Annotated in this window: 109 protein-coding genes and 2 pseudogenes (2 of these 111 running past the window's edge); 39 read left to right on the forward strand and 72 right to left on the reverse strand. The window is 56.7% G+C overall.

The window, feature by feature from the left end:
* On the forward strand, positions 1-1,418 hold the 3' portion of the coding sequence (locus tag IYV58_RS21450) for a 6-phospho-beta-glucosidase (protein WP_195729249.1). The gene continues 7 nt to the left of window position 1, outside the view; only the last 1,418 of its 1,425 coding nucleotides appear in the window; the start codon falls outside the window, past its left edge; its stop codon occupies positions 1,416-1,418.
* A gap of 215 nt (positions 1,419-1,633) precedes the next feature.
* On the opposite strand, the gene hycI is transcribed toward IYV58_RS21450, so the two are convergent.
* The 9 genes from hycI to hycA all read right to left on the reverse strand — a co-directional run bounded on the left by hycI (position 1,634) and on the right by hycA (position 9,454).
* Positions 1,634-2,119, reverse strand: a complete 486-nt coding sequence (gene hycI / locus IYV58_RS21455; protein ID WP_004124080.1) for a hydrogenase maturation peptidase HycI — start codon at positions 2,117-2,119, stop codon at positions 1,634-1,636.
* Positions 2,112-2,522 (reverse strand): formate hydrogenlyase maturation HycH family protein, encoded by a 411-nt coding sequence (locus IYV58_RS21460; RefSeq protein WP_004124082.1) that lies wholly within the window; start codon positions 2,520-2,522, stop codon positions 2,112-2,114. Before IYV58_RS21460 ends, hycI begins: the two co-directional genes overlap by 8 nt.
* Entirely contained in the window at positions 2,519-3,286 is a 768-nt protein-coding gene (locus IYV58_RS21465) for an NADH-quinone oxidoreductase subunit B family protein (RefSeq protein WP_004124084.1), read from the reverse strand. Before IYV58_RS21465 ends, IYV58_RS21460 begins: the two co-directional genes overlap by 4 nt.
* Complete coding sequence (locus IYV58_RS21470) at positions 3,286-3,828, reverse strand: formate hydrogenlyase complex iron-sulfur subunit (protein ID WP_004124086.1); 543 nt, start codon at positions 3,826-3,828, stop codon at positions 3,286-3,288. Before IYV58_RS21470 ends, IYV58_RS21465 begins: the two co-directional genes overlap by 1 nt.
* Before the next feature lie 9 nt (positions 3,829-3,837).
* Positions 3,838-5,547: a formate hydrogenlyase subunit HycE gene (gene hycE / locus IYV58_RS21475; protein ID WP_004124089.1), complete on the reverse strand. Its 1,710-nt coding sequence runs from the start codon at positions 5,545-5,547 to the stop codon at positions 3,838-3,840.
* Positions 5,548-5,564: 17 nt separating this feature from the next.
* Positions 5,565-6,488: a respiratory chain complex I subunit 1 family protein gene (locus tag IYV58_RS21480; RefSeq protein WP_195729250.1), complete on the reverse strand. Its 924-nt coding sequence runs from the start codon at positions 6,486-6,488 to the stop codon at positions 5,565-5,567.
* Between the two features lie 2 nt (positions 6,489-6,490).
* Positions 6,491-8,317, reverse strand: coding sequence for a formate hydrogenlyase subunit 3 (gene hycC, locus IYV58_RS21485; RefSeq protein WP_087829800.1), 1,827 nt, complete (start codon positions 8,315-8,317; stop codon positions 6,491-6,493).
* On the reverse strand, positions 8,314-8,922 hold the full coding sequence (locus IYV58_RS21490; RefSeq protein WP_004124097.1) for a 4Fe-4S dicluster domain-containing protein: 609 nt from the start codon (positions 8,920-8,922) through the stop codon (positions 8,314-8,316). Before IYV58_RS21490 ends, hycC begins: the two co-directional genes overlap by 4 nt.
* Before the next feature lie 82 nt (positions 8,923-9,004).
* Positions 9,005-9,454, reverse strand: coding sequence for a formate hydrogenlyase regulator HycA (hycA, locus tag IYV58_RS21495; RefSeq protein ID WP_004124100.1), 450 nt, complete (start codon positions 9,452-9,454; stop codon positions 9,005-9,007).
* A gap of 208 nt (positions 9,455-9,662) precedes the next feature.
* Between hycA and hypA the strand changes: the two genes are divergently transcribed.
* The 7 genes from hypA to IYV58_RS21530 all read left to right on the forward strand — a co-directional run bounded on the left by hypA (position 9,663) and on the right by IYV58_RS21530 (position 16,648).
* Entirely contained in the window at positions 9,663-10,007 is a 345-nt protein-coding gene (gene hypA, locus IYV58_RS21500; RefSeq protein ID WP_139529008.1) for a hydrogenase maturation nickel metallochaperone HypA, read from the forward strand.
* Positions 10,008-10,014: 7 nt separating this feature from the next.
* Entirely contained in the window at positions 10,015-10,887 is an 873-nt protein-coding gene (hypB, locus tag IYV58_RS21505; RefSeq protein WP_004124116.1) for a hydrogenase nickel incorporation protein HypB, read from the forward strand.
* A complete protein-coding gene (locus tag IYV58_RS21510) occupies positions 10,878-11,150 on the forward strand; it encodes a HypC/HybG/HupF family hydrogenase formation chaperone (RefSeq protein ID WP_004104861.1) in 273 nt (90 codons plus the stop codon). Before hypB ends, IYV58_RS21510 begins: the two co-directional genes overlap by 10 nt.
* A complete protein-coding gene (hypD, locus tag IYV58_RS21515; protein ID WP_142445175.1) occupies positions 11,151-12,272 on the forward strand; it encodes a hydrogenase formation protein HypD in 1,122 nt (373 codons plus the stop codon).
* Entirely contained in the window at positions 12,269-13,279 is a 1,011-nt protein-coding gene (hypE, locus tag IYV58_RS21520) for a hydrogenase expression/formation protein HypE (RefSeq protein ID WP_004124137.1), read from the forward strand. Before hypD ends, hypE begins: the two co-directional genes overlap by 4 nt.
* 231 nt (positions 13,280-13,510) lie before the next feature.
* The gene (flhA, locus tag IYV58_RS21525) at positions 13,511-15,583 is read left to right on the forward strand and encodes a formate hydrogenlyase transcriptional activator FlhA (protein WP_004124140.1); all 2,073 of its coding nucleotides are present in this window, start codon (positions 13,511-13,513) and stop codon (positions 15,581-15,583) included.
* A 117-nt stretch (positions 15,584-15,700) separates the two neighbouring features.
* Positions 15,701-16,648, forward strand: coding sequence for an alpha/beta hydrolase (locus IYV58_RS21530; protein ID WP_123828885.1), 948 nt, complete (start codon positions 15,701-15,703; stop codon positions 16,646-16,648).
* Between the two features lie 230 nt (positions 16,649-16,878).
* Here the strand turns inward: IYV58_RS21530 and IYV58_RS21535 are convergent, their stop codons facing one another.
* The 4 genes from IYV58_RS21535 to IYV58_RS21550 form a co-directional block, all read right to left on the reverse strand.
* Positions 16,879-18,279, reverse strand: coding sequence for a glycoside hydrolase family 1 protein (locus IYV58_RS21535; RefSeq protein WP_004124144.1), 1,401 nt, complete (start codon positions 18,277-18,279; stop codon positions 16,879-16,881).
* 54 nt (positions 18,280-18,333) lie between these two features.
* Positions 18,334-20,529: a CBM35 domain-containing protein gene (locus IYV58_RS21540; protein ID WP_413784881.1), complete on the reverse strand. Its 2,196-nt coding sequence runs from the start codon at positions 20,527-20,529 to the stop codon at positions 18,334-18,336.
* A gap of 12 nt (positions 20,530-20,541) precedes the next feature.
* On the reverse strand, positions 20,542-21,879 hold the full coding sequence (locus IYV58_RS21545; RefSeq protein WP_195729251.1) for a maltoporin: 1,338 nt from the start codon (positions 21,877-21,879) through the stop codon (positions 20,542-20,544).
* A 223-nt stretch (positions 21,880-22,102) separates the two neighbouring features.
* Positions 22,103-23,374 carry a PTS sugar transporter subunit IIC gene (locus IYV58_RS21550; RefSeq protein WP_049113211.1) on the reverse strand — a complete coding sequence of 424 codons (1,272 nt, stop codon included), beginning with the start codon at positions 23,372-23,374 and terminating at the stop codon, positions 22,103-22,105.
* A gap of 174 nt (positions 23,375-23,548) precedes the next feature.
* On the opposite strand from IYV58_RS21550, the gene IYV58_RS21555 reads away from it, so the two are divergent.
* The 9 genes from IYV58_RS21555 (at position 23,549) to sitD (ending at position 31,263) form a co-directional block, all read left to right on the forward strand.
* Positions 23,549-23,863: a PTS sugar transporter subunit IIB gene (locus IYV58_RS21555; RefSeq protein ID WP_004104871.1), complete on the forward strand. Its 315-nt coding sequence runs from the start codon at positions 23,549-23,551 to the stop codon at positions 23,861-23,863.
* 9 nt (positions 23,864-23,872) lie between these two features.
* Positions 23,873-25,195 carry a PTS cellobiose transporter subunit IIC gene (locus tag IYV58_RS21560; RefSeq protein WP_004134311.1) on the forward strand — a complete coding sequence of 441 codons (1,323 nt, stop codon included), beginning with the start codon at positions 23,873-23,875 and terminating at the stop codon, positions 25,193-25,195.
* Positions 25,196-25,218: 23 nt separating this feature from the next.
* Positions 25,219-25,533, forward strand: coding sequence for a PTS lactose/cellobiose transporter subunit IIA (locus tag IYV58_RS21565; protein ID WP_004104873.1), 315 nt, complete (start codon positions 25,219-25,221; stop codon positions 25,531-25,533).
* A gap of 189 nt (positions 25,534-25,722) precedes the next feature.
* The gene (locus IYV58_RS21570) at positions 25,723-26,637 is read left to right on the forward strand and encodes an ROK family protein (protein WP_004124157.1); all 915 of its coding nucleotides are present in this window, start codon (positions 25,723-25,725) and stop codon (positions 26,635-26,637) included.
* A gap of 56 nt (positions 26,638-26,693) precedes the next feature.
* Positions 26,694-27,656, forward strand: coding sequence for a LacI family DNA-binding transcriptional regulator (locus IYV58_RS21575; protein ID WP_004124158.1), 963 nt, complete (start codon positions 26,694-26,696; stop codon positions 27,654-27,656).
* 178 nt (positions 27,657-27,834) lie between these two features.
* Positions 27,835-28,752, forward strand: coding sequence for a metal ABC transporter substrate-binding protein (locus tag IYV58_RS21580; protein WP_195729252.1), 918 nt, complete (start codon positions 27,835-27,837; stop codon positions 28,750-28,752).
* Positions 28,749-29,570, forward strand: coding sequence for a manganese/iron ABC transporter ATP-binding protein (locus tag IYV58_RS21585; protein ID WP_195729253.1), 822 nt, complete (start codon positions 28,749-28,751; stop codon positions 29,568-29,570). The genes IYV58_RS21580 and IYV58_RS21585 overlap by 4 nt, the downstream gene beginning before the upstream one ends.
* Entirely contained in the window at positions 29,567-30,415 is an 849-nt protein-coding gene (gene sitC, locus IYV58_RS21590; protein WP_004124162.1) for an iron/manganese ABC transporter permease subunit SitC, read from the forward strand. Before IYV58_RS21585 ends, sitC begins: the two co-directional genes overlap by 4 nt.
* The gene (sitD, locus tag IYV58_RS21595; protein WP_049112340.1) at positions 30,409-31,263 is read left to right on the forward strand and encodes an iron/manganese ABC transporter permease subunit SitD; all 855 of its coding nucleotides are present in this window, start codon (positions 30,409-30,411) and stop codon (positions 31,261-31,263) included. The genes sitC and sitD overlap by 7 nt, the downstream gene beginning before the upstream one ends.
* A 65-nt stretch (positions 31,264-31,328) precedes the next feature.
* On the opposite strand, the gene IYV58_RS21600 is transcribed toward sitD, so the two are convergent.
* Both IYV58_RS21600 and IYV58_RS21605 read right to left on the reverse strand, forming a co-directional pair.
* Entirely contained in the window at positions 31,329-31,679 is a 351-nt protein-coding gene (locus tag IYV58_RS21600; protein WP_004124166.1) for a nitrous oxide-stimulated promoter family protein, read from the reverse strand.
* A 76-nt stretch (positions 31,680-31,755) separates the two neighbouring features.
* On the reverse strand, positions 31,756-32,040 hold the full coding sequence (locus IYV58_RS21605; protein ID WP_195321960.1) for an Rdx family protein: 285 nt from the start codon (positions 32,038-32,040) through the stop codon (positions 31,756-31,758).
* 422 nt (positions 32,041-32,462) lie between these two features.
* Between IYV58_RS21605 and IYV58_RS21610 the strand changes: the two genes are divergently transcribed.
* The 5 genes from IYV58_RS21610 (at position 32,463) to IYV58_RS21630 (ending at position 38,526) form a co-directional block, all read left to right on the forward strand.
* Entirely contained in the window at positions 32,463-34,832 is a 2,370-nt protein-coding gene (locus IYV58_RS21610; RefSeq protein WP_142468448.1) for a TonB-dependent receptor domain-containing protein, read from the forward strand.
* 71 nt (positions 34,833-34,903) lie between these two features.
* The gene (locus IYV58_RS21615) at positions 34,904-35,944 is read left to right on the forward strand and encodes a hemin-degrading factor (RefSeq protein ID WP_049115737.1); all 1,041 of its coding nucleotides are present in this window, start codon (positions 34,904-34,906) and stop codon (positions 35,942-35,944) included.
* Complete coding sequence (locus tag IYV58_RS21620) at positions 35,941-36,759, forward strand: heme/hemin ABC transporter substrate-binding protein (protein WP_195729254.1); 819 nt, start codon at positions 35,941-35,943, stop codon at positions 36,757-36,759. The genes IYV58_RS21615 and IYV58_RS21620 overlap by 4 nt, the downstream gene beginning before the upstream one ends.
* Positions 36,759-37,754 carry a FecCD family ABC transporter permease gene (locus tag IYV58_RS21625; RefSeq protein WP_142469463.1) on the forward strand — a complete coding sequence of 332 codons (996 nt, stop codon included), beginning with the start codon at positions 36,759-36,761 and terminating at the stop codon, positions 37,752-37,754. Before IYV58_RS21620 ends, IYV58_RS21625 begins: the two co-directional genes overlap by 1 nt.
* On the forward strand, positions 37,747-38,526 hold the full coding sequence (locus IYV58_RS21630) for a heme ABC transporter ATP-binding protein (RefSeq protein ID WP_087829829.1): 780 nt from the start codon (positions 37,747-37,749) through the stop codon (positions 38,524-38,526). Before IYV58_RS21625 ends, IYV58_RS21630 begins: the two co-directional genes overlap by 8 nt.
* Positions 38,527-38,637: 111 nt before the next feature.
* On the opposite strand, the gene fucO is transcribed toward IYV58_RS21630, so the two are convergent.
* Together fucO and IYV58_RS21640 are read right to left on the reverse strand one after the other, a co-directional pair.
* Positions 38,638-39,789, reverse strand: coding sequence for a lactaldehyde reductase (gene fucO, locus IYV58_RS21635; RefSeq protein WP_195729255.1), 1,152 nt, complete (start codon positions 39,787-39,789; stop codon positions 38,638-38,640).
* A 763-nt stretch (positions 39,790-40,552) separates the two neighbouring features.
* Entirely contained in the window at positions 40,553-40,873 is a 321-nt protein-coding gene (locus IYV58_RS21640) for a FaeA/PapI family transcriptional regulator (protein ID WP_004124187.1), read from the reverse strand.
* Positions 40,874-41,044: 171 nt separating this feature from the next.
* Here IYV58_RS21640 and IYV58_RS21645 point away from each other — a divergent pair, with 171 nt between their 5' ends.
* The 3 genes from IYV58_RS21645 to IYV58_RS21655 are packed head-to-tail and all read left to right on the forward strand — an operon-like array spanning position 41,045 to position 43,497.
* On the forward strand, positions 41,045-41,785 hold the full coding sequence (locus tag IYV58_RS21645; protein ID WP_142469464.1) for a winged helix-turn-helix domain-containing protein: 741 nt from the start codon (positions 41,045-41,047) through the stop codon (positions 41,783-41,785).
* A complete protein-coding gene (locus tag IYV58_RS21650) occupies positions 41,778-42,266 on the forward strand; it encodes a hypothetical protein (protein WP_049115104.1) in 489 nt (162 codons plus the stop codon). Before IYV58_RS21645 ends, IYV58_RS21650 begins: the two co-directional genes overlap by 8 nt.
* Positions 42,232-43,497 carry an HD domain-containing protein gene (locus IYV58_RS21655; protein ID WP_049115105.1) on the forward strand — a complete coding sequence of 422 codons (1,266 nt, stop codon included), beginning with the start codon at positions 42,232-42,234 and terminating at the stop codon, positions 43,495-43,497. Before IYV58_RS21650 ends, IYV58_RS21655 begins: the two co-directional genes overlap by 35 nt.
* Positions 43,498-43,523: 26 nt before the next feature.
* On the opposite strand, the gene IYV58_RS21660 is transcribed toward IYV58_RS21655, so the two are convergent.
* From IYV58_RS21660 to IYV58_RS21750, 19 genes are all read right to left on the reverse strand, one after another.
* On the reverse strand, positions 43,524-44,255 hold the full coding sequence (locus IYV58_RS21660; RefSeq protein ID WP_004124193.1) for an SDR family NAD(P)-dependent oxidoreductase: 732 nt from the start codon (positions 44,253-44,255) through the stop codon (positions 43,524-43,526).
* 1 nt (position 44,256) lies between these two features.
* A complete protein-coding gene (locus IYV58_RS21665; protein ID WP_142469466.1) occupies positions 44,257-44,508 on the reverse strand; it encodes an acyl carrier protein in 252 nt (83 codons plus the stop codon).
* A gap of 16 nt (positions 44,509-44,524) precedes the next feature.
* Positions 44,525-45,331: a MaoC family dehydratase gene (locus tag IYV58_RS21670; protein ID WP_195321964.1), complete on the reverse strand. Its 807-nt coding sequence runs from the start codon at positions 45,329-45,331 to the stop codon at positions 44,525-44,527.
* Complete coding sequence (locus tag IYV58_RS21675) at positions 45,328-46,581, reverse strand: beta-ketoacyl-[acyl-carrier-protein] synthase family protein (RefSeq protein ID WP_004124198.1); 1,254 nt, start codon at positions 46,579-46,581, stop codon at positions 45,328-45,330. The genes IYV58_RS21670 and IYV58_RS21675 overlap by 4 nt, the downstream gene beginning before the upstream one ends.
* The gene (locus tag IYV58_RS21680) at positions 46,568-47,965 is read right to left on the reverse strand and encodes a TolC family protein (protein ID WP_004124201.1); all 1,398 of its coding nucleotides are present in this window, start codon (positions 47,963-47,965) and stop codon (positions 46,568-46,570) included. The genes IYV58_RS21675 and IYV58_RS21680 overlap by 14 nt, the downstream gene beginning before the upstream one ends.
* A complete protein-coding gene (locus IYV58_RS21685) occupies positions 47,962-49,905 on the reverse strand; it encodes an ABC transporter permease (protein WP_004124203.1) in 1,944 nt (647 codons plus the stop codon). The genes IYV58_RS21680 and IYV58_RS21685 overlap by 4 nt, the downstream gene beginning before the upstream one ends.
* Positions 49,905-51,065: an efflux RND transporter periplasmic adaptor subunit gene (locus tag IYV58_RS21690; protein ID WP_004124205.1), complete on the reverse strand. Its 1,161-nt coding sequence runs from the start codon at positions 51,063-51,065 to the stop codon at positions 49,905-49,907. The genes IYV58_RS21685 and IYV58_RS21690 overlap by 1 nt, the downstream gene beginning before the upstream one ends.
* Positions 51,062-53,173, reverse strand: a complete 2,112-nt coding sequence (locus IYV58_RS21695; protein ID WP_142446843.1) for a peptidase domain-containing ABC transporter — start codon at positions 53,171-53,173, stop codon at positions 51,062-51,064. Before IYV58_RS21695 ends, IYV58_RS21690 begins: the two co-directional genes overlap by 4 nt.
* Before the next feature lie 9 nt (positions 53,174-53,182).
* Positions 53,183-54,133, reverse strand: coding sequence for a lysophospholipid acyltransferase family protein (locus IYV58_RS21700; protein WP_004124211.1), 951 nt, complete (start codon positions 54,131-54,133; stop codon positions 53,183-53,185).
* Between the two features lie 2 nt (positions 54,134-54,135).
* Positions 54,136-54,804: a DsbA family protein gene (locus tag IYV58_RS21705; protein ID WP_004124214.1), complete on the reverse strand. Its 669-nt coding sequence runs from the start codon at positions 54,802-54,804 to the stop codon at positions 54,136-54,138.
* A 70-nt stretch (positions 54,805-54,874) separates the two neighbouring features.
* Complete coding sequence (locus tag IYV58_RS21710; RefSeq protein WP_004124217.1) at positions 54,875-55,084, reverse strand: DUF4762 family protein; 210 nt, start codon at positions 55,082-55,084, stop codon at positions 54,875-54,877.
* A gap of 104 nt (positions 55,085-55,188) precedes the next feature.
* Positions 55,189-55,860, reverse strand: a complete 672-nt coding sequence (locus IYV58_RS21715; protein ID WP_004124220.1) for a helix-turn-helix domain-containing protein — start codon at positions 55,858-55,860, stop codon at positions 55,189-55,191.
* A gap of 22 nt (positions 55,861-55,882) precedes the next feature.
* Positions 55,883-56,431 carry a fimbrial protein gene (locus IYV58_RS21720; RefSeq protein WP_087829849.1) on the reverse strand — a complete coding sequence of 183 codons (549 nt, stop codon included), beginning with the start codon at positions 56,429-56,431 and terminating at the stop codon, positions 55,883-55,885.
* Between the two features lie 9 nt (positions 56,432-56,440).
* Complete coding sequence (locus tag IYV58_RS21725; RefSeq protein WP_049115113.1) at positions 56,441-57,493, reverse strand: fimbrial protein; 1,053 nt, start codon at positions 57,491-57,493, stop codon at positions 56,441-56,443.
* Positions 57,493-58,122, reverse strand: a complete 630-nt coding sequence (locus tag IYV58_RS21730) for a fimbrial protein (RefSeq protein ID WP_049115114.1) — start codon at positions 58,120-58,122, stop codon at positions 57,493-57,495. The genes IYV58_RS21725 and IYV58_RS21730 overlap by 1 nt, the downstream gene beginning before the upstream one ends.
* A gap of 18 nt (positions 58,123-58,140) precedes the next feature.
* On the reverse strand, positions 58,141-58,884 hold the full coding sequence (locus IYV58_RS21735; RefSeq protein ID WP_004124233.1) for a fimbrial biogenesis chaperone: 744 nt from the start codon (positions 58,882-58,884) through the stop codon (positions 58,141-58,143).
* A 25-nt stretch (positions 58,885-58,909) separates the two neighbouring features.
* Positions 58,910-61,378 (reverse strand): fimbria/pilus outer membrane usher protein, encoded by a 2,469-nt coding sequence (locus tag IYV58_RS21740; RefSeq protein ID WP_049115116.1) that lies wholly within the window; start codon positions 61,376-61,378, stop codon positions 58,910-58,912.
* 75 nt (positions 61,379-61,453) lie between these two features.
* Positions 61,454-62,008: a fimbrial protein gene (locus IYV58_RS21745; RefSeq protein WP_004124239.1), complete on the reverse strand. Its 555-nt coding sequence runs from the start codon at positions 62,006-62,008 to the stop codon at positions 61,454-61,456.
* 79 nt (positions 62,009-62,087) lie between these two features.
* Positions 62,088-62,627: a fimbrial protein gene (locus IYV58_RS21750; protein WP_004124241.1), complete on the reverse strand. Its 540-nt coding sequence runs from the start codon at positions 62,625-62,627 to the stop codon at positions 62,088-62,090.
* Between the two features lie 648 nt (positions 62,628-63,275).
* Between IYV58_RS21750 and mutS the strand changes: the two genes are divergently transcribed.
* A complete protein-coding gene (gene mutS, locus IYV58_RS21755; RefSeq protein ID WP_004124242.1) occupies positions 63,276-65,837 on the forward strand; it encodes a DNA mismatch repair protein MutS in 2,562 nt (853 codons plus the stop codon).
* 118 nt (positions 65,838-65,955) lie between these two features.
* Here mutS and IYV58_RS21760 read toward each other — a convergent pair whose 3' ends face one another.
* From IYV58_RS21760 to IYV58_RS21775, 4 genes are all read right to left on the reverse strand, one after another.
* A complete protein-coding gene (locus tag IYV58_RS21760) occupies positions 65,956-66,108 on the reverse strand; it encodes a Hok/Gef family protein (RefSeq protein WP_032742193.1) in 153 nt (50 codons plus the stop codon).
* 337 nt (positions 66,109-66,445) lie between these two features.
* Positions 66,446-66,682 carry a non-oxidative hydroxyarylic acid decarboxylases subunit D gene (locus tag IYV58_RS21765; protein WP_004124248.1) on the reverse strand — a complete coding sequence of 79 codons (237 nt, stop codon included), beginning with the start codon at positions 66,680-66,682 and terminating at the stop codon, positions 66,446-66,448.
* A 10-nt stretch (positions 66,683-66,692) separates the two neighbouring features.
* Complete coding sequence (locus IYV58_RS21770; protein ID WP_195729256.1) at positions 66,693-68,120, reverse strand: non-oxidative hydroxyarylic acid decarboxylases subunit C; 1,428 nt, start codon at positions 68,118-68,120, stop codon at positions 66,693-66,695.
* Positions 68,120-68,713, reverse strand: coding sequence for a non-oxidative hydroxyarylic acid decarboxylases subunit B (locus IYV58_RS21775; protein ID WP_004124253.1), 594 nt, complete (start codon positions 68,711-68,713; stop codon positions 68,120-68,122). The genes IYV58_RS21770 and IYV58_RS21775 overlap by 1 nt, the downstream gene beginning before the upstream one ends.
* A 170-nt stretch (positions 68,714-68,883) precedes the next feature.
* Here IYV58_RS21775 and IYV58_RS21780 point away from each other — a divergent pair, with 170 nt between their 5' ends.
* Positions 68,884-69,303: a MarR family winged helix-turn-helix transcriptional regulator gene (locus IYV58_RS21780; RefSeq protein WP_004124256.1), complete on the forward strand. Its 420-nt coding sequence runs from the start codon at positions 68,884-68,886 to the stop codon at positions 69,301-69,303.
* Here the strand turns inward: IYV58_RS21780 and IYV58_RS21785 are convergent.
* Positions 69,300-70,187, reverse strand: coding sequence for a LysR family transcriptional regulator (locus IYV58_RS21785; RefSeq protein WP_004124258.1), 888 nt, complete (start codon positions 70,185-70,187; stop codon positions 69,300-69,302). The two genes, IYV58_RS21780 and IYV58_RS21785, sit on opposite strands and share 4 nt — an antisense overlap.
* Positions 70,188-70,294: 107 nt before the next feature.
* Between IYV58_RS21785 and IYV58_RS21790 the strand changes: the two genes are divergently transcribed.
* Both IYV58_RS21790 and IYV58_RS21795 read left to right on the forward strand, forming a co-directional pair.
* Positions 70,295-71,509, forward strand: a complete 1,215-nt coding sequence (locus IYV58_RS21790) for an MFS transporter (protein WP_195729257.1) — start codon at positions 70,295-70,297, stop codon at positions 71,507-71,509.
* On the forward strand, positions 71,506-71,883 hold the full coding sequence (locus IYV58_RS21795; protein WP_004124261.1) for a hypothetical protein: 378 nt from the start codon (positions 71,506-71,508) through the stop codon (positions 71,881-71,883). Before IYV58_RS21790 ends, IYV58_RS21795 begins: the two co-directional genes overlap by 4 nt.
* 65 nt (positions 71,884-71,948) lie before the next feature.
* Here IYV58_RS21795 and rpoS read toward each other — a convergent pair whose 3' ends face one another.
* The 13 genes from rpoS to cysG form a co-directional block, all read right to left on the reverse strand.
* Complete coding sequence (gene rpoS, locus IYV58_RS21800; RefSeq protein WP_004104962.1) at positions 71,949-72,941, reverse strand: RNA polymerase sigma factor RpoS; 993 nt, start codon at positions 72,939-72,941, stop codon at positions 71,949-71,951.
* 158 nt (positions 72,942-73,099) lie between these two features.
* The gene (gene nlpD, locus IYV58_RS21805; RefSeq protein ID WP_004124262.1) at positions 73,100-74,218 is read right to left on the reverse strand and encodes a murein hydrolase activator NlpD; all 1,119 of its coding nucleotides are present in this window, start codon (positions 74,216-74,218) and stop codon (positions 73,100-73,102) included.
* Positions 74,219-74,340: 122 nt separating this feature from the next.
* Complete coding sequence (locus tag IYV58_RS21810; protein ID WP_004124265.1) at positions 74,341-74,967, reverse strand: protein-L-isoaspartate(D-aspartate) O-methyltransferase; 627 nt, start codon at positions 74,965-74,967, stop codon at positions 74,341-74,343.
* The gene (surE, locus tag IYV58_RS21815; RefSeq protein ID WP_004124266.1) at positions 74,961-75,722 is read right to left on the reverse strand and encodes a 5'/3'-nucleotidase SurE; all 762 of its coding nucleotides are present in this window, start codon (positions 75,720-75,722) and stop codon (positions 74,961-74,963) included. Before surE ends, IYV58_RS21810 begins: the two co-directional genes overlap by 7 nt.
* Positions 75,703-76,752, reverse strand: coding sequence for a tRNA pseudouridine(13) synthase TruD (truD, locus tag IYV58_RS21820; protein ID WP_087829858.1), 1,050 nt, complete (start codon positions 76,750-76,752; stop codon positions 75,703-75,705). The genes surE and truD overlap by 20 nt, the downstream gene beginning before the upstream one ends.
* On the reverse strand, positions 76,749-77,228 hold the full coding sequence (gene ispF / locus IYV58_RS21825; protein WP_004124268.1) for a 2-C-methyl-D-erythritol 2,4-cyclodiphosphate synthase: 480 nt from the start codon (positions 77,226-77,228) through the stop codon (positions 76,749-76,751). The genes truD and ispF overlap by 4 nt, the downstream gene beginning before the upstream one ends.
* The gene (gene ispD / locus IYV58_RS21830; RefSeq protein WP_004124269.1) at positions 77,228-77,938 is read right to left on the reverse strand and encodes a 2-C-methyl-D-erythritol 4-phosphate cytidylyltransferase; all 711 of its coding nucleotides are present in this window, start codon (positions 77,936-77,938) and stop codon (positions 77,228-77,230) included. Before ispD ends, ispF begins: the two co-directional genes overlap by 1 nt.
* 19 nt (positions 77,939-77,957) lie before the next feature.
* Positions 77,958-78,275, reverse strand: a complete 318-nt coding sequence (ftsB, locus tag IYV58_RS21835; protein ID WP_004124270.1) for a cell division protein FtsB — start codon at positions 78,273-78,275, stop codon at positions 77,958-77,960.
* Positions 78,276-78,415: 140 nt separating this feature from the next.
* Positions 78,416-78,742, reverse strand: coding sequence for a DUF3561 family protein (locus IYV58_RS21840; protein ID WP_004124286.1), 327 nt, complete (start codon positions 78,740-78,742; stop codon positions 78,416-78,418).
* Between the two features lie 53 nt (positions 78,743-78,795).
* Positions 78,796-79,401: an adenylyl-sulfate kinase gene (gene cysC, locus IYV58_RS21845; protein WP_112166455.1), complete on the reverse strand. Its 606-nt coding sequence runs from the start codon at positions 79,399-79,401 to the stop codon at positions 78,796-78,798.
* Entirely contained in the window at positions 79,401-80,828 is a 1,428-nt protein-coding gene (gene cysN / locus IYV58_RS21850; RefSeq protein WP_004124293.1) for a sulfate adenylyltransferase subunit CysN, read from the reverse strand. The genes cysC and cysN overlap by 1 nt, the downstream gene beginning before the upstream one ends.
* Positions 80,829-80,837: 9 nt before the next feature.
* Entirely contained in the window at positions 80,838-81,746 is a 909-nt protein-coding gene (gene cysD / locus IYV58_RS21855; RefSeq protein WP_004104981.1) for a sulfate adenylyltransferase subunit CysD, read from the reverse strand.
* Positions 81,747-81,755: 9 nt separating this feature from the next.
* Complete coding sequence (cysG, locus tag IYV58_RS21860) at positions 81,756-83,162, reverse strand: siroheme synthase CysG (RefSeq protein WP_180339546.1); 1,407 nt, start codon at positions 83,160-83,162, stop codon at positions 81,756-81,758.
* A 246-nt stretch (positions 83,163-83,408) separates the two neighbouring features.
* On the opposite strand from cysG, the gene IYV58_RS21865 reads away from it, so the two are divergent.
* From IYV58_RS21865 to IYV58_RS28385, 5 genes are all read left to right on the forward strand, one after another.
* Positions 83,409-84,464, forward strand: a complete 1,056-nt coding sequence (locus IYV58_RS21865; RefSeq protein ID WP_195729258.1) for an aminopeptidase — start codon at positions 83,409-83,411, stop codon at positions 84,462-84,464.
* A gap of 35 nt (positions 84,465-84,499) precedes the next feature.
* The gene (locus IYV58_RS28365) at positions 84,500-84,799 is read left to right on the forward strand and encodes a hypothetical protein (RefSeq protein ID WP_227676862.1); all 300 of its coding nucleotides are present in this window, start codon (positions 84,500-84,502) and stop codon (positions 84,797-84,799) included.
* A gap of 8 nt (positions 84,800-84,807) precedes the next feature.
* Positions 84,808-85,140, forward strand: a complete 333-nt coding sequence (locus tag IYV58_RS28370) for a DUF3142 domain-containing protein (RefSeq protein WP_265090824.1) — start codon at positions 84,808-84,810, stop codon at positions 85,138-85,140.
* 309 nt (positions 85,141-85,449) lie between these two features.
* Positions 85,450-85,695 carry a hypothetical protein gene (locus IYV58_RS28380; RefSeq protein WP_227676942.1) on the forward strand — a complete coding sequence of 82 codons (246 nt, stop codon included), beginning with the start codon at positions 85,450-85,452 and terminating at the stop codon, positions 85,693-85,695.
* Between the two features lie 181 nt (positions 85,696-85,876).
* Entirely contained in the window at positions 85,877-86,461 is a 585-nt protein-coding gene (locus IYV58_RS28385; RefSeq protein WP_224326042.1) for a hypothetical protein, read from the forward strand.
* Between the two features lie 186 nt (positions 86,462-86,647).
* On the opposite strand, the gene IYV58_RS21880 is transcribed toward IYV58_RS28385, so the two are convergent.
* The 9 genes from IYV58_RS21880 to cysJ form a co-directional block, all read right to left on the reverse strand.
* Positions 86,648-89,131 carry a T6SS phospholipase effector Tle1-like catalytic domain-containing protein gene (locus IYV58_RS21880; protein ID WP_224326041.1) on the reverse strand — a complete coding sequence of 828 codons (2,484 nt, stop codon included), beginning with the start codon at positions 89,129-89,131 and terminating at the stop codon, positions 86,648-86,650.
* Between the two features lie 98 nt (positions 89,132-89,229).
* A complete protein-coding gene (locus IYV58_RS21885) occupies positions 89,230-89,751 on the reverse strand; it encodes a DUF3304 domain-containing protein (RefSeq protein WP_112166465.1) in 522 nt (173 codons plus the stop codon).
* Between the two features lie 333 nt (positions 89,752-90,084).
* On the reverse strand, positions 90,085-90,768 hold the full coding sequence (locus tag IYV58_RS21890; protein WP_227676865.1) for a DMT family transporter: 684 nt from the start codon (positions 90,766-90,768) through the stop codon (positions 90,085-90,087).
* A 33-nt stretch (positions 90,769-90,801) separates the two neighbouring features.
* Positions 90,802-91,002 carry an EamA family transporter gene (locus IYV58_RS28390; protein WP_227676868.1) on the reverse strand — a complete coding sequence of 67 codons (201 nt, stop codon included), beginning with the start codon at positions 91,000-91,002 and terminating at the stop codon, positions 90,802-90,804.
* Entirely contained in the window at positions 90,999-92,147 is a 1,149-nt protein-coding gene (locus IYV58_RS21895; RefSeq protein WP_142445190.1) for a cysteine desulfurase family protein, read from the reverse strand. Before IYV58_RS21895 ends, IYV58_RS28390 begins: the two co-directional genes overlap by 4 nt.
* An 18-nt stretch (positions 92,148-92,165) precedes the next feature.
* A complete protein-coding gene (locus tag IYV58_RS28395) occupies positions 92,166-92,900 on the reverse strand; it encodes a hypothetical protein (RefSeq protein ID WP_227676869.1) in 735 nt (244 codons plus the stop codon).
* A gap of 712 nt (positions 92,901-93,612) precedes the next feature.
* A complete protein-coding gene (cysH, locus tag IYV58_RS21910; RefSeq protein ID WP_014226592.1) occupies positions 93,613-94,347 on the reverse strand; it encodes a phosphoadenosine phosphosulfate reductase in 735 nt (244 codons plus the stop codon).
* A 99-nt stretch (positions 94,348-94,446) separates the two neighbouring features.
* Positions 94,447-96,159, reverse strand: coding sequence for an assimilatory sulfite reductase (NADPH) hemoprotein subunit (gene cysI, locus IYV58_RS21915; protein WP_004124307.1), 1,713 nt, complete (start codon positions 96,157-96,159; stop codon positions 94,447-94,449).
* Entirely contained in the window at positions 96,159-97,958 is a 1,800-nt protein-coding gene (cysJ, locus tag IYV58_RS21920; protein ID WP_004124310.1) for an NADPH-dependent assimilatory sulfite reductase flavoprotein subunit, read from the reverse strand. Before cysJ ends, cysI begins: the two co-directional genes overlap by 1 nt.
* A gap of 459 nt (positions 97,959-98,417) precedes the next feature.
* Between cysJ and queD the strand changes: the two genes are divergently transcribed.
* The 3 genes and pseudogenes from queD to IYV58_RS21935 all read left to right on the forward strand — a co-directional run.
* On the forward strand, positions 98,418-98,780 hold the full coding sequence (gene queD / locus IYV58_RS21925) for a 6-carboxytetrahydropterin synthase QueD (protein WP_004853637.1): 363 nt from the start codon (positions 98,418-98,420) through the stop codon (positions 98,778-98,780).
* A gap of 80 nt (positions 98,781-98,860) precedes the next feature.
* A pseudogene (locus IYV58_RS21930) lies at positions 98,861-99,178 on the forward strand (FAD-dependent oxidoreductase); the annotation flags it as partial.
* Positions 99,175-99,642 (forward strand): annotated as a pseudogene (locus IYV58_RS21935) (FGGY-family carbohydrate kinase); the annotation flags it as partial. The pseudogenes IYV58_RS21930 and IYV58_RS21935, both read left to right, overlap by 4 nt.
* Before the next feature lie 112 nt (positions 99,643-99,754).
* Here IYV58_RS21935 and IYV58_RS21940 read toward each other — a convergent pair.
* Both IYV58_RS21940 and queE read right to left on the reverse strand, forming a co-directional pair.
* Positions 99,755-100,510 carry an SDR family oxidoreductase gene (locus tag IYV58_RS21940; protein WP_032742195.1) on the reverse strand — a complete coding sequence of 252 codons (756 nt, stop codon included), beginning with the start codon at positions 100,508-100,510 and terminating at the stop codon, positions 99,755-99,757.
* Positions 100,511-100,730: 220 nt separating this feature from the next.
* Positions 100,731-101,402 (reverse strand): 7-carboxy-7-deazaguanine synthase QueE, encoded by a 672-nt coding sequence (queE, locus tag IYV58_RS21945; RefSeq protein WP_004124321.1) that lies wholly within the window; start codon positions 101,400-101,402, stop codon positions 100,731-100,733.
* A gap of 457 nt (positions 101,403-101,859) precedes the next feature.
* Here queE and IYV58_RS21950 point away from each other — a divergent pair, with 457 nt between their 5' ends.
* Entirely contained in the window at positions 101,860-102,969 is a 1,110-nt protein-coding gene (locus IYV58_RS21950; protein WP_139529037.1) for an SDR family oxidoreductase, read from the forward strand.
* 67 nt (positions 102,970-103,036) lie between these two features.
* Here IYV58_RS21950 and eno read toward each other — a convergent pair whose 3' ends face one another.
* The 5 genes from eno to rlmD form a co-directional block, all read right to left on the reverse strand.
* Positions 103,037-104,335, reverse strand: coding sequence for a phosphopyruvate hydratase (eno, locus tag IYV58_RS21955; RefSeq protein ID WP_004124327.1), 1,299 nt, complete (start codon positions 104,333-104,335; stop codon positions 103,037-103,039).
* 80 nt (positions 104,336-104,415) lie between these two features.
* Complete coding sequence (pyrG, locus tag IYV58_RS21960; protein ID WP_004124328.1) at positions 104,416-106,053, reverse strand: glutamine hydrolyzing CTP synthase; 1,638 nt, start codon at positions 106,051-106,053, stop codon at positions 104,416-104,418.
* A gap of 227 nt (positions 106,054-106,280) precedes the next feature.
* The gene (gene mazG, locus IYV58_RS21965; RefSeq protein WP_004124331.1) at positions 106,281-107,072 is read right to left on the reverse strand and encodes a nucleoside triphosphate pyrophosphohydrolase; all 792 of its coding nucleotides are present in this window, start codon (positions 107,070-107,072) and stop codon (positions 106,281-106,283) included.
* Between the two features lie 59 nt (positions 107,073-107,131).
* Positions 107,132-109,369: a GTP diphosphokinase gene (gene relA, locus IYV58_RS21970; protein ID WP_004124338.1), complete on the reverse strand. Its 2,238-nt coding sequence runs from the start codon at positions 109,367-109,369 to the stop codon at positions 107,132-107,134.
* Between the two features lie 97 nt (positions 109,370-109,466).
* Complete coding sequence (gene rlmD, locus IYV58_RS21975; protein ID WP_004124340.1) at positions 109,467-110,810, reverse strand: 23S rRNA (uracil(1939)-C(5))-methyltransferase RlmD; 1,344 nt, start codon at positions 110,808-110,810, stop codon at positions 109,467-109,469.
* Positions 110,811-110,933: 123 nt separating this feature from the next.
* Here rlmD and barA point away from each other — a divergent pair, with 123 nt between their 5' ends.
* Entirely contained in the window at positions 110,934-113,687 is a 2,754-nt protein-coding gene (gene barA, locus IYV58_RS21980) for a two-component sensor histidine kinase BarA (protein ID WP_004124345.1), read from the forward strand.
* Between the two features lie 40 nt (positions 113,688-113,727).
* Here barA and IYV58_RS21985 read toward each other — a convergent pair whose 3' ends face one another.
* Together IYV58_RS21985 and gudD are read right to left on the reverse strand one after the other, a co-directional pair.
* Positions 113,728-114,867 carry a glycerate kinase gene (locus IYV58_RS21985; protein ID WP_049113325.1) on the reverse strand — a complete coding sequence of 380 codons (1,140 nt, stop codon included), beginning with the start codon at positions 114,865-114,867 and terminating at the stop codon, positions 113,728-113,730.
* Between the two features lie 71 nt (positions 114,868-114,938).
* On the reverse strand, positions 114,939-115,343 hold the 3' end of the coding sequence (gudD, locus tag IYV58_RS21990) for a glucarate dehydratase (protein ID WP_004124355.1). Its footprint extends 936 nt past the window's final position; 405 of the gene's 1,341 nt are visible here — the last part of the coding sequence; its start codon lies beyond the right edge, outside the window; its stop codon occupies positions 114,939-114,941.

The raw sequence follows: 115,343 nt of genomic DNA on the forward strand, positions 1-115,343 counted from the left end.
CTTTTCCACAGGGATTTTTATGGGGCGGCGCACTGGCCGCCAACCAGTCCGAAGGGGCATATCTGGAGGGCGGCAAAGGGCCGACCACCGTCGATATGATTCCCCACGGCGCGCACCGCCTGGCGGTCAAGCTGGGGCAGGAGAAACGCTTCGCGATCCGCGACGATGAGTTCTACCCGAGCCACGAGGCGATCGATTTTTATCATCGTTATAAAGAAGATATCGCCCTGATGGCCGAGATGGGCTTTAGCGTCTTCCGCACCTCTATCGCCTGGAGCCGCCTGTTTCCAAAAGGTGATGAACAAGAGCCGAACCCGGAAGGGATCGCCTTTTATCGCTCGCTGTTCGAGGAGTGTAAAAAGCATAATATCGAGCCGCTGGTGACGCTGTGCCATTTCGACGTGCCGATGCACCTGGTTACCGAATACGGCTCCTGGCGCAATCGAAAAATGGTGGAGTTCTTCACCCGCTACGCCCGTACCTGTTTTGAAGCTTTTGATGGGTTAGTGAAGTACTGGCTTACCTTCAATGAAATCAACATTATGCTGCATAGCCCATTCTCCGGCGCCGGTCTGGTGTTTGAAGAGGGGGAAAATCAGGAGCAGGTGAAATACCAGGCCGCCCATCATGAACTGGTCGCCAGCGCCTTAGCGACCAAAATCGCCCACGAGGTGAATCCGCAAAATCAGGTCGGCTGTATGCTGGCGGGCGGCAATTTCTACCCTTACTCTTGTAAGCCGGAAGACGTGTGGATGGCGCTGGAGAAAGATCGCGAGAACTTGTTCTTTATCGATGTCCAGGCGCGCGGCGCGTATCCGGTGTGGGCGGCGCGGGTATTCCGCGAGAAAGGTGTGACCATCGCCAAAGAAGCGGGCGATGATGAAATCCTGCACCATACCGTCGATTTCGTCTCCTTCAGCTACTACGCTTCGCGCTGCGCGTCGGCGGAGATGAACGCCGGCAACACCAACGCCGCCAATATTGTTAAGTCACTGAAGAACCCGCATATTCAGGCCAGCGAATGGGGCTGGGGCATCGACCCGCTCGGCCTGCGCATCACCATGAATATGATGTATGACCGCTACCAGAAACCGCTGTTCCTTGTGGAAAACGGTCTCGGCGCGCGGGATGAGATTGACGCTAACGGCGAGATTAACGACGACTACCGCATCAGCTATCTGCGCGAGCATATTAAGGCGATGGGCGACGCCATCGCGGATGGCATTCCGGTGATGGGCTACACCAGTTGGGGCTGTATCGATCTGGTGTCCGCCTCCACCGGCGAGATGAGCAAGCGCTACGGCTTTGTCTACGTCGACCGCGACGACACCGGTCACGGCACGCTGGCGCGGAGACGTAAGAAGTCGTTCTGGTGGTATAAGAAGGTGATTGCCAGCAACGGGGAAGATTTGGCGTAGTGTGCCCCGCGGACTGAGGGATGCTCAGCCTGGCAAACACCTGCAACACGGAAATTTCCCCAGCTCGCGCTGCGCTTAGCCGGGCTACAGGTTCATTAACGCTCGCGGACCGGTAGCCCGGAGAGTAGCCGTAGCCCGAGTAGGGCGTTTACGCCGCGACCCGGGGAAAAAAGTAAACTTGCTCCCCCTGACCAAACTCCCGGCTTGCGCTGCGCTTAGCCGGGGAACGCCGGCTCCTCTGCGGCTTCAAGTGCCGCAAAACCGCCCTGCCCCTGCCAGCCATCAAGCCGCGCGTACACCACCTCGACCGCGTCCTTAATCGGCTGGGTCATTGGGTAATAAAAGCCGACGATATCCGGCTGAATGCCTAAGAAAATCACCTCGCCGATATCCTCTTTTAGCTGATCGATCAGATAGTTGAGCGGCATATTGTGGGTAGTCATCATAAACATCTCGGCAATATCATCCGGGTCGACGATGCGGATCTCGCCGGGATTCAGCCCCATATCGGTGGCATCGACGATCAGCAGGCGCTCAGGGCGCAGCTCGCGAATAGCAACAATATCGTTTTCCGGCGCGCTGCCGCCGTCAATCACCACCCACTCGCCGACGGGATTAGCCGCGCACATCTCCGCCAGCAGCGGGCCTGCGCCGTCGTCGCCCATCATGCTATTGCCAACACAGAGTAAAACGTCAGTCACGGAGTCTCCTCACCATCAGGTAGATGGCGCTTTCCTGGTGAATATCATGCAGCATGCTGAGCAGGGTTTTGCTCCACGCCTGCTGCTCGGGGGTCTGCCGGGCCTGCGCTTTATCAAAAGCGTTGGCCAGCATCGTCACATGATTGCTATCGATCACGATCTCGCCGTACTTCGGCACGCCTTCCATTTTGCGCCGTGCGGTGCTGCCCTCTTCGAGGGTCGCAATCCACGCCAGATACGCCAGCCACGGGCAGCTCAGCGCCGCCTCGAGGCAGTCGATGACGCCGAGGTGGTGGCCAATCGCCAGGCTGTAATAGACCACCTGCTGCGCCTGGTCAGGCGTCGCGTCGTTCTCATCAATAAATTTACGGCTCAGCTGACTGAACACCACCGTCTCGCTCATCGGATACGCGCTCCCTCGACCACCTGGTTCAAATGGGTGACGATCTCGGTCAGACGCGGATCTTTTTCCGCCTCCAGCCAGCGCACCACCTGGCTATCGCCCTGCGCCAGCAGGCGCATATAGTCGTCGGCAATCTGGCGACCATAGCGATAGCCCGCCAGGCGACGCGCTTCGCGGTCAATGCGCACCCGCAGCGGCTGTACCATATCCGGGTGCAGAAGCTCGGTCGGCCGTTCATCCTGCTCGCCCGGCAGACGGGCGTGGATTTTCTGCTCCAGCAGGCCCAGCGCCATCGCGAAGCCGTACAGCGTCGCGGCAGGCGTCGGCGGGCAGCCGGGAATATAGACGTCTACCGGCACGATTTTATCGGTCCCGCCCCACACGCAATAGAGGTCGTGGAAAATGCCGCCGCTGTTGCCGCAGGCGCCGTAGGAGATACAGATTTTCGGGTCCGGCGCGGACTGCCACGCGCGCAGCGCGGGAGAGCGCATCGCCCGGGTCACCGCCCCGGTAAACAGCAGAATATCGGCGTGACGCGGCGACGGCACCACTTTGATACCAAAACGCTCGGCGTCGAACAGCGGCGACAGGGTAGCGAAAATCTCGATTTCGCAGCCGTTGCAGCCGCCGCAGTCCACCCGATAGACGTAGGCGGAACGCTTAATTTTTTTCAGCAGCGAGGCCTTCATGCTGGCGATGGATTCATCCACCGTCATCGGCACCGGAATGCCGTTTTCATCGCGCGGGCCTAATAAATTGCTCATCAGCTGGCCTCTCTCATATGGCGAGTCAGTTCAATACGGTCGGACGGCACCAGGCACTTCTGGCGTTTACACTCCGGGCAGGTCTCAAAACTTTCGCGATGCAGCTCGGCGCGGCTGTCGCCGTTGTGTTTGAGCAGCGCGATGGCGTAGTCGATCTCTTTCTGTACGGCGAACGGCCGTTCACATACCCGACAGTGGCAGATGGCAAAACGCGACTGCTGGAGGAAATCCTCTTTTTTCCACACCGCCAGCTCGTACTCCTGAGAGAGCCTAATCGCCGCCGTCGGGCAGACCTCTTCGCAGCGTCCGCAGAAGATGCAGCGCCCGAGGTTGAACTGCCACCCCAGTTGATTGGTGGCCAGATCGGTCTCCACCGTCAGGGCGTTCGACGGGCAGGCGTTAACGCAGGCGGCGCAGCCGATGCACTGCTGCGGATTATGCTCCGGTTTGCCGCGGAAGTTTTTATCCACCGGCATCGGCTCCAGCGGGTATGAGTGCGTCGCGGTGCCGGTTTTGATGACTTTTTTAATAAAGGTAAACATGGCGATTCCTTATTTCAGCGGCGAGTTCTTACGCTCGATGCTGTAGCGCTCCAGCTCTTTGTATGGCACCACTTTGCTTTTCTTCTTGCGCACGTCGACCACGGTCATGCGGTCGGTACAGGAGTAGCACGGGTCGAGGCTGCCGATAATCAGCGGCGCGTCGGAGACGGTATTGCCGCGCAGCATATAGCGCAGGGTCGGCCAGTTGGCGTAGGTCGCCGCCCGGCAGCGCCAGCGGTACAGCTTCTGGTTGTCGCCGGTCATGCTCCAGTGGATATCATCCCCGCGCGGCGCTTCCGAGAAGCCGAGCGCGAAGCGGTGCGGAATATAGGTGAAGCCTTCCACCATCAGCGGGCCGCCCGGCAGGTTATCGAGGCCGAAGTCGATCATGTTCAGCGCGGTGTAAACTTCGTTGATGCGCACCTTGAGGCGCGAGATGACATCGCAGCCCTGCTCGCTGTGCACTTCCATCGGCAACAGGCCGTAGCCGACAAACGGGTGGTCGGCGCGGGTATCACGGGCGTGGCCGCTGGCGCGCACCATCGGGCCAACGTTGCTGAAGTCGCGGGCGATTTGTGGGTCGAGACGACCAATACCCACGGTACGCTGCTCCATATTCGGCGTGCTGAGCAGCATATCCACCAGCTCCTGCACGTCGCGGCGCATCTGCTGCGCCAGCTGGCGGGTCTGGATCATGTCCTCTTTCAGCAGATCGCGACGAATGCCGCCAATCAGGTTCAGGCCGTAGGTTTTACGCGCCCCGGTAAGAATTTCCGCCATCTTCATTGAGGTTTCGCGCACGCGGAAGAATTGCATAAACCCGGAGTCGAAGCCGGTAAAGTGGCAGGCGAGTCCGAGGTTCAGCAGGTGCGAGTGCAGGCGCTCCACCTCCAGCAGAATGGCGCGGATCATTTGCGCGCGCTCCGGCACCACAATGCCCATCGCGTTCTCCACCGAGGTGGTGTAGGCGGTGCTGTGGGCGAAGCCGCAGATACCGCACACGCGGTCCGACAGGAAGGTGACTTCGTTGTAGCCCATCCGGGTTTCCGCCAGCTTTTCCATCCCGCGATGGACGTAGAACAGGCGGTAGTCGGCATCGATAATATTTTCGCCGTCAACGAACAGGCGGAAGTGGCCCGGTTCGTCGGAGGTGACATGCAGCGGGCCAATCGGCACCACGTTGTTTTTCTTGCTGCCCAGCTCGTTGATAAACTCGTAGGTTTCCGCGTCGGTGGTCGGCGCCGGACGCTGGCGGTAGTCCATGCTGTCTTTACGCAGCGGATAGAGTTCATCCGGCCAGTCGTCCGGCAGCACCAGCCGGCGCTCGTCCGGCAGACCGACCGGGATCAGACCGTACATATCGCGCACTTCGCGCTCGCCCCACACGGCGGCAGGCACGCGCGGCGTCACCGACGGATACTCGGGTTTATTGGCGTCCACTTCCACGCGCACGGTGATCCAGCACTTCGTGCCCTGCTCCATCGACAGCACGTAGTAGACGGCGTAGTGGCCGTTGAGCTTGCGTTCGTCGTTGCCGAACAGCACCGACAGCCAGCCGCCCTGCTTGTAGTACAGGAACTCGACCACTTCCGGCAGGTAGTTGACCTTTACCGTGACCGTCAACTGGTCTTTGGTCTGCCAGGCTTCATCCAGCACCACGCCCGGAAAGGCCTGATGCAGCGCGGCGAGATAGTGTTGACCGATTTTTTCTTCAGACATGCTCAAACTCTCTTAAATCACGCCACCAGCAAGGAGACGAAGGCTAAAAAGGCAAAACCAAACCCGGCCCAGGTGACGCGGGAGGTGGCGCAAAAGCGCAGACGCGCCATGCTGTTTTCGAACAGCGCAATCACCAGCACGCCAAGCACCAGCTTGATGACGGCAACCATCAGCGCCAGCAGCAGACCGCCGACGCTAAAGCTGGTCATCTGTCCCCACGGGATAAATACGCCGACGAACATTTGCAGGACCACCAGCTGTTTGAGGCTAATGCCCCACTTCAGCACGCCGAAGCCGCTGCCGCTGTATTCCGAGAGCGGGCCTTCCTGAAGCTCCTGCTCCGCTTCCGCCAGGTCGAACGGCAGCTTGCCCATTTCGATAAAAGTGGCGAAGGCGCAGGCGCACAGCGCCAGAATTAGCGGAAGAGTGCGGGCGACAGGCCAGTGGTAAATGGTGTCGGTGATGCTGCTGATATGGGTGGAACCGGCGACCTGCGCCGCGACCCACAGGCCGAGCAGCAGGATAGGCTCCACCAGCACGCCGAGCATCGCTTCGCGGCTGGCACCGATAGCGGTAAACGGGCTGCCGGTATCAAGGCCGGAAATAGCGAAGAAGAAGCGGGCGATAGCGAACAGGTAGAGCAGGGTGATCAGGTCGCCCAGCCCCGCCATCGGCGAATCAACGGTCACCACCGGCAGCGCGGTGGCGATGGTCAGCATCACGCCGACCATCACGTACGGCGTCAGGCGGAAGACCCAGCCGGAGGCGTCCGGGCCAACGCTCTGGCGGCCCAGCAGTTTCACGATATCCCGGTACTCCTGCAGCACGCCCGGACCGCGGCGGTTATGCAGACGCGCGCGGGCGACGCGGGTCACCCCGGACAACAGCGGCGCGGCGGCGAACAGCACCAGCGCCTGCAGCAATGCAATTAATACGCTCATTCTCAGGCTCCTCGGGAAATCACAATCACCACCAGTACCGCCAGCTCAACCAGCGCCACGCCGCGAAACAGCGCAGGCGCGGAGGCGCTCTGCCAGCCGGGCACCAGGCGCACCGGATTCAGCCAGTGGCGAAGCTTGAGGATCGGCGCAAAGGCTTCTTTTACCGGCATGGCGAAACCGTGGGCGGTCACCACCATGGATTTCTCATGGTCGTAGCCGCAGACCCAGGCCGCGCCGCGGGAGCGCGCCGGCAGGCGATCGCCCTTAAAGAAGATCATCAGCAGCAGCGGCAGCAGCGGGCAGGCGATCAGCAGAATGGCGATCAGCGGCTGAGACACCACGCTGGAGACCTCCGCCTGCACCGGAAACGCCCCGCTCACCAGCGGCAGCAGCCACGGCGCGGCAACCCCGCCAATCACGCAGCAGACGGCGGCCAGCACCACGCTAAAGGTCATCAGCCCCGGCGCGCAGGTGGCGTTTTCCGCCTCTTTGCTACGCGGCGCGCCGAGGAAGGTGACGCCGTAGACTTTCGCCATACACATCACCGCCAGGGCGCCGGTAATCGCCAGGCCCACCGCCAGCAGCGGTCCGAGCAGGCGACCAACAAACGCGTCGCCGGTGCTCAACTTAAAGAAGGACTGATAGATTACCCACTCCCCGGCGAAGCCGTTCAGCGGCGGTAGCGCGGCCATCGCCATCAGGCCCACCAGCATGGAGAGCGAAATCAGCGGCATCTTCTTGCCGATGCCGCCGAGCTTCTCGATATCGCGATGGCCGGTACGGAACCACACCGCCCCCGCGCCGAGGAACAGGGTGGTTTTAAACAGGCTATGGTTGATCAGGTGATACATGCCGCCGATAAAACCCAGCACCATCAGAGTCGGGTTATGGGTCGCCACGCCGGTGACGAACGCCCCGAGGCCGAGCAGGATAATGCCGATGTTTTCCAGAGTGTGGTACGCCAGCAGGCGCTGAATATTGTGCTCCATCAGGGCGTACAGTCCGCCGACGAAGGCGGTGATCATGCCCAGCACCAGCAGCATTACCCCCCACCACAGCGGCGGTACGCTACCGGCCAGCGACACCGTCAGGATGCCGTAGAGACCGACTTTCATCACCACCGTGGAAAACAGCGCGGCGGCTGGCGCGCTGGCGCCGGCGTGAGCCTGCGGCGCCCAGCCGTGCAGCGGAATGACCCCAGCCAGCAGCGCAAAACCAACCAGGCCCGGCAGCCACAGCAGCGCGTTCTGCGGCGCCGCCATCGCCTGTTGGGTAATCTGCGCCAGCTCAAGGGTGCCGTAGGACGACCAGACCAGCCAGCAGCTCCACGCCATCAGCAGCGTACCCAGACGCCCCAGCGCAAACCACAGCTTGCCGGACTGCGCGCAGCCGGTAAGAAACGCGGCGCAGAGCGCCATAATCTCCGCCATCACCACCAGCGCGCCGAAGTTCGTCACCACCACCGCGCAGGTCGCAGCGGCCAGCAACAGGTTCACCAGCAGGCCGTTCGCTTTGACCTGCGGATGGCGATGCCAGGCGATATTGAACAGCGAAATCGGCAGCGCCGAGAGGCCGATCGCCAACAGCCACAGCGCGTTGACGCCGCCCACGCGCAGGGTCAGGTGCAGCATCTGCAGCATACCGCCGTTGACGCGCTCCGGCATTAGCAGCGCCGTTCCGCCCGCCAGCACCAGCATCGCGCTGGCGACCGCGCCGCCGATCCCGGCGATCGCCCCGCTCAGCGGTTTGCGCAGGGCGAACAGAAACGCCAGCACCGCGCTGGCGGCGTACCAGGCCACCGCCTGATTCACTAAGGAAATCACACTCATTTCACGTCCCCTTGTTGCGCCTGGAACAGCGACAGATCGCCGAGATCGGTATTAAAGGTCAGCTGCCGCTTACGCTTGCTGGCCTGGGCGATATCGCGGATATCCACCAGCAGCAGCGCGTTAGTCGGGCAGGTGCGAACGCACGCCGGGCCCTGCTCGTCGAAGTGGCACAGGTCGCATTTGACGGCGATGGCGCGCACGCCCGGCACCCAGTCGAGCAGCGAGCTGACGCGGGCCGGCGCCGGCGGCGCGGCGGGGGCCAGGGGGGTATTGGCGTTAGCCGGCATATCCAGCGGACGGCTGCCGGAAAACTCAATGGCGCCGAACGGACAGGCGATGCCGCACAGCTTGCAGCTTACGCACAGGCTCTCATTGAGCTGCACCGCGCCATCGACGCGATTAATGGCGTTAACCGGGCAGACGGCGGCGCAGGGCGCATCTTCACATTGGTGGCACATCTGCGGCGCGGATTCTTTTTCATTGCGCATTAAATGCAGCCGGGGCATGGCTTGCAGGCCATGCTGGCGGTGAGTCTCAGCGCAGGCGGCTTCGCAGGTGCGACAGCCGATACAGACGGTGGAGTCAGCAATTACAAAACGGTTCACCGGGTCATCCTCAGGTGAAAGTCATTTTTGACGAAAACAGGTTGCGCAGGTGTCAGCTTCGACACTTGTCGACACCTGACGATTAACGGGCCAGCGTCAGGTGGCTTAAATCCACCGGCTGGTCTTGTTCGATAGCCTCGTAGAGACGGTCGTAAACGCTGGCGATAGTCGCCAGATAGTGCTCGAGAACCTGCTCGCGATCGCGGTTGCTGATCCGGCCATCGATAGTGCCATCCGCGCCCAGCGTGGCCTGAGCGATCAGATGCCTGTCGTCGCCGTTTTTGGTTTCCACGTAATACTCGATGGTGTGGCTGTTAAACCCTTCCGCCAGCGCGACGTAGACCTGAAAATGGCCAAACAGTACGAAGCACAGTTCTTTATCCGGCGCGCAGCTCATGGCGTGATGCAGACGCGCTTTCGACAGGGTTATTCCCTGTACCAGCGAGTTGCAATAGGTGTGCCACTGCTCCTGATGCTGGCGGTGACGATCGGCGATGTAGTCCGCCTTTTCACTTAATTCCCAAATAGTCATCCCGGATCCCCCGTTGTATGAGATTCACCGGTTAAGCACTTTTCATGCCAATATTTAATTAGTTGATTTTAAAATAATTTATTAAATACCGGCCGGCAGAAAGACATGTCGATGACGATGTCTGACGCGCGTCATCGACATTTTCGTGACATTACTTGTGACCTGGCATCGTTATTGCATTAAAGGGCCATCGCGATACGGAGGCACCATGCACGAAATCACCCTTAGCCAGCGGGCGCTGGAAATTATCGAACAGCAGGCGCAGCAGGCCGGCGCGCGTCGGGTCACCGGCGTGTGGCTGAAGGTCGGGGCGTTTTCCTGCGTGGAGGCCAGCGCGCTGGCCTTCTGCTTTGAGCTGGTGTGCCGCGGCACGCTGGCGGAAGGCTGCGAGCTGCATATCGCCGAACAACAGGCTGAATGCTGGTGTGAAACCTGCCAGCAGTACGTGCATCTCATCTCGCAGCACGTGCGCCGCTGCCCGCAGTGTCAGAGCGACCGGCTGCAAATCGTGGCGGATGACGGCTTACAGATTCAGCGACTAGAAGTGGAGTAATAAGATTATGTGTACAACCTGCGGCTGCGGTGAAGGCAACCTTTATATAGAAGGCGATGAGCATAACCCGCATTCGGCGTTTCGCAGCGCCCCCTTCGCGCCCGCCCCGCGCCGGATGATGAACATTACCGGCGTGAAAACCGATAACTTTTCCCCTACCCGCTCGGCGGTGGGCGACCTGCACTACGGTCACGGCGAGGCGGGTACCCACGCGCCGGGCCAGAGCCAGCGGCGGATGCTGGAAGTGGAAATCGACGTGCTGGATAAAAACAACCGTCTGGCCGCCCGCAACCGCGCGCGCTTCGCCGCTAAAAACCAGCTGGTGCTGAACCTGGTCTCCAGCCCCGGCTCCGGCAAAACTACCCTGCTGACGGAAACCCTGCTGCGGCTGAAAGCGAAAACCGCCTGCGCGGTGATTGAAGGCGATCAGCAAACGGTGAACGACGCCGCGCGCATCCGCGCCACCGGCACACCTGCTATTCAGGTCAACACCGGCAAAGGCTGCCATCTCGACGCGCAAATGATCGCCGACGCCGCGCCGCGCCTGCCGCTGAATGACCGTGGGATCCTGTTTATCGAAAATGTCGGCAACCTGGTGTGCCCGGCGAGCTTTGACCTCGGCGAACGTCATAAAGTGGCAGTACTGTCGGTCACCGAAGGCGAAGACAAACCGCTGAAATATCCGCATATGTTCGCCGCCGCCAGCCTGATGGTGCTTAACAAGATCGACCTGCTGCCGTATCTCAACTTTGACGTGGAGAAGTGTCTGGCCTGCGCCCGCGAGGTGAACCCGGATATTGACATCATCCTGCTCTCCGCCACCAGCGGCGAAGGCATGGACCAGTGGCTTAGCTGGCTGGAGACGCAACAATGTGCATAGGCATTCCCGGACAAATCTGCGCCATTGACGGCAATCTGGCGAAGGTAGAAGTGTGCGGTATTCAGCGCGAAGTCGACCTGACCCTGGTGGGCGCGGTCGACGATCGCGGCCAGCCGCGTCTCGGCCAGTGGGTGCTGGTCCACGTGGGTTTCGCCATGAGCGTCATCAACGAAGCCGAAGCCCGCGACACCCTCGAAGCGCTGCAAAATATGTTTGAAGTCGAGCCGGACGTCGGCGCGCTGCTGTACGGCGAGGAGCGGTAAATGCGTTATGTCGATGAATACCGCGCCCCGGAACAGGTGATGCAGCTGGTGGAACATCTCCGGCAGCGCGCGCGCCTTCTACCGCATACCGCCGACCGTCCGCTGCGCATTATGGAAGTGTGCGGCGGCCATACCCACGCCATTTTTAAATTTGGCCTCGACCAGCTGCTGCCGGAAAATATCGAGTTTATTCACGGGCCCGGCTGCCCGGTGTGCGTGCTGCCGATGGGACGCATTGACGCCTGTATCGATATCGCCAGCCGTCCGGGGGTGATTTTCTGCACCTTTGGCGACGCCATGCGCGTGCCGGGAAAAAACGGCTCGCTGCTGCAGGCGAAATCGCGCGGCGCCGACGTCCGCATCGTCTATTCACCGATGGATGCCCTTAAGCTGGCGCAGCAGAACCCCGAGCGTGAAGTAGTGTTCTTCGGACTCGGTTTTGAAACGACGATGCCCGCCACCGCCCTGACCCTGCGTCAGGCCCGCGAGCGCGGCGTCGCCAACTTCTACTTTTTCTGCCAGCACATCACCCTGCTGCCGACCCTGCGCAGCCTGCTCGACCAGCCGGATAACGGTATCGACGCGTTTCTCGCCCCCGGTCACGTCAGCATGGTGATTGGCACCGACGCCTACGGTTTTATCGCCAGCGACTATCATCGTCCTTTGGTGGTGGCAGGATTCGAACCGCTTGATCTACTGCAAGGCGCGGTGATGCTGGTTGAGCAGACAATAGCGCGGCACAGCGACGTGGAGAACCAGTATCGCCGGGTGGTGCCCGATGCGGGCAATCCGCTGGCGCAGTCGGCCATCGCCGAGGTGTTTTGCCTTAGCGGCGATAGCGAGTGGCGCGGGCTGGGGGTGATTAGCGACTCCGGCGTGCATCTGACGACGGCATACCAGCGTTTCGACGCCGAGGCGCATTTCCGCCCGGCGCCGCAGCGGGTCAGCGACGACCCTCGCGCCCGCTGCGGCGAGGTGCTGACCGGCCGCTGTAAGCCGCACCAGTGCCCGTTGTTCGGCAAGACCTGCAACCCGCAGAGCGCGTTCGGCGCGCTGATGGTCTCATCGGAAGGCGCCTGCGCCGCCTGGTATCAATATCGCAGTCAGGAAATCGAAGCATGAAAAGCGTTCAGTTAGCCCACGGTAGCGGCGGTCAGGCGATGCAGCAGCTGATCGGCGACCTGTTTATGCAGGCTTTCGCCAACCCCTGGCTGGCGGAGCAGGAAGATCAGGCGCGTCTCGATCTCGCTCAGCTTAGCGCGCAGGGCGACAGGCTCGCCTTCTCCACCGACAGCTACGTTATCGATCCGCTGTTTTTCCCCGGCGGTAATATCGGCAAGCTGGCGGTGTGCGGTACGGCGAACGATGTAGCGGTGAGCGGCGCGCTGCCGCGCTATCTCTCCTGCGGGTTTATTCTCGAAGAGGGGCTGGAGATGGCCACCCTCGAAGCGGTGGTGAACAGCATGGCGCAGACCGCCCGGGAGGCCGGTATCGCCATTGTTACCGGCGATACCAAAGTGGTGCCGCGCGGGGCGGCGGATAAGCTGTTTATCAATACCGCCGGGATCGGCGTGATCCCCACCGGTATTCGCTGGGGCGCGCAGCAGATTAGCGCCGGCGACGTGCTGCTGGTCAGCGGTACGCTTGGCGATCACGGGGCGACGATTCTTAACCTGCGCGAGCAGATGGGGCTGGACGGCGCGCTGTCCAGCGACTGCGCGGTGCTGACGCCCTTGATTCAGACGCTGCGCGACGTCGCTGGCGTGAAAGCCCTGCGCGATGCCACCCGCGGCGGGGTTAACGCGGTGGCCCACGAGTTCGCCGCCGCCAGCGGCTGCGGGATTGAGCTGCATGAGAATAAGCTGCCGGTGAACGAGACCGTGCGCGGCGTCTGCGAGCTGCTGGGGCTGGACGCGCTTAATTTTGCCAACGAAGGCAAGCTGTTGATCGCCGTCGCCCGCGAGGCGGCGGAAAGCGTACTTGCGCATTTACGGTCCCATCCGTTAGGCCGCGATGCGGCGATAATCGGCGAGGTCGTGCCGCGCGCGGGCGTGCGCTCCATCGGCCTGTACGGCGTCAAACGTACGCTGGATCTTCCTCACGCCGAGCCGCTGCCGAGAATTTGTTAACGGTGCGGGACCCCGGATTGCGGCTAACGCCTTATCCGGGCTACAAAACTGCGCACACCTGTAGCCCGGCTAAGCGCAGCGCGAGCCGGGCAAAACCAGCATGATTATCCCGCCCAAACCCGCGGGCAACCGCGGATGGGTGGACGGCGGTAACAACCGCTTTATAAACAGACTATTATTTGTGTCATCACTTTCTTCTGCGCCGCTTTGCGGCGCTTTTGGACTTAAGCAATGTCGTATACACCGATGGGCGATCTTGGGCAGCAGGGTCTGTTTGATATCACCCGCATTTTATTACAGCAGCCGGATCTGGCCGCGCTGAGCGAGACGCTGACCGGCCTGGTGCAGCAGTCCGCGCTCGCCGACCGGGCGGCGATTATTCTGTGGCATTCCGGCAACCATCGCGCGACAAGGCACGCCTGCGACGATGCCGGACATCCGGTGAGCTACGAAGATGAAACCGTCCTCGCCAACGGCCCGGTTCGACGCCTGCTGTCCCGACCGGATGCGCTGCATTGCGATCGCGCCACCTTTGCCGAGACATGGCCGCAGCTCGCCCGAAGCGGACTCTATCCCACCTTTGGCTATTACTGCCTGCTGCCGCTGGCGGCGGAAGGCCGCATCTTCGGCGGCTGCGAATTTATTCGCGACGACAACCGCCCATGGACTGAAAAAGAGTACCAGCGGCTACACACTTTTACGCAAATCGTCGCCGTGGTCACCGAGCAGATCCAGAGCCGGGTCAGCAACAACGTCGATTACGACCTGCTGTGCCACGAGCGCGATAACTTCCGCATCCTCGTGGCGATCACCAACGCCGTGCTCTCGCGGCTGGATATCGACGAGCTGGTCAGCGAAGTGGCCAAAGAGATCCACCGCTACTTCCGCATCGACGCCATCAGCGTGGTGCTGCGCAGCAACCGCAAAGGCAAGCTCAACATCTACTCCACCCACTACCTCGACGCCAGCCATCCGGTGCACGACCAGAGCGAAGTGGATGAAGCCGGCACCCTGACCGAGCGGGTCTTCAAAAGCAAAGAGATGCTGCTGCTCAATCTGCACGAGCATGATCCGCTGGCGCCGTACGAAAAAATGCTTTTCGAGATGTGGGATAACAAAATTCAGACCCTGTGCCTGCTGCCGTTAATGTCCGGCAATACCCTGCTCGGGGTGCTAAAGCTGGCGCAGTGCGATGAGAAAGTCTTCACCACCACCAACCTTAAGCTGCTGCGGCAAATCGCCGAGCGCGTCTCGATCGCCATCGACAACGCCCTCGCCTACCGCGAAATTCAGCGCCTGAAAGAGCGGCTGGTCGATGAGAACCTCGCCCTGACCGAACAGCTCAACAACGTGGAGAGCGAGTTTGGCGAAATCATTGGCCGCAGCGAGGCGATGAACAGCGTGCTCAAGCAGGTGGAGATGGTGGCGCAGAGCGACAGCACGGTGCTGATCCTCGGCGAAACCGGCACCGGTAAGGAGCTGATTGCCCGCGCTATTCATAATCTGAGCGGCCGCAATAGCCGGCGGATGGTCAAAATGAACTGCGCGGCGATGCCCGCCGGGCTGCTGGAAAGCGACCTGTTTGGCCACGAGCGCGGCGCTTTCACCGGCGCCAGCGCCCAGCGTATCGGCCGTTTCGAACTGGCGGACAAAAGCTCGCTTTTCCTTGATGAAGTGGGCGATATGCCGGTTGAGCTACAGCCGAAGCTGCTGCGCGTGTTGCAGGAGCAGGAGTTCGAGCGTCTCGGCAGCAATAAGCTGATTCATACCGACGTGCGCCTGATCGCCGCGACCAACCGCGATCTTAAGCAGATGGTCGCCGATCGCGAATTTCGCAGCGATCTCTACTATCGGCTGAACGTTTTTCCGATCCACCTGCCGCCGCTGCGCGAGCGTCCGGACGATATTCCGCTACTGGTGAAGGCCTTCACCTTTAAAATCGCCCGCCGTCTGGGACGCAATATCGACAGCATTCCGGCGGAAACGCTGCGCCTTCTCAGCCGCATGGAGTGGCCGGGCAACGTGCGTGAACTGGAAAACGTCATTGAGCGCGCGGTGCTGCTGACCCGCGGCAGCGTGCTGCAGCTCTCCTTGCCGGAAATGAGCATCGAGCCGGAGCCGCTGGCGGCGGAAGTACTGCCGGAGGAAGGCGAAGATGAATACCAGCTGATTGTCCGGGTGCTGAAAGAGAGCAACGGCGTGGTCGCCGGACCGAAGGGCGCGGCCCAGCGCCTGGGGTTAAAGCGCACTACTCTGCTTTCGCGCATGAAACGCTTGGGTATTCATAAAGACCAGCTGCAGTAGGCACATCTTCAGAACGCTGTTTCATTTTGATTTTAATGAAACAGCGTTCTGTGAGACAACTCGCGTTACCCGCCGCTCATCAATGATAAATAAGCCTTTTCCTTAATGGAGATGCTTATGACGCGTTTACCTCTGGCCGCCGCCATCGCTTTGCTTTTCTCTTCTCAGGCTGCATTTTCCTCTCTGCCCACCTTTTCTGTCTGGCCCGGCGGTGAAGCGCCCGGCGCGAAAAACAGCCCGGCGAGCGAATCGCTGGTGGAGCGCAGCAAAGACCCCTCTCTGCCCGATCGCGCGGTCACCGGCGTTCGCGCTCCGACAATTACCGTTTACGCGCCGGAGAAGCCCAACGGTATCGCGCTGCTGGTGACGCCGGGCGGCTCTTATCAGCGGGTGGTGCTGGATAAAGAGGGCAGCGATCTTGCCCCGGTGTTTAACGCCCGGGGCTATACCCTGTTTGTGATGACCTACCGGATGCCCGCGGACGGTCATGCGGAGGGCAGCGATGCGCCTCTGGCCGATGCCCAGCGCGCGCTGCGTACCCTGCGGGCGCGGGCCGCCGAGTGGCGTATCGACCCGCAAAAAATCGGTATTATGGGCTTTTCCGCCGGCGGACACGTGGCGGCCAGCCTGGAGACCCGTTTTAGCGAACCGGCTTACGCCGCCGTGGATGTTATCGACCAGCAGAGCGCGCGGCCGGATTTCGCGGTGCTCGGCTATCCGGTTATTTCTATGGTTCCGCCGATTGCCCATCCCGGATCGCGCAAGGCGTTGATTGGCGAAACGCCGACGGCAGAGCGGCAGCGTCGTTATTCACCGGAACAGAACGTCACGCCGCAGACGCCGCCGACCTTTATTTTTCACGCGGTGGACGATCCTTCCGTGCCGGTGGATAACGCGCTGGTGATGTTTAACGCCCTGCGCGCGCAGCAGGTGCCGACCGAGCTGCATCTGTTCGCCGAGGGGAAACACGGGTTTGGCATCCGTGGGACAACGGGCCTGCCCGCCGCCGAGTGGCCGCAGCTGGCGATGAACTGGATAGCCTCGCTGGCGGAAATAAAAAAATAGCGCCGATAACCCCCGGCTCGCGGTTGACGCCTTAGCCGGGCTACCTGTCCGCAAACTGCGGTGACCCGTAGCCCCGGTAAGGCGTCAGCCGCCACCGGGGAGATCATCTGAAGCCCCTGTAGGTATGACTTCCCGGAGGCGATACTGCACATCAGTCCGGGCTACAAGTTCGTGTGGTTTGGTAGCCCGGACAGGCGCGCCAAGCGCCGCCTCCGGGGGATTTTGCCGAGCTATTTATCAGAACTGAAGCCGTTGCTGGTCGCCAGTTCGGCAAACCACAGCGCGTTGCGCTTTATCTGCCGCTCTCCGGTTTGCAGGTCGAGCCGCCAGAAACCGTAGCGGCGCTTGAACGAGTTAATCCATGACCAGTTATCGATAAAGGTCCACTGATGCACACCAAAGCAGTTCGCGCCGTCGGCTATCGCGCGGTGCAGCTGCACCAGATGCTCTTCCATCAGGCCGATGCGGAACGAATCGTCAATGACCCCGTCTGCGCCGGGTTCGCCTTCCGACTCAATATCCATCGCAATACCGATTTCCGCGAGGAACCACTTTATATTGCCGTAGTTATCGCGAATATTGGCGGCAATGTCATAAATCGCCTGCGGCAGAATCTCATTATTATCGCGATAAGGATTAAAGCGCCCTTCTGGATTCACATAGTTTTCGAAATAGAACTCCGGGGTGAAATAGTCCAGCGTATAGTCGCTTTCGCGCGCCTTCACCCGCCGCGGAACGTAATAGTTAACGCCGAGAAAATCGACGCGCGATCCGGTAATCAACTCCACGTCGGCTTTTGTCACCTCCGGCAGGCAGTTGCGCGCGGCCAGAATTTCGCACAACTCTTTCGGGAACTGATGCTTCACTAGCGGATCGAGAAAGCTGCGGTTGAAGAACAGATCCGCATACCACGCCGCTTTTTTATCCTCCGCACTGTCGTTGCGGGTATAGGACGGCGTCAGATTCAGCACCACGCCAATCTCGCTTTCCAGCGCCAGCGCGCGAAACTCGCGCACCGCTTTAGCGTGGGCCAGCATAATGTTAAACGCCACCTGCGCCGCCAGCCTGCCGTCTTTCTTGCAGGGATAGTGGAAGTCGTACAGATAGCCGCCCTCAACCGGCACAATCGGCTCGTTGAAGGTGATCCAGTATTTCACTTTGTGACCAAACAGCTCGAATGCGGTGCGGGCAAAACGCGCGAAGAGATCCGTCACGTGCGCCGACTCAAAGCCGCCGTACTGCTTTTGCAGCGCTTCCGGCATGTCGAAGTGGTAGAGGTTAATCATCGGTTCAATGCCGTTTTCGATCATCTCATCAAGGTAGGCATGATAGAAACGCACCGCGTCCGCATTGGGCGCGCCGGTTTCGAAGTCATCAATCAGCCGCGACCACTGAATCGACGTGCGGAAGGAGTTGAACCCGGTCCGCTTCATCAACGCCACGTCCTGGGGATACTGATGATAGGTGTCGCAAACGGTTTGCGGCCCAATCTGCTGATAAAAACGTTCCGGCTGTTCGGCAAACCAGCTATCCCAAATAGAACGGTGCGGCTTGTTGCTTATCCCTTCCGTTTGCGGGCCGGATGCCGCCGCGCCCCAAAAAAAGCCTTCCGGAAACTGATACCGGGTCATAACGCCTCCTGTAAGTTAAAAAAGGCCGCACCCAACGGGCGCAGCCAATAAGCACTACTCTGCAACCACTTCAATCGATTTGATAAACATGTAGCCCCAGTCGCCGGCGAATTTACCGAAGTCGATGCGGTTATCGCCGGCCTTCAGCTCAACCGGCACCAGCAGCTGCTGGCCCTGTTCATCGGTCTGCGGGAACTCAACCGCGATTGGCGCGCCGTCGTTGACGATAAACGAGTTTTTCTTGCCGCCCCATTTGCCGCTGAACGTCACCCGCAGTTGATACTTGCCGGCCCACGGCGCGGAAACCTGCCAGCTCACCTTATCGCCGTCGTTGGCGAACGGGCCGAGGAAGCCGTCTTCGTCAATCGTCAGCGCGTCTTTCTCGCTTTTCGCCGCCGCAATTTTGCCATCGGTCACGTTCAATACCCCGCCGCCAAAACGGCAGTAGTCGGCGGGGACTTTACCGACGGCTTCCGTCACCGTGACCTTAACGGTTTTGCTGCTTTTGAGCAGACCGTCATCGGCACTAAAGGTCAGCGCGTATTCACCGGGGGCGCTGAACCAGGCGCGGGTTTCGGCTTTATCCGTCGCGCAAAAATGAGCCTGCGCGCTGCCGCCGTTGCTCCAGTTCACCTTTACGTCGCGGTCCGGGAGCCCGTCATCGCGCCAGCTCGCGCTCAGCTGCACGCCCTGATCCTGGCTGGTGGTAAGCCTCTCCGCCAGCGCGACTACCGGCGCCTGATTCGCCTGGGTATGCTTCACGCTAATCACGTTCGAAGGCGCTGAGCTGCCGCTCTCGTTCTTAGCGATGACGCGGTAATAGTAGGTATTCCCCAGCCGCAGACTGCGATAGTCATCGCGGAACAGATCCATCGTCTGCGGGTTCCATTCGTTAACGCCGTCGGAAATGTCGCGCCCCACCACCTTCCACGGCCCGGATGCCGAATCGGCGCGCTCAACATCGTAGGCGCGTCCTACCGCCGCCCCCAGCCAGTTGATCGCAAAAGGTGAATCCGTCGCCCGCAGCGTCGGCGCATCCGGCTTCGGCAGCGGCGGCGCTTTCTCCAGCCCGGTCATCTGCGCCGCGGCGGTGCGCACCAGGTCGACCACTTCCATCTCCTGATTGGCCTTACCTTCCACCGGAAAGCCCGGCAGATGGTAGCTGTAGTGGCCGGTGGACTCTTTATGCCAGTAGAAGCCGCCGTCGTGACGATGACCGCGGAAGCCCCAGATTAAACCGCCCGCCGCCTGCGCGCCGTTGACTTCGCTATGGACGATCGACTGCATAATGGCGTTAAGCTGCTGCGCGTCCAGCAGGCCGAATTCGCCCACCATATAGACTTTCTTACCCGCTGCCGCCGTCAGGTCTTTTTTCACCTGATCGGGATGGTTGTTATCGGCATTGGTGTAGTAGTGGTTGCTGACGATATCGACATGGGGATCGTTAAGCGCAAACCCGTTAATTTTCTTGTAGGTGCCATCGACCACCAGCTGATGCGGCGCCCACTTTTTGATCCACGCGGCGGTCTGTTGAAGAAACGCCGCGTTGGTGTCTTCCAGTTCGTTGCCGGTCTCCCAGGCCATAATCGCTTTTTCGTCGTAATAAGGACGACCGGTCACGCTGTTGGTACGGGTGATGACCTGGCGAATCACGTCCAGATAGGCCTTGAAGGTTTTACTGTCGGTACGGTAAAAATCCTCCGGCTTTTCGTAGTAGAACGCCGCCAGCTGCTCGCGACCGCCCCACCACCACCAGTGATCGATAAACGGCAGGATCAGGCGCAGCCCCTGTTTGTCCGCCTCGGCGATCATGTTGTCGTATACCCGCATTGCCTTTTCATTCAGGCGCGGCATGCCGTCGGCGATTTCCGGGGCCAGAATATGGGTTTCGCGACCGCAGGCCTCGTCAAACGCCTGCTGCACCGAGAGCACGTATACCCGCTGCGCCCTGGCGCCGGTTTGCACCAGCGCCTTAATCCAGTTTTCCTGCTCTTCCGCCGTCGGCCAGCGGAAATATTGCCCCCAGCCACGCGAGTCGGCCTTGCAGGTACCGCGCGCATCGTCCTCAATACGGTGCAGCTCCGGCGCGTGGATGCCCGCAAAGCGGAAAACCTTGTCGCCGTCTTTTAGCGTCGCACCGTCGCGGGTAATAAAGTGTTCAAAGTGCGAGCGCTCTGCGGCCATCGCTCCTGCGCTTCCCAGCGCCGAAAGCAGCGCGACGAGCATCAGTTTTGTCACCGGCTTAATCATCGTTATCTCTCCTTAGAACCAGACTTCGGCCTGCACGCCAAAGTTCAGCGTGTCGGTGTCGCCGCTGCGCGAGTAGCCGCCTGCGGAAATAGTATTGGTGTCCCAGTTATAGTTGCCGTCCAGCGCGTCGGACACGCCTTTATCCCACTTCGCGTAAGTGACGAAGAAGCGCAGCTGCGGGCGGTTCCAGAAGCCGGAATCAAAGGTCAGGGTCGGCGCGATGGTCACTTTCGTCAGGCCGCCTTTGCCTTTACCGTCCACGCCTTTGTAGTTTTTATCGTCGAGATATTCGTAGCCCAGCTCGTACTGCATGGCGAAGTTTTTGGTGATCTGCTGATACGGGCGGATCCCCGCCACCCAGCTGGTGCGTCCCCAGCCGTTGGCATCTTCCGTCCACCAGCGGTAGTTTTTGTCTTTCTGATAGTAGGCAAACGTGGAGATTTCCCAGTCGCCGAGCGAGGCCATGTTATCCAGCACCACGCGCCAGGACTGGGTATCGTCGAGGTTTGCCCAGCCCCAGCCGTTTTTCCCCAGCGAGTCTCCCGCCGCCAGACCGCGCCCGTACTGGAAGACCACGCGAGAGTAGCCGCCGGTCAGGCCGTAAAAGCCGTCAAAGTTGTAGACGCCGGTCACGCCGTAGCCCTTTTCCGCCGAGGTCGGGTGCTTCTCGTTGCGGTTCATATGATGGCCAATCAGCTCAAGGTCGAAGCCGGTGCCGCCAATCTTTTTCAGCCACAGATTGAGCGAGTAGTCATCCGGATAGCCCTGATCGCCTTTGTCGACCGGGTAGGCTTTGGTTTCGTCGGTTGGTGAGAAGGCGTATACCCCGGCATCGAAGCGCGCGAAGCCGAGATCCATGTTGTCGAAGCCCCCGCCGGTGCCGTTGTACTGAATGTACTCCCAGTCGAACTGGTGGCTGGAGGTGTTGGAGCTACTGTAGCGCTTACCGGCCCAGAAGGTCATTTCCGGGGCGAAGTCGAGGTTTGACAGTTCGGCAAAACCTTCACGGAACTGCACATCATGCCCGTCGTCGTCCTGACAGTTCCAGTCGGAGGTGCATTTCGACTGATGGGTAATGTTGGCCTGGACTTTAGCCACCACGCCGCTGTCCGAGGTTAACGTCACCGTCGGGATCAGTTCGATCTTGGTATCCTCTTCGTTGCCCAGACGCCACTTGCCGTCCGGCATCAGACCAACCGAGTCGGCGCGGTTGCCGTCGGCGTTGGCGAGGATCCCTGAACGGATATAGCCGTGGAGCATAAAATCGTACTTCGGATCGGCGATGGCGCAGTCGCTCATCACCGCAAGGGCGAGTAAAGACAGAGGTATTGAATGATTTAGCCTGATCATTTTTATTCCTTGGTTATTTTTTTATTAACACTGCCTGAGAACGGGAGGAAATTTACGGATCAAAAATGGAAATGTACATCCGTTAACGGAAAGCGCTTTCCGTAATTGCCGGATGAGTTCACAATTTTAACGAGAGCTGGCGAATATTTGTGATGAAGTTCACATAATCTGGCAGATATAAAAAAGCCCGCACGCGGCGGGCTGTGGCAGGCAGGCGAAAAGCTTAGCGTTCGGCGTCGGCGAGCTGCCGTTCATAGACCTTGAAGAACGGACGATAGAGCATCCAGGCATTAAAAATGGCGAACAGGCACATGCAGAGGTTTTTCCAGCTGCCGTTAGCTGACCACGCCGCGCCGAGCGGCGCCGGCATCGACCACGGCAGCATCGCCACCGCCCGATCGAGAATCCCCAGCTGGGTTAAATACCATGCTATACAAGCATTTATCAGCGGAACAAACAGAAACGGCAGCAGAAAGACCGGGTTCATGATAATCGGAAAGCCAAACAGTATCGGCTCATTGATGTTAAACAGCGAGGGTAGCAGGCCAATTTTCCCCACGCTTTTCAGCTGCCGCGAACGGCTGCGCATCGCCATAAACACCAGCGGTAAAGTGGAGCCGATGCCGCCGATCAGCAGGTAAAAATCCCAGAACCCCTGCAGGTAAATATGCGGCAGCGTGGCGGAACCGGCGGCCAGCGCCTGCTGGTTTTCAAACAGATAGGTCATCCAGAACGGGTTCATAATCCCGGTGATAATCAGCGCGCCGTGAATGCCGACAAACCAAAGCAGGTTGCAGATAAATAAAGAAATTAATACCGCGGTTAAGGTGTCGGACGCCACCACCAGCGGCCGCACCGCTTCGCTAATCAGCTCCGGTAAAATGCGCCCGGTACTCTGCAGCAGCAGCGCGTTGATGACGCTGATGGAGAGCATCACCACCAGCAGCGGGATCAGCAGCTGAAAGCCGTTGCGGGTCATCACCGGCACCTCTTCCGGCAGGCGGATGCACCAGCCTTTCTTGTAGAAGAAGCGCACGATCTCAATGGAGTAAGTACTTGAAATCAGAGCGGTAAAAATCCCCATCCCGCCGAGGAAAATATTGGTCGCGCCGTTGCCGCGAAAGCCGATAAACAGCAAGAACGCCAGGCAGCCGGTCAGCCCGCAGAGCCGCTCAGGCAGCCGGTACTGCTTGGCAAGACTGGCGCTGGCGCCGAAGGCCACAATCAGCGCCACTAGCCCGATGGTCAGTTCGAAGGTCGGCAGCAGAATGGGCCGTAGCTGGAAATAGAACTGGCCGAAAAACGATGCGCCGTCGATGGAAACGGGCGGAAACAAAATCGGCACCAGCAAACTTCCGACAATCACAAACGGCATCGCCAGCGCAAAGCTGTCGCGCATCGCCGTGATGTGGTTATTGCGCGTCAGAACGTTGGCCAGGGGCGCCAGCCGCTGCTCGATGATATCGACGACAACATTCATCAACTGAATGTTCATAGTCCTGCCTTATAGGAATAGTTTATCGCCAGGATGATCGCGCACTCCCGGATAAAGTAAAAGCCCGCCATAGGTGATCGTTGTCACAATAAATAAATCCACAAACGGAAAGCGCTTTCCGTTTTATATCCATTGTGACTATAGTCGGCGCATCCATCTCATCAGGAGCGATATATGAAAAAGATAATGTTGTGCTGTTCCGCGGGCATGTCCACCAGCCTGCTGGTGAAAAAAATGATCGCCGAAGCCGAGCAGCGCGGTCTGCCGGTGGAGATCAACGCCTTCGGCGTCGCGGAATTCGATCAACAGGTCGGCCATTACCAGGTGGTCCTGCTGGGGCCGCAGGTGAAATACATGCAGAAAGATCTGCAAAAGCAGGCTGATAAATACGGTATCCGCGTGGAACCCATCAACATGATGGATTACGGCATGCAGAAAGGCGGCGCCGTACTCGATTTCGCGCTTTCCCTTATCGATAACAAAAACTAAGGAAAGATCATGAGCTCTCTGTACGCGAAGCTGATCGCCGTGATTGAACAGAAGATCACGCCTATGGCGGGTGCGATTGGCCAGCAAAAATACGTCACCTCCATCCGCGACGGTTTTATTACCGCCCTGCCCTTTATGATCGTCGGATCGTTTTTGCTGGTCTTTATTTTCCCGCCGTTTTCTCCGGATACGACGTGGGGATTTGCCCGCGCCTGGCTGCAATTTTCTCTCGATCATCGCGATGCGCTGATGCTGCCGTTTAACTTCAGCATGGGGGTAATGACGCTGTTTATCGCCGTCGGGATCGCCGCCAGCCTGGCGAAACACCACAATCTGGACTCGCTGACCGCCGGAATGCTGTCGCTGATGTCGTTTCTGCTGGTGGCCGCGCCGCTGAAGGATGGCCAGATCTCCACCGCCTACTTCTCCGGCCAGGGGATCTTCACCGCGATTCTGGTGGCGATTTATTCCACCGAACTGTACGCCTTCCTCAAGCGTCACAACATTACCATTCGTCTGCCGCCGGAAGTCCCGGCGGGCGTGGCGCGCTCGTTTGAAATCCTGATCCCGGTGCTGGCGATCGTGCTGACGCTGCATCCGCTGAATCTGTTTATCGAAGCGCAGCTGGGGATGATTATCCCGGAAGCGATCATGTCGCTGGTGAAACCGCTGGTGGCGGCCTCCGATACCCTACCGGCGATCCTGCTGTCGGTGCTGGTGTGCCAGGTGCTGTGGTTTGCCGGGATCCACGGGGCGCTGATCGTCACCGGGATTATGAATCCGTTCTGGATGGCGAACCTGTCGATCAACCAGGCGGCAATGGCCGCAGGCACCGCGATCCCGCATATCTACGTCCAGGGCTTCTGGGATCACTACCTGCTGATCGGCGGCGTCGGATCCACCCTGCCGCTGGCTTTGATGCTGCTGCGCAGCAAGGCCGTGCACCTGCGAACGATTGGCCGGATGGGCGTGGTGCCGGGCGTATTTAACATCAACGAGCCGATTCTGTTTGGCGCGCCGATCATCATGAACCCGCTATTCTTCCTGCCGTTCGTGCTGGTGCCGATGATCAACGCGACCCTGGCCTACTTTGCGCTGAAGCTGGACCTGGTGAGCCGCGTGGTGTCGATGACGCCGTGGACGACGCCCGCCCCTATCGGCGCCTCGTGGGCGGCGAACTGGAGCTTTAGCCCGGTGATCATGTGCCTGATTTGTATGGCGACGGCGATGGTGATGTACCTGCCGTTCCTGAAGGCCTACGAAAAACAGCTGCTGGAGCAGGAACACGCTAACGCGGCCGCCCAGGCCGAAAGCGCGCCGCAGTCCGCATAATTCATACTATTCAGAGGGTTATCATGGAATTAGAAGAACAGGTGATGGGTATCATCATCAACGCCGGCCAGTCGCGTAGCCTGTGCTACGAAGCGCTGAGCTGCGCTAAAGCGGGGGATTTCGCCGCCGCCGACGAAAAAATGAAAGAAGCGGCGCATTTCGCCCGCGAGGCGCATCGGGTGCAGACCCAGCTGATTGAGGCCGACGAGGGAGAGGGTAAAACCAAAATGACCCTGGTGATGGTTCACGCTCAGGATCATCTGATGACCTCGATTCTGGCGAAAGAGCTGATCGGCGAACTGATCGCCATTTACCGCTCGCGACCGCTGCACGCGTAGAGTTCCTCCTCTCCAGGAGTGAGGAGATGACCTGGCCCGGGTAAGGCGTTTACGCCGCGACCCGGGAAAACGGTAAATGCTCATGTCACCTGGCTGACTTCCCGGCTCGCGCTGCGCTTAGCCGGGCTACCTGGACAGCACGCGTAGCTCCCTCTCGGAGAAAACCGGCTACCACGATTAAGGACAACCATGCTACATCTCGGTTTAGACATCGGCGGCACCAAAATGGAAGCCGTCCTGCTCAACGCGGCGGGCGAATGCGTCTATCGCCAGCGCCGTCCGACGCATAAAGAGAGCTACGACGCGTTTATGCAGCAGCTGCTCGGGCTAATTGAGAGCGTCCGCGCCTGGAGCGAGCGTCCGTTTACCCTTGGTATCGGCCTGCCGGGGGCTATCGACCCACAAAGCGGCCTGATTAAAAACTGTAACTGTCTGGTGCTTAACGGCCACGACCTGCGTCATGACCTGATACGGGAGCTCGGCCAGCCGGTATGGATGGCGAACGATGCCGACTGCTTCACCCTCTCTGAGGCGGTGGACGGCGCGGGCGCGGGGGCGATGACCGTTTTCGGCGTTATCATCGGCACCGGCTGCGGCGGCGGCGTTGCGGTGAACCAACAGCTGCTCAGCGGGCCTAACGCCATCGCTGGCGAATGGGGACACAATCCCCTGCCGGGCTACTGCCCCGATCGCGACGGCCCGGCGCAGCCCTGCTACTGCGGAAAAGAGAACTGCATCGAAAGCTTTATTTCCGGCACCGGCTTTGCCCGCCGCTACGGCGCGCAGGCGCGATCCGAGGCGATTATCGCCGCCGCGCAAAACGGCGATCCCCAGGCGCTGGCCCACTGGCGGCATTTTATCGACGCTTTCGCCCGCAGCCTGGCGTCGGTAATCAATATCCTCGATCCGCAGGTGATTGTGCTGGGCGGCGGGCTCTCCAACGTCGGGCAAATCTATGAGCAACTGCCGTCGGCGATCGTCCCGTATCTCTTCTCCGATAGCTGCCGAACGCAGATCAAACAGGCCCGCTTCGGTGATGCCAGCGGCGTGCGCGGCGCGGCCTGGCTGCCGGTTCTGGCCGATGCTGAAGCCGGTCGGCGGTAGACACTTTTTTCAGCAGGTATGCTAAGCTAGGCGAAAATATTCAGACAGAAAATGCCATGCCAACCATTGATGATGTTTCAAGATTAGCGAATGTCTCCCGAGCGACGGTATCCCGCGTGCTGACCGGCACGCGGGGCGTGCGCGAAGAGAGCCGGGAAGCGGTGCTGCGCGCGGTAGAGGAACTGAACTACCGCCCGAGCTTTGCCGCGCAAAACCTCGCCAGTCAGACATCCAATCACGTGGGGCTGGTGATCCCGGCGAACGATGACAGCAGCGGCGCGCGCCTGCTACCGATGCTCTCGCTTGCGCTGAAGGGGCTGAATAAAAACCTGATTGTTCAGTACGTGACGGATGCGGCGGAACAGGCGGCGGTCGTCGACGATTTACAGCGCCAGTGCGTGGCGGTGGTGGTGCTCGGCGCCGTCCCGGCGGATGCGCCGCGCAACGTGATCTCCTTTGACCGCTTCAGCATTGCCGGGGTCAATAATCAGGGCTACGACTACGCTTTTGCCACCGAGAGCGCCTGCCGCTACGTGATCGGCAAGGGCCATCGCAATATCGCGCTGCTCGTTGATAACGACAGCGATGACGCCAGCCGCCAGATGCTCGAAGGCTATCGCAACGTCCTGCAAAACTACTCCATCCCTTTTAACCGGCAGCTGATGCTGGCGGCCAACGATAACGTTGAACAGGCGCTGCTGACGCTGATTAACAGCTTCAGCAAATACTCGGTGATTATCGTGAAACGGGACCGCTACGCCGCCGAAGCGATGCGCCTGCTGCGCGAGTTCAACGTTGCCGTACCGCAGGAGGTCTCGCTGCTGAGCCTGGAAGATTCTCCCCTTGCCTCGCTGCTCAATCCGCCGCTGACGTGCATCTCCTGGCCGCTGGAGCAGCTGATGGAGAACTGCCTGCAGCGTATCCGCAACCTGATTGACGAGCGCCCCACCTTCTCTCCCGAAGGGCGTACGCTGGCGGGCCGCCTGATCCCCCGCCAGTCGGTGGCCGATCTCTCCTGATTTCAGCGTCCGGCCTTCCGCGTGGCCGGGCCTTTTTCTCTCCCGCCGCGGGTTCGCACGCTAATCATTCGCCTTACATCTAAATAAGAATTATTTTCATTTATAAATAGCTTGTGCTATATAACATAGCAATGGCTATAAATGATGATTAATTAACCGCAACGTTGTGAGGGACCTTATGCTGCACCTGCCACCCCTGAAGCATCTGATGTTTGCCGCCACGCTGGCGCTGCTGGCCGTCGCCCCCGTCCAGGCAAAAGAGAAATTTAAAGTGATTACCACCTTCACGGTGATCGCCGACATGGCGCAAAACGTTGCGGGCGACGCCGCCGACGTCAGCTCCATCACCAAACCGGGAGCCGAGATCCACGAATATCAGCCAACGCCCGGCGATATCAAACGCGCGCAGGGCGCACAGCTGATCCTCGCCAACGGCCTGAACCTTGAACTGTGGTTCGCCCGCTTTTATCAGCACCTGAACGGCGTACCGGAAGTGGTGGTCAGCAACGGCATTCAGCCGATGGGCATCAGCGAGGGGCCGTATAACGGTAAGCCCAACCCGCACGCGTGGATGTCGGCCGACAATGCGCTGATCTATGTCGATAACATTCGCGACGCGCTGGTGAAGTACGATCCTGAAAATGCCGACGCCTATCGCCATAACGCTGAGACCTATAAAGAGAAGATCCGCCAGTCCATGGCGCCGCTGAAGGCGGAACTGGCGAAGCTACCGCAGGATAAGCGCTGGCTGGTAACCAGCGAGGGGGCGTTCTCCTATCTGGCCCGCGATAACGGCCTGCAGGAGCTCTATCTGTGGCCGATCAACGCCGACCAGCAGGGCACGCCGCAGCAGGTGCGGAAAACCATCGACACCATGAAGAAAGCGCATATCCCGACTATCTTTAGCGAAAGCACCATTTCCGATAAACCGGCGCGTCAGGTGGCAAGAGAAGCCGGCGCCCACTATGGCGGCGTCCTGTACGTCGACTCCCTGAGCGCCGCCGATGGCCCGGTGCCGACCTATCTCGACCTGCTGCGCGTCACCACCCAAACCATCGTCCAGGGCATCAACGACGGACTAAGGAAACAGGCATGAGTCACGAGCTACCGGGTCTCGCGGTCAACAATGTCAGCGTGACCTATCGCAACGGTCATACTGCCTTGCGCGACGCCTCGTTCCGCGTGCCGCGCAGCGCCATCGCCGCGCTGGTCGGGGTGAACGGTTCGGGCAAATCGACGCTGTTTAAAGCGCTGATGGGCTTTGTACGCGTCGGTAAAGGCGATATCGCGATCCTCGGCCAGCCGGTTAACCGCGCCCTGCGGCAGAACCTCGTCGCCTACGTTCCGCAGGCGGAAGAGGTGGACTGGTCTTTCCCGGTGCTGGTGGAAGATGTGGTGATGATGGGGCGCTACGGCCATATGGGCTGGCTGCGGCGGGCTAAAGCGTGCGACCATGAGATTGTCGATGCCGCCCTGGCGCGAGTCGGCATGAGCGAGTACCGGCAGCGCCAGATCGGCGAGCTCTCCGGCGGGCAGAAAAAGCGCGTGTTTCTGGCCCGCGCTATCGCTCAGCAGGGAAAAGTTATTCTGCTGGATGAACCCTTCACCGGCGTCGACGTGCAGACCGAAGCGCGCATCATCGAGCTGCTGCGGGAGCTGCGCGACGAAGGCTGCACCATGCTGGTTTCCACCCACAACCTCGGCTCGGTGAGCGAGTTCTGCGACTACACGGTGATGGTCAAAGGCACCGTGCTGGCCAGCGGCCCGACGGAAAGCACCTTTACCGCCGAAAACCTCGAACTGGCTTTTAGCGGCGTGCTGCGCCACGTGGTGCTGAGCGGCGCGGAAGAGAGGATTATTACCGACGATGAGCGGCCGTTTATCAGCCGCCGGGCGGCGGGAGGCGAAAGATGAGCTGGCTGCTGGAGCCGTTTGGTTATCAATATATGCTGAACGCGATGTGGGTTTCAGCGCTGGTGGGCGGAGTGTGCGCGTTTCTCTCCTGCTACCTGATGCTCAAAGGCTGGTCGCTGATTGGCGATGCCCTCTCCCACTCTATCGTGCCGGGCGTAGCGGGCGCTTATATGCTCGGCCTGCCCTTCGCGCTGGGGGCGTTTCTTTCCGGCGGGCTGGCGGCGGGCAGCATGCTGTTTCTTAACCAGCGTTCGAAGTTGAAGGAAGATGCAATTATCGGCCTGATCTTCTCCTCTTTTTTCGGTATCGGCCTGTTTATGGTGTCGCTGAACCCGACCTCGGTGAATATCCAGACCATTATTCTCGGCAATATTCTGGCTATTGCTCCAGAGGATATTATTCAGCTGGCGGCAATTGGCTTTATTTCGATGGCGATTCTGCTGCTGAAGTGGAAAGACCTGATGGTGACCTTTTTCGATGAGAATCACGCCCGCTCGATTGGCCTCAACACCAGCGGGCTGAAGCTGCTGTTCTTTACCCTGCTGGCGGCCTGTACCGTGGCGGCGCTGCAAACCGTCGGCGCGTTTCTGGTGATTTGCCTGGTGGTGACGCCCGGCGCCACCGCCTGGCTGTTGACCGACCGCTTCCCGCGCCTGCTGGCGATTGCCGTCGCGATTGGCAGCCTGACCAGCTTTTTCGGCGCGTGGCTGAGCTACTATCTGGACGGGGCGACCGGCGGAATTATCGTCGTCGCCCAGACGCTGCTGTTTTTAGCCGCGTTCGTTTTCGCGCCGAAGCACGGCCTGCTCGCCAGCCGTCGCCGCGCCAGGGAGGCCTCATGCTGAGCGCGCTGCTTGAACCTTTCCAGTTCTCCTTTATGGTCAACGCCATGCTGGTGGCGGCGATCGTTGCCATCCCCTGTGCGCTGCTGTCGGTGTTTTTGGTACTCAAGGGCTGGGCGCTGATGGGCGATGCCATGAGCCACGCGGTTTTTCCGGGCGTGGTGGTGGCGTATATCCTCGGTATCCCCTTCGCCATCGGCGCGTTTATCGCCGGGCTGTTCTGCGCCATCGCCACCGGTTATCTCGACGATAACAGCCGCATTAAGCGCGATACCCTCATGGGCATCGTATTTTCCGGGATGTTTGGCGCAGGCCTGGTGCTGTACGTGTCGATTCAGTCGGAGGTCCATCTCGATCATATTCTGTTTGGCGACATGCTGGGTATTTCCGCCAGCGATATTGTACAAACGTCGCTGATTGCGCTGGCGATTGCGCTGATAATCGGGCTTAAGTGGCGTGATTTTCTGCTGCACGCCTTTGATCCGCAGCAGGCGAAGGCCAGCGGATTGCGCTGCGGGCTGCTGCATTATGGGCTGCTGTGCATGATTGCGCTGACCATCGTGGCGACGCTGAAAGCGGTGGGGATCATTTTGTCGATTTCGCTGCTGATAGCGCCGGGGGCGATTGCTCTGCTGCTGACCCGGCGTTTTGTCAGCGCCCTGCTGCTGGCGGTGGCGATGGCGTTAAGCTGTTCGCTGGGCGGCGTGTGGCTGTCGTTTTATCTCGACAGCGCGCCGGCGCCGACCATTGTGGTGTTGTTTACCGCCCTGTTCGTTATCGCATTTGTCTGGACCTCGGTTCGCGATAGTCAAACCACGGCCCGTTCCGGCGAGGCCCCGGGTCGCGGCTGACGCCTTACCCGGGCTACAGACCGCGCGAATTGTAGCCCGGCTAAGCGCAGCGCGAGCCGGGGAGTTTATTGCGGCTTTTTGGGCCGATACTTTTCCGGTAACTCCGGTACCGGGCGTTTGTCATCGATCAGGTGGCGAATTGTCAGAATCGGGTGCCGCCAGAGCATCCTCGGCCCTGCCCAGCGCATAATCCGCTTCATCTCTTCGCGTTTTGCGGGCTGGTAGCAGTGCACCGGGCACTGCTTGCAGGCGGGCTTCTCTTCGCCAAAGACGCATTTATCCAGCCGCTTGTCGGCATAGGCGTTGAGCGCCTGATAGTGTTCGGTATCGTCGCGGGCCTCCGGGCAGCGGCGCTGATAGAGCGCGATCATGCTGCTAATGGTCTTTTTTTCCCGCGCAATACGTTTGCCTGCCATCGCCTGTTCCTCCCGAAAAAGATGCATTCATAATACACATTCAGAGAGAGCGATGCAGCCACATACTCCCTGAGGATTATGCCGGTTTGTCCACGTGCCCCAGCGATTTTTCCGGGAAGCAAACGTCGCGCACACGGCGCTTGAGCTCAGCCGCGTCAGGGAAACCGCCATCCTTCTTGCGCTCCCAGATTTGCACATCATCAACGGCTACCACGAAGATCCCGCCGGTTCCCGGAATCAGCGTGACCGAAGCAATGTCGGTGCTAAAGCTGTGCAGCAGTTCCTGGGCCATCCAGCTGGCGCGCAGCATCCAGTTGCACTGCGAACAGTAGGTGATGGTAATCGCGGCTTTGTGGCTCATCGGCTTCTCGCTGTCGGTAAAAGGGCAAATTGTAAACAACTTGCAGATTAATTGAAGATAACATGATTATTTTGTTGCAAACGATAATACCTATCATTACCATTCGCAATCAATAAGCATGGAGAAAAAACGTCCAGTAACGGAATAACCGGACACACCTGCACTCTGGAAGTAACGCGTGAGCCAATACTCAAAACCTATCCCAGTAGGCGTCATTGGCGCAGACAGTTTGAACACGGCCAGCGCGGAAGAACCGCAGCGTACACGTAGTACGTGAGGATTATTCGCTACGCTCCCCCTTCGGGCCGCCCTGAAGGCGTTCAAAACTCTATGAGTTTTGTCTGAGCACTGCCCAGGTTCAAAATGGCAAGCAAAATAGCCCTAATGAGATAGGTTCTAATAATTATTAAGGCGTGGCTACTATGTATAACTCCACTCAATCAACAGCATGGTTCAAGAAAAGCCTGCTGGTGACTTCTTTGCTTACAGCAATTTATCAGACTTCCGCCGGGGCGGCTGATACCACCGCGAAAACCACCAGCAGCGCATCGACTGATGACAGCTCGGAACGGATGACCGTTACCGCGCCGGCGCCGTTGCTGAAAGCGGGCAGCGAACATTCGATCGGCGCTCAGGAGCTGCAGGATAAAGGGGCCAACGACTTTGGCTCCATCATGCGCTACGAGCCGCTCATTAGCGCCACCGGCGCCAGCGGCGGTTCCGGCAACGGCAAAAGCGGCTTCGACCGCGGCGGCTATACCGGCTACAACATACGCGGCATGGAGAGCAACCGCGTCGGGATCGACGTCGACGGCATCGCCCAGCCGAACGCCACCGGGCGCAGCTACGCCAGCCGCGCGGGCCTCAATACCTTCGGTATGGGCCGCGACTACATTGACCCCTACATGTACGGCAGCATCGATATTCAGTCCGGGGCGACATCAACCGATACCGCCAACAGCGCCATCGGCGGCAACGTCTCTTTCCGTCCGAAATCCGCGGATGACTACCTGCATCCGGGCAAAACCAGCGCCTTCGGCTACCGCAGCGGCTACGACTCATCCGATCGCAGCTGGCACAACGGCGTCACCGTTGCCGGCGGCGACGAGACCCTGCGCGGGATCTTCGTCTACAGCCGTCGCGACGGTCAGGAGACGGAGAATAACAGCGGGACCGTTGATTCCTATCCGGCAAACTGGCACTCCAACGCCTTTATGGCCTCGGGGATCTGGCAGCCGAATGACGAACATAAGCTCACCAGCACCTTCGATTATTACCATAAAACGAACCACACGCATTATGACGCCTGGGACTCCAGCGGCAACAGCGTTATCGGCACGTCAAACCAGACCAGCCAGACCCGCCGCTGGGGACTGAGCCTGAAGGACGACTGGACGCCGATGAACGACTATATCGACAGCGTATCGACCAAGGTCTACTACCAGCATACCGAGGCCCATGACTGGACCTATATGCCGGACAGCGTCACCCGCGCAATGCAAACGGTGAGCTCCGACTACGATACCGACACCTGGGGCATTCAGAGCGCGCTGGCGAAATCGATAGGCCGCCACGATCTGAGCGCCGGTTTTAACGCCAGCACCACCAAAACCCAGCGTCCGTTAACCCAGTCGCCCACCCCGAGCGCCTTTAGCCAGATCATGCAACCGGACGCCGACAGCCGCGGCTATATCGTCGCCGGCTTCCTGCAGGACAAAATTAATTTCGACCTCGACGAGCATAACTTTGCGGTTATCCCGGGCATTCGCGTGATGCATCAGTCGACCAGGCCGGAGAACGTCTCCGATCTGGCAAACAATAGCAGCGTGCTGACCGGTTCCGACGTGTCAAATCTGTACGGTAAGAACGCTGATACCCAGGCGCTGCCGTCGCTGGTGTTGCAGTACGATTTCACCCCGCGCCTGATGACCTATCTGCAGTATCAGCGCGGCGCGCAGTTCCCGAACGCCAGCCAGCTGTACGGTTCGTGGAACCTCGGCTCCAGCTACGCCGGACGCGGCCAGTATGCGCTGATCGGCAACACCGATCTGAAAACCGAAACCAGCGATAACGTTGAGTGGGGGATGAAGGGCGAAGTGGCGGAAGGTATCACCATGCGCACCGCGCTGTTCTACAACACCTATAAGAACTTTATCGCCTATACGCGCTACACCCGCGCCAATAATCCGGCGCAGTTCACTAACGTACCGTCGAATATCTACACCATTTACCAGGCGGAAAACCGCGATAAAGCGTATATCTACGGTGGCGAAATCAGCGCTAAATTCAACTTTGGCAGCTGGTTTGAAGAAGTTAATGGCCTGAGCGCCACCCTCGCTTACGGCTATAGTGAAGGGCAATCGAAATCCAGCTACAGCGGCGATAAGTACGTCGACCTTGATAGCGTCGCGCCAATGAAAGCCATCGTCGGCGTGGCGTGGGACGATCCGGCAAAAGTGTACGGCACCGCGCTGACCGCCACCTTTGTTAAGGGCAAGCGCGCCACCGCCACCAACCGTGAAAGCTATACCAACTCCGGCTCCGCGATTACCGATTCGACCAGCGAATATATGCGCGTTCCGGGTTACGGCATGCTGGACTGGACCGCGTACTGGCAAGTCGCGAAGAACGTGCGCGTCAACGGCGGCGTATACAACATTACCGACCGTAAATACTGGGATTATCTGAGCAGCCGCAATATCGAAACGGCGACGAATCAGGACGCCAACGACAGAGCGCTGGCGGTGATGCCTGGCCGCACCTGGCAGCTGGGCGTTAACGTCGATTTCTGACCGGCCAATAATAAGAAACCTGCTCCCCGGCCGCGCGCCGGGGAAACTCATCGTAGAGAAGGATGTGAATTATGCACAACACCCAAGCGCAACATCTCCCGCTGTGGCAGCGCTATCTGGCCACGAAAGCGCAATCTTCCGCGAAATACGCCCGGGATATCGCCGCCGAAATGGGGATTAGCGAAGCCGAACTGACCGAAGCCCGCCAGGGCTACGATGCCGTACGTCTGCGGGACGATGCCCGCGCCATTCTGACGGCGCTCGAAGCCGTGGGGGAAACCAAATGCATCTGCCGCAACGAATACGCAGTGCATGAGCAGGTTGGCGAATTTACCCATCAGCATCTGAGCGGCCACGCCGGGCTGGTGCTCAACCCGCGCGCCCTCGATCTGCGCCTGTTTCTCAGCCAGTGGGCCAGCGCTTTTCGCCTGAACGACAACGGCCGCCAGAGCATCCAGTTCTTCGATCCGCACGGCGACGCGCTGCTCAAGGTTTACACCACCGGGAATACCGACATGGCGGCCTGGGATGCGCTGATTGCCGAGCATACGCAGCAATCGCCTGCCCCGCTGGCGATTCGCCCCGCCGCTCCGCTGAAATATGCTGATTCCGCCGACGGCGAGGCGCTGGAAAACGAATGGCGCGCCATGACCGACGTTCACCAGTTCTTCGGCCTGCTGAGAAAATATAACCTGTCGCGCCAGCAGGCTTTCCGCCTGGTCAGCGACGACCTCGCCTGCCGCATTGACACCCGGACGCTGCCGGGCCTGCTGGAAACCATCCGCCAGGATGGCAACGAGATCATGATTTTTGTCGGCAACCGCGGCTGCGTGCAGATCTTCACCGGCGCGCTGGAAAAGGTCGCCCCGATGCGCGGCTGGCTGAATATCTTCAACACCGCGTTTACCCTGCATCTGCGCGAGGAGAGCGTGGATGAGATCTGGGTGACCCGCAAACCGACCTCTGATGGCCACGTCACCAGCGTCGAGCTGTTCGCCAAAGACGGCACGCAGATAGCACAGCTGTTCGGTCAACGCAGCGAAGGCCACCCGGAGCAGGCGCAGTGGCGTGCGCAGGTTGATCGTTTGACCACCGAAGGGCTACTGGTATGAAGCACTGGCTGATATTGCTTGCGGCGTTCCCGCTGTTGGCCAGCGCCGCCGCCGAGCGGATTGTGTCGCTCGGCGGCGACGTCACGGAAGTGGTTTATGCGCTTGATGCCCAGCAGCAACTGGTGGCGAAAGACAGCACCAGCACCTGGCCTGCCGCCGCGCAGAGCCTGGCGGATGTCGGCTATATCCGCCAGCTAAGCGCCGAGGGGATCCTCTCCCTGCGGCCGACGCTGGTGCTGGCCAGCGCCCAGGCGCAGCCCTCGCTGGTGCTGAAAAAGGTTGAAGAGAATAAGGTTAAGGTAATCAACGTACCGGGCGGCTACGACCTTCCGGCTATCGAGGCAAAAATTGCCGTGATTGCCGACGCCCTTGGTAAGCAGAGCGAAGGTAACGCCCTGCGCCAGAAGGTTCATCAGCAGATTGCGCAAATTCCTTCCCAGCCCGTGAACAAGCGGGTGCTGTTTATTCTCAGCCACGGCGGTATGAATACCATGGTGGCCGGGAAACAAACCGCGGCGGATGGCGCAATCAGGGCGGCCGGGCTGCAAAATGCCATGCAGAGCTTCGACCATTATCGCAGCATGTCGCAGGAGGGCGTTATCGCAAGTAATCCGGACCTGGTGGTGATCTCCGCCGATGGGCTGAAAGGCATGGGCGGCGAAGCAGGGCTATGGAAGCTGCCCGGGCTGGCGCAGACGCCTGCGGGACGCCATAAGCAGGTACTGGTGATAGATGATATGGCCCTGCTCGGCTTTAGTCCGCGCACTCCGCAGGCGGTGCTCGCGCTGCGGCAAAAAGCGGAGCAACTGCCCTGATGCGCTCCCGCCCTGCTCGTCATCTGTGGTTAATGACGCTGCTGCTGGTCATCCTGACGCTGCTCGCCACGACCCTGGGCGCCATGCGCCTGCCGTTGACCAGCCTGCTGCCCGCCGGCGATGAGATCCTGAGGAACATCTGGCTGACTATTCGTTTGCCACGAGTGCTGCTGGCGCTGCTGGTCGGCGCCGCGCTGGCGCTCTCCGGCTGCGTGATGCAGGGGCTGTTTCGCAACCCCCTCGCCGATCCGGGACTGTTAGGGATCAGCGGCGGCGCGGCGCTGGCGGTGGCCTGCTGGCTGGTGCTGCCCCTGTCGGTGCCGCTGATCGTGGTGCTATACGCGCCGATGCTGGCGGCGTTTATCGGCAGCACGGCGGTGATGGTGGTGATTTTTATCCTCAGCCGGGCGGGAGACGCCTCGCTGTCGCGCCTGCTGCTGGTCGGCATCGCCATTAACGCCCTGTGCGGCGCGCTGGTCGGAGTACTGGCGTGGATCAGCAACGATACTCAGCTGCGCCAGCTTTCCCTCTGGGGTATGGGCAGCCTCGGGCAGGCGGAATGGTCGACGCTGCTGGTGGCGGCCACGTTGATGATCCCGGCCTCCCTCGTGGTGTGGGCGATGGCTTCGCGGCTTAACCTGCTGCAACTGGGCGATGAAGAGGCGCACTATCTGGGCGTCAACGTTCGCGCCCTGCAGCGGCTACTGCTGTTGTGCAGCGCATTGCTGGTGGCGTCGGCGGTGGCCATCAGCGGGATTATCGGCTTTATCGGCCTGGTCGTGCCGCATTTGATGCGGATGTGGCTGGGGCCGGACCATCGCGGCCTGGTCCCCGGTTCGCTGCTGTGCGGCGCGATACTACTGCTGCTGGCCGACACGCTGGCGCGCACCGTTGCCGCTCCCGCGGAGATGCCGGTCGGGCTATTGACCAGCGTACTTGGCGCGCCGTGGTTTCTGTGGCTGATTTTTCGTCGGGAGAAAGAGACGCATGGATAACCGCTATAGCGCGCGTTCGCTGTCGCTGCGTCTGGGTCACCGCCAGATTGTTAACGATGTCTCGCTCCAGCTCCGCGGCGGCGAGATGGCGGCGCTGATTGGCCCCAACGGCGCCGGTAAGTCGACCCTGCTGCGCCTGTTGACCGGTTTTTTAACCCCCGACGACGGCGAACGGCTGGTGGAAGGCCGCCCGCTGGAGAGTTGGTCGGCAGAGGCGCTGTCCCGTCGCCGGGCGGTGATGCTGCAGCGAACCCAGCTGCACGCCGACTGGCCGATCGAAACGGTTATCGCCATGGGCCGCTCGCCGTGGGGCGGCACGCCAAATGAGGAGATGATCCGTCGGGTAATGGAAGAGACCGGCTGCGATCATCTGGCCGGGAGACGCTACCCTTCCCTCTCCGGCGGCGAACAGCAGCGGGTGCAGCTGGCCCGCTGTCTGGCGCAGCTGTGGCGCGATGGCGCGCCCGAGGGCTGGCTGTTTCTCGATGAGCCCACTTCAGCGCTGGATCTCTATTACCAGCAGCACCTGCTGCGCTTGCTCAAACGCCTGACCCGCAGCCGCCGCCTGCACGTCTGCATAGTGCTGCACGACCTTAACCTCGCGGCGCTGTGGGCCGATCGGATTCTGCTGTTGCATCAGGGGAAACTGGTGGCGCAGGGCACGCCGCAGGAAGTGATCCAGCAGCCGATTATCAGCCGCTGGTACGGCGCGGAGGTCAGCACAGGCGAACATCCCGATGCGGCCGTTCCGCAGGTCTATCTGGCGCCGTGAGCCGAGGAAATGATTGTGCCGACGGCGGCTAACGCTCTGCCCGTCCTGTGAAAACGGTCCTTTATAAACAACGAAGCCGATACGTTTACCGGCTTCGTTGTGATTGGCAAATTAGAAGATCTGCCGATACAGCGCTTTAATCTCTTCCAGATTGGTATCGCGCGGATTGCCGCCGGTACATACGTCCGCCAGGGCCGCGGCGGCCAGAGCATCAATATCTTCTTCTTTCATGCCCACGTCGCGCAGACGCGCCGGAATATTCACGTCGCGATTCAGCTGCGCCACCGCCTCTATCGCCGCCTGTCGCGCTGCGTCAATCGGTATCGTTGCCGCCGACTGATTACCCAGTGCAACAGCGATATCACGATACTTCTCGCCGGTACATTCGGCGTTATAGGCCATGATATGCGGCAACAGCACCGCGTTGGCCACGCCGTGCGGCGTGCCGTAAAATGCGCCCAGCGGGTGGGCCATGCCGTGGACCAGCCCCAAACCGACGTTTGAGAAGCCCATCCCAGCAATATATTGCCCCAGCGCCATGCCTTCCGCGCCCTGCGCGTCGCCCTGTACCGAAGCGCGCAGCGAGCGGCCAATCACCTCAATGGCCTTCAGATGCAGCATGTCGGTGAGTTCCCATGCGCCTTTGGTAATGTAACCTTCGATCGCATGGGTCAGCGCATCGACGCCGGTCGCCGCTTTCAGGCTGGCAGGCATACTGGCCATCATTTCGGCGTCAATAATCGCCACCAACGGGATATCGTGCGGGTCATAGCAAACAAATTTGCGGCGGTTCTGGACATCGGTAATCACGTAGTTGATGGTCACTTCCGCCGCCGTACCGGCGGTGGTTGGGATCGCGATCATCGGTACGGCGGCGTTTTTGGTATCGGCCCCGCCTTCGAGACTGCGAACGTCGGCAAACTCGGGGTTATTAATAATGATGCCTATTGCTTTACAGGTATCCTGCGGTGATCCGCCGCCGATGGCGATCAGGTAGTCGGCGCCCGACTGCTTAAACGTTTCTACACCCTGCTGCACAACCTCAATGGTGGGGTTCGGAACAACGTCATCAAAAATGCTGTAAGGCAGCCCGGCTCCGTCGAGAATAGCCAGGACTTTTGTCGCAACGTTAAAACGAATCAGATCCTTATCAGTGACCACCAGCGCTTTTTTGAAGCCGCGTTTTTTGACTTCATCGACAATACAGCGAATCGAGCCGGGACCAAAATAAGAGGTTTCGTTTAAAATCATTCTGTAAGCCATGCGTGCTTCCCTCAATCTGAGTGTTTGATAACCATAATATTTAGCCCTACAGTAACGTGACTGACGTAGCCGTTTTATTATTTAATATCAAATAACGCCCTAATTGCCCTGCACGCAATCTCAGTTAATTAACCCATCGCACATTTGCCATCAGCTTTGTCCAGCATACTGGACATCATCACCCGCAAATTTAATGACATCGCTAAACCTCACAACAATATAAGCTGGCAAAAGAACATTAACTCACGATGAATATTATTGAAGTTGATCACACTATTTCTCTTTTACCACCGGTATTTGTCCGTGTAGCAAAAAAGTCGTTTATACCGCGGCGCAAAATGAACAGGCTAGCGTCGCGCAGACGACACCGATATTTTATGCCCACGCTCTGCGATTATTCTGTACATCCGTTGCTTACTCCCCACCGCCTTATCCATACACTCCCGACGTACACCGCCGCAGATTGCACACCGCAAACTTAACACTTATTTAACAAAAAGGTTATTTATTCAACAAAAGCGGCTATCCCCGGCGCTGGCCATCGCTTACGAACATCGCATAAGATTTATCTGTCATTAAGGATAATTGCTTATCACCCTGCGGATAGCGCAGCAGATTTTTTAAGAGTTACGAAATTTTCATCATTAAGAATATTCTCTGTTATTTGCGAGATATTAATTCTCAAAAATCATAAAAAATTAAAAAAAACGCCTAAGAGATCTATATTTATTGCAAACATCATAGCCTCTTGTTAGTATGCCTATTAGTCAACATTTTTATTATAAAAATACCATTTATGATGCTTATTAACTTTTATCCTGTTCACCTGACCAAACTTTTCCAACGGCAGTAGTAAATGTCTGACTTTATATATTGACATTTCGCACCTGTCCGCTAATTCCCGAGTAAGCAACCCCTCAGGTCCATGTTCTTTTAAAACATAAAGAATATACTCCTGCTCTGGTACGACGACCCCGGAGAATTTATTGATGCCCATTGAGCTCATCAATGAGCGCAAACTCTCAACTGCGGTTACAGAATTTTGATTTGAATGTGGGGTACAGGATGAAAATGAAATCTTCATGAGTCAGCTCCTTCTGTCATTCAGTACACAGCAGTATGGATTGACCCCACGAAAACGGCAACATTAGCTTTAAATTTCAACTTAAACAGTACATTTATCTGAAATTCACTTTTTTTTATGATAAAAACCCTGGTATAAAGAGTGAATTTTTAATTCCGTGCGGAGATAAAAATGCGGTTCGATATAGAGGGATTTATTACATTTGATACTGAGGAAGCATCCCTGGTCAATCTGCTGACCGGTGATTGTATTGAACTCTCTGCGACTTCCACTCGCCTCCTTACCAATCTGTTACAGTACCGAGGGGATATTATTTCTCGCGTTGATATTTTTCAGTCGGTGTTTGAGAAATATGGCGCCAGGCCCTCAAATAGCAATCTTAATCAATACATCTCAACGCTGCGTCGTAGTCTTGCCGATCTGGGCATTGAGAAAAATGTGATTATTACGGTACCGCGAATCGGCTTTAAGATTTCTGAGGAAGTCATTATCACCAGCGATAATGATTATTCATCCTCCTTCACGCTCCCGATGCTTACCGCCGAACTGCCCCAGCGTAGTTTGCTATTGCAGCATCGCAAAGCGGTCATATCTTTTATCCTGGCATTGACAGGCCTGCTGCTGCTTTCATCTTTTTTTATGTTTAAAAAACAGCCCTCTACGCTGGTTTTCATCCAGGATAAATGTACTATTTATGGCTCTGGCGCCCAGCGCACGCACGAAATACTCAGCAATAAAAAACTGTTCCCCTCTGGGCTTGATTGTTCGACGCCTAAGAAAATCTACCTTTTCAACCGACAATTAAATCAGCAACAAGGCTTAGGTATTTATATGGATATATTCATCCTCAAATGTGATATGAAGGACCAGCAATGCCACAGTTACTACTATAAGGAAATAAAAAATGCGTAAATACGCTGTAATATTTCTGGCCACTGCCCTGACGCTGGTATTCGCTGCGTTCCTCTATATAGATATCCACAGCCATGACACCTTTTCCTGTAAATCACAGTACGATCTCACTGAGGATATAAATGAGAATATTCTCCGCTCACAGGGCTTGCTATCCGCCCAGCTTTCTAATAACCGTCTTTTAATCAGCCTTGAGGGTTTGCTCACCAGCAATGGCGATAAATACATTGTCTCCCGCACCATCGCTATCACATTAAAAAGAACCACCGCGACCAGTCATCTCTTTTATATCATTGATTCGCAAATCACTCGCCATCACGCCGACAATACGCCTGAAAATATCGCCCGGCAAAATCTCTTTGGCAACCAAACTAATGATCAAATCATCTATATCAATCACGTTAATGATGATATTATTTTATTCGGCAATCAAACGTTCCCACAATATGGTTGCCAGCGTCAGAATACAATCATTGATTGAGATTCATCTCATTAATTTTAATTATACCGATATCATGACGATACATTTACTACCAACCTTAGGCAGCATCGCGAATATCATTGATATGATTAACCCCCGGCTCAATCTGCACCATGTCAGAACGGCGTTTATCGCATCGCATCTGGCTAAGTTAGTCGATTTTTCTGCGGCCCAGCGGCGTAAAACCATTCTGGCGGCGCTCATTCATGATGTCGGAGGATTAAATGAAAAATCGCGTCTTGAACCGCTTAACTATATTGATAACGAAGACAACCATCATGCGCTCATCGGCAGCGAATTACTTAGCCGCATTCCGCTGTTTCGTCCGCTCAACAAAATCGTTCGCTATCACCATACCCACTGGCGCAACGGTCTTGGGCATTATAGTGAAGGCGAGCAGGTGCCCGAAGAGAGCCATTTGTTATTCTTCGCTGACCGACTGGATGTTCTGTATTGCCAGCACCGCACCGAACATATCCCATTATTAAGCAAAAGGCTGGTCGACATCGCCGCCGCCGGCGCCCCCATTCTCTATAAGCAAGAATATATTCAGGCCTTCCGAATCCTCTCCGCCGATGACTATTTCTGGTCGGTTATGGCCTCCACCGACTATCGCGATTACATTAAAGCGATCTCCGGCGTCCATAACGACACGCTCTCTTTGCACAACCTTCGCGATATTGCCGAGCTGGTCTCTTTTATTATCGATCAGTTCAGCCAGCAGACGCCGTGGCACTCCGCGGCCGTCGGACATATTGCCGGTTATCTGGCAACAAAAATGGAGATGAGCGCCACGCAAGCCCTAAAAGTAGAGATTGGCGGATTACTGCATAATATTTCCTGCCTGGATCATAGCCCGCCGCCAAAGCGGGTGGGGTCATCGGATAAAGCCCAGCGTTATTTTTATCTCATTGAAGGTATTGATGATATTTCTGAGTGGTTGGCCATGCAAAATGATCCCGCGTCGGCGCAGTGGCATAATAAAGCCCTGCAACCGGAAGCCATGCTTATTGCGGTAAGTCGACGGGTGGTCCATGCGCTCAATGGGCCAAAAGCGGAAGAGAAATCGCTGGCGCAGTTAATTAAAAATAATCCGGGAGAGGAAATTCCCCCGTTGATGTTGTCTCTGATTGCGCAATATTCTTCACAGATTATTCAGATCTACCGTGCTACCGCGGGCGAAATAAAAAAGTTAGTGAATCGCATTGCGCAACTCACTCACTCCGTTTAGAGGCTAAAACGGTCTGATCGCACGACTCAGGCGCTCAATCCGCCGTCCAGAACCAGGGTTTGCCCGGTCATATATTGACTCCCCTCACCGATTAAAAACGCCACCGCCTGCAGCACATCGTGGGTTTCGCCCAATCTGCGCAGCGGTATCGCCTGGCGCATCTCTTTTAATTTTTGCGCGGGTATCTCTTCGAGCATTTCCGTGCGAATCAGGCCCGGCGCCAGGCAGTTGACGCGAATACCGAAGCGCCCAACCTCCAGCGCCAGCGAGCGCGCAATGCCGCCCATCGCCGCTTTACTCGCGGCATACGCCGTCTGGCCGACGTTGCCCTTTACCGCGCTGACCGACGACATCATCACGATGGAGCCGCGCCGCTGCATCAGCATCGCCGGCAGCAGCACCCGGTTCCAGTTCAGCATTGAGATCACATTGGTGTCCAAAACCTCGCGCCAGAGCGCGGCGTTCTGGTGAATATGCAGGCCGTCGCGAGCTATCCCGGCATTGTGGATAATCGCTTCCGGCGCCCCCCGCTCGGCCAGCAGCGTCTGCGCAAGCTGCTCCACCCGCGATTCGTCGTTGCCGTCGCAGGCGTATCCCCGCACCCGGTGGGTTGAATTTTCACACTCCGCCAGGGTGGCGTTCATCGCCTCCTCATCGCGTCCGGTAAATACCACGTTCCAGCTTTGCGCCAGGCCGGTGACCAGCGCCCGACCGATGCCGCGGCTGCCTCCGGTAATCAGTATCCATTTTTGTGCCATATTAGCTGCCTGACTCTTTACTGATGTGCTGGCAGAGTTCGCCAAGCGTTATCCCTGGATTGTGAATAAACCAGTCCGCCTCCAGGGTGATATTGAATTCACGTTTTGCCAGCACCATGAGCTCGACGTAGTCGAGGCTGTCCAACTTCAGCCGAACCAGCGGCGTATTCTCATCAATCTCATCCGGTTCCAGGTCTTTCGCATCGCAAATCATTTCACACACTTTTTGTAGAACATCATCATAGGCAATCATAAATTATCCTTAATTATCAATTCGTCATTGGGCCAACTTTGAGCGTGACCATATTGGTCATTATCAGATCATCCAACTGCGCCGCCGCCGCGATGCGTACCAGCGCGCCCTGCTCAACCTGGCCGACCACCAGCGAGGGCAGCAGCCAGAGCGATAGTGATTCGGACCAGATCGGCGTCGCTTTGCCCGCAAGACGAGCATCGAAAACCACCTCCTGGTGGGTTTGCAGCACCGGATAGCGGGTAAATATTTGCTGCAATGAGGTTTCCCCGGGCCCGAGCAGGGCCGCGATGTTCTCCTGACGCAGCAGCGCGGGATCGTTAATAAGCTGGCGAAACAGCAGCGCGTCAAGAAACTGCCACTGCGCCAGGTCGGGCCATGTGCTGTTGAAGTGGGACTGCAACGCGAGCAGCGTCTTTGGCGCGACGCCGCTGGGCTGCTTACCCACCAGCGATTCCGGCCCGGCGGCGAGGCTCATCTGGCATGACAAACAGACTTCATCATCCTGCGGGCTGCTGACCAACGCGGCGGACAAGACGCGATTTTTCGCGGCGCCGGGAGTTAGCAGCCAGTCGCTATCGCACCATAGCGGCCTGCGCAGGCGAACCACGCATTTCAGGTAACGTTCAGGACCGGAGGGTGGGTTCGTCAGCCGCAACTGGACGTCGCGCTTCACGTCGAGCAGCGCGCGCATGCCGTGGACGCTCAGCCGGCCGTCGCCCATCGCGCGCGCTGCCGCGAGGTCGAAGTGAATGGGGTTATCGTCGCCGGAAAACGCCGCCCACTGCCTGGCGTCCGCAAGGGTATAGCGCAGCCGCGTCACGCGTGCTTCTCCAGTACCAGCGCGGCGTTCGCGCCGCCGAAACCAAAACTCAGATTTAGCGCCCGGCGGATCTCACCCTGACGATGCCCTTCGGCGATATAGTCGAGATCGCACTGCGGGTCTGGCTGGGTTAAATGCGCCGTCGCGGGCATGAGCCCCGCCGCCATCGCCTGCAGACAGACGATGGTCTCGAAGCTCCCCGCGGCGGCGATCAGATGCCCGGAGTAGGCTTTGGTGCTGGAGACCGGGATGCGATACGCCTCGTCGCCCAGCGCCTTTTTCAGCGACCGCGTTTCGTTAATATCGTTGAGCGGCGTGGAGGTACCGTGGGCGTTGATATAGTCGAGGTCGGCGGGCTGGAGATCCGCGGCGCGCAGCGCCCAACGGATAGTTTGCTCGCGGGCCACGCAGTCTTCCGCCGGGGAGGTAAAATCCACCGCGTCGGAAAAATTGGCGTAGCCGGTGACTTCCGCCAGGATCGTCGCCCCGCGCGCGAGGGCGCTCTCGCGCTCTTCCAGACACAGCACCGCTCCGCCCTCTGAAAGCACAAATCCGCTGCGCTGCAGGCTAAACGGGCAGCTGGCCCGTTCCGGCGATTCCGTTTCCCGGCTCAGCGCCCCGAGCACATCAATATTCCAGATGGCGCAAACGCTGTTTAACGACTCCCCGGCGCCGGCGAGCATCATGCTGGCGCGGCCAAAGCGAATCGCATCATAGGCCTCGCCAATAGCAATAGTGCCGGTGGCGCAGGCGGCGACCGGGGTATTCTGATAACCGCGTAAATTCCACAGCTGGCTACAGGCCGCGGTGGTCACGTTCGGCATGGAAAAGAAGCAGCTGAAAGGCGATGCAACGCCTGTTTTCTCGAACTCCGGTACCGCGAGGTAGCTTTCATCGAGCCCCGCCCAACCGGAACCGATGATGGCGCCGCACATCAGCGGATCGTAAAAGCCGGTGGGGGCTTCGCCAGCAAAGGCCATCGCTATCGCTTCCCGCGCGGCGCCCAGCGCCAGGCGCGCGTGACGGGGCAGACGCCGGCGAATGGCGGCAGGTACGCCCTTGAGGCTGGGTTCGTTCTCCACCTGACCAATGAAATGCGTGTGAATGCCGTTAGCCGAGAGATCCACATAGCGGTAACCGCGTCGATAATCCACGATCGCCTGCCAGCTTTCGGCCGCGCTATCGCCAAGGGGAGTCACCGCGCCATAGCCGGTTATCACCACGCGATAAGGGGAGTTACTGTGACTCATTCTGGGATGTCCTCTGTTGCGGGTAATTGCCTCCCTGCGCCAGCCAAAGCTGCAAAGTGGCATAAAGATAGTCGTACTGGTTTTGCGCGAGGCTGTTCTGTACATCAAGCAGCGCATCCTGGGCGTTCAGCAGGGTCTGATAATCCACCGCTCCGGAGCGGTAGCGGCTCCCGGTGAGCGCCAGGCGCTGTTCGCCCAGCTGCAGTGATTGCAGCAAGCGTTCGCGCTGCTCATCGGCGTTCAGCCGCTTCTCCATCGCGTTATCCACCTCCGATAGCGCGGTATAGGCGGTGCGGCGAAAGTTAACCGCCTCCTGCTGCACCTTCACGCTGGCCTGCTCGACGGTGAGCTGTACCGTGTTCCACTGGATAAAGGGCGCAGAAACGCTGCTGCCCACGGTGCGCAGCGGGTCGTTAAACCACTGGTGAAAGATCTGGCTGCCGGCGCTCAGGGTTCCCTGCAGCGACAGCGTGGGATAGAAGCTCAGCCGCGCGGCATCTGAGCCCGCCAGCGCCGCCCGCAGGCGGGATTCCGCCGCCTGCAGGTCCGGCCGACTGGCTAGCGCGGCCAGCGGCGTGCTGCTTGCAATGGCGATATGCTGACGCACATCCAGCGAGGAGGACTCATCGGTGTGCTGAGCAGGCGGTCTGTTGAGCAGCAGCGCCAGCGCGTTGCGGGAAATCGCCCGCTGCTGCTTCAGGCTCAGCAGCTGATTCTGGCGACTGATGATCGTCTGCCGCGCCTGCAGCACATCGAGCAGGCCCACTTTCCCCGCTCGCTGCCAGGACTCAATCTGCGCCAGCGTCTGTCTGGCGATGTCCAGACTCGCCGCCTGCCAGGTCATTTGCTGATTCAGCAGCGCGATGTTCCAGTACAGCTGCGCGGTGGTGTCAATCGTCGAGAGGATCGTCGCCCGGTAGTCCTGCTCGCTGGCTATCGCCTCCCATTCGCTCTGTTCACGGATCCGCGCCAGCTTGCCCCACAGATCCAGCTCATAGCTCAGGGACAGTGAGGCGCTATAGCTCTCCTGCGACCCGCCGCTGTTCAGCGGCTTTGAGTTACTGCCGGTGCCGCTCAGGGTCGCGTCGGGGCTGATATTGGTCTGGGTTAGCCCGGCGGAAAGGCGCGCCTGTTTAAGGGTTAAGGCGGCAGCGGCCAGATCATTGTTGCTTTCCAGCACCTGATCCACCACCCGCGATAGGCGTTGGTCGCCGAAACGATCCCACCAGCGTGGCGCTTTCTCCGGCGGGAGCGCGTTGCTTTGCCCCTCCGTCCGCTGCCAGCTTTCCGGCACCGACAGCAGCGGGCGCTGATAGTCGCTACGGGTCAAATTGCCGCAGCCCGTTAGCAATACAATGAACGGTAATAATGTCAGCGGTCTCATTCGCGGGCCAGCGCCTCCGTAGGGTTCAGCCGCGCCGCCCGGCGCGCTGGAAAATAGCCAAACGTCAGGCCAATCAGGGCGGAAAAGCCGCAGGCCATCGCTACCGGCAGCCAGGTGAAGACCATGGAAAACTCCTGCGTCAGCAGGGCGAACAGATTGCCGGCGGCCCAGGATCCTAAAACGCCCGTTAGCCCGCCGAGGGCGCAGATCATCACCGCCTCAATTAAGAACTGATGCATGATGTCCGAGGGGCGCGCGCCGACCGAAAGCCGGATGCCAATCTCATGGGTACGTTCGGTTACCGAAACCAGCATGATGTTCATCACCCCGACGCCGCCGACCAGCAATGAAATAGCGGCAATCGCGGTGATCAGCAGCGACATGGAGTCGGAGGTTTTTTGCAGCGCTTTGGCGAGCTGTTCGTCGGTCTGGACAAAGAAATCTTTTTTGCCGTGCTCGCGGATAAGGTGCCTTTCCGCACGGCGCGCCGCATCCTGCGGCGACAGGGTTTCCTGAAAGCGCAGCGTCAGCGCCTCCAGCGGCTTGTCGCCGGAAATCCGCTGCAGTAGCGAGGTATAGGGGATCCAGGCCGACATAAATCCGCTGACCACCTTCGGCCCAGGCTTGCTGGCGATACCGATCACCCGCCACGGCGCGCCGGCGATTTGCACAATTTTGCCCAGCGGATCTTCATTGCCGGGAAACAGCGTCTCTTTACTGGTTTCATCCAGCACCAGTACCGGCTCCCGATCGTCGACATCGCGGCGGGTAAAGCCGTTGCCGTGCAGAAAACGGATCCCCTGCAGTGAGAAATAGTCGGCGGAAACCCCGGAGAGAATAATCGAGGAATCAAAACCCCGGCGCACCGCGGTGGTCATGCTGGAGACGATCGGCGATACCCCCAGCACCCAGGGCTGCTTGCCGAGGCTGGCGATATCGTCCAGCGACAGCGCCCGCTCCATATCCGTGCGCTTGCTGCCCCAGCCGGTGCCGGGGCGGATTTCAAGCGTGGTATTACCCAGCTTGCCGATCTCGTTCATGATGCTCTGCCTGGCGCCTTCTCCCACCGCCATTGAGGAAACCACGGACGAAATGCCGATGATAATCCCCAGCATCGACAGAAAGGCGCGCATCCGATGCCCCAGCAGTGAGCGCCAGGCCATGCGCACCGACTCGCCGATACTGCGCGATAGCGAAGCCCGGCCGTTATCCTGTACCGCGGGCAGCCGCTGGACGTCACGGTTATCCCGCGCGCTATAGGCGTGGTCAGCGACCACCTGCCCATCGCTGATCTCGACGATCCGCTGCGCCTGCTGCGCCACCTCGCGATCGTGGGTCACGATAATCACCGTGTGCCCGTCGGCGTTCAACTGGTGCAGAACGTCCATCAGCGCCCGGCCGCTGACGCTATCCAGCGCCCCGGTGGGTTCATCAGCGAGAATAATTTGCGCGCCGTTGATCAGCGCCCGACAGACGCTGACCCGCTGCTGCTGGCCGCCGGAAAGCTGCGCGGGTTTATGCTGTAAGCGCCCATCAATGCCCAGCTTTTCTGCCAGCAGCGCAATGCGCGCCTGGCGTTCCGCGGCGGGCATCGCGGTATAGAGCGCGGGGATGGCAATATTCTCTTCCGCCGTCAAATAAGGCATCAGGTGGTAGCGCTGAAAAATAAACCCCAGCCAGCGGCTGCGTAGCTCCGCCAGCGCCGCGCTATCAGCCTGGTGGATGGCGATGTCGTTGATATACACCTCACCGCCGCTGGGCTTATCCAGACAGCCGATAATGTTCATCAGCGTCGATTTACCCGAGCCGGAAGCGCCCATAATCGCCACCATTTCGCCGGGCATAATGGTCAGGGAGACGGATTTCAGCACCGGAATAATTTGCGTCCCGGCAACAAAATGACGCGTGACGTTGTTCAGCATAATTAACGGCTTAACCATCACACAGACCCCGCGTCCTGGGGGATCACCACCCGTTCGCCGGGCTGCAACCCTTCAAGAACCTGCGCATACTGGCGGTCGTTAATCCCGATACGGACGGTTCGCTCCTCGCTGCCGTTCTCCTTTTGCACCATCACCAGGTAGCGCTCATCGCCGAGCGAACGCCCCAGCGCGGCAACCGGCACGCGCAGCGCATCTTTCGCCTGCGCGATACGGATAAACACCTGGGCGGTCATCGAGGTTTTCAACAATCGCTGGCGATTATCCACCTCAAAGGTGCCGTTATAGTAAATGGCGCTGCTCTGCTGATTGCCGGCGGAAGCGCCGGCGTTTTGATCTTCCAGCGCCTCCTGCGGCGCGGGCTGGACATAGCCCAGCTCCCCTTCGTAACGCGTCTGCGGATCGGCAATAACGTAAAACCACAGCGGCTGTCCCGGATGGATTTTCTGGATATCGGCTTCGGAAATGCGGGTCTGGACCTGCATTTTATCGAGATCGGCGAGCACCAGAATGGTCGGCGCAATTTGCGAGGAGACGATGGTTTGCCCTTCACGGGTGACGATGCCCAGCACTTCGCCATCCATGGGCGCGAGAATGCGGGTATAGCCGAGATTGGCGTTGGCGGTCTGCACGCTCATTTCCGCCTGCACTATCTGCGCCTCATTGACCGCGATCTGCTGAACCTGCGCAGCATATTGCGCCTGCGCCTGTTCAAGATCGCTGCTCACCCCGGAGCCATCGCGGTTCATCGCCCGCTCGCGCGCCAGCGCTTTGCGGTACTGCACCAGCGTGGCCTCGGACGCCAGCTTTTGCGCTCTGGCGCTGGCCAGCTGCGCGGTGGCGTTGCGTAAGTCGGAAAGCTGCAGCGTCGGGTCGATTTCGGCGAGCAGCTGCCCTTTGCGCACTCGTTCGCCCTGTCGCACGTACAGCTTGCGCAGCTGACCGCTCACCTGGGCGCCGACGTTCACCTGGACGGCGGGTTTGATAATCCCGCTCGCCAGCACCACCTTTTCGATATCCCCGCGATCGAGCGCCACGGTATCCAGCGCCTCGGCCTGGGCCGGAAACGCGCGCGGGTAAAAAACAGCGGCGATAACGGCGAGGATCGCGACCAACGCCAACAGCCACGTCTTACGGCGGCGTAATAGTCCTGTCTTCATTGGCCCACCTCTCCCTGTGCGATATCGTGCAGCTCGCCTTCATTCAGACGATAAACCCGCGTGAAATGATGCAGGATCGATTCGCTGTGCGTCACCACGATCAGCGTCTTGCCATGCTCGCGGCAGTGCTGACACAGCGCGGCGATCGCCGTTTCCGCGGTTTCATCATCAAGATTGGCGGTCGGCTCGTCGAACAGCAATATCGGTCGGGTGCTGTAGAGCGCCCGCGCCAGCATCAGCCGCTGGCGCTGGCCTAACGAGAGCGCCGAATGGCTTTCGCGGATCAGCGCTTCCATCCCTCCCGGCAGCGCCTGAACCACCGGTCCCAGCGCCATTTTGTTGACCAGGGCTTCCACCCGCCCGCGATCGCCGTCGCTGTACCACGGGTCAAACAGGGTGATGTTTTGCAGCACCGAGGCGTTAAACAGGATGTCTTCCTGGCTCTGCAGCCACACCAGAGACGCCAGCTGCTGCGCGCTCGCCTCATCGCCGTTCAGCAGAATTCGTCCATGCTGTGCGGAAAAAAGACCGGCCATTAGCCGCAGCAAGGTGCTTTTACCGGCGCCGGAATCGCCGACGATCGCCACCCGATCGCCGGGCTCCAGCGCGAGATCGACGGCATTAAGCACCGGACGCTGCGGACTGTAATGAAAGCTCACCTGCTCAAACGCCAGCCGCGGAACCGTCCCACCGCTGAGCGAAGCAAACAGGGGCGCGGCCAGCTCATGGCGGGTAAACAGGCCCTGCGCGCGGGTATCGATCACGTGCAGCTGTGATTTGCGAATCACGGCATAGAAGATGCGCGTGACGTAGGAGGTAAAAATCTGCCGTAAAAAGCTATAGGCGAAAAAGTCGCCCAGAGAGATAAGCCTGGCGTGCACCAGCGGCAGCACCACCAGCATAAAGACCACCATCTCAAGACTGCCGGTCAGCTGATACAGTCCCTCTTTGACCTGTTGGTAGACTTTCTGCCGCTGGAGGCAGGTGAAAAGGTCATGGGACAGGCGGGCAAACTGCGCTTTACGCTGCGTTTCCAGCCCGGCGGTTTTGATGGTTAACACGCCCTGTAGCGTTTCCATAAAAAAGTCATTCAGCGTCGCGCTTTTCAGCTGCAGCTGCTGGGTATACCAGCGGTCGCGAAAGATAGCCCAGACGCTAATCAGCCCCATCGCCACAATGCCCACGGCGGAAATCAGCGCCAGCACCGGAGAGATCCAGAACATGATGCCGATAGCGATAACGCAGATGATCCAGTCCGAGCGGAGGCCGTTATCCAGCTCGATTTTTTGCAGCATCCCGCCCTGCCAGGCGATAAAGCGGCTGAACACATCCCCCGGCGCGCGTTTTTCAAAAAAATGCAGCGGATTATTGAGTAAGCGGGAAAAACCGATATCGCTCTTCAGCAGGACAAAGCGGCGGATAAAACGCTCGCTAATGACCCTGACGCCCAGCGCTAACAGCGTGGAGATGACAAAAGCGAGGATGAACCATAAATAAGGAAACGACGTATTCTGAACGTCAGAGAAGGCCTGATTGATCGCCCGGCTGACCATCGTCGGCATTAAAAACAGCGTGAGCGACACCAGGAAGGTCAAGAGCATCAGTTTATAAATGCCCGGCACCGCCGCGGTCTCCTTCAGGCTCATCGCCCGCGGCATCTCCTGCTGCGCGCCGGCAATAACAGGCGCCTGCTGATCAATAACGCCGGGAGACTCTTCAAGGATCAGCGCGTAGCCGCTTATCTCTTTTTTCAACGCCGAGAAAGGCAGCCACTGCTGGCCAATCGCCGGATTCATGACGCAGACGTAATCCCCTTTTCGCCAGGCCAGCAGGACATAGTGGCTGGCGCCGTAGTGCAAAATGGAGGGGAACGGCAGCGCATGGATTTCATCGTGATCGAACAACACCGGCGCGGTGGCGATGCCGAGCTGTTGCAGGATAACGGATAAATCGCTTAACGATGTCCCATGGTCGGAGGCCGGGAAAATCTCCCGCAAAGCCGGGAGAGAGCACTGAATATTCTGGGTTTGCGCCAGCATCGCAATACAGGAGAGACCGCATTCATTGGTCTCTTCCTGGAAAACCATATCAGGGATAATCTTTTTCATGATGATGGGTCAGTGATTAATAAAATAGAGCGAATGGCTGTGCCATAAAAGCCAATCCTGCGGATAATCACGCAGGGTGTTTTCAAGCATCGACGGTAGATTCGCCGCGACCTCTTTTGGCGCCAGTGGGGAATAGATTTTTATTTTTATCCCCTGCTGATAATAGAGGTGATAAAAAACCACCTTCGCCGATACGATGCGAGAAAAGCGCTGTACCCCACTATGCAATTTCGCCGGGCGGCCAAAGATCCGGCAGCTTATTTTTCCGGACTGCGCTTCAGGGGTCTGCACGGTATAATCGGCAGGAATATCGGGGAAAATAATCATATTTTCCCGCCCTTCCGATACGTTGCTCATTAACGCCATAAGCTCGCTGGCAAGCGACGTATTATCCTGGTGGATGGAGCAATAAGAGAGCGCGACGCCGCCCATTTTACGGCTGGCGACGGTATAGCTCTCCGCGCTGGAAGAGACCACCACGCTGGCCTTCCCCGGCGTCACGCCGGCCCCGACCATCGCCGCTAAAATATCGGAAACGCAGTGCAGCGGCGCCAGAACGACCGGGATCTTTTGCGCCGCCAGCGGGGCGACAACGGCATCAAGCGCTCGCGTGCATGCCTGCATCTGGGCCAGGGTGGCCGGGTGTTGTCCCCAGGTTGCCCCCATCTCCAGCAGCTGGCGGCGCATGGCTATCCATGCGGCATCGATTCGACCATCAGCCCCCGTCAGGCAGCGGTAGTTTTGCGTCGCCACGGCGGTGCGCCCGCGGTATTGCCCCCCCAATAGACGCAGCCTGCATAGCGCGCGAGCCGTCAGCAACAGCAGCGGCATAGGGATGAAACGCATGACCCAACGCACCACCTTTTGGCCGTAGCCGGTAAAGGGCCGATAGCGCCAGCTCAGCTGCGCGGACCATTTTCTTACGCTGAAGACGCTCCAGACGATCAGAAAGCGCGTCACGCTTACTCCTTGTCCTGAGTTAACAGCTGGCGCATATAATCGGCAAACTCAGGAAATTGACGATCCTTCGCCACGACGTATTTTTTATTCACAATAAACAGCGGCGTCGCGTTAATATCATAGAGTTCGGTGATTTTGGCCATATATTCCAGACGCTCGGCCACGGCTTTGCTTTGGCGTAACTGATGGTATTTCGCGACATCAATATTGTTCTTTTTCAGCCAGCCGTTAAGCGCTTCATCATCAGCTAAATTTACTCCACGGGTCATTACCGCGTTGAAAGCCTGGTCGCGCATCTGGCGCTCAATACCCATGACTTCGAGGGTGGCAAAAACCGGCGCATAAATTGCCAGACCGTTTCTTTCGGCGGTGATATGGATAACTTCAAAGGTACTCTCCGCCGGTAATGAGGCAGCGAATTTTTCGATATCTTCCTCGTTCGACGCGCAGTAGTGACAGCCATAGGACATCACTTCAATAATGCTGCTGTCATGTTTTATTGGGCTACTGGCAACGATTGCGCTGTCAATTTCCCGCAGGGCCGAAGGCTCGCTGCTGTCCGATGCAAACGTATTAAATACAAAAATGTGATAGCACAGCACGGTAATCAGCGACGAAATTAATGCCACCAGAAACGTATAGCCAACAGCGGTAATAGGTTTTATCTTCATTTGATACCAGGCTCGCGAAAACGACGGAGAAATATATGGAGGGTTTCCCCTCCATATACCGCAGCAGAAATTACTGACGGATGCGATTCGGCACTACGCACATACCGTCGGACGCATCTTTCATGGTCACGGTTGAGTTGCCGTGCTTATCGGTGCAGGTGGTTACTTGTTTACAGGTTGAAACACCGCCCACCACCACGGTCTCATACGAGCTGGTGCAAGTTTCCTTGCAGCATCCACCAATAATCGCTGATGCTTCAATCATACTTAATTTTTGCATTTGTTAGATCCTTAACTATTTATATTAAAATGTATTTTTCTTACACTTACCTACTGGCTTAGATACCTGCCAGTAATTCTTTCGATGTCAGAATTTATACGCTGCTATACGCAGGGGGTGGCGACGATGCACTTGAAAATATTAAACAGCTCTACGTTGTTTTTAACGTTTAACTTTTTCATTAGCCCCCGTTTACAGCGGCTCAGGCGACGAACATCAATTTTTTGTTCAGAGGAAATTTGTGACAATGATTTCCCTTTGAATATTTCTTCCATTAACCACCAGTCATCACTGGAGATACTGTTATTAAAATCTCTGGCTAACCATTTCTGTCGAGTATAGTTAATTAACGAGCGGCTAAAAAAGATCTGCTTTGCCACCATAGCGTCCGCATTTTCAATAAATTTAAAAAAGTTATCCAGCGATTCATTTTTTAATAACCAACTTGCCTCCGGAAGTAGCGAATGCAGCGCAAAGAACAGAGAAATATTGTTCTCGCTTAATAAAATAACCAGTTGCTGATTCTCCCGGCAGTAGTGCTCTTTAATGGTGTAAAGCGCGTTAAAACGCTCGTCCGGCAAGCTGTCGACATCGCAGAGGACCCAGCGCAGTTCATCTTTCTGCTTAGGCAGACGCAGGGTGTTAATCAACTCAGAGAAATGGTCGAGCCTTGTGAACGCGCAGTCGCCTTCATGCATGGCAAGATCGTCAACCACAGAACGCACGCCTTCGGCGAAAAAGATATTTTTATCGTAGAGAAAGAAACGACGGCTCATTTATCATCATCCTTGATCTATTCTACTGGTAATTAAGGGTGTAATTCGCTGTTGCCTGGAAGGCGCCGGTTTCCAGGGTTTTGTTACTCAAGGCGTCCGGTTCCCCTTCAACAAACGCTTTAAAATTTAGCTGCATGTTGGCATCGGAAATCGCGACGGCGGTCGTCGGCGTATTGAGTAAAATCGCAGTGCCGTTACTTTCTTCAAAACCAATGCCAATACCGCTGGCGGTTTGCGGCGCGACCGGCGTAATCGCCAGGCGGTCGCTCATATTGGCATTTTCCGTCCCGCTAAAGGTCACGGTGACGGAATTAAAAACATCGGTGCTGCAATCCTGGAGTTCAATAACAAACGCTTTGGGCTGCGATTTTCCCTCCGCATAAAGCGTGCGGGTTGAAATCTGGCCAAAATCCACGGTGATGTTTTTTGATGAAGGCACAATACTGCAACCATGGGCAACGACGGTTCCTTTGAAGTTTAAATCGCCGCCGATCAGTTCCCCGATGGCATGCGCAGGAGCGGCCGCGGGTAGCGAACATATGAGTATCATTGATGCGATGAGTTGACGCATGCTGTCCCCTTACTGAAACTCAGCGACCACGGTGGCCGATGCCTGGAAATCCCCTTCGAGAACGTTGGTTCCGGCATTGGCAATCGGCGCGGCGGTCAAATTCCAGGTTCCCTGATTGTTATTAAAACCCGGCACGTCATAAAACTTATTCGCGGCGACTAAACTGCCGCCGGAATCTTTCAGGATAATGCCAAGATTGGAGCGGTCGACGGCGCCGGTGGTGCCTAAATAATCGCTGTTAAAACTGGCGGTATTGGCCTGCTGAATTCCGAGGCGAATATTTAAATTGCCGGTGGCGAAACTCCCCCCTTCGCACTTCACCTGAATCGGCACGGACTGGCTGTAATTGCTGCCGTTAAGCAGCGAGCCCGCGCTGGGGATGGTATTAAAATCAACGACGATCGGCGATCCTGAGTTGACAATACATTTATCCGGAACGGTAATGACTCCGGAATTAATCGAGACAATTGACATGGGAGTGCTGCCCATCCCTGCGCTGTAATTCCCAAGGCGCCCATAAAGCTTGGCGATTTCAGTACCCAGCAGGTTAACGCCGTTGACAATCGGCTTGGTGATCATAAACGTTACCCGCCCCTGAGCGCCGGACTCGAAGTTGTTAAACTGGGTAGTTGGCGGTACGCATTTATTTTGATAAGCCTGGTTTGACTCATTATTAAAAGGGACCGGAAGATATTCCATGCGCTGGCCGCGGATATAAATCTCAATTTTCACATCCATATAATCATTGAGTTTTAAATACCCCGGCGAGCTGCCCTGCTGCAGCAGCGAGGCGGTCGCAGAGTAATAAATCGCCTGGTCTTCCATTGGAATAGTGCAGCTGGCGATACCAGAATATTGTCCGCCCAATGAAAAGACATAAGGAATCGTCGCCCCAATGCTGTTATTGGTAATATCCTGGTTGGCGACGTCGATATTGTACATTTTAGGTCCGCCAACCGGCGTAATTTCCCCTTCCACCGCCGCGCTGGCGTCGAGAGAGAATAAGCCGCCGCAGAGTAATAGCGTGATGCAAGATTTCCGCCCGATAACCCTCGTCGCCATCAGAGATACTCCATTTTTAAACGCAGCAGTCCGCTAAAGTTTCCTGCGGTCACGTTTCGCCCGGTCGATTCCAGCACGGCAATAAACGTCAGGCTGCTGTCGCCGGTTTTCACGATAAACGGCGGCTGCGTTTGATTAATATCCAGCGCCCGCTCTTTGACATCCAGCAGGCGAATACCGGCTCCTGAGATGCTGCCGGTCAGGCGCAGCAGTTGGCGATTATGCTCATCCGACTCGCCGATAAAGGTGAGCTGAACCGCCTGCTCGCCGGTGGTGTAGAGATGCTTGCTGCTACCCGTCGTCCGTGAGGCGATGCTGTCGCGCGCCTGCGATGCGCCTTTCAGGCAATCCCTCAGCTCGACGCGAACCAGCACCGGCTGGCTCCGATCGCCGGCCTGATGGAAACGACGGGCGCTGATTTCGCCCATCTCAATAATCTGCAGGCGGCTCTGCGGCGCCAGCACGCACGGCGAGGCATAAACGGAGCCATTGAATATCACGTTACCGCCATCTTCCCCCTGATGATCCTGGTTGTAGTGCTGCGGCTGTAGCGGAATATCAGCGTCGGCCAGCGCTGGCATACTGATACCGAATACAAACAGTGCTAAAAGCGATAGACGCGTTTTCATCATCAGGTTCCTCTTTGATTACCCTTGCTGCGATGGCGGCAGCGCTTTACAGGTGTTTCCTTCACAGCGGTATTTCAGCTCTGGATGTCCGCCATAATCGTTCACGTACATCATCGCAAAATCTCTAACGCCGCCATCGGTCACGCTGAACTCCAGACTGGACTTCGGCGCAATCATAATTCCCGGGAACTTAGTGATTTTTTCACCCTTAACGCGGGACAGGCTAATAATGGTGATGTAGTAAGGCGTCGGGTTTTGCGCAGTCATCTTATTGCCGCTCTTTTGAAAGACGACCTGGTCCTGCCAAATCTCGCTTTTGCTTTTGGGAATAATGGCGGTCGGGCGGAAAAATAATTTAATCCGCGACTGCATGGCTAACTGCAGGACGTTAGCTTTATCCGGCTTGGGCGGAATTTCGCGCACGCTTAAATAAAACAGGCTTTCCCGATCCTGCGGTAATTGATTAATACCGTCAGTTTTGGTGACCCGCGCTACCCCTTTTTGCCCGCCGTTAATCCGCTGCAGAGGCGGCAGCACCACCAGCGGAGAGGTAATCTTGTTGCCCTTGCTATCCTCCACCCACGATTGCGCCAGGAACGGAATATCCGGGCTGGTGTTGGTTAAATTGGCGCTCGCCGAGCTATCTTTACCGGTGATGATAAGACGCGTGCGATCCAGCGAAACCCCCGCCTGCGCGGTACCGCTTACCGCCGCCAGCATCAGAACGCCTATCCAGCAGAGTTTGTTGCTTGTTATGCTCATTTTTGGCCTTTTATTACTGTCACTGTCATTTACACGGCAATAGCGCGGCTGTCGAACGACGCTCTATGGTCGGCGGGATGGCAATCTGACACTGCTTTTTCCCGCTCCACACTACGCTTAGCAGTTCCTGAGGATTAACCCCTGCCAGCCATCCCTGCCCACCTTCCATAATCATCGATACGCTTACGCCATCGCCGTTGATAACCTCGGCGCCGAACGGCGGATAGGTACCGTCAGCCAGGCGGATAATGCCCATCATTTTTTCGCCCTGCGCCATGCCGAAGGTCTGATAGCCAATAGCGCCTTCGGTCAGCGTGGCGGTGCTGATGGCTTTTGCCGGTTCGATGGATTCCGACATCGCATCAACGTCAACCCGGGTATCAAAGCTGTTGTAGCTCACGATGTCCGGAATAACGGCGATGCCGAAATTATTGGTTCTTGATTTACCGTCATTGAGCGGCACGTCGCCTATGCCGTTGGTGTTCACCATTACGCGCGCCGTGTTGAGCGTCGCGCCGCTGTTGTGGATCGCCGCCCCGTGCCGGGTCGCGGTAAAGCCGCCGCGCAGGGTGCTGCTCAGAGAGAGATAGTGATCCTGCTGATAGCTGGCGTTGCTGTTGATTTCAGCGTACTGCGAGCGGCGCTGATAGTAGCCGTCGACGTTGGCATAGCCGCTCTGGCTCGCTCCGGCACGCAGACGCCACAGGTTGTTGTAGTCGCTGCTGTCGGTATAGGAGAGCATCGGGCTGGTTTTGCCGTTATTGGTCTGCACGTCGAGACCGCTCCATTTGCTATCGCCAACCGGAATGGAAAGCGAGAAAGCAATAGAGTCGTCTTTCCGCCCTTCGTAATCCGAACGGTAGGCCGAAATATTGGTGGTGATCCCGCGAATATTACCGACGTTAAACGAGCGCCCTAACGAGATGCCGTAGCGATCCTGGCTGCTTCGATTCCAGTAATTCTGATGGGTATAGGTCAGAAAAACGGTGGTTGCTTTGCCTGGCTCATCGGCCCAGAACGTTTTATTCCCGGTGATGGTATAGACTTCTTTTTCACGCCCAAGACTGTCGTAACCCTCATAGCGCTCGTTGAGATATTGCGAGAAAGAGCGGAAGTCCTCCTGCGAGAAGCGATATCCGGCGAAGGTAATGGAACTATTATATTCGTCGAACGTTTTTGCATAGCTCAGCTTAAACGAGGTTCCTTTAAGCCGTTTCTGGTTTGACTGCTGGCTGTAGGACTCCGTGGCGTCCAGCGAGAGGGCGCCAAGTACGCTGAGATCGCGGCCAATACCGGCGGAGACTGCGGTATATTCAGCCCCTGCGCTTTGTAACCCGCCGTACAGCGACCAGGCGTTGGTGATCCCCCAGGAGAAATCGCCGGAAGCAAAACCGGGGCCCTGAATTTTATGGCTATAGCGGGACGGCGCGCCGATGGCCACGTTGTAGCGCACGTAGCCGGGACGCGTAAGATAAGGAATGTTGGCGGTGTTAACCTGGAAAGTCGAAATTGAGCCATCCTGCTCTTCCACCTGCACATCCAGCGTACCGCGCACCGAGCTGCGTAAATCCTGAATATTAAACGGCCCGGCTGGCACCGTCGTTTCATAAATGATGCGCCCGCTCTGCTTCACCGTCACTTTGGCGTTGGTCTTGGCCAGGCCGCGAATTTCCGGCGCGTACCCCTGCAGGTTTGGCGGTAGCTGACGCTCATCGCTGGCGAGATTAAGCCCGGTAAAGCGCACGGTGTCGAAGACCTGAGAATCAAGATAGATCTCCCCCGCCGTCAGCTTTGCCGCCATCATCGGCAGCGGACGGTAGGCGTAGATCTGATTCATATCGAAATCAAATTGATGCGTCGCGCTGTAATAGCTGGTCTGATATTCGCCGCGCAGGCGCCAGCCGCCGAGGTTAACCCCGGTCTGACCGTATCCGCTCAGGGTGCTGTAATCTTCATGCATATCAAGCTGGCGGGTATATTGCCCGGTCAGGCTATAATCGAGCAAAAATCCGCCGATCCCCTGGTCCCAGCGCTCCGGCGGCGTCCAGTTCGGATCGTTGTATTTCATCCACGCCTGCGGGACGGTGATGTCCAGCACCCCGGCGTAGTTACTGAGGGTGGCGCCAGGAAGGCTCAGCAGGTCATAGCAATCGGCAAACGGCTGTGCGACCTTTTGCTGCGCTTCCTCTTTCAACGCCAATCTGGCAAGAATTTCGCCGTTAATGCAGGCCTGGGTATGCTTCTGGTCTTTAGAAGCCAGATAGCGAACCTTTTGCTGCCCGACCGCCTGGCCATTTATTTTAATATCTAATAAGTACTCGCCCGGCGGGACATAGTTGTCGGTGGCGAAACGGGTTAAATCGATATTGTCGCGATCGGCCGCATCCAGTACGTCAGTATTAAATTCGACGTCGGTTGAGGCGTATGCCATAGAGGTACAGCAGAAAAAAAGCATCTGAGAGAGGATTGTTTTTATTTTTTGTTCTGCTGACATGACTATTCATCCCGAATCATTCAGTAAAATATCGTGCGCGACAAACAAGCTCCAACAGCAATCGCTGGCTTGTTTCTAGTTGTAATCCATAAAAAAACGAGTGACGGCGTAAAAATCCCCGGCCTTAATATGCTGCTGAACCGGCACCAGCGTAGCGGTAAATTTCAGCGTATTATTCTCATCACTCAGGAGATATCCCGATGAGGGTTCTCCAAACGTTAAAATTTCCCCATGTCGATCGCGAATCTGGATACCAAAACCCTTTCCTTCACCATCCGGAATTAATACTGTCGGGTCCTGCGATGAAGCATTTCCGGTAAAAGTAATCGTGGCATAAGCGCCTGGCGTTGATTGATTTACGCTGCCGAAAGAGGCGCAGCCAATTAAGCGCACTAAAAAAGGCCGGATAAGCTTACTTTCTTGATCGCTATTAATATCGCGAGCGGAAATGTTACCGAAATCTACCCATAGCTCCCGTGAATTAGGATCAATATCGCATGCGGCAGCCACCAGCTCCCCCGAAAGAGCCAGCTGTCCAGGCGTAAAACTAGTACTCGAAGCATGTCCGGAAAAGAGTAATCCCGATACCAATAACGCCATCAGTCTCTTTTTCTCTGTATCCTTAACCATACTCAGAATTCCATATTATCTGGCACCTACTCCAATATCGCGGGGAGAAATCTCCCCGCGAGCGATAATTCAAAATCGATTATTGATAATCGATAGTGAAATTGATCGTTGACTGGAATGCGCCTGCAGTTACGGTGGTGGTAGAACCGCTCGCTGCCGCTTCCGCTTTCAGGAATGCCACGAAAGGAATGGTGTTAGTACCATCAACCAGGGTGACCGGAGTGGTCTGCGCGCCCCAGGTTACAGTCTGGCTAGCGCTGTCTTTCAGGCCGATACCTGCACCGGATGCAGTACCAGAAGTAAATGCAGCCAGAGTAGGATCGTTCGGGTTAACCGAAGTCGGGGTATAGGAAACAACGGCGCTGCTGGCGATAGTGGTATCGCAGTACTGCAGCTCGATGTTTTTGGTTTCAGTTGCCTGACCACCGCCTTGCAGCAGGGAAACTGGAACCTGACCAAAATCAACGGTTACCGGGCTGGACGACGGAGCTAAACCACACGCGGTATTCACCAGCTCACCCTGAAGCTCAATCTGACCATTCGTGGTATCAGCCAGTGCAGACATTGAGCCGAGAGCAGCAGTTAATGCCACAGCCATAGCAACTTTATTCAGTTTCATAGAAAATTCCTGCGTTATAAATTTTTATCCTAAAAGAGTAAGGAGCTATAAAATTGCCGAAGTCTATTCACCCAACAATTTCCAGCCCTCCGCATCACCGAAAAATCCGTTTCAATAATTAGACTATTAATTAATATTAATAATTTAATTAAAGCCAGATCCCCTGGTCGACAAAAATACTAACAAATCATTTTTTAGGTAAAAAGAGATACATTTACAGGGGAATTAAAAAAAGATTTAACCTCGCGAACAATGCCACCATAGGAAATTAACTCGCAGAGCCCTGAGATATATCCTAAAAACAAATTGCGTCAGGTAATTAATAAATGATAGAGGACCGACATTCGCAGTAAAGCAATTGTAACATAGATCACAATTTATTAACAAATGGCTTTTCCTGATATAGGGATAGTAAAAAGCAGCCCACGCAATGGACTTTACGCAGCGGCTAAGAGGCGGGGAAGTCGATTCATGGGCCCATCGCGCCTTCTTGTTTTCCTGACCTGAAGACTCCGTTATCATGCGGCCTATGTGTCAATGAAAAGAAAAGCACAATGTCACGGGAACCGATGAGCAATAGCGCGACGTCATGAAAACAATAAACTCCGCTAACGCGTTAAAACGTAAGAAAATGGACATCAATAACAGATGAGTACATTAGAGAATTTCGACGCCCACACCCCCATGATGCAGCAGTATCTCAAGCTGAAAGCCCAGCACCCGGAGATCCTGCTGTTTTACCGGATGGGTGATTTTTACGAACTGTTCTATGACGATGCGAAACGCGCGTCGCAGCTGCTGGATATCTCGCTGACGAAGCGCGGCGCTTCCGCGGGCGAACCGATTCCGATGGCCGGGATCCCGCACCACGCGGTGGAAAACTATCTGGCCAAACTGGTGAATCAGGGCGAGTCGGTGGCCATTTGCGAACAGATTGGCGATCCGGCAACCACCAAAGGGCCGGTGGAGCGCAAAGTCGTCCGCATCGTGACCCCGGGAACCATCAGCGATGAAGCCTTGCTGCAGGAACGCCAGGACAATCTGCTGGCCGCCATCTGGCAGGACAGCAAAGGTTTTGGCTACGCCACCCTCGATATCAGCTCCGGGCGTTTTCGCCTGAGCGAGCCCGCTGACCGCGAAACGATGGCTGCCGAGCTCCAGCGCACCAACCCCGCCGAGCTGCTGTACGCGGAGGATTTTGCCGAGTCGTCGCTTATTGAGGGTCGCCGCGGCCTGCGCCGTCGTCCGCTGTGGGAATTTGAAATCGACACCGCGCGCCAGCAGCTCAATCTCCAGTTCGGCACGCGCGATCTGGTTGGTTTCGGCGTTGAAAACGCCCCGCGCGGCCTGTGCGCCGCCGGCTGCCTGCTGCAGTACGTCAAAGACACCCAGCGCACGTCATTGCCGCATATCCGCTCCATCACGATGGAGCGCCAGCAGGACAGCATCATTATGGATGCGGCCACGCGCCGCAATCTGGAGATAACCCAGAACCTGGCCGGCGGCTTTGAAAATACCCTCGCCTCGGTACTCGACTGCACCGTGACCCCCATGGGCAGCCGTATGCTGAAGCGCTGGCTGCATATGCCGGCGCGCGACACCACCGTGCTGGTAGAGCGCCAGCAGACCATCGGCGCGCTGCAGGAACATTACACCGAACTGCAGCCGGTACTGCGTCAGGTCGGCGACCTCGAACGTATTCTGGCCCGCCTGGCGCTGCGCACCGCCCGCCCTCGCGATTTAGCGCGTATGCGTTACGCTTTCCAGCAGCTGCCGGCGCTGCGCGCCATGCTGGCCGACGTCGACTGCGCGCCGGTGCAGCGGCTCCGGGAAAAGATGGGGGAATTTAGCGAGCTGCGCGAACTTCTGGAACGGGCGATTATCGATGCGCCGCCGGTGCTGGTTCGCGACGGCGGCGTTATCGCCCCCGGCTATAATGCGGAACTCGATGAGTGGCGCGGCCTGGCCGATGGCGCGACCGATTATCTCGACAGACTGGAAGTTCGCGAGCGCGAGCGTCTGGGGCTGGACACGCTGAAGGTGGGCTACAACGCCGTCCACGGCTACTACATCCAGATTAGCCGCGGCCAGAGCCAGCACGCGCCGATCCACTACGTCCGTCGCCAGACCCTCAAGAATGCCGAGCGCTATATTATTCCTGAGCTGAAGGAGTATGAAGACAAAGTGCTGACCTCCAAAGGGAAGGCGCTGGCGCTGGAAAAGCAGCTGTACGATGAGCTTTTCGATATGCTGCTGCCGCATCTTGGCGACCTGCAGCAGAGCGCCAGCGCGCTGGCGGAGCTCGATGTGCTGGTGAACCTCGCCGAGCGCGCGGAGACCCTCAACTACTGCTGCCCGACCTTTAGCGATAAGCCGGGCATTCGGATTAGCGAAGGCCGCCATCCGGTGGTTGAGCAGGTGCTGAAAGAGCCGTTTATCGCCAACCCGCTGCACCTCGCCCCGCAGCGGAGAATGCTGATTATCACCGGTCCGAATATGGGCGGTAAAAGTACCTATATGCGCCAGACCGCGCTGATCGCCCTGCTGGCGTATATCGGCAGCTACGTTCCGGCGGAAAAAGTCGACATCGGCCCTATCGATCGTATTTTCACCCGCGTCGGCGCGGCGGATGACCTGGCCAGCGGCCGCTCAACTTTTATGGTAGAGATGACCGAAACCGCTAATATTCTGCATAACGCCACCGAGCATAGTCTGGTGCTGATGGATGAAATTGGACGCGGTACCTCGACCTACGATGGCCTGTCGCTGGCGTGGGCCTGCGCGGAAAATCTGGCGAATAAGATCAAAGCCCTGACCCTGTTTGCCACCCACTACTTCGAGCTGACCCAACTGCCGGAGAAAATGGAAGGCGTGGCCAACGTCCATCTTGATGCCCTGGAGCACGGGGATACTATTGCCTTTATGCACAGCGTGCAGGATGGTGCGGCCAGTAAGAGCTACGGTCTGGCGGTTGCCGCGCTGGCCGGAGTGCCAAAAGAGGTGATTAAGCGCGCGCGGCAGAAGCTGCGCGAGCTGGAAAGCATCGCGCCGAGCGCTGCCGCCACGCAGGTGGACGGTACCCAGATGTCGCTGCTTTCCGCTCCGGAAGAGACCTCGCCCGCGGTTGAAGCGCTGGAGAATCTTGACCCGGATTCGCTGACTCCGCGCCAGGCGCTGGAGTGGATCTATCGCCTGAAGAGCCTGGTATAGTTCTCGTTTAACGTGAAAAACGGCAGCGTCCTGCGGTGCTGCCGTTTTAATAAATGCAAACTGGGTGCGAGAGGATGCATCCTGACAACCAATACGCGGGGTTGCCCCCGCGCTGATGCTATTTCTTCGATTCGTAAGCGAGAACAGCTTTAAACGCCATACTACGCTCTTTAATACTGAGTTCGCACAGCGAGCTGCGCACCAAAAGCGTAAATCCCAGTACCGCAATACACAGTACGACGATTGCCACAAGGGCATATTTTGTTAGCATGTCTTGCCTCCCTGCAAAGAAGAGACTAACATCTGAATTGTTCAGGTTCATCCGTCAACCTCAGTTGATAGAAATATCTTCTGGGGCTTTCGTTTATCTGAATCTTTATAAATGCTCAAAGCCAGATAACCTCAAGCACCCGCCGCTATTCTATATTTTCCCGGCTGCGAAGCTTATCGGTAATTTATCAAACTCGTTGAGTTTATTATAAACTGGAGATAACTCGCAAATATATCTGCTTTATTAACCTTTTATGTAATTTGAAAATTAATTAATAAATATTTTGCATTGATTAACTCAATATAAAAAAGGCCCGACTAAGCGGACCCCGTTGATTTTAGCGTTTATCTTCCGCCAGCAGCGGCGGAATATGCGGCACCATCGGCGCGTCATCAATATCTTTCTGGGTCATGCGGAACGCTTCCGGATAATGTTCGCGGCTGGTACGGCGTAGCGGTTCCGTATCACGCCAGGTGTAGAAACAGTGCTGGCACTGGAATACCGTCCAGACATCTTTTACCGGCGACGTTGCCAGCACTTCAATATGTTCATCGGCGCAGCGTGGACAAATCATCTTCTTCTCCTTATTTACGGTTGGCCAGCATGGCGGTCAGTTTTTCAGCCCAGGCTTTGGTTTCAGGAAGATCCTGTACCGGCTGGCTGTAGTGGCCGCGCAGATCGGGCGCAACCGGCGTGGTGGCGTCGATAATCAGTTTGTCGGTGATCCCCGCCGGGCTGGAGCCTGGATCGAGCTCCAGTACCGACATATTAGGCAACTGCACCAGGTCCCCGGCCGGGTTGACCTTCGACGACAGCGCCCACATCACCTGCGGCAGGTTGAACGGGTCGACGTCCTCATCAACCATGATCACCATCTTCACGTAGCCCAGACCATGCGGCGTGGTCATCGCCCGCAGGCCTACCGCGCGGGCAAAGCCGCCATAGCGTTTTTTGGTGGAGATAATCGCCAGCAGGCCGTGGGTGTACATCGCGTTGACGGCCTGTACCTCGGGGAACTCAGCCTTCAGCTGCTGATACAGCGGCACACAGGTGGCCGGGCCCATCAGATAGTCGATCTCGGTCCACGGCATGCCGAGATAGAGGGACTCGAAGATCGGTTTGCTGCGGTAAGAGACTTTATCAATTCGTACCACCGTCATATTACGGCCGCCGGAGTAGTGGCCGGTAAATTCGCCGAACGGGCCTTCGATTTCACGCTTGCGGCTTTCAATCACCCCTTCGAGGATCACCTCTGAGCCCCACGGCACGTCAAAGCCGGTCAGCGGAGCGGTCGCGATAGGATAAGGACTTTCGCGCAGCGCGCCGGCCATCTCATATTCCGACTGATCGTATTTCAGCGGCGTAGCGCCCATGAGGGTAATAATCGGATCGTTTCCCAGGGTAATGGCAATCGGCAGGTCTTCACCGCACTCTTCCGCTTTGTGCAGATGCAGAGCGATATCGTGCATCGGTACCGGCTGCAGGCCCAGTTTACGTTTGCCCTTCACCTCCATACGGTAAATGCCGACGTTTTGCTTGCCAAAATTGTCCGGGTCGAGAGGATCGCGAGAAACCACACAGGCTTTGTCGAGATAAAAGCCGCCGTCGCCGTCGTTGAGACGGAACAGGGGCAGAATATCGAACAGATTAATCGCCTCGCCGTCGACGGTATTTTCCGCCCACGCCGGGTTTGCCCGCCGCTCCGGCGTCACCGGGAATTTATCCCAGCGACGAATAAATTCGTCGATCTGATTTTTCACCGGCGTATTCGGCGGCAGACCTAGCGAGATAGCGTGGTTCTGCCAGGAGCCGATGGTGTTCATTGCCACATGCGCATCGGTAAAACCGCGAATATTGTCAAACCACAGCGCGGGAGCGCCATCGCCGATGCGCCCGGTGGCGTTTGCCGCCGCGGCCAGATCCGGCTCCGCGTTCACTTCTTCGCTAATTTTCAGCAGTTGCCCCTGCTCGTCCAGCGCCTGCAAAAAGCTGCGCAAATCATCAAAAGCCATTATTCATTCTCCTGTGAAATATTCTCTACCGCCCGTAACCCGTTCCAACGGCGCGCTTTGTGATATTGCAGACCGAACTGATCCAGCACCCGCGTGACAACGTGGTCAGTGACGTCCTCAATGGTTTTGGGATGGTTGTAATAGGCGGGCATGGGCGGCACCATCGCCACGCCCATGCGCGACAGAGCCAGCATGTTTTCCAGATGGATAGTGCTCAACGGCATTTCGCGCGGTACCAGCACCAGCTTACGCCCCTCTTTCAGCACCACGTCCGCGGCCCTCCCAACCAGCCCCTCGGCATAACCGGCACGGATACCGGCCAGCGTTTTCATACTGCAGGGGATAACGATCATGCCGTCGGTACGAAATGAACCTGATGAGATGATGGCGGCCTGATCCGCCGGGCTATGCGAGAAATCGGCCAGCGCCGCCACTTCACGGGCGCTGTACGGTGTTTCCAGTTCAATGGTGGTTTTGGCCCACTTTGACATCACCAGATGCGTTTCCACTTCCGGCATCTCACGAAGCGCTTTCAGCAGCGCAACGCCCAGCGGAGCGCCCGTCGCTCCGGTCATCCCTACTATTAGCTTCATCATCGCCTCACATTTTGTTCGTATACGAACATTTTTATTAAAGCTACGCTTGATAAGCTTTTCTTGCAAGTTCGTTCGTACACGGCCGCATTTTTCATCAAAACAGGAAAAATGCTCAAACGCCCTTCGAACGGCTATCATAGAACCGACGGTTTTTTTAGGGAGTGGTCATGGAGTTAAAAAACGAGGCGTTCCACCTGCTGCGCCAGCTTTTTCAGCAGCACACCGCCCGCTGGCAGCTTGAACTGCCGGACCTCACCAAACCGCAGTATGCGGTGATGCGTTCTATTGCCGAGCATCCCGGCATTGAACAGGTGACGTTAACGGAAGCGGCGGTCAGCACCAAAGCGACACTGGCGGAGATGCTGAGCCGAATGGAGAGCCGCGGTCTGGTTCGCCGCGAACACGACCCGGCGGACAAACGCCGTCGGTTTGTCTATTTAACCGCGGAAGGCGAAGCGTTACTGGCAAGCTCAATGCCGCTGGGTCACGCCGTCGACGAAGAGTTTTTAGGTCGGCTGAGCGATGAGGAGCGCCAACAGTTTTCGCACATCATCCACAAGCTGATGGCGCAAGAACAACAGCGTTAACCCAGGCGTTCGCGTAAAAAATCAATAAACGCCCGCACCCTGGCAGGAATATGCTGCGCGTCCGGGTAAACCGCGTATACCCCCTGGGGCGGAAAGCTAAACGCCGGCATTACCTTCGCCAGTGCGCCGTCCGCCAGCGCAGCGGCCACCAGCCATTCGGGTAGCAGCGCGATGCCGCTCCCTGCCAGCGCAAAAGCCATCAGCGCGCTGGCGCTATCCGCCGACAGCCGCGGCGCCGGTTTAATCTCGAAGGCAATGCTCTCGTCATGGGGCCCGCTAAGCTGCCAGCGGAGCGGTGCGGTCAGACGTTCATGAATAATCCACGCCGATTTCGCCAGATCATCAAGCGTCTTTACAGGATGCTGCGCCAGCCATGACGGGGCTGCAACCGGGACGATGGCAAAGCGCGAGATCAGCGCCGCGCGGTAGCGCGAATCCGCCAGCGTGCCGAGGCGAATCGCCACGTCAAACCGTTCTGAGATTAAATCCGCGTGATGAGACGAGGAAACATGGCGTACGTGGAGCGCAGGATGCCGCAGGCTGAACTCTGCCAGCGCCGGAATAATCACCTGCGCGCCATATTCAGGCGTCGTCGTGATCCGCAGCTCGCCGCTCAACCCCACGTGGCTGCCCCGGACGTCGTCCTGCAGGTTTTCCGCCGCTTTCAGCAGCGCGACCCCGCGATGATAGAACAGCGAACCGGCTTCGGTAAGCGTCAGCCGCCGGGTCGATCGCAACAGCAGCGTGACCCCCAGCTCGCTCTCCAGCTGGCGGACGTTGAAACTCACCACCGCCTTGGTCTGCCCCAGAGCCGCCGCCGCCGCAGTAAAACTCCCGCTATCGACTACCGCCACAAACATGTTCATTCGCTGCAGATTCAGCATCGCGCCGCCCATTGTCAAAATATTTACGACAGTATATCTCCGAATGTCGTGTTTATTCGCCCTGATACTGAGGTTTACAGTAGCGGCCTTCACGGGGGATTTCATCAATGACGTATCGCAACAAGGTCGCAACCGTTTTTCTGCTGGGTTTCTTTCTCGACTTAATCAATATGTTTATCGCCAGCGTCGCCTTTCCGGCGATGGGCCGGACGCTACACGCGTCGGTGGGCGAGCTGGCGTGGGTCAGCAATGGCTATATTGCCGGGCTCACCCTGGTGCTGCCGTTTAGCGCCTGGCTCAGCCAGCAGTTTGGGGCCCGGCGGGTATTCCTGCTTTCGCTTACCTTGTTTAGCCTCGGAGCGTTGGCTGCCGGGATGGCCGACTCGTTGATAAGCCTCGTCATGTGGCGCGCCCTGCAGGGGATGGGCGGCGGGCTGCTGATTCCGCTAGGACAGGCGTTAACCTGGCAACAGTTCAAGCCTCACGAACGGGCGAAACTTTCCGCCGCGGTGATGCTGGTTGGGCTGCTGGCGCCGGCGTGCTCTCCGGCGCTCGGCGGAGTACTGGTGCAGTCGTTGAGCTGGCGCTGGGTTTTCTTTGCCAGCCTGCCGATAGCGCTGCTGACGTTCGGGCTGGCCGCGCTGTGGCTCAGGGATGAGAAGAGCATCGCGCGGCCGGGCGGCTTTTTACATATTTCGTTACTGCGCGACCCGCTGCTGCGCTTTTCTATGCTGGTCTATCTCTGCGTGCCGGGGACGTTTATAGGAATTAATGTCGTCGGGATGTTTTATTTGCAAAGCGTGACGGGGATGGCGCCCTCCACCATCGGCTCCCTGATGCTTCCGTGGTCGCTGGCCTCATTTGTGGCGATCGCGACGACCGGCCGCTATTTTAATCGTCTCGGCCCCCGCCCCCTGATTGCGCTGGGCTGCCTTCTCCAGGCAGCCGGAATAATCATCCTGGCTGGCGTCAATGCGCATATCGCCAGCAGCGCGCTGATCGCGGCGTTTATCCTGATGGGCGCAGGCGGCAGCCTGTGCAGCAGTACGGCCCAGAGCAGCGCGTTTCTTAACGTGGCGAACCCCGATATGCCGGACGCCAGCGCGCTGTGGAACCTCAATCGCCAGCTCAGTTTCCTGATAGGATCTGCGCTACTGGCGGCTTTACTGAGCGTTTTTTTACTTTACTGGCCAACCCCGCTGGCGTGGCGCGGCGTATTTATCGCCGCCGCCGTTTTGACCCTGGTGCCGCTGCTGGGTTGCCTAAAATTCGATAATCGGGCGCTCGTCTTACGCCTGCACGGTAAAATGGAGAACAAATGAATCGCTATATTGCGGAAGTTATTACGGCCCACGTGGCTATAGAAAACTGGCTGAATCAGGGGGAAGGGAGCGCCGAAGCGCTGCTGCATCGCTTTAGCCAGGAATTTAGCATGATCCCGATAAACGGTATGCGCATGGACCATCAGTCGGTCAGCGTTTTTTTTCGCGAGGCTCGCGCCAGCCGCCCGGGCTTGAAGATTGTCATCGACAATGCCGCCATACTTGCCGAATGGCACGATGGCGCAGCGGTGCTCTATCGGGAAATCCACGCTTTACCCGGCAAAGCGGACACCGCACGCTGGTCGACGGTTCTTTTCCGTCTGCAGGAAGGGAAAATCAACTGGCTGCACCTCCACGAGACGGCGCTCGCATAAGCGACGGAGGCCCAAAAAAGAAAAAGGCCCAATCAAACGATTGAGCCTTTTTTAAGAAAGGTGTCTTACTCGCGGAACAGCGCTTCGATATTCAGCCCCTGGCTTTGCAGGATCTCCCGCAGGCGGCGGAGGCCTTCTACCTGGATCTGACGCACGCGTTCGCGGGTCAGGCCAATTTCGCGGCCCACATCCTCAAGCGTCGCGGCTTCATAGCCCAGCAGGCCGAAGCGACGAGCCAGCACTTCACGCTGCTTGGCGTTCAGTTCGAACAGCCATTTGACGATGCTTTGTTTCATATCATCGTCCTGCGTGGTGTCTTCCGGACCGTTGTCTTTTTCATCGGCCAGAATATCCAGCAGCGCTTTTTCCGAGTCGCCGCCCAGTGGAGTATCCACCGAGGTAATGCGCTCGTTCAGACGCAGCATCCGGCTCACGTCATCAACTGGCTTATCCAGCTGTTCGGCTATCTCTTCCGCGCTTGGCTCGTGGTCCAGCTTATGGGACAACTCGCGTGCGGTACGCAGATAGACGTTCAGCTCTTTGACGATATGGATCGGTAAACGGATCGTACGGGTTTGGTTCATGATCGCCCGTTCAATCGTTTGACGAATCCACCAGGTCGCGTAAGTCGAAAAACGGAACCCACGTTCCGGATCAAACTTCTCAACTGCGCGAATCAGCCCCAGGTTACCTTCTTCAATCAGATCCAGCAGAGCCAGACCACGATTGCCGTAACGACGGGCTATCTTGACGACCAGACGCAGGTTGCTTTCGATCATCCGGCGGCGTGACGCAACATCACCACGCAGCGCGCGACGCGCAAAATAAACCTCTTCTTCGGCCGTCAGCAGCGGGGAATAACCAATCTCTCCAAGATAAAGCTGCGTCGCATCGAGCACCCGTTGGGTGGCTCCCTGCGAAAGAAGCTCTTCCTCAGCCAGATCGCTATCACTGGGTTCCTCTTCAACTAAGGCTTTCTCATCAAAAACCTCGACTCCGTTCTCATCAAATTCCGCGTCTTCATTTAAATCATGAACTTTCAGCGTATTCTGACTCATAAAGATGGCTCCTACCCGTGATCCCTAAGCAAAGCACCTTCGCTAAACATCACTCAAAAGACGCCAGGACGATAACCTTTTCTGCCCCGGTGAAGAAGGCATCGCGGCCGCCCTGGCGCCTTTGTTAGCGATATTGAGCTTATCCGTACTTTGCCAAATTATCGCTGCGGTAAATACTGCAGCGGGTTGACGGATTTCCCCTTGTAACGAATTTCAAAATGCAAACGTGTAGAGCTAGTACCTGTGCTACCCATGGTAGCGATTTTCTGCCCCGCCTTGATATCTTGTTGCTCTTTTACGAGCATCGTATCGTTATGGGCGTAGGCGCTCAGGTAATCATCGTTGTGTTTGATGATAATAAGATTACCGTAACCGCGCAGTGCGTTACCGGCATAGACGACGCGCCCATCTGCGGTCGCGACAATAGCCTGTCCTTTACTGCCTGCGATATCAATACCTTTATTGCCACCTTCGGCACCACTAAAGTTCTCGATAACCTTGCCATCAGTCGGCCAGCGCCATGAAGAGATCGGCGAACTGGTTGACGTACTGCTTGCAGTCGATTGGGTTGTGCTGACAGCTGGGGCCGTAACTGGCGCGACGGTTGTTGTCGTCGCAGGCTTGTTATTCGGCAACATCTTATTAGCACTCTGTTCACCTGAGGATTCAGAATACGTAATAGTTGGTTGGGACGCAACCACCGCGGTGGATTTTTGTGCAGAATTTGCGGTTAACATCCCGCCGTTGCTGGCCTTCACGCTGGCCTGGGCGACAGGGTTATCACCGGTGATTGGCTGGCCGGATGCGTTGCCAACCTGCAGCGTCTGACCAACGTTCAAACCGTACGGCGCCGGGATATTATTACGCTGCGCCAGGTCGCGGAAGTCGTTCCCGGTGACCCACGCAATATAGAATAGCGTGTCGCCGCGTTTAACAGTATAGGTACTGCCGCCGGTATAGCTACCTTTCGGAATATCTCCATACTTACGGTTGTAGACAATTTTACCGTTCACCGTTTGCACCGGCTCCTGAGCCATCGGCTGAACCTGAACGGGCTGCGTCTGCACCGGTTGCGTTTGTACCGGGCGCGCCTGTGGGACGTTATTTGACGGAGGCGTGATCAGCATTCCGGAATTCGTACTGGAAGACGAAGCCCCGCCAGCCGAGCTGACCGGCGCAGGCGGATTGTTGGAGCTGCTGCAGCCTGCCAGCCAGAGTGACACCAGTGACAAAGCCGCAATGCGGCTTAAGGTAAATTTTGGGCTTCCCGCGCTCATTTATCCCCCAGGAATATGTTAACTACCAATATCTTGCTCACCGGACGGCGCCCGGCCAGGACACGAAAAATGCGTCCACCCTATGCCTAAATGCAGGCAAAAAAACCTGGAATAATCCGGGTTCAGGCCAACTCCCCTTTCACGAGGGGTACAAAGCGCACGGCTTCGACAGTATCAATGACAAACTCGTTACCGCGCCGACGGATTCGCTTCAGGAACTGGTGCTCTTCGCCTACCGGCAGCACCAGTACGCCGCCATCGTCCAGCTGCGCCAGCAGCGCAGCCGGAATTTCCGGCGGCGCGGCGGTAACGATGATCGCGTCGAACGGCGCGCGTGCCTGCCAACCCTGCCATCCATCGCCGTGACGGGTTGAAACATTATGTAAATCAAGTTGTTTAAGGCGACGCCGCGCGTGCCACTGCAAACTCTTAATACGCTCAACCGAGCATACGTGATGCACCAGATGCGCCAGGATCGCCGTCTGATAGCCAGATCCGGTGCCAATTTCCAGCACCCTTGACTCCGGCGTTAGCGTCAGAAGCTCTGTCATCCGCGCCACCATGTAGGGTTGCGAGATGGTTTGCCCCTGGCCAATCGGCAGCGCCGTGTTTTCCCACGCCTTATGTTCAAAGGCTTCATCAACAAACTTTTCTCGCGGCACCAGCGCGATCGCGTTCAGCACGCGCTCGTCAATAATGCCCTGCGTGCGGAGCTGATTGAGAAGACTTTCAACACGTTTACTTACCATTGCGTATCAACCCCAACGCGATCCAGCCAACCGCTCACCACCTCATGTGCGCCGTGGGCGGTTAAATCGACATGTAGCGGAGTGACCGACACATAGCCTTCATCCACGGCGGCGAAGTCGGTATCCGGCCCGGCGTCGTACTTCTCGCCCGGAGGTCCAATCCAGTACAGCGTATTGCCGCGCGGATCTTTTTGCGGGATCACCTGATCGGAAGGATGACGGCTGCCGCAGCGGGTCACGCGGATACCTTTAATCTGCTCAAGAGGCAGATCCGGCACGTTGATATTCAGAATGCGCCCGGTGCGCAGCGGCTCGCGGCTTAAAGCCCGCAGAATCGAACAGGTGACCGCGGCGGCGGTATCATAATGCTGATAGCCGTTTAGCGAGACGGCCAGCGCCGGAAAGCCGAGATGACGGCCCTCCATCGCGGCGGCAACGGTGCCGGAATAGATGACGTCGTCACCGAGGTTGGGACCGGCGTTAATGCCGGAAACCACAATATCCGGACGCGGCCGCATCAGGGCGTTCACGCCGAGGTAAACGCAGTCCGTCGGGGTGCCCATCTGTACGGCGATATCGCCGTTATCAAAAGTGAAAGTACGTAGCGAAGATTCCAGCGTCAGGGAATTCGACGCTCCGCTGCGGTTACGATCGGGTGCAACTATCTGAACCTCAGCGAATTCTCGTAAGGCCTTTGCCAGGGTCTGAATGCCCGGCGCATGAATCCCGTCATCGTTACTCAGCAATATTCGCATAGTCACCCGTTGTATTGATAAGCTCCCTTACTACGCTGGTGGCGAAGCTGCCTGCGGGCAGCCAGAAACGCAGTTCAACGGTAACGTCATCCCACCAGTTCCAGCTCATCTGCTGGGGATAGAGCAGCATCGCCCGGCGGGCGGCCTCTACTTTCTCACGCACCAGCAGCGCCTGTAGCTGCGTCTCTTCGGCCACTGCCGCCTGTTCAGCGGCCAGCGCACCCCGTTGGCTTCCCCAGTCGCCGCTGCCCACAAGCGCAGCGGTAATCATCAGCTCGCGGTTATCTACCCGCGCCTGGAGTTCCGTCAGTTCTTCAGAGGCCGCAACGAACCAGCTTCCGCGCCCCGCTAATTGTAGCGCATCGCCATCAACAACCTGATTAAATTCCGGTTTTTTTAATCTAATACCAACCTGTTGATTAAACAATGCGCTGCGGGCCGCCGACAACCAAAAACTGCGTTTATTGCGATCGCGCACCGGCGCGCCGTTCTCGGCCCAGCGCAGCGCCCCCTGCAGGTTACTGCCGCCGATACCGAAGCGCTGGGCGCCAAAATAGTTGGGTACGCCATGCTCGGCAATCGCCTGTAAACGCTTTTCGACATCGTCGCGGGCGCTGACTTCGCGCAGTACCAGAGTAAACTGGTTCCCCTTCAGCGCCCCGAGGCGCAGCTTGCGCTTATGGCGCGCGTACTCCAGAACCTGGCAACCCTCGAGCTGAAATTTGCTCAGGTCGGGCATCTCTTTGCCCGGCACTCTGGCACACAGCCACTGTTCAGTCACCGCGTGTTTGTCCTTCTGCCCGGCAAAGCTCACTTCACGCGCATGAATTTTAAGGAATTTTGCCAGTGAGTCAGCAACAAAACGGGTATTGCAGCCGTTTTTCAGAATCCTCACCAGCACGTGCTCGCCTTCACCATCGGGGGCAAAACCGAGATCTTCCACCACCAAAAAGTCCTCCGGGCTGGCTTTTAGCAGCCCCTGGCTCAGCGGTTTTCCATGTAGGTAGGTGAGTTCGTCAAAAGCGATCATTTCTCCGCCTTACGCAGCAGCGCCACCGCTTCACAGGCAATGCCTTCGCCGCGGCCGGTAAAGCCCAGCTTTTCGGTGGTGGTGGCTTTGACGTTCACATCGTCCATATGGCAGCCGAGATCTTCGGCGATAAAGACGCGCATCTGGGGAATATGCGGCAGCATTTTCGGCGCCTGGGCGATGATAGTGACGTCAACGTTGCCAAGGGTATAGCCTTTCGCCTGAATCCGCCGCCACGCTTCGCGCAGCAGTTCGCGGCTGTCGGCGCCTTTAAAGGCCGGATCGGTATCCGGGAACAGCTTGCCGATGTCGCCCAGCGCCGCCGCGCCGAGCAGCGCATCGGTCAGCGCGTGCAGCGCGACGTCGCCGTCGGAGTGCGCCAGCAGCCCTTTCTCGTAGGGCACGCGCACGCCGCCGATGATGATTGGGCCTTCACCGCCAAAAGCGTGTACGTCAAAACCGTGTCCAATTCGCATTAAGCCTTCTCCTGGTGTCGGGAACGGGTAAGGTAAAATTCGGCCAGCGCCAGGTCTTCCGGGCGCGTCACTTTTATATTATCAGCTCGTCCGGCGACCAGTTCAGGATGGAAGCCGCAGTACTCCAGCGCCGAGGCTTCGTCGGTGATAGTCGCCCCTTCATTAAGCGCCCGCGTCAGACAATCAACAAGCAGTTCGCGAGGGAAAAATTGCGGCGTCAGCGCATGCCATAAATCATTACGCTCAACGGTATGGGCGATGGCCGCCCTGCCCGGCTCCGCGCGCTTCATCGTGTCGCGAACCGGGGCGGCCAGAATGCCGCCCGTACGGCTGGTGTCGCATAATTGAAGCAGGCGGCTGAGGTCATCCTGGTGCAGGCAGGGGCGCGCGGCATCGTGCACCAGCACCCAATCAGCCTCGCCAAGCACCTTCAGGCCAGCGAGAACGGAATCCGCGCGTTCTGTCCCGCCATCAACGACGGTGATTTGAGGATGGTTCGCCAACGGCAGTTGGCTAAAGCGCACGTCACCCGGGCTGACGGCGATGACCACCCGCCGTATACGCGGGTTTGCCAGCAGCGCGGCGACCGCGTGCTCGAGAATCGTTTTGTTACCGATTGAGAGATATTGTTTAGGGCATTCCGTTTGCATGCGGCGGCCAAAACCGGCTGCCGGCACCACGGCGCAAACGCCCGGAAAAGTGGCTGCCATGTTGTAATCCTGGGCCTGTTTATCGATTATTCTGCTGTTGCCCCGCAGCCTGGTTGCGTTTTGACGCATCCGGCACCAGACGATAAAACGTTTCGCCCGGGCGGGTCATACTGAGTTCATTGCGTGCGCGCTCTTCGATAGCTTCCTGACCGCCGTTGAGGTCGTCAATTTCGGCGAATAGCTGATCGTTGCGTGCTTTTAATTTAGCGTTAGTTGCCTGCTGCGCGGAGACATCGTCATCAACCCGGCTATAGTCGTGCAGGCCATTTTTGCCGAACCACAGCGAGTACTGTAGCCAGACCAGCAAAGCCAATAACAGCAGCGTTAGTTTACCCATCCTGCCCCCTGAAAAACGGCATCATCATCCCATAACTCGCCCGAGTTCTCTACTCTGGCGCGCGGACGACGCCGCGTAACGCGGGGACTGTACCACATTTTTACCGTTGATACCCAGGCTAGATTCATTCGTAAAAAGGACTACCCCAGTAGCCAGAGGAACAGCAGACCGAACATCAGTCCGACGGTCAAAATCGTCGCGCAGACGCTGTACTGAAGTTTACCGTCCATCAGCGAATGCAGCGCGATGCCAACCACGACGGCAACCGGCATTAATGCCAGAAAGAACGGCCAGGTATAGAGGAGGACAAATAGCGTGTTACTGCCATAGATCAGGAAGGGAATACCCAGCGCCAGCAGCCATGAAATAAAGCCAACGGCAGCACCCGACAGAGACCAGGTGGTCTCGTCGCTGACTGCCGGCGGCGGTTCTGAACGAATAATACTGATGTTCTGGGTATTGCGCATATCGAATCCTGTTGACCTGGCGATCGGCATCCTGTGATGATGCCGCAGCCGTTTCAGGATCTGATAATATCGCTCTGTCGTAGCAGGTCTAATAATTGGTGCACCAAATTTGTTACCAATTGTTCGCCGTCGAGGTGAATTTCAGCGCGCTCCGGGGATTCATACACTGAATCAATTCCGGTAAAGTTGCGCAGCTCCCCGGCACGCGCTTTCTTATACAGGCCTTTCGGATCCCGCGCTTCGCAGATCGCCAGCGGCGTATCGACAAAGACTTCGATGAAACGCCCTTCGCCTAAACGCTCGCGAACCAACTGCCGTTCTGCGCGATGCGGAGATATAAACGCGGTCAATACAACAAGTCCGGCATCCACCATCAGCTTCGCCACTTCACCTACGCGTCGAATGTTCTCTTTGCGGTCGTCGTCGCTGAAGCCAAGATCGCTGCACAGGCCGTGACGCACGTTATCGCCATCCAGCAAATAGGTGCTCACGCCGAGCCGATGTAGCGCCTCTTCCAGCGCGCCGGCAACGGTGGATTTCCCCGAGCCCGAAAGCCCGGTGAACCACAGCACCACGCCGCGATGGCCGTGATGCTGCTCGCGCTGCTCCTGGGTGACAGGATGCGCATGCCAGACGACGTTTTCGTCATGCCGGGCCATTACTTGCCTCCCAGCAGGTCGCGAGCGTCCCAGTGCGGGAAGTGCTTGCGAATTAGCTGATTCAGCTCAAGCTCAAACGCGCTGTACTGGGAAGCGCCCGCCTGCGCCTGTTCGTTCGGCTCGCGTACCATGCCCGCGCCAACGGTGACGTTGGTTAAACGGTCGATAAAGATAAGCCCCCCGGTGACCGGGTTATCCTGGTATTTATCCAGCACCAGCGGCTCATCGAAAGTCAGATCTACCAACCCGATGCCGTTGAGCGGCAGCGATTCTACTTCGCGCTGGGTCAGGTTGTTGATATCAACCTGGTAGCGAACGCCATCCACGCGGGCGCGGGTTTTCTTACCGGCGATTTTAATGTCATAGCTCTGGCCAGGCGTTAGGGCCTGCTCCGCCATCCATACCACATCAACGCTAGCGCTTTGCACCGCAGGCAGAGAGACCGCCGCGTCCACCAGCAGGTCGCCGCGGCTGATATCAATTTCATCCTTCAGCACGAGAGTGATCGCCTCCCCGGCCGCCGCTTCCGGCAGGTCGCCGTCAAAGGTGACGATGCGCGCCACGGTGGATTCCACCCCCGACGGCAGCACTTTCAGACGCTGTCCTACGCTCACGCGGCCAGCGGCAACCGTCCCGGAAAACCCGCGGAAGTCGAGGTTCGGACGATTGACGTACTGCACCGGGAAGCGCAGCGGCTGGCTTTCCACCACGCGCTGAATCTCAACGGTTTCCAGCACTTCCAGCAGCGTCGGGCCGCTGTACCACGGCATTTTATCGCTCTGGCTGGCGACGTTATCCCCTTCAAGCGCGGAAAGCGGGACAAAGCGAATGTCGAGATCGCCCGGCAGCTGTTCAGCAAAGGTCAGATACGCTTCACGAATAGTGTTAAAGGTCTCTTCGCTAAAATCGACGAGGTCCATTTTGTTCACCGCCACCACCAGGTGTTTGATCCCCAGCAGCGTCGAGATAAAGCTGTGACGGCGAGTCTGATCGAGCACGCCTTTGCGGGCGTCAATCAACAGGATCGCCAGGTCGCAGGTTGACGCGCCGGTCGCCATATTACGGGTGTACTGCTCGTGCCCCGGGGTGTCGGCGATAATAAATTTGCGCTTCTCGGTAGAGAAGTAGCGGTAGGCGACATCGATGGTAATCCCCTGCTCGCGCTCGGCCTGCAGACCGTCAACCAGCAGCGCCAGATCGAGTTTTTCGCCCTGCGTACCGTGACGTTTGCTGTCATTATGCAGAGAGGAGAGCTGATCTTCGTAAATCTGACGGGTATCGTGCAGAAGCCGGCCAATCAGCGTACTTTTACCGTCATCGACGCTGCCGCAGGTCAGAAAGCGCAGTAGGCTTTTGTGCTGCTGGGCATGCAGGTAGGCTTCTACGCCGCCTTCATTGGCAATTTGTTGTGCAATTGTGGTGTTCATGGCGGCTCCTTAGAAATAACCCTGACGTTTCTTCAGCTCCATGGAGCCTGCCTGGTCGCGGTCAATCACGCGCCCCTGTCGTTCGCTGGTGGTCGACACCAGCATTTCTTCGATGATCTCCGGCAGCGTTTGCGCATTGGACTCCACCGCGCCGGTCAGCGGCCAGCAGCCGAGGGTGCGGAAGCGCACCATCTGTTTTTTGATCATCTCGCCGGGCTGTAGATTGATGCGATCGTCATCGATCATCATCAGCATCCCGTCGCGCTCCAGCACCGGACGTTCTGCCGCCAGGTACAGCGGTACAATTTCAATATTCTCCAGATAGATGTACTGCCAGATATCCAGCTCGGTCCAGTTGGAGAGCGGGAAGACGCGGATGCTTTCGCCCTTGTTAATCTGGCCGTTATAGTTGTGCCATAGCTCCGGGCGCTGGTTTTTCGGGTCCCAGCGGTGGAAGCGGTCGCGGAAGGAGTAAATACGCTCTTTGGCGCGGGATTTCTCTTCATCGCGGCGCGCGCCGCCGAACGCGGCATCGAAGCCGTATTTGTTCAGCGCCTGCTTGAGGCCTTCGGTTTTCATGATATCGGTATGCTTGGCGCTGCCGTGGACAAACGGGTTAATCCCCATCGCCACCCCTTCCGGGTTTTTGTGCACCAGCAGCTCGCAGCCGTAGGCTTTAGCGGTACGGTCACGGAACTCATACATTTCGCGGAATTTCCAGCCGGTATCGACGTGCAGCAGCGGGAACGGCAGGGTGCCCGGATAAAACGCTTTACGCGCCAGATGCAGCATTACGCTGGAGTCTTTACCGATGGAGTACATCATCACCGGGTTAGAGAATTCGGCGGCCACCTCACGAATGATATGGATGCTTTCCGCCTCCAGTTGCCGCAGGTGAGTGAGTCGTTTTTGGTCCATAACCGTTCCTTAAGCCAGATTTACTACAGAAGCCTTAAAGGCCTCTGAGGATGAGGTGTGTTGATACCAGGCGAGCTGTTGATGTAATTGCACCACGTCTCCTACCACGATCAGGGCGGGCATCGGGGCGTCTTTCGCCAGGTTTTCAAGCTGTTGTAATGTGCCAGTCTTCGTTTGCTGATCGGCGCGGGTACCGCGCGAGATCACCGCTACCGGGGTGTCGCCATCGCGGCCGTTGGCGATCAGCTGCGCGCTGATTTCCGCCGCTTTCAGGCTGCCCATATAAATCGCCAGGGTCTGGCCGCTTTGCGCCAGCCGCGCCCAGTCGAGCGGCGAGTTTTCCGCGCCGAAGTGTCCGGTAATAAAGGTGGCGCTCTGGGCATAATCACGATGCGTCAGCGGAATTCCGGCATAGGCCGTTGCGCCCGCCGCCGCCGTCACGCCCGGGACGACCTGAAACGGAATGCCCGCTTCGGCCGCGGCCTGCAGCTCTTCGCCGCCGCGGCCAAAAATAAACGGGTCGCCGCCCTTCAGGCGAATCACCGTTTTGCCCTCTTTCGCTGCATCCACCAGCAAACGGTTGATCTCCTGCTGCGGTACGGATACGCCGGAAGCGCTTTTACCGACGCAGATTGTCTCCGCGTCTCGGCGTACCAGTTCGCGCACCTCCGGGGTGACCAGGTTGTCGTAGAACACCACGTCCGCCTGCTGAAGGGCCTGCAGGCCACGCAGGGTCAGCAATCCAGCATCACCAGGCCCCGCTCCGACGAGGATAATTTCACCGGGGCGTTTGTCCGGCTGCCGAAGTTCATCTTCCAGCGCTTTTTCCGCTTCGGCTTTGTTGCCAGCCAGCATCAGGCTGGCAAAACGACCGGTAAACACGCGCTCCCAAAAGCGGCGGCGTTCGGCGGTGGTTTTCAGATGGGTTTTAATATGGTGACGCCAGTAGCTCGCCGTTTCAGCCAGCCGCCCCAGGTTGGTGGGCAGCAGGGCTTCGATTTTTTCGCGCAAAATCCGCGACAGCACCGGCGCTTTGCCGCTGGAAGAGATAGCCACCAGCAGCGGAGAGCGATCGACAATGGATGGAAAGACAAACGAGCACAGCGCCTGATTATCCACGACGTTGACCAGCCGATAGCGCGCGTTCGCCGCGACATAAACGCGTTGGTTCAGCTCGTCATCTTCCGTGGCGGCAATCACCAGAAATACGTCATCAAGCTGCTGCTCTTCAAAAACGGTTGCCCGCCACTGAATTTCCTCGCGCTCGACCTTTTCGGCAAGTTCCGGCATCAACGTTTCGGCGACAATGTGCACCTTCGCTTCAGCGCGCAGCAAAAACGTAATCTTACGCGCGGCTATCTCGCCGCCGCCGATCACCAGCACGGGTCTCTCTTTCACTTCGGCAAATATCGGCAAGTATTCCACTGCGCAACAACTCTCTTACAATCAGCAATAGAGCGACTATAGGGTGCGGTCTAGAGCAAATGAAATTACGAAATGGAATGAGTTGTTACTCAAAAGAATAACGACCTGGGAAAGCAAATATCAAAAAGTGCTTAACACGCGGTTTTTCCACCATTTAAGAGCGATTGAAATTGTTTAACCCCGGTCACAGTTTCATACTACGCGGGTGAAATTGTTTTAAGTGCTAAAGGACCCCCTATGTTTTCCGCATTGTGCCGTCGCCTGCTTCCCCTGGCGTTGGGCGCAGGTTTTGTCTTCTCCGCCGCCCCGGCATTCAGCGCCCCGGGCGAAACCGCCAATGCCCAGGCTCGTCATATCGCCACCTTTTTTCCCGGAAGAATGACCGGTACGCCGGCCGAGATGCTGTCAGCCGATTACCTCCGCCAGCAGTTCGCCCAGATGGGTTACCAGAGCGATGTACGCAGCTTCAATACCCGCTACGTCTATACCGATAGCAGTCAGCGTAAAAACTGGCATAACGTCACCGGCAGTACGGTGATCGCCGCTCATGAAGGCCAATCTCGCCAGCAGATCATTATCATGGCGCACCTGGATACCTACGCGCCGCAGAGCGATAAAGATGTTGAAAATAACCTCGGCGGCCTGACCCTACAGGGGATCGACGATAACGCGATGGGGCTGGGCGTCATGCTGGAACTTGCTGAACAGTTAAAGAACGTTCCTACCCGTTACGGTATTCGCTTCGTTGCCACCAGCGGCGAAGAAGAGGGCCGGCTTGGGGCGCAGAATCTGCTCAAGCGCATGAGCGACGCGGAAAAGAAAAACACCCTGCTGGTGATTAATCTCGATAACCTTGTCGTGGGCGATAAGCTGTACTTTAATAGCGGCCGCAGCACGCCAGCGTCGGTGCGCAAGCTCACCCGCGACCGGGCGCTGGCTATCGCCCATAGCCACGGCATCGCGGCCTTCACCAATCCAGGACTGAACCGGGACTTTCCGAAAGGCACCGGCTGCTGCAACGACGCCAGCGTTTTTGATACCGCCGGGATCCCGGTACTGTCGGTGGAAGCGACCAATTGGTCATTAGGTAAGAAAGACGGTTATCAGCAGCGGAGCAAATCTCGCAGCTTCCCGGACGGCACCAGTTGGCACAAGATTCAGCTGGATAACCTGCAGTATATTGATAAAGCGCTGCCAGGACGGATTGAGCATCGCGGACGCGAAGTGATGAAAGTGATGCTGCCGCTGGTGAAAGAGCTGGCGAAGGCGGAGAAGAAGCCCGCCTCAAAATAGACTAACGATAAAATCCGGCAACAAGGACTGTCGCCATGATGCGTTTTCGCTTTTTAATACCGTTGCTTCTACTACTGGCTACCAGCGCGCGGTCCATCGCCGACAGCCTGGTTTATATCTGGCAGCGCGTCTGGCAGGGCGGGCACGTAGCGGCGCTGCGCGAGAGCCACGATCTGTTTTCCACCCTGCGTGTGTTGGGGCTGCAGATTCATCCCAGGGAGGGCGCGCGCATTGCCCGGGTGAATACTTCCTTATTACAGCGGGATGGTCGTCCGGTATGGCTGGTGGTCCGCCTGGATGGTAGCTGGACGCGGCAGCTATTCTTCCGCAAATAAAAAGTATTATTGCCCGCTGGCGCAGCGATGGCGTTAACCTCACGGCAATAGAAATTGATTACGATGCCCCCACATCGCGACTTGCCGATTACCAGAAACTCTTGAGAGCCTTGCGCCAGGAGCTGCCTTCAGACATAACGCTCAGCATCACCGAGCTCCCCACCTGGATCTCGTCGCCATTGCTTCTTCCCATGCTGGCTGTGGTTGATAGCACAGTGCTGCAGCTCCACAGCGTACAATCGCCGAAGCAGGGTTTGTTTGACCCGATTCTGGCTCAGCGCTGGAGCACACAATATGCCCTTATCTCTCCACATCCGTTTTATCTGGCGCTGCCGGCCTAAGGCTCCGCGCTGATTTCCTATCCAGGGTAGCCGTTAAGCGTAGAAAGCGAGTCAGCGTTGAGGGTGGTGGCTGAGAAGCAGGAACTGAGAGTCTCACCACAACAAATCGACGCGTTTATTCGCCAGTTGGAAAAAATCCGCCGATGCATTTTTCGGGTATCGTCTGGTTCCGTCTGCCTCTGGACAACGATAGCCGCGCCTGGTCACTCAGCACGCTGGCGGCAGTTATCTGTCATCAGCCATTAACCACACTCTGGCAGTGGCTGGCGAATCCCGACAGCGCTAACACCAACGCGGAGTCCACGCACTATGAGCTGGCGATTAAAAACGCAGGTAATATTGATGCCATGCTGCCGGAAAAAATTACGCTACAGGCAGCAGGAGTTACGCGAAGCTTTCGAACTTTATCAGCAGATCATCGACGCCGTGCGCACGGGACACGAGGACCCGGAGCAGCTCTCCCTGGCAAGCCTTGGCCAACAGGGACGCATTAAGCACTGGCAAAGCGACCCCGTTGCCGCAGCCCATCTTTACGCTACACCGCTGACGTTCTGAGCCATCCTGAAAACAAAAACTTTCTGCTGCAGAGCCTTGACGATCCGCTTATTCAGCAGTTGCTTATTGTGAGTTTTTTCACGCGTTCTTCTAACGCGTTATACGAGCCAGAACCCAGACCCTTTAGCCCGAAAGAGATCAAAAATTACCATAGATACGCTGCCTGCTTGCCCGCCGCCTGATGCGCGCAGAGCAGTATCAAAAGGCGCTGACCTATTTTGTCCTTGCGGAGAATCGTGATGCCGCGCAGACGTTTATCACTACCCTGCCGAAAAATGGGCCCAAAACAGCCCAGGCGCAGGCATGGTGGCAAGCCGCGCAAATTCTTCGCCATCAGGGCATGGCGTTGACGGGCTATGAGATGGCGCCGGATTTTGCGGTCTATGATGGCTGGTATTCATCGCCGTATTACGGCTGGGGCCCGGAAGGCAGTCCGATGACCAAATCGTGGATAAGTGCCGGCGAACGTCAGCGCGTTCAGCTCTCTCAGCCCAAGCAGGATAATCACTTTATGCACTATCGCTGGCAGGCGGTGAAGCTTGCCGAAAAATCCGCCGACCTATTGCCGCGTAAATCGCAGACCTATGCCGCCGTGCTGTGTCACGCAGCGGGGTGGATCTGGGCTCAGGACCCGGCCAAGGTAAAACGTCTCTATAAGCGCTATGTTAAAAACGGTGCGTCGTTCCCTTGGGCGGAAAACTTTGGCCAGAATTGCCCGGAGCCGGACTTTACAGCGTCCGGGGTTGGCAGAAAGGAAAGGGAATAAGGAGGGAGAGCACGAGACTCTCCCTTTCTGAAGTCAACGTTATCACGAGGTCAAATATGCTGAGGACAGGGTCGGCGATTTTGCATCCTGTGGCCTGCCTTTCGACTAAAGGTAGCTGAAAAAAACGCTGCCCCGAACCTGTTCAGATAACAAATACGCCACCGCTGACATCTCACCTCTGTAAAATTACACCTGAGGTGAGTGGAGTATTTCGGAGTCCCATAAGTCGTTGAGCGCAGTTGCGATGCGCTCGCGCCTGACTGTTTCCCTTTCCATCTGACGCTGTTTGACCAGGGGTTTAAGCTGCGCAATAAACTCATGGGTGGGCGCTGGCAGAGTGCTTTCGTCAACGGGGATTTCTTGCCCGGTATCACGGTTAAAGACTTTTACACCGTAGATTGGCACATGAGCAAAAACGGCCTTATCCTGCAGTGCTTCGCCAATACCTGACATCGTTTGCCCATCAAAGCGCAGCTGGACGGCCTTGCTCCACTTATCGCCAAAATAGATCATTCTGGATAAAAAGTAGCTGCCAAACGGCTCCCTGACGCCGCTTTCTGAGTGCATAAACCAGGCCCGGGAATCATGGATATAGTTATCATACAGATTGATCAGCCCGCTGATTTTATCGTTCTTCTCTCTTTTCAACAGGCACGGCTCAATATGCTGACGGAATCTGTATTCACCTGCCTTCTTAAACCGAAGATATTCATACGCTTCATTCTGATGGGTATATATATAGGCCGTTGTGGCAAGCATCGGATCCAGCATCTGTAAAAGCGTCGCCGTCGTGCTCACCTTCCGGGAAAAGCCGATTTCTGCGTTTGTCGCAATACTGCAGGTGGCCGAATCGATCGCCCCCTGCGTTTTTTGATTCGTAGCAGGTTTAAACAATGCGTCAGGACGAACTGTGCGCGTGTAGTCCGCCGCAAACTCGATGGCGGCTTCCCAGAGCTGGCCGCGGGCATTATTGGCATCGTACAACGGCTCCCCAATGAGGTCTGCCCCCGGAAACCAGTTTTCATCTCCCTTGTGTCTGGATTCCTCATTTTTACGCGCCTGCGCTATAGCTTCCGCTTTACATTGCAGGAGTGACCACTCGCGGGCAAGTGCGCGCTGCGCCTGCTGGCTGAACCCTGCCTCATACGGCTGGGCGGTAATCTCCGGGTGCTGGGATGCGTTCTGAAAGAAAGGCTGCGACGTGAGATTCATCGGCGATGTCCTGGACGAAGCAAAACGTGCGATACGCCAGCCGGTCATCCAGATCATTTCCGCTTCCAGCATCTCTTCCAGACAGACTGACTCAAAACGAAACGGCGCGTAGATAGCATCGTCAGACAGCGGATCCTCCTGCTGATTGTCAAGGGAGAGGGTCGACCGCCAGTTGTTAAAGGTGTCTACCAGTGCGGGATAAAAATCAAATTCCCTAACTGAAGCAAAACTCATTTCCCGAAAGATATACATTTGCCTGAAATCCGGGTGCAACAGGGCAAAAACATCAGGATGAAACGACAGCGGCGCCCCGGCATCAATCGCGGCCGCATACATATCATGCAGGGTAATTTGCGATAACAGATCGCCCTCCCCGCCGCGACCTTTGCCCTGGTCGCCGGTAGGATACCCCCCGCCAACGTCGGAGTGCATACCGGGGTAGACCACTTCCTGAGTATTGGGCAAATAGCGGCCTGCGGCGGTACGGATGGAGTCCAGCGAAAACGCCTGACGCTGCTCGTGAGCCGCCACAAGGTGATAACAGCGTTTGATTAACCCCGACTGCGGCAGCGGCTGCGTCTGCCCCGCCCAGCCGTTGTGACCGGTGAAACCCGGCACCACGTTGGCAATGCCCACTGCCGGCACGGTATCAAACAGACCCAAAAATTCCACCGAGACCTTCACGCCCAGCAGCGTTCCCGCCGGGAAGCCGAGCACCCCCTCCGCCAGCGCCTCATCCAGCCAGCTGACAAAAGCGCGGGCTTCTGCCGCGCCGCGGGAAAAGCCGTACACAAACAGCTTTATTGCTACCGTCTTACACTGCGCGCGCACGAATTTTTCCTGCATCGGGCTTAATAGTTTTTCGAGCGTACGCAGCCGCACCCGCTTCTGGTCATGCATCGCTTCCCGCGAGTCTAAATAGGCCTGGTTAACTTTTTCACGGTTGTAAGACATCGCCATACTGCCCGCGAATAAACCCAGTTCCGCGCCCGCAAGAGTGCTGGAGCTGTTCATCGCCTGAACCGCCGTTTTCATTTTGCCGTTGCTGAGGAAATCTTTTGTAACAGTGTGACTCAGGGCATTACATAGCTGCACCAGCCCCCAGTTGATACGGTCCTCTCCTCCGACAGCAAACTGCAATCCCGACGAGTAATAGTCATAGGTGCCAATCCGCGGAAAGGGCGTACCGACGCCGGGTATATAGAAGGCATAAAAACCGCGCTCGTTTCCCTTGCGATCATCAGGCGCACAGGCGTGGTAAAGTTTTGCCACGTTGGACGGATGCGGCGGCGTGCTGGCAGTATCTTTTGGCTCATTATTATTGGTGCCGTCAAAAAACAGGCTGATATGCAGGCTTTTGCAGCACAGGCTGCCTTTATTCTGACGGGATTCCTGGCGAAACAGCGCCTCCTCCCTGCCGGTTTTTATTATATTTGCGTTGACCTGCTGCTGGCTCAAAAGCAACCTTCCGTCTTTCGGAAAGGCGGGGGGAACCCAACACGGATCGCCCGTGGTGGTAAACTGGTTATTCCCAAAACGTTCCCGAAGGGATTCTATTATTGAGGGCATTGGGCAGACTCCGGCAGATCGAAAGGCTCTTTAATCGGGTGGTCAGGATGCGTCACGCCGTGGCAGGTCGCGGTAACTTTAACCTGCTGACAGGGTAAAAAATGAACCTGCAGTCCGCAGGACTCTTCATATTCAGGAATGGTGGCCACCGCTTTATAATGGCGATAATTTGCTTCGTGAGCTTTCGCATAATCGCGAAACTCTTTTGTTCCCAAGCGGGGCATATCCTTCGGAAACGGGTCAGGATCCACCTCCCACTCCACTGCCACCTGCATATCGGGCCGCCATTTTTCCGGCAGCGATATGCAGCAGGTAAATCCCCCGGCGTGTCCCCGGTAGCCGTTGACGGAGAACCAGTTGATATTCGTGTCTGCCACATGGTTATAGCCCTGTAGATCGGCCGCTACGTAGCTGGTCTTCCCGTTGCCGCGTGATTCTTCTTTTTCAATCGGGCCACAGCCCAAAAGTAAAAAACATAACAGCGGAGCTGCTTTAAATACTCCTTGCATATTACGAACTCCCTTTCATGTCACACTAAACGCGCAGTATCTACTGCGGGTATAAAACGCACAAGTTACCATAACTTAATTATGGTTTTCTGGCGGGCACCGGGCAGGCTCCTGCTGATGGCCGGGGTCTTTAATCGGGTAGACAGGATGCGTCACGCCGTGGCAGGTGGCGGTAACCTTAATTTGATGACAGGGTAAGATGTCCTTCGCCGTCTCCACTGCCAGAAGTCATTCAGCTTGCTGGCCAACCTGCGGGGAAAAGGGGTTTTCCTGTACCGTTGACTGGGCACCGTCCTGTTGCCTGGACGGCGCAAGCACCGCCTGAACACACCGCTACAATCCGCGTAACCGATCCGTTGGATTTACGTTAGAGCGCTTCGAAAATATCTTCAGAATACCCGGAAGGCACATCCCTATCAGAATCAATCCTCCCCCGAAAATAACATTGGCGGAAAACGTTTCATGCAATAACCAGAGTGCGAATAGTGCGGAAAACACCGGCTCCAGATTGTAAATCAGAACGGCTCGCGTTGGCGTTGAATACCGCTGGAAATGCGCCTGAACCCAAAAAGCAATGACAGTAGAAAAGACTGCCGTTATCCCTAACGCGATGACAAGCTTGCTACTCCAGTTACGAGGGAGAATCTCACCTCCGCTGATGTGCTGTAGTCCCAGAAAGATTACGGCCATCGTAGAGATCTGTAAAAACGTTAGTGTCATATTATTATGACGCGCGCAGAAACGATCGAGCGCAATAATATGTATGGCGGTGAACAACGATCCAATAACGACCAACCCATCTCCCAGATGGAGCTGCCATCCCTGGATATCGGCCATCAGATATAAACCCGCAAGACCAAACAATGTCGCTAATATCGCGTCAAAAGAGGGGCGTTTCCCCATCAATGGTCCCGTGAGCAATAACACCCAAATGACGCTGAGCCCCGCAAGAAAACCGGTATTTGAGGCCGTTGTTAACTGAAGACCATAAATAAGGAACACAAATGAAGTTCCCAATAGCAGACCCAGTAGTAGACCAGACAGAAATGTTTATCGCGATAATGTTCCCAATCCTCTCAAGCTGAACGGCAGCAAAAAGAAGGCCGAAAGCAGAAAGCGTAGCCCTAACACCATCATTACCGGATAGGTATTGACCACCATTTTCATAACCGGAAAACCAATCCCCCAACCCGCCGCGACAACGGCCAGCAATAGCTCGGCAACCCAGCGTTTTGGCACTCTGGGCTTCATTTAATCCCCCCCAGGCGCTGTGCTGTACCGGCAAGCAACTCCACTGCTGTTTTAAGTTCTTCACGCTCCGTCATATGGCTAAAGCTCATGCGAATTGCCCCTTGAATCAAGGCATCATCCAGCCCCATAGCGCTTAAAACATGGCTGGGTTTTTGTTCCGTTGAATGACAGGCTGAGGCACTACTGAGCGCAACTTTCATTTTGAGTTTTTTCAGAAGCATACTGGACTTAATGCAAGGCAAAGAGAAGTTCACGGTATTAGGCAGGCTTTGCGTCCTACAGCCATTTATCACAACGTCCGGCATTATTGATTCGAGGAGATCGATAAAATAACTCTTCATCTCTTTTTGAAACGCAATGCGCTGCGGATATGAGGAGATAAACAGCTCAGCAGCCTTTGCCATTCCAGCAATAGCAGGAAGATTCACTGTGCCGCTACGGATGCCTGACTCCTGACCTCCTCCATGAATGAGTGGCGAGTGCCGAAGGATGTCAGGCCGTGAGCTGTAGAGTGCGCCGACGCCTTTGGGGCCATAGAATTTATGAGCTGAAAAACTGACAAAATCAGGGCTGGACTGTGTCACCGAGAAGGGGAGTTTCCCCACGAACTGGGCGGCGTCGCTATGGAATAATATACCGTGCTGGCGCGCTATAATTCCAATTTGATCCAGAGGCTGTAGAACACCAGTTTCATTATTCGCTGCCATGACAGAAATTAGTCGAGTTTCTGGACGGATAGCCTCTTTTAGAGCCTCAATGGAGACGCGTCCCAGACGATCGACAGGCAGAAAAGTAATGTCGACACCGTGTCGCCTGACATACTCACAAACTTTTAGCAGGCATTCGTGCTCGATCGAACTGGTAATGATATGAACCTTGCCGGTGTGTAAGAAGTAATCAGACACCGCTCGAATAACCGTGTTATTTGCTTCAGAAGCACCAGAATTGAAAGTGATAAATTCCGCATTAGCCCCAATCATTTGTGCCACAATGGCCCTGCACTCTTCTAAATAATTTTGCGCTCTGATCCCTTCATAATGACTGACAGAAGATGCATTGGCGAAGTATTCGTCAAAGCAGTGTATAACAGTAGCGCGGACTTCAGGAGCCATGTTGGTTGTTGCGTTATTATCCAGATAAATCATGTTTATATCCACTTCCTGTTAGACAACCATAGGGTCTGCTTTTATAGACGATACGGCACTGTATTCCATTTTAGCGATGTGGCCTTCATCATCGCCAAAAAATATATTAGCGATGGTGAGATTATGATTTTGCGGTTTTTGCATAACAGTTAATGCGGTGCGGCCTTGTACCACCTTATTGTGATCTGAAAAATCAGACCAGTCGATGATCACAAAGTCACGGGATTCTGTAAATCGCTGTTTCAGTTTGAAAAGTATATCTTTATAGTGTTGGAAAATGATAGCTGGACATTTAGCAGTAAAAACGTCACCATTTTTTCTTGCTAAGACAAAAGGAATGACATCAGGGACTGATAACTTTATTTCAGTATGAGATCCATTTTCAGTAATCAATAATCCTTCCGTATTGTCCTTGAGTTTCTTTTTTATACTTTCGATGGACCGATTTTTACTGGTTCGCTCGGAAAAAACCATTAATTTATCGCGTTTGATGAGAGTATTTTTTTGGATAAAAAATTCAATTTCCTCAGGAAGTTCTCCAGCCGCTTGCGGTTCTGATATCTTTTCGAGTTGAGGGAGAGTACAGCTATCTTCAGAACAGGCAATCCCGAGATCGTCTACCAGAATACCGTAAACGAGTTTGATATTTACTGATAAGTTTTTTTCCGAAAGCAACGGCATCAGATAACGTGTTAAGCGCAAACTCGTCTGCGCCAAATTGCCGATTGAAATGACCACCTTCGAGATAGACAACGAGCTTACCGGTACTTGCGGCGTAACAATTTTCGACTATAACTTCCAGGGAAGAATGATAATCACCTTTAGGTACTATTTCCTTTTCTAATGACATGACGCTGCCTTGCGCTTTATTTAAGAAAAAACTCCCCAGCAACAGCCAGTAAAACGGGGAAGTCGAGGCGTTCAGAAAATATTGGGGTATTCGAATGATGAGAGAAAATCCGAAATATATTCTTTCTGCATTCGCCCTGACTCAAAATATAAATACAATTTGTGGCCTGTGTCAAGCCAGGTACAAATGAGAACCTCAATCACAACGGATAATTATGAGATAATATCGTAATGAAACATAAATCACTTATATTTCTAATGGGTATAGTTTAAAAGACCAGGAATAATAATTCATGATCGATGGAGATTTTGTCAAAGCAGATTTGTAGTTGCAGAAAAATCTATGACGCCGGGAGACTGAAAATCGAGGCAAATCCCGGCAGCCCATCTTTCAGCCTTCCACGCAGACAAGGACGAGGCCCGGCGACAAGTCAGCGGTTATATTCTGGTGAATGACCATAGCGCCAGGCTTCATCATGACAACAGTGTGCTGAAGCCGGAAGAATCAGATAGCAGATACCCTTTTCACTGTAAAACCGTCGCCAATATGGCTTACCAGGTCAAAAAAGGGTTCTGCTGTTTTAGCCGGATGTTGTGGAAATCCCACAGGGCTACATTAGCCTTCGTGCAACCCGCACTCTCTTTTCAGGCCAAAGAAGCGCGTTTCTTCCTCCGCCATCCCCGGCTCCCATTTACGGGTGGTGTGGGTATCCCCCACCGACAAATAGCCCTGATCCCACAGCGGGTGATACTTCAGGCCGTGCTTTTGCAGATACTGATAGACGGTACGATTATCCCAGTCGATGATCGGCAGCACCTTAAACACGCCGCGCTGGATCGCCAGCACCGGTAAGTGGGCGCGGCTGCCGGACTGCTCGCGGCGCAGGCCCGCAAACCAGGTTTGCGCATTCAGCTCTTCCAGCGCTCGGTTCATCGGCTCGACCTTGTTGATGTCATTATATTTTTCAATGCCCTCAACGCCCTGCTCCCACAGCTTACCGTAGCGCGCCTCCTGCCATGCAGCGCTCTCCTTCGCCCGATAGATCTTCAGGTTCAGATTGAGTTTGTCCGTTAATTCGTCGATAAACTGGTAGGTTTCAGGGAACAGATAGCCGGTATCGGTCAAAATGACCGGAATATCCGGGCGCACCTGATTGACCAGATGCAGGCTCACTGCCGCCTGAATACCAAAGCTTGAAGAGAGCACGTATTCGCCCGGCAGGTTTTCCAGCGCCCACGCGACGCGTGCTTCCGCGCTGAGCTTTTCCAGCTGGCTATTGGTTTCCGCCAACTGCAAAACACGATCGACCTTCGGTAATGCGTTCAGCGCGTTTAGATCGAGTACGGACATAAGAACCTCGTTTGTCTGTTTCGCCGGGCGGGACTGCGTTTGCCCGGCCTACAAAACCCACAGGCCCGGTAAGCGAAACGCCACCGGGCAGCTGGATGTTTATTCCCAGAAATCACGGGCTGGGTCGAGCACCGGGCGAATGATGCCCGCACGCACCGTAAAATCGCCGAAGCCTTCACCCGCTTCGCGCTCTTTCGCCCAGCGCCCTACCAGTTCGTCGATCGAGTCGAGGATTTCCGACTCGGTAATATTTTCCCGATACATACGCGGAATACGCGTCCCGCTGCGGTTACCGCCCAGGTGCAGGTTGTAGCGGCCCGGCGCCTTACCGACCAGCCCCACTTCCGCCAGCATCGCACGGCCGCAGCCGTTCGGGCAGCCGGTGACGCGGGTAACGATATGCTCGTCGCCAACGCCATGTTTGCTCATCACCGCCTCGACTTTATCGGTAAACGACGGCAGGAAACGCTCGGCCTCCGCCATCGCCAGCGGACAGGTCGGGAACGAAACGCAGGCCATCGAGTTTTCGCGCTGCGGCGTAACGGCGTTCATCAGACCATGATCGCGCGCCAGCTTCTCGATCTTCGCCTTCTGATCTTCCGGTACGCTGGCAACGATCAGGTTCTGGTTCGCCGTAATGCGGAACTCGCCTTTGTGGATCTTCGCAATCTTCAGCAGGCCGGTTTTCAGCGGACGACCCGGATAATCAAGAATACGACCATTTTCAATAAACAGCGTCAGGTGCCAGTTATTGTCGATACCTTTCACCCAGCCGATACGATCGCCGCGGCCGGTGAACTCGTACGGACGGATCGGCTCAAACTTGATGCCCGCCCGACGCTCCACTTCCGCCTTAAAGGTCTCAACGCCCACGCGTTCGAGGGTGTATTTGGTTTTCGCGTTTTTACGATCGGTGCGGTTACCCCAGTCGCGCTGGGTCGTGACCACCGCTTCCGCCACCGCCAGGGTGTGCTCCAGCGGCAGATAGCCAAACTCGCTCGCCGTACGGGCGTAGGTTTTCTTATTGCCGTGTTCAATCGATAAACCGCCGCCGACCAGCAGGTTAAAGCCTACCAGTTTGCCATTTTCAGCAATGGCCACGAAGTTCATATCGTTCGCGTGCAGATCGATATCGTTCTGCGGCGGGATCACCACGGTGGTTTTGAACTTACGCGGCAGATAGGTCTGGCCGAGGATCGGTTCTTCATCGGTGGTGGCGACTTTCTTCTGATCCAGCCAGATTTCGGCATAAGCGCGCGTGCGCGGCAGCAGGTGCTCGGAGATCTTCTTCGCCCACTCGTAGGCTTCAGCATGCAGCTGAGACTCGTACGGGTTAGAAGTACAGAGCACGTTACGGTTCATATCGTTGGCGGTCGCCAGCGCGTCCAGCCCCACCGAATGCAGCATCTGATGCACCGGCTTGACGTTCTTCTTCAGAATGCCGTGGAACTGGAAGGTCTGACGGTTGGTCAGACGGATGCTGCCGTAAATGGTGTTATCGCCGGCGAATTTATCGATCGCCTGCCACTGTTTAGTGGTGATCACCCCGCCCGGCAGGCGGCAGCGAAGCAGCATCGCGTGACGCGGCTCCAGCTTCTGCGCCGCGCGCTCGGCACGGATATCGCGGTCATCCTGCTGATACATACCGTGAAAACGGATCAGCAGAAAGTTATCGCCTTTAAAACCGCCGGTCAGGCCGTCGTTCAAATCTTCCGCGATGGTGCCGCGCAGGTAGTTGCTTTCGAGCTTCATGCGCTCGGCGTCAGTCAGTTTACCTTCGACCACCAGCGGGCCTGGATGTTTTTCGCTCATTAGTAGACATCTCGCTGATAACGGCGCTCAACGCGCAGCTCACTTAAAAATTCGTCCGCCGCTTCGGCGTCCATCGCGCCGTATTCGGCAATCACTTCCAGTAGCGTCTGCTCAACGTCTTTTGCCATACGATTCGCATCGCCGCAGACATAAATATGGGCGCCGTCGTTAATCCAGCGCCACAGTTCGGCCCCCTGCTCGCGCAGCTTGTCCTGAACGTAGACTTTTTGTTGTTGATCGCGGGACCAGGCCAGGTCGATGCGGCTCAGCACACCTTCTTTGACGTAGCTCTGCCACTCCACCTGATAAAGGAAATCTTCGGTAAAATGCGGGTTGCCGAAGAACAGCCAATTCTTACCTTCCGCGCCTTCCGCCGCGCGCTGCTGCATAAAGGCGCGGAACGGCGCGATGCCGGTGCCGGGGCCAATCATGATCACTGGCGTCTGCGGGTTAGCGGGCAGACGGAAGTTATCGTTATGCTCGATAAAGATGCGCACTTCGCCATCTTCTTCGACGCGGTCAGCCAGGAAGCTGGAAGCGCCGCCGGCCCGAGCGCGGCCTTCAATGTCATATCGCACCACGCCAACGGTGACATGGACTTCGCTTTCCACTTCCGCCTGCGAAGAGGCGATAGAGTACAGGCGCGGCGTCAGCGGGCGCAGCAGGTCGACCAGCGCCTGGGCATCCAGCTGCGCCGGGGAGAAGCGCACCATATCGACAATCGGCGTGGTCGCGGCGTAATGCTGGAGCTGCGCCTTATCGCCCACCAGCGGCAGCAGTGATTCGCTGCGGGTTAAGGTGGCATAATTTTCCACGATGTTACCGGTGTTGACCGTCAGCTCGAAGTGCCACTCCAGCGCTTCGGCGAGCGGCAGCGTTTTGCCGTCAACCGTGACCGGCTCCGCGCCCGTCAGCCACAGCAGTTCCACCAGCTCTTTCACCAGAGCCGGATCGTTCTGGTACCAGACGCCCAGCGCATCGCCCGGCTGATAGCGCAGGCCAGAGTCGCCGAGGTCGATTTCAATATGGCGCACATCTTTTTCAGAATCGCGGCCGGTAATTTTTTGATTCACCGCCAGCGTCGCGGTCAGCGGCGCTTCTTTGGTATAGGGGCTGGTGTGGATCTCATTCACCGACCCGCTGGTGAGCAGCTGAGACGGCGCGGCGGCAGGGGCGCGCGCTTTCAGCACCTCAACCACCCGAGTGCGCCATTCGGCGGCGGCGGCCTGATACTCGACATCAGCGTCAACCCGGTCGAGCAGGCGTTCGCCGCCCAGTTCGGCCAGCTTGTTATCAAAATCTTTGCCGGACTGGCAGAAGAATTCATAGGAGGTATCGCCGAGGCCAAACACGGCAAATGCGGTATCGGTCAGCTTCGGCGCTTTCTTCGAAAACAGGAACTTATGCAGCGCAACGGCTTCTTCCGGCGGCTCACCTTCACCCTGCGTTGACGTCACCACGACCAGCAGCTTTTCGGAGGCAATTTGTTTGAATTTATAGTCGCCTGCGTTAACCAGCTTCACGTTCAGCTGCGCGGCCTGCAGATCGTCACGCAGCGCTTCAGCCACGCGGCGGGCGTTGCCGGTTTGCGATGCCGAAATCAGGGTGATGGACGGAACTTCCGCCGCCTGGGCTGGCGCGACAGCCGCCGCGCCGGGCTGCTGATTCAGCGCGCCCCAGAAGTAACCGGAAACCCAGGCCAGCTGGGTGGGCGTGAAGTCGGTCGTGGCCGCCTGAAGGCGCGCCATTTGCTCCGGACTCAGCGGTAGCAAATTTGAAGGTGGGGCCTGTGTCGTCATGCGTCGTTATGTTCCAGTAAGCAAAGCTGTGATTCACGCCCTGTCAGCGCGATAAAACAGAAGAAAATGTATTTACTCTAAATAATTCGAGTTGCAGGCAGCGACACAGCGCCCCCCGGGAGCTTACCTGAGTAAGGGACCGGGCTGGGCGAGGCCCAAGGATGGGCCGAGTATTGCTAACGCACATGCGGCTCGAAGTATGACGAGTTGGTAGGTTAACGGTGCAAATAGTAACAACTAAATAAGGGATGGAAATAACAAATAACCAAATGAACTAACCTGTTTTAGTTATAGTTATTAACAACAAAATCGATTAAATAAGCACATGAAATATAAGAACTTAATTTGCATATGCTGGATGAATGCGTCTATTTTGTGTTCAGGGCCGTTTTAGTTAATGCGAAAAAATGTGCTTTCCGGTACCCTACGGCGGTTTTTTTGCCATATTGAGAATAAAAGATGTCCACCACGCTGTTTAAAGATTTCACCTTCGAAGCCGCTCACCACCTGCCGCACGTGCCGGAAGGCCATAAATGCGGTCGTCTGCACGGCCATTCATTTATGGTGCGCCTGGAGATTACCGGTGAAGTCGATCCCCATACCGGGTGGATCATGGATTTTGCCGAGCTGAAGGCCGCGTTTAAACCCATCTACGATCGCCTCGACCATTACTATCTGAACGATATTCCAGGACTGTCCAATCCGACCAGCGAAGTGCTGGCCAAATGGATCTGGGAGCAGATGAAACCGCGGGTTCCGCTGCTGAGCGCGGTGATGATCAAAGAGACCTGCACCGCAGGCTGCGTCTATCGCGGCGAGTGATTAAAGCGTTTGTGTCGGCGGTCGATATTCCTTAAATAACATCATGTTAGCTTAAGCGCTCTGGATATCTGGGGCGCAAAATGGCTGACGATTTTGATATTATTATCATCGGTGCAGGGATAGCTGGCACCGCTTGTGCTTCACGCTGCGCACGAGCAGGGCTTTTGGTCCTGCAGCTTGAACGTGGCGAACTTCCCGGCAGTAAAAAACTCTCCGGTGGCCCTCTTCATTGTCACGCCCTTGCCGAACTCCTCCCTGATTTTGAGCAATCCGCCCCCCTTGAGCGCCGAATTACCCATGAGAGCCTGGTGCTGTTGGCTGACAGCAGCGCAACAACCTGCTCCAGTCTACAGCCTAACGGTGATTCATGGAGTTTACTGCGTGCGCGGTTCACTCCAGTATGGACTATGCATGGATCTACCGCTCTATTCTGGAGAGCATTGCGCTGACACTGAAAAATAACTACGACAATATGTGCAATGAAATGAATCATTTCGCTAAACATATCATCATCACCGGCGGCGGCTCTAACAGTGACCTTTTTATGCAAATCTTTGCTGACGTGTTCAACCTTCCGGCCCGACGCAATGCCATCAACGGCTGTGCAAGTCTCGGGGCTACAATCAACACGGCTGTTGGGTCAGGCTTGTACCCATCTTACGAAACAGCAATTGAAAAAATGGTCCGGGTAAAAGATGTGTTTATGCCAGTTGAACAAAACGCCAGTCGCTATGAGGCTCTCAATAAAGGCATATTCAGAGAGTTGACGCAGTATACCGACGTCATTTTGAAAAAGTCATATCAAGTGATGCACGGAAATCTGGAGAACGTTGACGCGATTCAAAGTTGGTCGAACGCATAACGCTATGCCTACTTGCGCCGGGTGAAAGCTCACCCGGCAACATTTTTCGTTGGCGTCAACAAACGCGCTACTATTGCCGATATGTCGCTATATCCTGAGTTTTTATGTTAACTCAACGCACCAGATACCCCCCATCCACCGCCAGGATATGACCATTAACGTAATCCGATGCCCGGCTCGCCAGAAAGACTGCCGCCCCCATGAGATCCTCCGCCTCTCCCCAACGACCGGCTGGAATATGCGCCAGAACCCGTCGGTTTTCCTTAGGCATGTTGCGAACGACCGCTGTCATTTCGGTTTCATAATAGCCGGGGGCAATGCCGTTAACCTGAATATTATACGGGCCCAGTTCTTCACAATAGGCTTTCGTTAAACCCACCAGCGCATGTTTGGTTGCGGCATAGGCCGGTGACCAGCTACCGCCTAAATAAGAGAACACCGAGCAAATATTAATAATTTTACCACTACCACGCGGGACCATAACTTTAGCTGCCTCATGGCTCAGTTCGAAAGCTGCCGTCAGGTTAGTCTCAATCATCGGGTCCCAGTCTGCACGCCCAAAGCGCAGTACCTTATTTAAGCGACAAATTCCGGCATTATTCACCAGGATATCGACCGTACCGAAATGCTGGCAACACTCGGTGATAATACGCTGCGGCATGCCGTGATCGGTAATATCCGCTGGCATGAATTCCACCGCTGCCCCCTGTTGCTCAATAAGCGCTCGGGTTTGAGCGTTATCGACACGTCGGCCTGGGATAAACAGATTGGCTCCCGCCGTCGCCAGGGCAAAAGCGAGAGCCTGCCCCAGACCGCTATTGCCGCCGGTAACAATGGCAGTTTTCCCTTTGAGGGAGAAGAATTCCATGGAAAAAGCACTGGATGGAACAAATGGCAGCATGTTTAACTCGATCCTTAAGTCACCATAGGGACAGCACGCTCTGGCGGCTGATTTAAGAGCCGATGATATCATTGCCGCAGGGAGGAGGGATCTTAAGCACAGGGTTGAAACAATGCCATTTGATGAATTCATCTATGAATTTGTTTCTTGCCGGGCAGTGTTCAGTTGCCCGGCAAGAAATCAGGGATCAGGCAATATTCAGATACTTGTGCGTCTGCATCGATAAGCGCCAGTTGCGGGCAATGCAAGTTTCGATGCACAGGCGTGTCGCGTCATCTTTCTGGCTAATCGGCTGAAGCGCGATAATACGCGGCTTTTCATCGGCCAGCGTTGCCAGCAATTCATCCAGCGCTTCGATATCGCGCACGCGTCCAACCGGATGTTTAATTTCATCAGCCCGCTGTAGCGCCTGCGAGAGCACGTCATAACCGCCGCGCATGTTCACCTTTGGCGACACCGTCACCCAGGTATGAGGCGTACAGCGAACTTCATGGGTGCCGCTGGTTTCAATCTGGCAGCTAAATCCGTTTTGCTCCAGTAAAGAGGTTAACGGCGTTAAATCATGAATGCAGGGTTCACCGCCGGTAATCACCACGTGGCGGGCCGTCCAGCCCTGACGCCCGATGATAGCCAGCAGATCTTCGCTGCTCGCCGGGCCCCATTTATCGCTCTCTTTGGTTTTCGCCAGAATGCTGAACAGCGACACTTCCCGATCGGCAAGCTTATCCCAGGTATGTTTGGTATCGCACCAGGCGCAACCAACCGGGCATCCCTGTAAACGAATAAAAATGGCGGGAACGCCGGTGAAGTAACCTTCGCCTTGCAAGGTCTGGAACATCTCGTTAATCGGGTACTGCATAATCATCTCTGCTTAGGGTTGTGAACGCGCATTATCGCAGATTTGCCCGCGCAGATCTTGTCCCGCGCTGCGCTGAGTGATCGATTAAAAATACGCCAGGATGATACTCCCCGGCCGCAGACAGATGATATTATTCAGCGACGTTTTTTTATTAGCTTGATAATCATCAGGCTACTATTAAACGGTATGGATAAAATTTTTGGTGTAACAAAATATGTATAACCCTGAATGCTAAAAATAAAAAAACCAACTTAAAAATAATAAATTTCAACGATGTACAAATGGATACATGAAATAATGAATTTATAGGATTATCTCGGGGTCAAATTCGATCCGCGGCGATATCCTTCCTTAAAATAACCTTAATAAACCGCACGTTATGTTCATTCTCCATTTAATATCCGTTTAATTTTCCGCGCCTAGAATCCAGTCAACCAATACTACTGAGACTGCATTCATGAATACATTATTAATTACTGGCGCGACCGGATTTCTGGGTGGAGCAGTGTTAGAAAGCATTCTTAATAAAATGAATGTGCCTAATCTATTACTGTTAGTTCGTGCTGATAATAGTGTAGCCGCCGTAGAACGGGTTAAGGAAAACCTGCGAAAATTCAATATTAGCGAAGAGAGATTAACGGCCCTGACGCCCGGCAACATTCTGCTGGGGGATCTGGCCAATCCGCAGCCCTTTCTCGACGACCCGCGCTTGAATCAGGTTACTCACGTGCTCAACTGCGCCGCCGTCGCCTCATTTGGTAACAATCCGCTTATCTGGAAAGTCAACGTCGAAGGTACGCTGCAGTTTGCCCGGCGGATGGCTCAGGTCAGCAGCCTTCAGCGCTTTCTGCACGTGGGCACCGCGATGTCCTGCTCGCCAGATCCCGATTCGCTGGTAGCGGAAAGCACGGCGTTTCGTGAACGCGCCGAGCATCTGGTCGAGTACACACACTCTAAATCAACAATTGAACGTCTCATGCGGCAGGAGTGCCCAACGCTACCGCTGGCGATTGCCCGCCCCTCGATTGTTGTTGGCCACACTCATCACGGCTGTCAGCCCTCCAGCAGCATCTTCTGGGTGTTCAGCATGGGGCTGATGCTGCAAAAATTTATGTGTTCAATGGAAGATCGCATCGATGTGATTCCCGTCGATTACTGCGCCGATGCGCTGCTGATGCTGCTTATCAGCCCGCTGGCGCGCGGAGAGGTAGTGCATATTTCAGCGGGAGAGGAAAACAGCGTAAGGTTTGCGGATATCGATAACGCTATGGCCTCCGCCCTAGAGCAGGCGCCGGTCGGCGATAAATACGCCCAGGTCAGCTATGAAACGCTGGTCAAAATGCGCCGTGAGCTGAAGACTATTTTTGGCCCCTGCAACGAACGGCTGATGCTAAAAGCCATGCGCCTTTACGGCGCCTTCGCCACGCTTAACGTACGATTCAGCAACGACAAGCTGCTCAGCATGGGCATGCCGAAACCGCCGCGCTTTACCGATTACATTGACCGTTGCGTACAGACCACGCGCGGGCTTTCTATTCCGCAGCAAATGGCGGTAGATTTTAAGTAGTCACCGGTTTCGGGCCAAAAAAAAGCCAGCCCGAAGGCTGGCTTTTTCATATCAGAGAAAGACAGGCTTATGCCTGACCTTTGATCTCTTTACGACCGTTGTACGGTGCTTTTTCGCCCAGCGCTTCTTCGATACGAATCAGCTGGTTGTATTTAGCAACGCGGTCAGAACGGCTCATAGAACCGGTTTTGATCTGGCCTGCAGCGGTACCAACAGCCAGGTCAGCGATGGTAGCGTCTTCAGTTTCGCCTGAACGGTGAGAGATAACAGCAGTGTAGCCAGCGTCTTTCGCCATTTTGATCGCAGCCAGAGTTTCGGTCAGAGAACCGATCTGGTTGAATTTGATCAGGATGGAGTTAACGATGCCTTTCTCGATACCTTCTTTCAGGATCTTGGTGTTGGTTACGAACAGATCGTCACCAACCAGCTGGATTTTGTCGCCCAGTACTTTAGTCTGGTATGCGAAACCGTCCCAGTCAGATTCGTCCAGGCCATCTTCGATGGAGACGATCGGGTACTGTTTGGTCAGCTCTTCCAGGAAGTGGGTGAATTCTTCAGAGGTGAACGCTTTGTTGCCTTCGCCGGCCAGAACGTATTTACCGTCTTTGTAGAATTCAGAAGCCGCGCAGTCCATCGCCAGAGTGATGTCTTTGCCCAGCTCGTAGCCAGCAGCTTTAACCGCTTCAGCGATAACAGCCAGCGCTTCAGCGTTGGAACCCAGGTTCGGCGCGTAGCCGCCTTCGTCGCCAACAGCGGTGTTCATACCTTTAGCTTTCAGAACTTTAGCCAGGTTGTGGAACACTTCAGAACCCATACGTACGGCTTCTTTCAGGGATTTAGCGCCAACCGGCTGAATCATAAATTCCTGGATGTCGACGTTGTTGTCAGCGTGCTCGCCGCCGTTGATGATGTTCATCATCGGAACCGGCATGGAGTATTTGCCCGGGGTGCCGTTCAGCTCAGCGATGTGCTCATAGAGCGGCTGACCTTTAGAAGCAGCGGCAGCTTTGGCGTTAGCCAGAGATACGGCCAGGATAGCGTTCGCACCGAAGTTAGATTTGTTTTCAGTACCGTCCAGGTCGATCATGATTTTGTCGATGCCAGCCTGATCTTTGGCGTCTTTGCCAAGGATTGCCTGAGCGATCGGGCCGTTAACAGCGCCAACGGCTTTCAGTACGCCTTTACCCATGAAACGGGATTTGTCGCCATCGCGCAGTTCCAGCGCTTCGCGGGAGCCAGTAGAAGCACCTGACGGAGCAGCTGCCATACCGACGAAACCACCTTCCAGGTGTACTTCGGCTTCAACAGTCGGGTTACCACGGGAGTCGATGATTTCACGACCGATGACTTTAACGATTTTGGACATTAGGTTTTCCTCAGTACAAGTTAAACTAAAACTCCAGACAAACAATGCACCCGGATGGGTGCATTGCCGTTCTAACTCTTTTACTTCGCCTGACGCTTCTGGTACTCGCTAGCGGCTTTCACAAAGCCTGCAAACAGCGGATGGCCATCGCGCGGCGTCGAAGTAAACTCCGGATGGAACTGACAGGCGACAAACCACGGATGGTTAGGCACCTCGATGATCTCGACCAACTGATCATCCCCGGAACGGCCCGCAATACGCAGGCCCGCATTTTCAATCGGCTTCAACAGCATATTGTTGACTTCGTAGCGGTGACGATGGCGTTCGGTAATGGTTGGCTCACCGTACAGCTGGCGCACCAGGCTATCCTCACCCAGCTGGCACTGCTGCGCGCCAAGGCGCATCGTGCCGCCGAGGTCGCTCTTATCAGAGCGCACTTCGACATTACCGTCTTCATCACGCCATTCGGTAATCAGGGCCACAACCGGGTACTTACAGTCTGGCACAAATTCCGTTGAGTTGGCGTTTTCCATCCCCGCTACGTTGCGCGCGAACTCAATCAGCGCAACCTGCATACCCAGGCAAATGCCCAGATAAGGAATGTTGTTTTCACGCGCATAGCGCGCGGTGGCAATCTTACCTTCAACGCCGCGATAGCCGAAGCCACCAGGGATCAGGATAGCGTCTAAATTCTTCAGAATTTCGACACCGCGCGTTTCCACATCCTGCGAATCAATCAGCTTGATGTTGACGGTAACGCGATTTTTCAGACCGCCGTGTTTCAGCGCTTCAATCACCGATTTGTAGGCGTCCGGCAGTTCAATATACTTACCGACCATACCAATGGTGACTTCACCTGCCGGGTTCGCTTCTTCATAGATAACCTGTTCCCATTCGGCCAGGTTTGCTTCCGGACAGTTTAAGCTGAATCGTTTACAAATATAATCGTCCAGCCCCTGCGATTTCAACAGGCCCGGAATTTTATAAATGGAATCGACATCTTTCATCGAAATAACGGCTTTTTCTGGCACATTGCAGAACAATGCAATTTTGGCACGTTCGTTCGCCGGAATGGCGCGATCGGAGCGACAGACCAGGATGTCAGGCTGAATACCGATGGAAAGCAGTTCTTTAACGGAGTGCTGGGTCGGCTTGGTTTTGACTTCACCCGCGGCGGCCATGTACGGCACCAGGGTCAGGTGCATAAACAGCGCGTTTTCACGACCGATATCTACCGCCAGCTGGCGAATCGCTTCAAGGAACGGCAGCGACTCAATATCGCCAACGGTGCCGCCGATTTCTACCAGCACAACATCATGGCCTTCGCCGCCCGCCAGCACGCGCTCTTTGATCGCGTTGGTGATGTGCGGAATAACCTGAACGGTGGCGCCCAGATAGTCGCCACGACGCTCTTTGCGCAGGACGTCAGAGTAAATACGGCCCGTGGTGAAGTTGTTGCGACGGGTCATCTTGGTACGAATGAAACGCTCGTAGTGACCCAGGTCCAGATCGGTTTCAGCGCCGTCTTCAGTAACGAACACTTCCCCGTGTTGGATTGGGCTCATGGTGCCCGGATCGACGTTGATGTACGGATCCAGTTTCATCATGGTCACGTTAAGCCCGCGGGCTTCGAGAATGGCTGCGAGGGAAGCTGCGGCAATGCCTTTACCCAGAGAGGATACGACCCCGCCGGTCACAAAAATATAGTTCGTTGTCATGCTGAACCTGAGAAGTTAGGTTTAAAAGACGATGGAATAACCAGGACGGGAAAGCAGTATACCCGATCATGACTGACGCCACAAACTTTCATTATCCCTCCTTTTCATCAGGCCCACACAAACGCAGGGAGTGAGAAAATAGCCGCTTTTGGCGAAATGTTTTTGACGTAAATCAAGCGCTTGTTATTTAAAAAATCACACAAATAGCGCTTGATCACGAAAACTCTTTAGAGATCAGTTTCCTGGCGTTTTACTTCCTGCCATACCTCCTCCATAGTATCGAGGTCAACGCCGGTCATTTCCAGGCCGCGCGCGGCGACAATCCGCTCTACTTCGCGGAACCGACGCTCAAACTTCAGGTTGGCTTTTTGCAGGGCAACTTCGGCTTTTACCCCTAAATGGCGGGATAAATTGACCGTCGCAAACAGCAGGTCGCCCACTTCCTCCTCCAGTTTAGCTTCATCCACCACCGCCTGCTGCGCTTCGTGCATGACTTCGTCTATTTCTTCGTGCACTTTGTCCAGCACCGGCCCCAGAGAAGTCCAGTCAAAGCCTACCGCCGAGCAGCGTTTCTGGATTTTATGCGCGCGCATCAGCGCCGGCAGACTATGCGGAATATCGTCCAGCGCCGAGTGCTGGGACTTTTCCGCTCGCTCTGCGCTTTTGATCTGCTCCCATCGGGCCAGCACTTCGCTGCTGTTCCCGGCGGACGCATCGCCGAAAATATGCGGATGGCGGCGCTCCAGCTTGTCGCCGATCGCGGCGCAGATATCGTTAAAATCAAAGCGCCCCTCTTCCTGCGCCATCTGAGCGTAGAAGACGACCTGGAACAGCAGGTCGCCTAATTCACCGCGCAGATCGTCAAAATCTTCGCGGGCAATCGCGTCGAGCACTTCATAGGTTTCTTCGAGGGTATACGGGGCGATGGTGGCAAAAGTCTGCTCTTTGTCCCACGGGCAGCCGTTTTCCGGATCGCGCAGACGCTGCATAATGCCGAGCAGGCGGTCGATTTGGCTCATTGTCGTTTCCATTAAAGAATCAGGCCGGGGCGACCCCGGCCGACATAAAGAAAGTGAAGTTAACCGCCGTGAAGGCGACGGGCGTCGATGACATCCGGTACCTGATTCAGTTTACCCAGCACGCGGCCCAGCACCTGCAGGTTGTAGATCTCAATGGTCATATCGATCGTCGCCAGTTGCTGTTTGGTATCGCTGCGGCTGGCCACGCCGAGCACGTTAACTTTCTCATTGGCGAGAATGGTGGTGATATCGCGCAGCAGGCCGCTGCGATCGTTGGCCTGCACGCGCACCACCAGCGAGTAGCCCGCCGAGTAGCTCTCTCCCCACACCGCGTCAACGATACGCTCGGGAGCGTGAGACTGCAGTTCGGCGAGCTGATCGCAATCCGCGCGGTGCACCGAGATCCCTCGGCCTTGGGTGATAAAGCCCACGATCTCGTCGCCGGGAATCGGCTGGCAGCAGCGCGCAATATGGTGCATCAGGTTGCCGACCCCTTCCACCACCACGCGACCATTGTCTTTGCTGCGATTCTGCGGAGCATGGGTTTTCTGCTGCAGCTGCTTTAACGCCGCCGCATCCTGCTCCGCCGCGCTGGGCTTATTAAACTGCGCCTGCAGGAAGTTAACCATCTGGTTGAGGCGAATATCGCCGCCGCCAATCGCTGCCAGCAGTTCGTCCTGCTCGTTGAAGTTGTAGCGCGGCAGCAGATGCTTTTCCGCCTCCTTCAGGCTAATGCCCAAGTGTTCAAGCTCGTCATCGAGGATCTGCCGCCCGGCAAGAATATTCTTGTCGCGATCCTGCTTGCGGAACCAGGCGTGTATTTTGGAACGCCCGCGGCTGGTGGTAACGTAGCCGAGGTTCGGGTTCAGCCAGTCGCGGCTTGGGTTGGGCTGCTTCTGGGTGATAATTTCAATCTGGTCGCCCATCTGCAGCTGATAGGTAAACGGCACAATTCGCCCGCTGATTTTCGCCCCGATGCAGCGGTGGCCGACATCGCTGTGAATATGGTAGGCAAAATCGAGCGGCGTCGAACCGGAAGGTAAGTCCACCACGTCGCCCTTCGGCGTAAAGACGTAAACCCGGTCGTCAAAGACCTGGCTACGCACCTCATCCAGCATCTCGCCGGAATCTGCCATCTCTTCCTGCCAGGCAATCAGTTTACGCAGCCACGCAATACGATCTTCATAGCCGCGCCCGCCGCTGGCCGCTGCGCTGGCACCCTCTTTATACTTCCAGTGCGCGGCCACGCCCAGCTCGGCATCTTCATGCATCTGGCGGGTACGGATCTGAATTTCAATCGTTTTACCGCCGGGACCCAGCACGACAGTATGAATTGACTGATAGCCATTAGGCTTGGGATTGGCGACGTAATCATCAAACTCGTCCGGCAGGTGGCGGTAGTGAGTATGCACTATCCCCAGCGCGGCGTAGCAATCCTGCAGGCGCTCGGCGACGATACGCACCGCCCGCACGTCAAACAGCTCGTCGAAGGCGAGATGTTTTTTCTGCATTTTGCGCCAGATGCTGTAGATATGCTTGGGACGCCCGTAGACCTCGGCTTTGACGCCCTCGGTTTTCATCTCCGTGCGTAAGTGCCCTACGAATTCGTCAATGTAATGCTCACGATCGATGCGCCGCTCGTGCAGCAGTTTAGCAATCCGCTTATATTCCGCCGGGTGCAGATAGCGGAAGCAGTAATCCTCAAGCTCCCACTTGAGCTGGCCGATCCCCAGGCGGTTGGCCAGCGGCGCGTAGATGTTGGTACACTCTTTCGCCGCCAGCACGCGCTCATCTTCCGGCGCATCTTTCACCTCGCGCAGATGGGCAATACGCTCGGCGATCTTAATCACCACGCAGCGGAAATCATCGACCATCGCCAACAGCATGCGGCGGATGTTATCCACCTGTTCAGAGGAGACCGAATCGGTATGGGTGGCTTTAAGCTGGCGTATCGCGGCCATGTCCCGCACGCCGTGGATCAGGGTCACGACGGATTTCCCGACGCTCTCCTGCATAATTTCTTCGCTGACGACGTTGCCATCTGCCAAAGGGAACAGCATCGCCGCCCGCAGCGTATCGATATCCATGCTGAGCATGGAGAGAATTTCCACCATCTCCACGCCGCGCCACAGCAGGAGGTCGGCCTGCGGATGCCCCTGCGTTTTCTCTCGACAATAATCCCAGGTTTCGGCTAAGCGTTCACACGACTGCTGGCTGGAAATTCCCAGACTCGCGATCCATTTCTTCGGGTCAAATTCACCAGCTTTATTTAAATGTGCACTTCTTACCGCAACCATTGTCCTCTCCTTAAGGGACCGCCTGCCGAAGTCGGCAAGCCTCAACTTTTACACTTCATCCTTCAAACCGCGTCAACGTTGGCTTTCGTTTTTTATCTCAGTCACCTGCTTCTGAGGATGCCGCTTCAATGCGATTTGAAGAATTGTTGTGCTCAAACAACACCATTGATTCCAGATGTCCGGTATGCGGGAACATATCCAGCATCGCCAGGCGTTGAATGGTATATCCCGCCTGCAATAAAACGTCGCTATCGCGCGCTAGCGTCGCCGGGTTACATGAAACATACACCACCCGACGCGGCGCTAATTTTATAATATGTAACATCACGCCCGCCGCGCCGGCGCGTGCCGGATCGAGCAGGACTTTATCAAAACCGTGCTTCGCCCACGCCTGGCGGGTCACGTCCTCTTCCAGGTTTTCATGAAAGAAAGTCACATTATGTAACGCGTTCAACGCCGCGTTCTCTCTCGCCTTCACGACCAGCGCGGGAACCCCTTCCACGCCAACCACCTGCGCCGCACGCTTCGCCAGCGGCAGGGTAAAGTTGCCCATGCCGCAAAAGAGGTCCAGAACGCGATCCTGAGGCTGGATATCCAGCCATTCCAGCGCCGTGCGCACCATCAGCTGGTTTACGCCATCGTTCACCTGGATAAAATCGCGCGGACTGAACACTAAGCGTAGACCGTCCGAGGTGTACCAGGGGGCCTCCCCGCGAATATGTTCCAGTATCTCGCTTTGCGGGGCGAGATACAGGGAAAGACCGTGAGATTGCGAAAAACGTTCCAGCTTTACTTTATCCGCCGCCGGAAGGGCCGCGGTATGGCGCAACACCATCAGCGGGCCGTTATCCGCCTGCACCAGCTCCACGTGCCCAAGCTGGCGCACCGATTGCAATTCGTTAAGACATTCACGCACCGCAGGCAGCAGCGCACCAAGATCGGGCACCAAAACGGGGCACTGCACCACATCGACGATTTCGCTGGCGCCCGCCTTGCGGAAGCCCATCTGTAATTGTTGGGACTTTGGCTGATAATTCAAGCTCAGACGCGCCCGGCGACGATAGCCCCACGGCGCAGCGGCTATAATGTCATCAACGTCGCGCTTCATTAGCCTTGCGAGCGCGGCGCGTTTGCTCTGCTGCTGCAGCGCGACGCTGGCATGCTGCTGCTGACACCCGCCGCAGACGCCAAAATGCGGGCAGCGCGGCGTCTGCCGCTGCGGGCTATCGCTAAGACGGCGTTTAACCTGGGCGCGGGCGTACTGTTTTTTATCTTCGACCACCACAACTTCAGCCTGCTCCTGCGGCAATAAGCCGCTCACAAACAGCGCTTTACCCTGGTGACGCGCAACGCCCTGGCCGAAGGGGTCAAGGTCATTTACTGTAACGGTTATGATCTGGCGCGTCGTCACACGCCGTTTTGCAGAGTAGAATTGCGCCATCGTAGAGATTTGTCTCAATTAAATATACTGACTCTGTATACGAGTCCGGTCAGGATCAGCCGGAGTAACCAACGCACCAGCCGCCTGAAAGATGATATGTATATTCTCCCATAATGGAACCGCATGACCAACTACAGCCTTCGTGCCCGCATGATGATTCTTATTCTGGCGCCTACCGTCCTGATCGGTTTGCTGCTCAGTATTTTCTTCGTCGCACACCGCTATAACGACCTACAGCGCCAGTTAGAAGATGCCGGGGCCAGTATTATCGAACCGCTGGCGGTCTCCAGTGAATATGGCATGAATTTGCAAAACCGCGAGTCAATCGGGCAGCTTATCAGCGTGCTGCATCGCCGCCACTCCGATATTGTGCGCGCCATTTCCATCTACGACTCGCAAAACAGGCTGTTTGTCACCTCTAACTTTCAGCTCGATCCCGGCGAACTGCAGCTACCAAAAGGGATCCCCTTTCCCCGCCGTTTAAGCGTGTTTCGCCACGGCGATTTGATGATTTTGCGAACCCCTATCGTCTCGGAAAGCTATTCACCAGACGAATCACCGGGAAGCGATGCCAAGATGCCGGGCAATATGCTCGGCTACGTGGCGCTGGAGCTGGATCTCAAATCGGTGCGGCTGCAGCAGTATAAAGAGATCTTTATCTCCAGCGTGATGATGCTGTTCTGTATCGGTATTGCGCTGATCTTCGGCTGGCGACTTATGCGCGACGTGACCGGGCCGATCCGCAATATGGTGAATACCGTTGACCGCATCCGCCGCGGCCAGCTTGATAGCCGCGTTGAAGGTTTTATGCTCGGCGAGCTGGACATGCTCAAAAACGGCATCAACTCCATGGCGATGTCGCTGGCGGCCTACCACGAAGAGATGCAGCATAACGTCGATCAGGCCACTTCCGACCTGCGTGAAACGCTTGAGCAGATGGAAATCCAGAATGTCGAGCTGGACCTGGCGAAAAAACGCGCGCAGGAAGCAGCGCGCATCAAATCCGAATTCCTCGCCAATATGTCCCACGAGCTGCGTACTCCGCTCAACGGCGTCATTGGCTTTACGCGTCTGACGCTGAAAACCGATTTAAATACCACCCAGCGCGATCATCTGACCACCATTGAGCGTTCCGCGAACAATCTGCTGGCCATTATTAACGATGTTCTGGACTTCTCTAAGCTTGAAGCCGGTAAGCTCATTCTGGAGAGCATCCCGTTCCTGTTGCGCACCTCGCTGGACGAGGTGGTCACGCTGCTGGCGCACTCGGCGCACGACAAAGGACTGGAGCTGACGCTGAATATCAAAAATGATGTCCCGGATAACGTCATTGGCGACCCGCTGCGCCTGCAGCAAATTATTACCAACCTGATGGGTAACGCCATCAAGTTCACCGAACACGGCAATATTGACGTGCTGGTGGAACAGCGCGCCATCAGCAATTCGCGAGTCCAAATCGAAGTCCAGATCCACGATACCGGTATCGGCATTCCGGAGCGCGATCAGTCGCGTCTGTTCCAGGCGTTCCGCCAGGCCGACGCCAGCATTTCCCGTCGCCACGGCGGAACCGGCCTCGGGCTGGTCATCACCCAGCGGCTGGTGAAGGAGATGGGCGGCGATATCTCCTTCCACAGCCAGCCTAATCGCGGCTCGACGTTCTGGTTCCATATCAGCCTCGACCTCAACCCCAACGCGGTTCCCGATAGCGTGCCGACCCAGTGCCTGGCGGGTAAAAAACTGGCCTATATCGAAGCCAATGCGGCGGCAGCGCAGAGCACGATGGAGCTACTGGCGACAACGCCGCTGGAGGTGGTCTATAGTCCGACGATGACGGCCCTACCGGATGCCCACTACGATATCCTGCTGGCGGGCATTCCCGTATCAATACGCGACCTGAGCCAGCATCGCGATAAGCTGGCAAGGGCCTGCAAGCTTGCCGATCACCTGGTGCTGGCCCTGCCGTGCCACGCCCAGGTCAGCGCCGAAACGCTGCGCCAGGACGGCATTGCCGCCTGTTTGCTGAAGCCACTGACCTCAACGCGCTTACTGCCGGCGCTGACGGCCTCCTGCCAGGCGCAGCCAACGACTCTACCGCCGCGTGCCGATAGTAAGAAGCTACCGATGACGGTCATGGCCGTTGATGACAATCCGGCAAATCTCAAACTCATCGGCGCGCTGTTGGAGGATTTAGTCCAGCATGTCATCCTCTGCGACAGCGGCCAGCACGCCGTCGAACAGGCCAGAGAAACGCAGCAGGATCTGATTCTGATGGATATTCAAATGCCGGAAATGGACGGTATCCGCGCATGCGAACTGATTCACCAGCTCCCCCACCAGCAGCAAACGCCGGTGATCGCCGTGACGGCCCACGCCCTCGAGGGGCAGCGTGAGAAATTACTCAAAGCGGGAATGAACGACTATCTGGCGAAACCCATTGAGGAAGATAAGCTCCACAGCTTGCTGCTGCGCTATCAGCCGGGAAAGGCGGCGCCGCCGCAGGTCGCCGCGGAGCCTGCAGAGCCGCCCGTCAATCATAATGTCACTCTCGACTGGCAGCTGGCGCTGCGTCAGGCGGCGATGAAACCGGACCTGGCGCGGGAAATGCTGCAGATGCTGCTCGCCTTTATGCCTGAAGTGCGTAACAAGGTGGAAGAACAGCTGGTGGGAGAACAGCCGGAAGGGGTACTGGATTTAGTGCATAAGCTGCACGGCAGCTGTAGCTATAGCGGCGTGCCGCGTCTGAAGAAACTGTGTCACACCATTGAGAGCCAGCTGCGCGCGGGCACCGCCGCCGAGGAGCTGGAACCAGAGTTTCTGGAGCTGCTGGATGAAATGGACAACGTCGCGCGGGAAGCCTGTAAGCTACTGGGAATTTAAAACGCATGCCCCGGTCCGCGCTTCGCGACCGGGGGATAACCTACAATAACCGCCCCATTTTCAGCACGGCGGCAACGTTTCTCGCCGTCATACGCACGTTTTCAGCGGCATTTTCCAGCGCCTCATCCAGCGTACAAATTGAATAAATCACGCTGAATACCGCATCCAGGCCGTGCTGATGCACGATGCCGACGTCAGGCGTCAGGCTCCCGGCAATGCCGATGACCGGCAGATTATAGCGTTTTGCCACCCTCGCCACGCCAACCGGCACCTTGCCGTGCACCGTCTGGCTATCGATACGCCCTTCGCCGGTAATCACCAGGTCCGCATCCGCCACGATATCAGCAAGGTGCAGAGCGTCGGTCACGATCTCAATCCCCGGCCGCAGCTTTGCGCCGCAAAAGGCGTACAGGCCCGCGCCCATGCCTCCCGCCGCGCCGCCGCCTTCAAGATGCAGCACATCCATTTCTAAATCACGATGAATAATCTCGGCAAAATGGGCCAGCGCGCTATCCAGGCAGGAGATCATCTCCGCCGTCGCCCCTTTCTGCGGCCCAAATACCGCCGTCGCGCCCTCGGGCCCCGTCAGCGGATTGGTGACATCGCAAGCGACGTCGATACGACAGCTGGCCAGGCGCTTATCCAGTTCGCTAACGTCGATACGCGCGAGGTTTTCCAGCGCGCGTCCGCCGGCGGCAATCTGCTGGTTATCTTTAGTCAGCAGCTTCGCCCCCAGCGCCTGTACCATTCCGGCACCGCCGTCGTTCGTCGCGCTGCCGCCGATGCCGATAATAATTTGCGACACACCCGCGTCCAGCGCGTGGCGAATCAGCTCGCCGGTCCCCCACGAAGTGGTCAGCAGCGGATTGCGCCGCGCCGGCGGCACGCTCTCCAGACCGCTTGCCGCCGCCATTTCGATAAACGCGCACTGTTTATCGCCCGACAGGCCGTAAAAAGCGTCCACCGGCTCGCCGAGGGGACCGGTGACGGTAACCGCTATCCGGCATCCCTGGGTTGCGGCGACCATAGCTTCGACGGTCCCTTCGCCGCCGTCGGCAACCGGCAGTTTGACATATTCCGCATCGGCGTAAATTTCTCGAAAACCTTGCTCTATCGCGGTAGCAACATCCAGCGCACTCAGGCTCTCCTTGTATGAATCCGGTGCGATCACTATCTTCATAAGCTGTCCTTAAAATGAACGATGACCCGATGCCGTGCGGTCAATCGGCCCCCGAAGGGACCGATATTTCCTTAGCGCACCATGCAGGGACGCTTGTTATCAAACGTCCAGTTCGGGATTAAATACTGCATGCCCATAGCGTCATCGCGCGCGCCCAGGCCGTGTTTCTGGTACAGCTCATGGGCTTTCATCACCTGATCCATATCAAGCTCTACGCCAAGACCCGGTTTCGCCGGTACCTGTACCATCCCGCCTTTAATTTCAAACGGTTCTTTGGTCAGACGCTGGTTGCCTTCCTGCCAGATCCAGTGGGTATCGATGGCGGTAATTTTCCCCGGCGCCGCCGCTGCAACATGGGTGAACATCGCCAGCGAGATATCAAAGTGGTTGTTAGAGTGCGAGCCCCAGGTCAGGCCAAACTCATGGCACATCTGCGCCACGCGGACGGAACCCTGCATGGTCCAGAAGTGCGGATC

Source organism: Klebsiella sp. BDA134-6 (assembly GCF_015601345.1).
In the GTDB taxonomy this organism is placed as follows: Bacteria; Pseudomonadota; Gammaproteobacteria; order Enterobacterales; family Enterobacteriaceae; genus Klebsiella; species Klebsiella grimontii.

Coding starts and splice junctions, on each gene's coding strand:
- IYV58_RS21565 (WP_004104873.1), top strand. CDS start 25,219: ATGGAATTAGAAGAACAGGTGATGGGTATCATCATCAACGCCGGCCAG.
- relA (WP_004124338.1), bottom strand. CDS start 109,369: ATGGTTGCGGTAAGAAGTGCACATTTAAATAAAGCTGGTGAATTTGAC.
- cysN (WP_004124293.1), bottom strand. CDS start 80,828: ATGAACACCACAATTGCACAACAAATTGCCAATGAAGGCGGCGTAGAA.
- IYV58_RS21630 (WP_087829829.1), top strand. CDS start 37,747: ATGGATAACCGCTATAGCGCGCGTTCGCTGTCGCTGCGTCTGGGTCAC.
- rpoS (WP_004104962.1), bottom strand. CDS start 72,941: ATGAGTCAGAATACGCTGAAAGTTCATGATTTAAATGAAGACGCGGAA.
- fucO (WP_195729255.1), bottom strand. CDS start 39,789: ATGGCTTACAGAATGATTTTAAACGAAACCTCTTATTTTGGTCCCGGC.
- IYV58_RS21710 (WP_004124217.1), bottom strand. CDS start 55,084: ATGCAAAAATTAAGTATGATTGAAGCATCAGCGATTATTGGTGGATGC.
- IYV58_RS21770 (WP_195729256.1), bottom strand. CDS start 68,120: ATGGCTTTTGATGATTTGCGCAGCTTTTTGCAGGCGCTGGACGAGCAG.
- IYV58_RS21865 (WP_195729258.1), top strand. CDS start 83,409: ATGTTTTCCGCATTGTGCCGTCGCCTGCTTCCCCTGGCGTTGGGCGCA.
- IYV58_RS21645 (WP_142469464.1), top strand. CDS start 41,045: ATGCGGTTCGATATAGAGGGATTTATTACATTTGATACTGAGGAAGCA.
- hycE (WP_004124089.1), bottom strand. CDS start 5,547: ATGTCTGAAGAAAAAATCGGTCAACACTATCTCGCCGCGCTGCATCAG.
- IYV58_RS28385 (WP_224326042.1), top strand. CDS start 85,877: ATGCGCGCAGAGCAGTATCAAAAGGCGCTGACCTATTTTGTCCTTGCG.
- IYV58_RS21470 (WP_004124086.1), bottom strand. CDS start 3,828: ATGTTTACCTTTATTAAAAAAGTCATCAAAACCGGCACCGCGACGCAC.
- IYV58_RS21675 (WP_004124198.1), bottom strand. CDS start 46,581: ATGAGTCACAGTAACTCCCCTTATCGCGTGGTGATAACCGGCTATGGC.
- hypD (WP_142445175.1), top strand. CDS start 11,151: ATGCGTTATGTCGATGAATACCGCGCCCCGGAACAGGTGATGCAGCTG.
- IYV58_RS21615 (WP_049115737.1), top strand. CDS start 34,904: ATGCACAACACCCAAGCGCAACATCTCCCGCTGTGGCAGCGCTATCTG.
- IYV58_RS21765 (WP_004124248.1), bottom strand. CDS start 66,682: ATGATTTGTCCACGCTGCGCCGATGAACATATTGAAGTGCTGGCAACG.
- eno (WP_004124327.1), bottom strand. CDS start 104,335: ATGTCCAAAATCGTTAAAGTCATCGGTCGTGAAATCATCGACTCCCGT.
- IYV58_RS21720 (WP_087829849.1), bottom strand. CDS start 56,431: ATGCGTCAACTCATCGCATCAATGATACTCATATGTTCGCTACCCGCG.
- truD (WP_087829858.1), bottom strand. CDS start 76,752: ATGATCGCTTTTGACGAACTCACCTACCTACATGGAAAACCGCTGAGC.
- IYV58_RS21545 (WP_195729251.1), bottom strand. CDS start 21,879: ATGATCAGGCTAAATCATTCAATACCTCTGTCTTTACTCGCCCTTGCG.
- cysH (WP_014226592.1), bottom strand. CDS start 94,347: ATGTCCGTACTCGATCTAAACGCGCTGAACGCATTACCGAAGGTCGAT.
- IYV58_RS28365 (WP_227676862.1), top strand. CDS start 84,500: ATGATGCGTTTTCGCTTTTTAATACCGTTGCTTCTACTACTGGCTACC.
- IYV58_RS21585 (WP_195729253.1), top strand. CDS start 28,749: ATGAGTCACGAGCTACCGGGTCTCGCGGTCAACAATGTCAGCGTGACC.
- IYV58_RS21760 (WP_032742193.1), bottom strand. CDS start 66,108: ATGCTAACAAAATATGCCCTTGTGGCAATCGTCGTACTGTGTATTGCG.
- pyrG (WP_004124328.1), bottom strand. CDS start 106,053: ATGACAACGAACTATATTTTTGTGACCGGCGGGGTCGTATCCTCTCTG.
- cysJ (WP_004124310.1), bottom strand. CDS start 97,958: ATGACGACACAGGCCCCACCTTCAAATTTGCTACCGCTGAGTCCGGAG.
- cysC (WP_112166455.1), bottom strand. CDS start 79,401: ATGGCCCGGCATGACGAAAACGTCGTCTGGCATGCGCATCCTGTCACC.
- IYV58_RS21480 (WP_195729250.1), bottom strand. CDS start 6,488: ATGAGCGTATTAATTGCATTGCTGCAGGCGCTGGTGCTGTTCGCCGCC.
- IYV58_RS21605 (WP_195321960.1), bottom strand. CDS start 32,040: ATGAGCCACAAAGCCGCGATTACCATCACCTACTGTTCGCAGTGCAAC.
- IYV58_RS21745 (WP_004124239.1), bottom strand. CDS start 62,008: ATGGTTAAGGATACAGAGAAAAAGAGACTGATGGCGTTATTGGTATCG.
- IYV58_RS21550 (WP_049113211.1), bottom strand. CDS start 23,374: ATGAACATTCAGTTGATGAATGTTGTCGTCGATATCATCGAGCAGCGG.
- IYV58_RS21650 (WP_049115104.1), top strand. CDS start 41,778: ATGCGTAAATACGCTGTAATATTTCTGGCCACTGCCCTGACGCTGGTA.
- IYV58_RS21985 (WP_049113325.1), bottom strand. CDS start 114,867: ATGAAGATAGTGATCGCACCGGATTCATACAAGGAGAGCCTGAGTGCG.
- IYV58_RS21570 (WP_004124157.1), top strand. CDS start 25,723: ATGCTACATCTCGGTTTAGACATCGGCGGCACCAAAATGGAAGCCGTC.
- hycA (WP_004124100.1), bottom strand. CDS start 9,454: ATGACTATTTGGGAATTAAGTGAAAAGGCGGACTACATCGCCGATCGT.
- hypE (WP_004124137.1), top strand. CDS start 12,269: ATGAAAAGCGTTCAGTTAGCCCACGGTAGCGGCGGTCAGGCGATGCAG.
- queD (WP_004853637.1), top strand. CDS start 98,418: ATGTCCACCACGCTGTTTAAAGATTTCACCTTCGAAGCCGCTCACCAC.
- IYV58_RS21575 (WP_004124158.1), top strand. CDS start 26,694: ATGCCAACCATTGATGATGTTTCAAGATTAGCGAATGTCTCCCGAGCG.
- IYV58_RS28380 (WP_227676942.1), top strand. CDS start 85,450: ATGAGCTGGCGATTAAAAACGCAGGTAATATTGATGCCATGCTGCCGG.
- IYV58_RS21540 (WP_413784881.1), bottom strand. CDS start 20,529: ATGATTAAGCCGGTGACAAAACTGATGCTCGTCGCGCTGCTTTCGGCG.
- barA (WP_004124345.1), top strand. CDS start 110,934: ATGACCAACTACAGCCTTCGTGCCCGCATGATGATTCTTATTCTGGCG.
- rlmD (WP_004124340.1), bottom strand. CDS start 110,810: ATGGCGCAATTCTACTCTGCAAAACGGCGTGTGACGACGCGCCAGATC.
- IYV58_RS21610 (WP_142468448.1), top strand. CDS start 32,463: ATGTATAACTCCACTCAATCAACAGCATGGTTCAAGAAAAGCCTGCTG.
- IYV58_RS21790 (WP_195729257.1), top strand. CDS start 70,295: ATGACGTATCGCAACAAGGTCGCAACCGTTTTTCTGCTGGGTTTCTTT.
- IYV58_RS21655 (WP_049115105.1), top strand. CDS start 42,232: ATGGTTGCCAGCGTCAGAATACAATCATTGATTGAGATTCATCTCATT.
- sitC (WP_004124162.1), top strand. CDS start 29,567: ATGAGCTGGCTGCTGGAGCCGTTTGGTTATCAATATATGCTGAACGCG.
- hycC (WP_087829800.1), bottom strand. CDS start 8,317: ATGAGTGTGATTTCCTTAGTGAATCAGGCGGTGGCCTGGTACGCCGCC.
- cysD (WP_004104981.1), bottom strand. CDS start 81,746: ATGGACCAAAAACGACTCACTCACCTGCGGCAACTGGAGGCGGAAAGC.
- queE (WP_004124321.1), bottom strand. CDS start 101,402: ATGCAGTACCCGATTAACGAGATGTTCCAGACCTTGCAAGGCGAAGGT.
- IYV58_RS21625 (WP_142469463.1), top strand. CDS start 36,759: ATGCGCTCCCGCCCTGCTCGTCATCTGTGGTTAATGACGCTGCTGCTG.
- IYV58_RS21740 (WP_049115116.1), bottom strand. CDS start 61,378: ATGTCAGCAGAACAAAAAATAAAAACAATCCTCTCTCAGATGCTTTTT.
- nlpD (WP_004124262.1), bottom strand. CDS start 74,218: ATGAGCGCGGGAAGCCCAAAATTTACCTTAAGCCGCATTGCGGCTTTG.
- IYV58_RS21530 (WP_123828885.1), top strand. CDS start 15,701: ATGACGCGTTTACCTCTGGCCGCCGCCATCGCTTTGCTTTTCTCTTCT.
- IYV58_RS21560 (WP_004134311.1), top strand. CDS start 23,873: ATGAGCTCTCTGTACGCGAAGCTGATCGCCGTGATTGAACAGAAGATC.
- IYV58_RS21775 (WP_004124253.1), bottom strand. CDS start 68,713: ATGAAGCTAATAGTAGGGATGACCGGAGCGACGGGCGCTCCGCTGGGC.
- IYV58_RS21940 (WP_032742195.1), bottom strand. CDS start 100,510: ATGGAATTCTTCTCCCTCAAAGGGAAAACTGCCATTGTTACCGGCGGC.
- IYV58_RS21555 (WP_004104871.1), top strand. CDS start 23,549: ATGAAAAAGATAATGTTGTGCTGTTCCGCGGGCATGTCCACCAGCCTG.
- IYV58_RS21780 (WP_004124256.1), top strand. CDS start 68,884: ATGGAGTTAAAAAACGAGGCGTTCCACCTGCTGCGCCAGCTTTTTCAG.
- IYV58_RS21465 (WP_004124084.1), bottom strand. CDS start 3,286: ATGAGCAATTTATTAGGCCCGCGCGATGAAAACGGCATTCCGGTGCCG.
- IYV58_RS21535 (WP_004124144.1), bottom strand. CDS start 18,279: ATGACCCGGTATCAGTTTCCGGAAGGCTTTTTTTGGGGCGCGGCGGCA.
- IYV58_RS21885 (WP_112166465.1), bottom strand. CDS start 89,751: ATGCAAGGAGTATTTAAAGCAGCTCCGCTGTTATGTTTTTTACTTTTG.
- IYV58_RS21730 (WP_049115114.1), bottom strand. CDS start 58,122: ATGAAAACGCGTCTATCGCTTTTAGCACTGTTTGTATTCGGTATCAGT.
- mazG (WP_004124331.1), bottom strand. CDS start 107,072: ATGAGCCAAATCGACCGCCTGCTCGGCATTATGCAGCGTCTGCGCGAT.
- IYV58_RS21680 (WP_004124201.1), bottom strand. CDS start 47,965: ATGAGACCGCTGACATTATTACCGTTCATTGTATTGCTAACGGGCTGC.
- IYV58_RS21725 (WP_049115113.1), bottom strand. CDS start 57,493: ATGGCGACGAGGGTTATCGGGCGGAAATCTTGCATCACGCTATTACTC.
- IYV58_RS21640 (WP_004124187.1), bottom strand. CDS start 40,873: ATGAAGATTTCATTTTCATCCTGTACCCCACATTCAAATCAAAATTCT.
- IYV58_RS21715 (WP_004124220.1), bottom strand. CDS start 55,860: ATGAGCCGTCGTTTCTTTCTCTACGATAAAAATATCTTTTTCGCCGAA.
- IYV58_RS21810 (WP_004124265.1), bottom strand. CDS start 74,967: ATGGTAAGTAAACGTGTTGAAAGTCTTCTCAATCAGCTCCGCACGCAG.
- hypA (WP_139529008.1), top strand. CDS start 9,663: ATGCACGAAATCACCCTTAGCCAGCGGGCGCTGGAAATTATCGAACAG.
- IYV58_RS21580 (WP_195729252.1), top strand. CDS start 27,835: ATGCTGCACCTGCCACCCCTGAAGCATCTGATGTTTGCCGCCACGCTG.
- cysI (WP_004124307.1), bottom strand. CDS start 96,159: ATGAGCGAAAAACATCCAGGCCCGCTGGTGGTCGAAGGTAAACTGACT.
- IYV58_RS21695 (WP_142446843.1), bottom strand. CDS start 53,173: ATGAAAAAGATTATCCCTGATATGGTTTTCCAGGAAGAGACCAATGAA.
- IYV58_RS21665 (WP_142469466.1), bottom strand. CDS start 44,508: ATGATTGCCTATGATGATGTTCTACAAAAAGTGTGTGAAATGATTTGC.
- ispF (WP_004124268.1), bottom strand. CDS start 77,228: ATGCGAATTGGACACGGTTTTGACGTACACGCTTTTGGCGGTGAAGGC.
- IYV58_RS21510 (WP_004104861.1), top strand. CDS start 10,878: ATGTGCATAGGCATTCCCGGACAAATCTGCGCCATTGACGGCAATCTG.
- IYV58_RS21705 (WP_004124214.1), bottom strand. CDS start 54,804: ATGAAGATAAAACCTATTACCGCTGTTGGCTATACGTTTCTGGTGGCA.
- IYV58_RS21895 (WP_142445190.1), bottom strand. CDS start 92,147: ATGATTTATCTGGATAATAACGCAACAACCAACATGGCTCCTGAAGTC.
- IYV58_RS21685 (WP_004124203.1), bottom strand. CDS start 49,905: ATGGTTAAGCCGTTAATTATGCTGAACAACGTCACGCGTCATTTTGTT.
- IYV58_RS21950 (WP_139529037.1), top strand. CDS start 101,860: ATGAATACATTATTAATTACTGGCGCGACCGGATTTCTGGGTGGAGCA.
- ftsB (WP_004124270.1), bottom strand. CDS start 78,275: ATGGGTAAACTAACGCTGCTGTTATTGGCTTTGCTGGTCTGGCTACAG.
- hypB (WP_004124116.1), top strand. CDS start 10,015: ATGTGTACAACCTGCGGCTGCGGTGAAGGCAACCTTTATATAGAAGGC.
- sitD (WP_049112340.1), top strand. CDS start 30,409: ATGCTGAGCGCGCTGCTTGAACCTTTCCAGTTCTCCTTTATGGTCAAC.
- IYV58_RS21460 (WP_004124082.1), bottom strand. CDS start 2,522: ATGAGCGAGACGGTGGTGTTCAGTCAGCTGAGCCGTAAATTTATTGAT.
- IYV58_RS21620 (WP_195729254.1), top strand. CDS start 35,941: ATGAAGCACTGGCTGATATTGCTTGCGGCGTTCCCGCTGTTGGCCAGC.
- surE (WP_004124266.1), bottom strand. CDS start 75,722: ATGCGAATATTGCTGAGTAACGATGACGGGATTCATGCGCCGGGCATT.
- IYV58_RS21660 (WP_004124193.1), bottom strand. CDS start 44,255: ATGGCACAAAAATGGATACTGATTACCGGAGGCAGCCGCGGCATCGGT.
- IYV58_RS21795 (WP_004124261.1), top strand. CDS start 71,506: ATGAATCGCTATATTGCGGAAGTTATTACGGCCCACGTGGCTATAGAA.
- ispD (WP_004124269.1), bottom strand. CDS start 77,938: ATGGCAGCCACTTTTCCGGGCGTTTGCGCCGTGGTGCCGGCAGCCGGT.
- mutS (WP_004124242.1), top strand. CDS start 63,276: ATGAGTACATTAGAGAATTTCGACGCCCACACCCCCATGATGCAGCAG.
- IYV58_RS21840 (WP_004124286.1), bottom strand. CDS start 78,742: ATGCGCAATACCCAGAACATCAGTATTATTCGTTCAGAACCGCCGCCG.
- IYV58_RS21735 (WP_004124233.1), bottom strand. CDS start 58,884: ATGAGCATAACAAGCAACAAACTCTGCTGGATAGGCGTTCTGATGCTG.
- IYV58_RS21690 (WP_004124205.1), bottom strand. CDS start 51,065: ATGAAGACAGGACTATTACGCCGCCGTAAGACGTGGCTGTTGGCGTTG.
- IYV58_RS21785 (WP_004124258.1), bottom strand. CDS start 70,187: ATGCTGAATCTGCAGCGAATGAACATGTTTGTGGCGGTAGTCGATAGC.
- IYV58_RS21600 (WP_004124166.1), bottom strand. CDS start 31,679: ATGGCAGGCAAACGTATTGCGCGGGAAAAAAAGACCATTAGCAGCATG.
- flhA (WP_004124140.1), top strand. CDS start 13,511: ATGTCGTATACACCGATGGGCGATCTTGGGCAGCAGGGTCTGTTTGAT.
- IYV58_RS28390 (WP_227676868.1), bottom strand. CDS start 91,002: ATGAAGCCCAGAGTGCCAAAACGCTGGGTTGCCGAGCTATTGCTGGCC.
- IYV58_RS21750 (WP_004124241.1), bottom strand. CDS start 62,627: ATGAAACTGAATAAAGTTGCTATGGCTGTGGCATTAACTGCTGCTCTC.